General features: G+C 64.3%; 107 protein-coding genes and 2 pseudogenes (2 of these 109 cut by a window edge). 74 read left to right on the top strand and 35 right to left on the bottom strand.

All coding sequences use genetic code 11. The features are described from left to right. Both KQ693_RS05485 and KQ693_RS05480 read right to left on the bottom strand, forming a co-directional pair. A protein-coding gene (locus KQ693_RS05485) for a long-chain fatty acid--CoA ligase (protein ID WP_267262167.1) crosses the window boundary here: on the bottom strand, positions 1–981 show its 5' portion. It extends 954 nt beyond the left edge of the window; only the first 981 of its 1,935 coding nucleotides appear in the window; it begins with the start codon at positions 979–981; its stop codon lies off the left edge, out of view. Then, on the bottom strand, positions 978–1,739 hold the full coding sequence (locus tag KQ693_RS05480) for an ABC transporter ATP-binding protein (protein ID WP_267262166.1): 762 nt from the start codon (positions 1,737–1,739) through the stop codon (positions 978–980). The genes KQ693_RS05485 and KQ693_RS05480 overlap by 4 nt, the downstream gene beginning before the upstream one ends. A 163-nt stretch (positions 1,740–1,902) precedes the next feature. On the opposite strand from KQ693_RS05480, the gene rpmH reads away from it, so the two are divergent. The 6 genes from rpmH (at position 1,903) to prmC (ending at position 5,362) form a co-directional block, all read left to right on the top strand. Further along, entirely contained in the window at positions 1,903–2,049 is a 147-nt protein-coding gene (gene rpmH, locus KQ693_RS05475; RefSeq protein WP_015716485.1) for a 50S ribosomal protein L34, read from the top strand. Between the two features lie 80 nt (positions 2,050–2,129). Then, positions 2,130–2,387: a ribonuclease P protein component gene (gene rnpA / locus KQ693_RS05470; protein ID WP_239726212.1), complete on the top strand. Its 258-nt coding sequence runs from the start codon at positions 2,130–2,132 to the stop codon at positions 2,385–2,387. 5 nt (positions 2,388–2,392) lie between these two features. Then, positions 2,393–2,650, top strand: a complete 258-nt coding sequence (gene yidD / locus KQ693_RS05465) for a membrane protein insertion efficiency factor YidD (RefSeq protein ID WP_028494567.1) — start codon at positions 2,393–2,395, stop codon at positions 2,648–2,650. After that, positions 2,647–3,942, top strand: a complete 1,296-nt coding sequence (locus KQ693_RS05460) for a YidC/Oxa1 family membrane protein insertase (RefSeq protein ID WP_219760069.1) — start codon at positions 2,647–2,649, stop codon at positions 3,940–3,942. Before yidD ends, KQ693_RS05460 begins: the two co-directional genes overlap by 4 nt. 9 nt (positions 3,943–3,951) lie before the next feature. Continuing rightward, positions 3,952–4,542 carry a Jag family protein gene (locus KQ693_RS05455; RefSeq protein WP_219760070.1) on the top strand — a complete coding sequence of 197 codons (591 nt, stop codon included), beginning with the start codon at positions 3,952–3,954 and terminating at the stop codon, positions 4,540–4,542. Beyond that, positions 4,505–5,362 (top strand): peptide chain release factor N(5)-glutamine methyltransferase, encoded by an 858-nt coding sequence (gene prmC, locus KQ693_RS05450; protein ID WP_267262165.1) that lies wholly within the window; start codon positions 4,505–4,507, stop codon positions 5,360–5,362. The genes KQ693_RS05455 and prmC overlap by 38 nt, the downstream gene beginning before the upstream one ends. Here the strand turns inward: prmC and KQ693_RS05445 are convergent. Beyond that, positions 5,270–6,655 carry a DUF3084 domain-containing protein gene (locus tag KQ693_RS05445; protein WP_267262164.1) on the bottom strand — a complete coding sequence of 462 codons (1,386 nt, stop codon included), beginning with the start codon at positions 6,653–6,655 and terminating at the stop codon, positions 5,270–5,272. The two genes, prmC and KQ693_RS05445, sit on opposite strands and share 93 nt — an antisense overlap. Before the next feature lie 3 nt (positions 6,656–6,658). Then, positions 6,659–7,387 carry an LPS export ABC transporter ATP-binding protein gene (gene lptB / locus KQ693_RS05440; protein ID WP_219760073.1) on the bottom strand — a complete coding sequence of 243 codons (729 nt, stop codon included), beginning with the start codon at positions 7,385–7,387 and terminating at the stop codon, positions 6,659–6,661. A 54-nt stretch (positions 7,388–7,441) separates the two neighbouring features. On the opposite strand from lptB, the gene gltX reads away from it, so the two are divergent. Genes gltX through ftsY form a run of 3 tightly spaced genes read left to right on the top strand, consistent with a single transcriptional unit; the run spans position 7,442 to position 10,289 of the window. Next, on the top strand, positions 7,442–8,860 hold the full coding sequence (gene gltX / locus KQ693_RS05435) for a glutamate--tRNA ligase (protein ID WP_267262163.1): 1,419 nt from the start codon (positions 7,442–7,444) through the stop codon (positions 8,858–8,860). Between the two features lie 31 nt (positions 8,861–8,891). After that, complete coding sequence (locus tag KQ693_RS05430) at positions 8,892–9,332, top strand: hypothetical protein (protein WP_267262162.1); 441 nt, start codon at positions 8,892–8,894, stop codon at positions 9,330–9,332. A 42-nt stretch (positions 9,333–9,374) separates the two neighbouring features. After that, positions 9,375–10,289 (top strand): signal recognition particle-docking protein FtsY, encoded by a 915-nt coding sequence (ftsY, locus tag KQ693_RS05425; RefSeq protein WP_267262161.1) that lies wholly within the window; start codon positions 9,375–9,377, stop codon positions 10,287–10,289. Here ftsY and KQ693_RS05420 read toward each other — a convergent pair. Continuing rightward, the gene (locus KQ693_RS05420) at positions 10,286–10,444 is read right to left on the bottom strand and encodes a C1orf53 family protein (RefSeq protein WP_197049813.1); all 159 of its coding nucleotides are present in this window, start codon (positions 10,442–10,444) and stop codon (positions 10,286–10,288) included. The genes ftsY and KQ693_RS05420 overlap by 4 nt on opposite strands. A 29-nt stretch (positions 10,445–10,473) precedes the next feature. On the opposite strand from KQ693_RS05420, the gene KQ693_RS05415 reads away from it, so the two are divergent. Beyond that, the gene (locus tag KQ693_RS05415) at positions 10,474–10,893 is read left to right on the top strand and encodes a disulfide bond formation protein B (RefSeq protein WP_267262160.1); all 420 of its coding nucleotides are present in this window, start codon (positions 10,474–10,476) and stop codon (positions 10,891–10,893) included. Here the strand turns inward: KQ693_RS05415 and KQ693_RS05410 are convergent. Both KQ693_RS05410 and KQ693_RS05405 read right to left on the bottom strand, forming a co-directional pair. Beyond that, on the bottom strand, positions 10,881–11,606 hold the full coding sequence (locus KQ693_RS05410) for a hypothetical protein (RefSeq protein ID WP_267262159.1): 726 nt from the start codon (positions 11,604–11,606) through the stop codon (positions 10,881–10,883). The genes KQ693_RS05415 and KQ693_RS05410 overlap by 13 nt on opposite strands. 4 nt (positions 11,607–11,610) lie before the next feature. Next, positions 11,611–13,737: an ATP-dependent helicase gene (locus KQ693_RS05405; RefSeq protein ID WP_267262356.1), complete on the bottom strand. Its 2,127-nt coding sequence runs from the start codon at positions 13,735–13,737 to the stop codon at positions 11,611–11,613. 67 nt (positions 13,738–13,804) lie between these two features. On the opposite strand from KQ693_RS05405, the gene KQ693_RS05400 reads away from it, so the two are divergent. The 4 genes from KQ693_RS05400 to KQ693_RS05385 all read left to right on the top strand — a co-directional run bounded on the left by KQ693_RS05400 (position 13,805) and on the right by KQ693_RS05385 (position 17,912). Continuing rightward, positions 13,805–14,701 carry a phosphohexomutase domain-containing protein gene (locus KQ693_RS05400; protein ID WP_267262158.1) on the top strand — a complete coding sequence of 299 codons (897 nt, stop codon included), beginning with the start codon at positions 13,805–13,807 and terminating at the stop codon, positions 14,699–14,701. After that, positions 14,698–15,651, top strand: coding sequence for an MBL fold metallo-hydrolase (locus KQ693_RS05395; protein WP_267262157.1), 954 nt, complete (start codon positions 14,698–14,700; stop codon positions 15,649–15,651). Before KQ693_RS05400 ends, KQ693_RS05395 begins: the two co-directional genes overlap by 4 nt. 57 nt (positions 15,652–15,708) lie before the next feature. Further along, positions 15,709–17,355, top strand: a complete 1,647-nt coding sequence (locus KQ693_RS05390) for a long-chain-fatty-acid--CoA ligase (protein ID WP_267262156.1) — start codon at positions 15,709–15,711, stop codon at positions 17,353–17,355. A 119-nt stretch (positions 17,356–17,474) separates the two neighbouring features. Then, complete coding sequence (locus KQ693_RS05385; RefSeq protein WP_219760083.1) at positions 17,475–17,912, top strand: DUF2267 domain-containing protein; 438 nt, start codon at positions 17,475–17,477, stop codon at positions 17,910–17,912. A 14-nt stretch (positions 17,913–17,926) separates the two neighbouring features. Here the strand turns inward: KQ693_RS05385 and KQ693_RS05380 are convergent, their stop codons facing one another. From KQ693_RS05380 to KQ693_RS05365, 4 genes are all read right to left on the bottom strand, one after another. Next, complete coding sequence (locus tag KQ693_RS05380; protein ID WP_015716467.1) at positions 17,927–18,802, bottom strand: HD domain-containing protein; 876 nt, start codon at positions 18,800–18,802, stop codon at positions 17,927–17,929. 116 nt (positions 18,803–18,918) lie between these two features. After that, positions 18,919–19,740: an enoyl-CoA hydratase/isomerase family protein gene (locus KQ693_RS05375; RefSeq protein ID WP_267262155.1), complete on the bottom strand. Its 822-nt coding sequence runs from the start codon at positions 19,738–19,740 to the stop codon at positions 18,919–18,921. A gap of 1 nt (position 19,741) precedes the next feature. Continuing rightward, positions 19,742–20,449, bottom strand: coding sequence for a phosphorylase family protein (locus KQ693_RS05370; RefSeq protein WP_267262154.1), 708 nt, complete (start codon positions 20,447–20,449; stop codon positions 19,742–19,744). Positions 20,450–20,460: 11 nt separating this feature from the next. Further along, the gene (locus KQ693_RS05365) at positions 20,461–21,090 is read right to left on the bottom strand and encodes an ABC transporter ATP-binding protein (protein ID WP_267262153.1); all 630 of its coding nucleotides are present in this window, start codon (positions 21,088–21,090) and stop codon (positions 20,461–20,463) included. A gap of 48 nt (positions 21,091–21,138) precedes the next feature. Here KQ693_RS05365 and KQ693_RS05360 point away from each other — a divergent pair, with 48 nt between their 5' ends. Both KQ693_RS05360 and KQ693_RS05355 read left to right on the top strand, forming a co-directional pair. Next, positions 21,139–21,789: a Crp/Fnr family transcriptional regulator gene (locus tag KQ693_RS05360; protein WP_267262152.1), complete on the top strand. Its 651-nt coding sequence runs from the start codon at positions 21,139–21,141 to the stop codon at positions 21,787–21,789. 24 nt (positions 21,790–21,813) lie between these two features. Next, positions 21,814–22,572, top strand: coding sequence for a 2-phosphosulfolactate phosphatase (locus KQ693_RS05355; protein WP_015716462.1), 759 nt, complete (start codon positions 21,814–21,816; stop codon positions 22,570–22,572). 17 nt (positions 22,573–22,589) lie between these two features. Here the strand turns inward: KQ693_RS05355 and KQ693_RS05350 are convergent, their stop codons facing one another. From KQ693_RS05350 to KQ693_RS05340, 3 genes are read right to left on the bottom strand one after another with little or no spacing between them, the layout of a single operon-like run. Beyond that, the gene (locus tag KQ693_RS05350) at positions 22,590–23,903 is read right to left on the bottom strand and encodes a dipeptidase (RefSeq protein ID WP_267262151.1); all 1,314 of its coding nucleotides are present in this window, start codon (positions 23,901–23,903) and stop codon (positions 22,590–22,592) included. Then, on the bottom strand, positions 23,900–24,598 hold the full coding sequence (hspR, locus tag KQ693_RS05345; protein WP_015716460.1) for a heat shock protein transcriptional repressor HspR, fused homodimer type: 699 nt from the start codon (positions 24,596–24,598) through the stop codon (positions 23,900–23,902). Before hspR ends, KQ693_RS05350 begins: the two co-directional genes overlap by 4 nt. Before the next feature lie 41 nt (positions 24,599–24,639). Next, entirely contained in the window at positions 24,640–25,398 is a 759-nt protein-coding gene (locus KQ693_RS05340) for an IclR family transcriptional regulator (RefSeq protein WP_267262150.1), read from the bottom strand. 98 nt (positions 25,399–25,496) lie between these two features. Here KQ693_RS05340 and aceB point away from each other — a divergent pair, with 98 nt between their 5' ends. From aceB to KQ693_RS05285, 11 genes are all read left to right on the top strand, one after another. Further along, positions 25,497–27,059, top strand: a complete 1,563-nt coding sequence (gene aceB, locus KQ693_RS05335) for a malate synthase A (protein WP_267262149.1) — start codon at positions 25,497–25,499, stop codon at positions 27,057–27,059. A gap of 76 nt (positions 27,060–27,135) precedes the next feature. Then, positions 27,136–28,539, top strand: coding sequence for an FAD-linked oxidase C-terminal domain-containing protein (locus KQ693_RS05330; protein ID WP_267262148.1), 1,404 nt, complete (start codon positions 27,136–27,138; stop codon positions 28,537–28,539). Next, positions 28,532–29,578 carry an FAD-binding protein gene (locus tag KQ693_RS05325; protein WP_015716456.1) on the top strand — a complete coding sequence of 349 codons (1,047 nt, stop codon included), beginning with the start codon at positions 28,532–28,534 and terminating at the stop codon, positions 29,576–29,578. The genes KQ693_RS05330 and KQ693_RS05325 overlap by 8 nt, the downstream gene beginning before the upstream one ends. 4 nt (positions 29,579–29,582) lie before the next feature. Then, entirely contained in the window at positions 29,583–30,869 is a 1,287-nt protein-coding gene (glcF, locus tag KQ693_RS05320) for a glycolate oxidase subunit GlcF (RefSeq protein WP_015716455.1), read from the top strand. A 7-nt stretch (positions 30,870–30,876) separates the two neighbouring features. After that, positions 30,877–31,137, top strand: a complete 261-nt coding sequence (locus tag KQ693_RS05315) for a type II toxin-antitoxin system VapB family antitoxin (protein ID WP_015716454.1) — start codon at positions 30,877–30,879, stop codon at positions 31,135–31,137. Further along, entirely contained in the window at positions 31,138–31,524 is a 387-nt protein-coding gene (locus KQ693_RS05310; protein WP_015716453.1) for a type II toxin-antitoxin system VapC family toxin, read from the top strand. After that, positions 31,521–32,741, top strand: coding sequence for a glycerate kinase type-2 family protein (locus tag KQ693_RS05305; protein ID WP_267262147.1), 1,221 nt, complete (start codon positions 31,521–31,523; stop codon positions 32,739–32,741). Before KQ693_RS05310 ends, KQ693_RS05305 begins: the two co-directional genes overlap by 4 nt. Before the next feature lie 4 nt (positions 32,742–32,745). Continuing rightward, entirely contained in the window at positions 32,746–33,063 is a 318-nt protein-coding gene (locus KQ693_RS05300; RefSeq protein WP_019551704.1) for a nucleotidyltransferase domain-containing protein, read from the top strand. Then, positions 33,053–33,445, top strand: coding sequence for a HEPN domain-containing protein (locus tag KQ693_RS05295; RefSeq protein ID WP_019551703.1), 393 nt, complete (start codon positions 33,053–33,055; stop codon positions 33,443–33,445). Before KQ693_RS05300 ends, KQ693_RS05295 begins: the two co-directional genes overlap by 11 nt. Continuing rightward, positions 33,446–34,567, top strand: coding sequence for a radical SAM family heme chaperone HemW (gene hemW / locus KQ693_RS05290; RefSeq protein WP_267262146.1), 1,122 nt, complete (start codon positions 33,446–33,448; stop codon positions 34,565–34,567). Positions 34,568–34,597: 30 nt separating this feature from the next. Then, positions 34,598–34,996 (top strand): PaaI family thioesterase, encoded by a 399-nt coding sequence (locus KQ693_RS05285; RefSeq protein WP_015716448.1) that lies wholly within the window; start codon positions 34,598–34,600, stop codon positions 34,994–34,996. Here KQ693_RS05285 and KQ693_RS05280 read toward each other — a convergent pair. Further along, complete coding sequence (locus KQ693_RS05280) at positions 34,993–35,382, bottom strand: NADH-quinone oxidoreductase subunit 15 (protein ID WP_019551701.1); 390 nt, start codon at positions 35,380–35,382, stop codon at positions 34,993–34,995. The two genes, KQ693_RS05285 and KQ693_RS05280, sit on opposite strands and share 4 nt — an antisense overlap. A gap of 36 nt (positions 35,383–35,418) precedes the next feature. Beyond that, positions 35,419–36,492: a radical SAM protein gene (locus tag KQ693_RS05275; RefSeq protein WP_015716446.1), complete on the bottom strand. Its 1,074-nt coding sequence runs from the start codon at positions 36,490–36,492 to the stop codon at positions 35,419–35,421. Between the two features lie 103 nt (positions 36,493–36,595). On the opposite strand from KQ693_RS05275, the gene KQ693_RS05270 reads away from it, so the two are divergent. From KQ693_RS05270 to wecB, 4 genes are read left to right on the top strand one after another with little or no spacing between them, the layout of a single operon-like run. Continuing rightward, complete coding sequence (locus tag KQ693_RS05270) at positions 36,596–37,447, top strand: phosphotransferase (protein ID WP_041438055.1); 852 nt, start codon at positions 36,596–36,598, stop codon at positions 37,445–37,447. A 10-nt stretch (positions 37,448–37,457) separates the two neighbouring features. Continuing rightward, positions 37,458–38,084, top strand: coding sequence for a uracil phosphoribosyltransferase (gene upp / locus KQ693_RS05265; RefSeq protein WP_015716444.1), 627 nt, complete (start codon positions 37,458–37,460; stop codon positions 38,082–38,084). Further along, entirely contained in the window at positions 38,081–39,169 is a 1,089-nt protein-coding gene (locus tag KQ693_RS05260) for an MraY family glycosyltransferase (RefSeq protein ID WP_015716443.1), read from the top strand. Before upp ends, KQ693_RS05260 begins: the two co-directional genes overlap by 4 nt. 1 nt (position 39,170) lies before the next feature. Continuing rightward, positions 39,171–40,289 carry a non-hydrolyzing UDP-N-acetylglucosamine 2-epimerase gene (wecB, locus tag KQ693_RS05255; protein ID WP_267262145.1) on the top strand — a complete coding sequence of 373 codons (1,119 nt, stop codon included), beginning with the start codon at positions 39,171–39,173 and terminating at the stop codon, positions 40,287–40,289. On the opposite strand, the gene KQ693_RS05250 is transcribed toward wecB, so the two are convergent. Continuing rightward, positions 40,264–41,460, bottom strand: coding sequence for an MFS transporter (locus KQ693_RS05250; protein WP_267262144.1), 1,197 nt, complete (start codon positions 41,458–41,460; stop codon positions 40,264–40,266). The two genes, wecB and KQ693_RS05250, sit on opposite strands and share 26 nt — an antisense overlap. Before the next feature lie 68 nt (positions 41,461–41,528). On the opposite strand from KQ693_RS05250, the gene KQ693_RS05245 reads away from it, so the two are divergent. The 5 genes from KQ693_RS05245 to KQ693_RS05225 all read left to right on the top strand — a co-directional run bounded on the left by KQ693_RS05245 (position 41,529) and on the right by KQ693_RS05225 (position 47,269). Continuing rightward, complete coding sequence (locus KQ693_RS05245; protein WP_267262143.1) at positions 41,529–42,620, top strand: site-2 protease family protein; 1,092 nt, start codon at positions 41,529–41,531, stop codon at positions 42,618–42,620. Between the two features lie 55 nt (positions 42,621–42,675). Then, a complete protein-coding gene (locus KQ693_RS05240; RefSeq protein WP_267262142.1) occupies positions 42,676–43,659 on the top strand; it encodes a TAXI family TRAP transporter solute-binding subunit in 984 nt (327 codons plus the stop codon). A 61-nt stretch (positions 43,660–43,720) separates the two neighbouring features. After that, a complete protein-coding gene (locus tag KQ693_RS05235; RefSeq protein ID WP_267262141.1) occupies positions 43,721–45,835 on the top strand; it encodes a TRAP transporter permease in 2,115 nt (704 codons plus the stop codon). A gap of 29 nt (positions 45,836–45,864) precedes the next feature. Further along, positions 45,865–46,842: a TAXI family TRAP transporter solute-binding subunit gene (locus tag KQ693_RS05230; RefSeq protein ID WP_267262140.1), complete on the top strand. Its 978-nt coding sequence runs from the start codon at positions 45,865–45,867 to the stop codon at positions 46,840–46,842. 4 nt (positions 46,843–46,846) lie between these two features. Further along, entirely contained in the window at positions 46,847–47,269 is a 423-nt protein-coding gene (locus KQ693_RS05225) for a hypothetical protein (RefSeq protein ID WP_267262139.1), read from the top strand. Here the strand turns inward: KQ693_RS05225 and KQ693_RS05220 are convergent. Then, positions 47,266–48,483: a S1C family serine protease gene (locus KQ693_RS05220; RefSeq protein WP_267262138.1), complete on the bottom strand. Its 1,218-nt coding sequence runs from the start codon at positions 48,481–48,483 to the stop codon at positions 47,266–47,268. The two genes, KQ693_RS05225 and KQ693_RS05220, sit on opposite strands and share 4 nt — an antisense overlap. 46 nt (positions 48,484–48,529) lie before the next feature. After that, positions 48,530–49,387 carry a formyltetrahydrofolate deformylase gene (purU, locus tag KQ693_RS05215; protein WP_015716431.1) on the bottom strand — a complete coding sequence of 286 codons (858 nt, stop codon included), beginning with the start codon at positions 49,385–49,387 and terminating at the stop codon, positions 48,530–48,532. Positions 49,388–49,405: 18 nt separating this feature from the next. Here purU and rraA point away from each other — a divergent pair, with 18 nt between their 5' ends. Beyond that, the gene (gene rraA / locus KQ693_RS05210; RefSeq protein WP_041438049.1) at positions 49,406–49,900 is read left to right on the top strand and encodes a ribonuclease E activity regulator RraA; all 495 of its coding nucleotides are present in this window, start codon (positions 49,406–49,408) and stop codon (positions 49,898–49,900) included. Here the strand turns inward: rraA and KQ693_RS05205 are convergent. Then, on the bottom strand, positions 49,794–51,416 hold the full coding sequence (locus tag KQ693_RS05205) for an ATP-binding protein (RefSeq protein WP_267262137.1): 1,623 nt from the start codon (positions 51,414–51,416) through the stop codon (positions 49,794–49,796). The genes rraA and KQ693_RS05205 overlap by 107 nt on opposite strands. Beyond that, a complete protein-coding gene (gene mutS, locus KQ693_RS05200) occupies positions 51,413–53,848 on the bottom strand; it encodes a DNA mismatch repair protein MutS (protein WP_267262355.1) in 2,436 nt (811 codons plus the stop codon). The genes KQ693_RS05205 and mutS overlap by 4 nt, the downstream gene beginning before the upstream one ends. Before the next feature lie 185 nt (positions 53,849–54,033). Between mutS and KQ693_RS05195 the strand changes: the two genes are divergently transcribed. The 3 genes from KQ693_RS05195 to KQ693_RS05185 are packed head-to-tail and all read left to right on the top strand — an operon-like array spanning position 54,034 to position 56,166. Then, positions 54,034–55,314 carry a molybdopterin-dependent oxidoreductase gene (locus KQ693_RS05195; RefSeq protein ID WP_267262136.1) on the top strand — a complete coding sequence of 427 codons (1,281 nt, stop codon included), beginning with the start codon at positions 54,034–54,036 and terminating at the stop codon, positions 55,312–55,314. 10 nt (positions 55,315–55,324) lie between these two features. Next, positions 55,325–55,729: a sulfide dehydrogenase gene (locus tag KQ693_RS05190; RefSeq protein ID WP_267262135.1), complete on the top strand. Its 405-nt coding sequence runs from the start codon at positions 55,325–55,327 to the stop codon at positions 55,727–55,729. Beyond that, positions 55,726–56,166, top strand: a complete 441-nt coding sequence (locus KQ693_RS05185) for an MOSC domain-containing protein (protein WP_267262134.1) — start codon at positions 55,726–55,728, stop codon at positions 56,164–56,166. The genes KQ693_RS05190 and KQ693_RS05185 overlap by 4 nt, the downstream gene beginning before the upstream one ends. A 53-nt stretch (positions 56,167–56,219) precedes the next feature. Here KQ693_RS05185 and KQ693_RS05180 read toward each other — a convergent pair whose 3' ends face one another. After that, positions 56,220–57,878, bottom strand: a complete 1,659-nt coding sequence (locus KQ693_RS05180) for a bifunctional metallophosphatase/5'-nucleotidase (RefSeq protein WP_267262133.1) — start codon at positions 57,876–57,878, stop codon at positions 56,220–56,222. Positions 57,879–58,065: 187 nt separating this feature from the next. Here KQ693_RS05180 and glnA point away from each other — a divergent pair, with 187 nt between their 5' ends. The 10 genes from glnA (at position 58,066) to KQ693_RS05130 (ending at position 69,273) form a co-directional block, all read left to right on the top strand. Continuing rightward, positions 58,066–59,406: a type I glutamate--ammonia ligase gene (gene glnA, locus KQ693_RS05175; protein ID WP_219760412.1), complete on the top strand. Its 1,341-nt coding sequence runs from the start codon at positions 58,066–58,068 to the stop codon at positions 59,404–59,406. A gap of 145 nt (positions 59,407–59,551) precedes the next feature. Then, the gene (locus KQ693_RS05170; protein WP_219760413.1) at positions 59,552–60,724 is read left to right on the top strand and encodes a branched-chain amino acid ABC transporter substrate-binding protein; all 1,173 of its coding nucleotides are present in this window, start codon (positions 59,552–59,554) and stop codon (positions 60,722–60,724) included. A 65-nt stretch (positions 60,725–60,789) separates the two neighbouring features. Further along, complete coding sequence (locus KQ693_RS05165) at positions 60,790–61,758, top strand: branched-chain amino acid ABC transporter permease (protein ID WP_267262132.1); 969 nt, start codon at positions 60,790–60,792, stop codon at positions 61,756–61,758. After that, positions 61,755–63,083 carry a branched-chain amino acid ABC transporter permease gene (locus tag KQ693_RS05160; RefSeq protein WP_219760415.1) on the top strand — a complete coding sequence of 443 codons (1,329 nt, stop codon included), beginning with the start codon at positions 61,755–61,757 and terminating at the stop codon, positions 63,081–63,083. Before KQ693_RS05165 ends, KQ693_RS05160 begins: the two co-directional genes overlap by 4 nt. After that, entirely contained in the window at positions 63,080–63,859 is a 780-nt protein-coding gene (locus tag KQ693_RS05155) for an ABC transporter ATP-binding protein (RefSeq protein ID WP_267262131.1), read from the top strand. The genes KQ693_RS05160 and KQ693_RS05155 overlap by 4 nt, the downstream gene beginning before the upstream one ends. Beyond that, complete coding sequence (locus tag KQ693_RS05150; protein ID WP_267262130.1) at positions 63,856–64,569, top strand: ABC transporter ATP-binding protein; 714 nt, start codon at positions 63,856–63,858, stop codon at positions 64,567–64,569. Before KQ693_RS05155 ends, KQ693_RS05150 begins: the two co-directional genes overlap by 4 nt. Before the next feature lie 96 nt (positions 64,570–64,665). Next, a complete protein-coding gene (locus KQ693_RS05145) occupies positions 64,666–66,249 on the top strand; it encodes an ABC transporter substrate-binding protein (RefSeq protein ID WP_267262129.1) in 1,584 nt (527 codons plus the stop codon). A gap of 53 nt (positions 66,250–66,302) precedes the next feature. Then, complete coding sequence (locus KQ693_RS05140; protein WP_267262128.1) at positions 66,303–67,313, top strand: ABC transporter permease; 1,011 nt, start codon at positions 66,303–66,305, stop codon at positions 67,311–67,313. Positions 67,314–67,317: 4 nt separating this feature from the next. Beyond that, a complete protein-coding gene (locus KQ693_RS05135) occupies positions 67,318–68,166 on the top strand; it encodes an ABC transporter permease (protein WP_015716416.1) in 849 nt (282 codons plus the stop codon). Between the two features lie 54 nt (positions 68,167–68,220). Continuing rightward, positions 68,221–69,273, top strand: coding sequence for a protease complex subunit PrcB family protein (locus KQ693_RS05130; RefSeq protein WP_267262127.1), 1,053 nt, complete (start codon positions 68,221–68,223; stop codon positions 69,271–69,273). Here the strand turns inward: KQ693_RS05130 and KQ693_RS05125 are convergent. Genes KQ693_RS05125 through KQ693_RS05100 form a run of 6 tightly spaced genes read right to left on the bottom strand, consistent with a single transcriptional unit; the run spans position 69,241 to position 76,530 of the window. Next, on the bottom strand, positions 69,241–70,413 hold the full coding sequence (locus KQ693_RS05125; RefSeq protein ID WP_038030919.1) for a bifunctional folylpolyglutamate synthase/dihydrofolate synthase: 1,173 nt from the start codon (positions 70,411–70,413) through the stop codon (positions 69,241–69,243). The two genes, KQ693_RS05130 and KQ693_RS05125, sit on opposite strands and share 33 nt — an antisense overlap. A gap of 3 nt (positions 70,414–70,416) precedes the next feature. Beyond that, positions 70,417–72,243: an ABC transporter ATP-binding protein gene (locus KQ693_RS05120; RefSeq protein WP_015716413.1), complete on the bottom strand. Its 1,827-nt coding sequence runs from the start codon at positions 72,241–72,243 to the stop codon at positions 70,417–70,419. Next, a complete protein-coding gene (locus KQ693_RS05115; protein WP_267262126.1) occupies positions 72,240–73,988 on the bottom strand; it encodes an ABC transporter ATP-binding protein in 1,749 nt (582 codons plus the stop codon). Before KQ693_RS05115 ends, KQ693_RS05120 begins: the two co-directional genes overlap by 4 nt. Before the next feature lie 57 nt (positions 73,989–74,045). Beyond that, positions 74,046–74,879, bottom strand: a complete 834-nt coding sequence (locus tag KQ693_RS05110) for a hypothetical protein (RefSeq protein ID WP_267262125.1) — start codon at positions 74,877–74,879, stop codon at positions 74,046–74,048. 5 nt (positions 74,880–74,884) lie between these two features. Beyond that, positions 74,885–75,877, bottom strand: coding sequence for a M20/M25/M40 family metallo-hydrolase (locus KQ693_RS05105; RefSeq protein ID WP_267262124.1), 993 nt, complete (start codon positions 75,875–75,877; stop codon positions 74,885–74,887). Beyond that, the gene (locus KQ693_RS05100; protein WP_219760427.1) at positions 75,877–76,530 is read right to left on the bottom strand and encodes a response regulator transcription factor; all 654 of its coding nucleotides are present in this window, start codon (positions 76,528–76,530) and stop codon (positions 75,877–75,879) included. The genes KQ693_RS05105 and KQ693_RS05100 overlap by 1 nt, the downstream gene beginning before the upstream one ends. Before the next feature lie 42 nt (positions 76,531–76,572). Here KQ693_RS05100 and KQ693_RS05095 point away from each other — a divergent pair, with 42 nt between their 5' ends. Further along, the gene (locus KQ693_RS05095) at positions 76,573–77,796 is read left to right on the top strand and encodes a class I SAM-dependent RNA methyltransferase (protein WP_267262123.1); all 1,224 of its coding nucleotides are present in this window, start codon (positions 76,573–76,575) and stop codon (positions 77,794–77,796) included. On the opposite strand, the gene KQ693_RS05090 is transcribed toward KQ693_RS05095, so the two are convergent. Further along, a complete protein-coding gene (locus KQ693_RS05090; RefSeq protein ID WP_219760429.1) occupies positions 77,788–78,804 on the bottom strand; it encodes a LysM peptidoglycan-binding domain-containing M23 family metallopeptidase in 1,017 nt (338 codons plus the stop codon). The two genes, KQ693_RS05095 and KQ693_RS05090, sit on opposite strands and share 9 nt — an antisense overlap. A 29-nt stretch (positions 78,805–78,833) precedes the next feature. On the opposite strand from KQ693_RS05090, the gene aroQ reads away from it, so the two are divergent. The 9 genes from aroQ to KQ693_RS05045 all read left to right on the top strand — a co-directional run bounded on the left by aroQ (position 78,834) and on the right by KQ693_RS05045 (position 86,096). Next, the gene (gene aroQ / locus KQ693_RS05085; RefSeq protein ID WP_026329047.1) at positions 78,834–79,277 is read left to right on the top strand and encodes a type II 3-dehydroquinate dehydratase; all 444 of its coding nucleotides are present in this window, start codon (positions 78,834–78,836) and stop codon (positions 79,275–79,277) included. An 82-nt stretch (positions 79,278–79,359) separates the two neighbouring features. Then, a complete protein-coding gene (gene gyrA / locus KQ693_RS05080; protein WP_267262122.1) occupies positions 79,360–81,777 on the top strand; it encodes a DNA gyrase subunit A in 2,418 nt (805 codons plus the stop codon). Next, on the top strand, positions 81,777–82,088 hold the full coding sequence (gene cutA / locus KQ693_RS05075) for a divalent-cation tolerance protein CutA (protein WP_219760432.1): 312 nt from the start codon (positions 81,777–81,779) through the stop codon (positions 82,086–82,088). Before gyrA ends, cutA begins: the two co-directional genes overlap by 1 nt. 37 nt (positions 82,089–82,125) lie before the next feature. Next, positions 82,126–82,356, top strand: coding sequence for a hypothetical protein (locus tag KQ693_RS05070; RefSeq protein ID WP_267262121.1), 231 nt, complete (start codon positions 82,126–82,128; stop codon positions 82,354–82,356). Between the two features lie 74 nt (positions 82,357–82,430). Further along, complete coding sequence (locus KQ693_RS05065) at positions 82,431–83,039, top strand: helix-turn-helix domain-containing protein (protein WP_038030904.1); 609 nt, start codon at positions 82,431–82,433, stop codon at positions 83,037–83,039. Positions 83,040–83,134: 95 nt separating this feature from the next. Next, positions 83,135–83,782 (top strand): DUF502 domain-containing protein, encoded by a 648-nt coding sequence (locus KQ693_RS05060; RefSeq protein WP_267262120.1) that lies wholly within the window; start codon positions 83,135–83,137, stop codon positions 83,780–83,782. 11 nt (positions 83,783–83,793) lie between these two features. Then, a complete protein-coding gene (locus tag KQ693_RS05055; protein ID WP_219760434.1) occupies positions 83,794–84,156 on the top strand; it encodes a hypothetical protein in 363 nt (120 codons plus the stop codon). Continuing rightward, a complete protein-coding gene (locus tag KQ693_RS05050; protein ID WP_219760435.1) occupies positions 84,153–84,836 on the top strand; it encodes a response regulator transcription factor in 684 nt (227 codons plus the stop codon). The genes KQ693_RS05055 and KQ693_RS05050 overlap by 4 nt, the downstream gene beginning before the upstream one ends. Positions 84,837–84,845: 9 nt before the next feature. Then, the gene (locus tag KQ693_RS05045; protein WP_267262119.1) at positions 84,846–86,096 is read left to right on the top strand and encodes a sensor histidine kinase; all 1,251 of its coding nucleotides are present in this window, start codon (positions 84,846–84,848) and stop codon (positions 86,094–86,096) included. 10 nt (positions 86,097–86,106) lie between these two features. On the opposite strand, the gene KQ693_RS05040 is transcribed toward KQ693_RS05045, so the two are convergent. Then, positions 86,107–86,568, bottom strand: coding sequence for a hypothetical protein (locus KQ693_RS05040; protein ID WP_267262118.1), 462 nt, complete (start codon positions 86,566–86,568; stop codon positions 86,107–86,109). A gap of 40 nt (positions 86,569–86,608) precedes the next feature. On the opposite strand from KQ693_RS05040, the gene KQ693_RS05035 reads away from it, so the two are divergent. Beyond that, positions 86,609–86,839 carry a hypothetical protein gene (locus KQ693_RS05035; protein WP_219760438.1) on the top strand — a complete coding sequence of 77 codons (231 nt, stop codon included), beginning with the start codon at positions 86,609–86,611 and terminating at the stop codon, positions 86,837–86,839. A 22-nt stretch (positions 86,840–86,861) separates the two neighbouring features. Here the strand turns inward: KQ693_RS05035 and guaB are convergent, their stop codons facing one another. Further along, positions 86,862–88,346, bottom strand: a complete 1,485-nt coding sequence (guaB, locus tag KQ693_RS05030; protein WP_267262117.1) for an IMP dehydrogenase — start codon at positions 88,344–88,346, stop codon at positions 86,862–86,864. Between the two features lie 129 nt (positions 88,347–88,475). On the opposite strand from guaB, the gene KQ693_RS05025 reads away from it, so the two are divergent. From KQ693_RS05025 to KQ693_RS04975, 11 genes and pseudogenes are all read left to right on the top strand, one after another. After that, complete coding sequence (locus tag KQ693_RS05025) at positions 88,476–88,817, top strand: ArsR/SmtB family transcription factor (RefSeq protein WP_267262116.1); 342 nt, start codon at positions 88,476–88,478, stop codon at positions 88,815–88,817. Between the two features lie 2 nt (positions 88,818–88,819). Next, positions 88,820–90,025, top strand: coding sequence for an MFS transporter (locus KQ693_RS05020; RefSeq protein ID WP_267262115.1), 1,206 nt, complete (start codon positions 88,820–88,822; stop codon positions 90,023–90,025). A 494-nt stretch (positions 90,026–90,519) separates the two neighbouring features. Beyond that, entirely contained in the window at positions 90,520–94,023 is a 3,504-nt protein-coding gene (locus KQ693_RS05015) for a helicase-related protein (protein WP_267262114.1), read from the top strand. Then, positions 94,020–95,885 carry an ATP-dependent nuclease gene (locus KQ693_RS05010; RefSeq protein ID WP_267262113.1) on the top strand — a complete coding sequence of 622 codons (1,866 nt, stop codon included), beginning with the start codon at positions 94,020–94,022 and terminating at the stop codon, positions 95,883–95,885. The genes KQ693_RS05015 and KQ693_RS05010 overlap by 4 nt, the downstream gene beginning before the upstream one ends. Then, positions 95,800–98,730: a DUF1156 domain-containing protein gene (locus KQ693_RS05005; RefSeq protein WP_267262112.1), complete on the top strand. Its 2,931-nt coding sequence runs from the start codon at positions 95,800–95,802 to the stop codon at positions 98,728–98,730. The genes KQ693_RS05010 and KQ693_RS05005 overlap by 86 nt, the downstream gene beginning before the upstream one ends. A 65-nt stretch (positions 98,731–98,795) precedes the next feature. Beyond that, positions 98,796–102,146 carry a Swt1 family HEPN domain-containing protein gene (locus KQ693_RS05000; RefSeq protein WP_267262111.1) on the top strand — a complete coding sequence of 1,117 codons (3,351 nt, stop codon included), beginning with the start codon at positions 98,796–98,798 and terminating at the stop codon, positions 102,144–102,146. Between the two features lie 198 nt (positions 102,147–102,344). Next, complete coding sequence (locus tag KQ693_RS04995; protein WP_246584437.1) at positions 102,345–102,635, top strand: helix-turn-helix domain-containing protein; 291 nt, start codon at positions 102,345–102,347, stop codon at positions 102,633–102,635. A 3-nt stretch (positions 102,636–102,638) separates the two neighbouring features. Further along, positions 102,639–102,797 (top strand): hypothetical protein, encoded by a 159-nt coding sequence (locus tag KQ693_RS04990; protein WP_219760306.1) that lies wholly within the window; start codon positions 102,639–102,641, stop codon positions 102,795–102,797. 40 nt (positions 102,798–102,837) lie between these two features. Further along, positions 102,838–103,275: a transposase gene (locus KQ693_RS04985; RefSeq protein WP_323808518.1), complete on the top strand. Its 438-nt coding sequence runs from the start codon at positions 102,838–102,840 to the stop codon at positions 103,273–103,275. A gap of 115 nt (positions 103,276–103,390) precedes the next feature. Beyond that, positions 103,391–104,531 (top strand): annotated as a pseudogene (locus KQ693_RS04980) (helix-turn-helix domain-containing protein). A 63-nt stretch (positions 104,532–104,594) separates the two neighbouring features. Continuing rightward, complete coding sequence (locus KQ693_RS04975) at positions 104,595–105,512, top strand: Abi family protein (protein ID WP_267262109.1); 918 nt, start codon at positions 104,595–104,597, stop codon at positions 105,510–105,512. Between the two features lie 322 nt (positions 105,513–105,834). Here the strand turns inward: KQ693_RS04975 and KQ693_RS04970 are convergent. After that, a pseudogene (locus KQ693_RS04970) lies at positions 105,835–106,518 on the bottom strand (IS256 family transposase); the annotation flags it as partial. 572 nt (positions 106,519–107,090) lie between these two features. On the opposite strand from KQ693_RS04970, the gene KQ693_RS04965 reads away from it, so the two are divergent. After that, the gene (locus tag KQ693_RS04965; protein ID WP_267262108.1) at positions 107,091–107,282 is read left to right on the top strand and encodes a hypothetical protein; all 192 of its coding nucleotides are present in this window, start codon (positions 107,091–107,093) and stop codon (positions 107,280–107,282) included. Positions 107,283–107,343: 61 nt separating this feature from the next. Here the strand turns inward: KQ693_RS04965 and KQ693_RS04960 are convergent, their stop codons facing one another. Together KQ693_RS04960 and KQ693_RS04955 are read right to left on the bottom strand one after the other, a co-directional pair. Next, positions 107,344–107,691 (bottom strand): hypothetical protein, encoded by a 348-nt coding sequence (locus KQ693_RS04960; protein ID WP_267262107.1) that lies wholly within the window; start codon positions 107,689–107,691, stop codon positions 107,344–107,346. Beyond that, entirely contained in the window at positions 107,688–108,440 is a 753-nt protein-coding gene (locus KQ693_RS04955; protein ID WP_267262106.1) for a hypothetical protein, read from the bottom strand. The genes KQ693_RS04960 and KQ693_RS04955 overlap by 4 nt, the downstream gene beginning before the upstream one ends. 1,537 nt (positions 108,441–109,977) lie before the next feature. Between KQ693_RS04955 and KQ693_RS04950 the strand changes: the two genes are divergently transcribed. Next, positions 109,978–111,153, top strand: a complete 1,176-nt coding sequence (locus KQ693_RS04950) for a tyrosine-type recombinase/integrase (RefSeq protein ID WP_267262105.1) — start codon at positions 109,978–109,980, stop codon at positions 111,151–111,153. Between the two features lie 140 nt (positions 111,154–111,293). On the opposite strand, the gene KQ693_RS04945 is transcribed toward KQ693_RS04950, so the two are convergent. Beyond that, positions 111,294–111,436, bottom strand: partial view of a tyrosine-type recombinase/integrase gene (locus tag KQ693_RS04945; protein ID WP_267262104.1) — the 3' portion only. 1,045 nt of this gene lie beyond the right edge of the window; only the last 143 of its 1,188 coding nucleotides appear in the window; its start codon lies beyond the right edge, outside the window — the gene reads right to left on this strand; the stop codon is at positions 111,294–111,296.

Here is a 111,436-nt window from a genome sequence, read left to right as displayed (position 1 = left end):
CTTCCCCCGCATGCGGTAGTCCGCCGCACGGTAGCCTATCCTCAAAAGCCTCTCGTACACGAAGCGGTTGAAGGCATAGGACTCCGACATGCGCACCCAGATGCTGCTTTGGATGCTCTCCCAGACCCTGGGAGGGCTGAACATCACATGGGGGCCGATCTCCTTCAGGTCCTGCAGGGCGGTTTCCACCGCCTCGGGAAAGTTCACGGCGAAGCCCCCGGCCAAGGCCATGGCCACCGACATCATCTGCTCCCCGATCCAGGCGAGGGGCAAAAAGGAAAGGTAGTCGTCGGTGGGGAGAAGGGGGTCCACCTCCTGGAGGGCCACCCCCATGTGGATGAGGTTGCGGTGGCGGAGCATGGCCGCCTTGGGCCTTCCCGTGGTGCCGGAGGTGGAGGAGAGGTGGCAGACCTCCTCGGGGCTCGCCTCGAGGAGGAGTTTTTCCACGGCGTCGGGGTGTTTCCTCCGGTGCTCCCAGCCCCGCTCCAGCACCTCCTCAAAGGAAAGGAGCCAGGGGTCCCGGTAGCTCCGCATGCCCTTGGGATCCTCGTAGATCACGTGGCGGACCTTTGGGATCTCGCTTCGGATCTCGTAGAGCTTGTCCACCTGCTCCTGGTCCTCGGCGAGCACGAAGCTGGCCCCCGTGTACTGAAGCATGTAGGCGATCTCGCCGGGAAGGCTGCTTTGGTAAACCCCCACGCTGATCCCCCGGACCGCCTGGGTGCCGAGTTCCGCATAGAGCCACTCCGGGATGTTGTCGGCGATGATGGCCAGCCTCTCCCCCGGTTCGAATCCCAAGGAAAGGAGGCCGTGAGCGAAGAGGAGGACCCTCTCGTAGTACTCCGCGTAGGTGATCTCGTTCCAGATCCCGTAGTCCTTTTCCCTCAAGGCCACCCTGTCCCCCTCCTGCTCCGCCCTAAGGCGCAGAAGCTGGGGCAGGGTGTAGCGCTTCATCTCGTAGGAGGGCCTTAGGGCCTTCATGCCTCCACCCCCAGGTAGGCCTCCTGAACCCTGGGATTCCTGGCCACCTCCTCCGGCACCCCCTCGGCGATCACCTGGCCGAAGTCCAGCACATACACCCGGTCGGAGATGTCCATGACCACCCCCAGGTCGTGCTCGATGAGGATCACCGTGGTGCCCTGGGCCCGGATCTCCAGGATGAAGCGGACCATGTCCTCCTTCTCCTCGAGGGTCATTCCCGCCATGGGCTCATCCAGAAGAAGAAGCTTGGGGGAAAGGGAAAGGGCCCGGGCCACCTCCACCCGCTTCCTGACCCCGTAGGGGAGGTTCCCCACCAAGGCCTTGCGGTAGGGTTCCAGCTCCATGAAGTCGATGACCTCCTCCACCACCCGGCGGTTCTCCACCTCCTTGGCCAAAGCCTTGCCGTAAAAGACCCCGGCCTGGACAAGGTTGTAGCCCAGGTGGGTGTGCCGGGCCAGCATGAGGTTTTCCAGCACCGTGAGGCCAGAGAATAGCTCTATGTTCTGGAAGGCGCGGGCGATGCCCAGATGGGTCACCTCATGAGGGCTTGCGCGGGTGATCTCGTGCCCCTCAAAGAGGATGCGACCTCGCTGGGGGTGGTAGAAGCCCGATATGCAGTTTAAAAGGCTGGTCTTCCCCGCCCCGTTGGGACCGATGACGGAAACCAGCTCCCCCTCTTCCACCGCCAGGGAAACCGACGAAAGAGCAGCCACGCCGCCAAAGGTTAGGGTGATGTTCTCCACCAAAAGCTGGGCCACGGACCTCCTCCCTAACAGCCGTTTGGGGGGAAGTATAAGGGGAAGGCAAAACGGATGTCAACGCTCTCTTGCCAGGGTGTAAAAAACCGTTAGACCCTGTATAGCCCTTCTTATGCTACACTCTTTAAGGTATTGGGGGCCAAGGCCCCAGGGAGGGAAATGGATGAAAAGGACCTGGCAACCCAACCGGAGGAAGCGGGCCAAGACCCACGGCTTCCGGGCCCGCATGAGGACCCCAGGCGGCAGGAAGGTGTTGAAGCGGAGAAGGCAGAAGGGCCGCTGGCGCCTCACCCCCAGGGTGAACGCCTGAGCCAACCCCCCCCTGCGGCGGGGGGTAAACTCCTTTCCCTAAAGGGCGACCGGGCATTCCAAAGGCTCCGCCAAGGACGCATGGGGCGGGGCCGTTTTTTGAACGTGAAGTGGCTCCCCGCCCCCGAGCTCAGGGTGGGGATCGTGGTGTCCAAGAAGGTAGGCAAGGCGGTGGTGCGCAACCGCATCAAGCGCCGCCTAAGGGAGATCCTCCGCCGCCTCCACCTCCCCAAGGCCCACCTCCTGGTCATCGCAAGCCCCGAGGCCCGGGAGGCCACCTACGCCGAGCTCTTCCAAGACCTCATCCGCGCCCTCAAGAAGAGCGGACTGATACAATAGGCGGCGTGCGCGGCTTACTGATCCTTCTGGTCAAGGCATACCGCAGGTTCATCTCCCCCCTAAAACCCAAGACCTGCCGCTTTCACCCCACCTGTTCCGCTTACGCCCTCGAGGCCCTGGAGCGCCACGGGGCCCTATGGGGTAGCTACCTGGCGGCCAGGCGCATCCTGAAATGCCATCCCCTGCACCCTGGGGGACTGGACCCGGTGCCCCTGGTCTTCCCACCCAGGAGAACCGTTAAGACCCACAAGGAGGCACGATGAAGAGGCTTTTACCCCTCCTTTTCCTGCTGGGCCTGAGCGCCCTGGCCCTCGAGGCGGGCTTCAAGGACCAGGACGTAAACGGGGACGGGGTGCCGGAGAAGATCGCCGTCACCAACCTCATGGACCTGGCCTTTGACCAGAAGGGCCAGGTGGTGGGCTGGTACGTGAAGACCTACAAGGGCACGGCCTTCAACGACTACACCCGCGCTCCCAACCTGAGCGGCAACGGCCCCGTGGTGGCCCCGGTGGGCTTTACCCCGGAGAAAGCGGAGTACCGGGTGGAGGATGGCCGCCTCCTGGCCCGCTTCCAGGGTCGGGAGGGTACCCTCACCTACCGCATCGAAAAGGGGCGGTACACCGTCCAGATCAGCGCCGACTTCCCCCTTACCCTGAGACTTTCCGCCCAGGGAAGCCCCAAGGTGCTCCTACAAGGGCAAAAGGAACCCACCCCGAGCGGGGAGGGCCAGCTGGCCTACCTGGCCTGGCAGACCAAGCCCAAGGCGGGCTATGCCCTGGTGGCCTTCGCCCAAAGGCCCTTTTCGGGGAAGCTGGTGGGCAAGGAGGCCACCCTTACCCTGGCTCCCGGGGAAACCCTGAAGGTTTACGGGGGCCAGAACGAGCTGGTGCGCTTCCACGTGGAGGGCCTTCTCGCCCTTCCCGGCCTCTTTTCCCCCAACATCTGGGGGCAGCTTTCCTTGGGGCTTCTCTGGCTCATGGAGGTGGCCTTCCGCTATACGGGTAGCTGGGGCCTGGCCATCCTCTTCCTGACCCTGGTGGTGCGCCTCCTCCTTTGGCCCCTCATGCACCAGCAGTTCAAGAGCATGGCGGAGATGCAACGCCTCCAGCCCCTCATCCAGAAGATCAACGAGAAGTACAAGGACGATCCCAACAAGCGGGCGGAGGCCACCATGAAGCTCTACCAGGAGCACAAGGTGAACCCCGCCGCCGGCTGTCTGCCCCTTTTCATCCAGATGCCCATCCTCTTCATCCTCTGGAAGGTGATCGCCAACTACGAGTTTGGCCAGGGCCTCCTCTGGATCCCCGACCTGGCCCTCCCCGACCCCTTCTACATCCTCCCCGCCCTCTACGTGGCCTCCACCTTCCTCTCCACCTGGCTTTCTGCCCACGGGAACAAGGACCTCATCCGGCAAAGCCTCTTCATGAACCTGATCTTCATCTTCCTGGTCCTGCAGTTCCCCTCAGGGGTGACCCTCTACTGGGTGCTCTCCAACCTCATCGGCCTGGTGCAGCAGTGGCTGATCAACAAAAGCCTTAAGCCCCTGGCGGCGTAAACTGAGGGCATGGACGAGAAGAAAAAGAGCATCGACGACCTCCTCTCCGACCTGGGGGTACTGGAGGAAGCCCCGGTGGGAGTGGAGTTAAAAGAAGCCGGGAAGGCCGGCCCCACGCAAAAGGGGCCCAAAGAGGTGCTGGAGAGCTTCCTGGTGGGCCTTTTACTGCGCCTGGACCCCGCCCACTACGTGGAGATTCACCAGGAGGGAAACCTCCTCAAGGCGGAGGTCAAGGGCGGGGATCTGGGGCGCTTCATCGGCAAGGAGGGACGCACCCTAAAGGCCGTGGAGTACCTGGCCGGGGTGGTGCTGGCCAAGCACTTCGGCGGGGCCTACCGGGTGGTCTTGGACGCTGCCGGCTACCGCAAGCGCCAGGAGGAAAAGATCCGCAAGATTGCTGAGGAGGCCGCCCTCACCGTGGCCATGACCAAAGAACCCCTCCACCTCCCCCCCATGCGTCCCTCCGAGAGGCGCATCATCCACATGCTCCTCAAAAACCACCCCCAGGTGACCACGGAAAGCCAGGGGGAGGGGGAGGAAAGGCACGTGGTGGTCTATCCTCGTGATCAGGCTCCTTCGGGAACTGGAAAGGAGGCTTAAGGCTAAAGGGCTCCCGGAAAAGGAGGCCTGGGACCTCCTGGCCTTGGCCTCGGGCCTTTCCCGTAAGGACCTCCTCCTCGGCCTATCCCGGACCCCGCCCCCAGGGACCGAAGCCAGGGCCCTGGCCCTCCTGGAAAAGCGCCTTGGGGGCTATCCCTTGCAGTACCTGCTGGGGGAGGTGGAGTTCTTCGGCCTCCCCCTAAAGGTGCAAGAGGGCATCCTCATCCCCAGGCCCGAGACGGAGGGCCTGGTGGAGCTCGCCCTAGGGCTTCCCCTGCCCCAGGTCCCCCGTATCCTGGACGTGGGCACGGGCACCGGGGCCATCGCCCTGGCCCTTAAAAAACATCTCCCGGAGGCCCAGGTGTGGGCCACGGATACCGATCCCAAGGCCCTGGCCTTGGCCCGGGACAACGCCCGCAGGCTGGGGCTAGAGGTAACCTTTCTCCAGGCTCCCCTCACCGGCGGGGTGAAGGATCTGGACCTGATCGTCTCCAACCCCCCCTACCTCCCCGAGGCCTACCGGTCCCTGGCTCCCAGGGAGCTGGCCTTTGAAAACCCCCAGGCCCTTTACGCGGGAAGGGAGGGGCTGGATGTGGCCCGGCCCCTGGCCCAGGAGGCCAGGAAGGCCCTCAAGCCCGGCGGGTTCCTCCTCCTGGAACTTGCCCCGGAAAACGTGGGGCTTCTGGCCCAGGAACTAAAGGCCATGGGCTGGGAAGGAGTAGAGGTGCTAAGGGATTTGGCGGGTCGGGACCGGTACCTCCGGGCCCGGAGGCCCTCCCAGGAGCTGGAAGGAGAGAAGGGGCCTCTCCGTGGTCCATAGCTCCTTAGCAGCCACCACCCCCACCCGCACCACTCCCCTTTTCCCCTGAAGAAGGGCGAGGCCGCGGGCCAGCTCCTCGGGAGAGGGAAAGGTGGCGTATTCCGGAGCATACCCTGCCTGCAAAAGCCGTTGCCGCACGGCCTCCCCCAGGCCCTCGAGGGCCTCCTGGTTGCGGGCCTGGGTGGAAAGACGGAAGGTGCGGGCCGCCAGAACCTCCCCGGCGGCGAAGGCCTTGCGCTCGGGATAAAAGCGCACCCGCACCAAAAGCCTCCCCTCCCGGTACCCCGCCCCCTCCAGCACCGCAAGCCCCGGGCCCATGGGAGCCTCCAAAAGCTCCACCCCCCGGAAGCCCTGGAGAAGGGCCCGGCGCTCGGCCACCCGCTCCAAGGCCTCCCTTCCCTCCTCCGCCCCCAGGCGCACCTCCCCCAGGTAGAGACCCTGGCTGAGCCGAATCAGGCTTTGGGCCAACTGGCCCCTCTCCCCTTGGAGCACCTCCGCCTGCACCAGGAGGTTTCTCACCCGCTCCTCCGTCTGGCGGAGCTCCTCCCGGGCCTTGCCCAAGCTGGCCTTAAGGGCCTCCACCTCCTCTGCCAGGGCCTGGCGCTGCCTTCGGGCCTCCTCCAGGCGGGCAAGAGCCCCCAGCACCTCCTCCTGAAGCCGCTTCCTCTCCGCCAGAAGCCTGGCCTTTTCCCCTTCCGCCCGCTCCGCCGCCTGTTGCAGGGCGCGAAGGCGGCTCTCCAGGGCCTTGAGCTCCCTGGTCCTCTCGGAGAGCGCCCGGTTCCTTTCCTCAAGAAGCTGGGAAAGAGCCTGGCGCTCCGCCTCGAGGGTAGCCCGCTCCCTCCCCAAGGCCTGCACCTGGGAGGCCAGGGCCTTGGCCTCTTCCTCCAGGCGTTTCCTCACCTGGTTGGCCTGCTCCAGGGCCCGGGAAAGATCCTTTCGCTCCTCCCGCAGGACATTGAGTTCCGCCAGGGTCCTGCTGGCCTCGGCCTCCATGGCCGTCTTGGCCTCCAGAAGGACCTGCCGCTCCCTCCTAAGCTGGTCCCGCTCAGCCCGGATGGCCTGGGCCTCGAGGATCACCTCCCTGGCCTCCCGGAACACCAGGAGGAACCCCAGGTAGCTGAAGAGGGCGATCCCTACCCCCGTGAGCACCGCCACCAGGGTAGCGGTCTGCCGGGGCCTGAGGCCAAAAAGGCGGTAGTGCCGCTTCCCCGCCCACTTGGCCACCCTATCCCCCAGATAGGCCACCAAGGCGGCCAGGAGGAGGATCAGGATGAGGAGGGCCCAGAAGGTCATGGCTTAAAGCTCGTAGTCCTCTCCCAGGTAGTGCCGCCTTACCCCCTGGTCCCGGGCAAAGGTGTCGGGATCCCCGTGGAAGAGGATCTGGCCGTCATACATCACGTAGACCCGGTCGGTGATGGCCAGGGTCTCCCGCACCGCATGGTCGGTGATGAAAACCCCCACCCCCCGCCTCTCCCGGAGTTCGGCGATGACCTTTTGGATCTCCTTCACGTTCTTGGGGTCCACCCCGGTGAAGGGCTCGTCCAGAAGGATGAAATCGGGGTCGGTGCAAAGGGCCCGCGCCATCTCAAGCCGCCTCCTTTCCCCACCGGAAAGGGCGTAGGCCATCTGGTCCTTGAGGTGGTAGATGGCCAGTTCCTCCAAAAGGGCCTTGGCCTTCTCCAGGCGCTCCGCCCGGGAAAGGGGCTGGAACTCCAAGACGGCCAGGAGGTTCTCCAGCACCGTCATCCGGCGGAAGGCGGAAGGCTCCTGGGGCAGGTAGCCCAAACCCAGCCGGGCCCGGCGGTACATGGGAAGCTGGCTTATTTCCCGTCCCTTAAGGAAGATCCGCCCTCCCGTGGGACGGATAAAGCCCACCATCATGTAGAAGGTGGTGGTCTTCCCCGCCCCGTTGGGGCCGAAGAGGGCCACAATCTCCCTGCGCTTGAGGCTCAGGTCCACCCCCCGCACCACCTCCCTGGGGCCGTAGCGCTTACGCAATCCCTCTGCCAGCAGTTCCCCGTCCATTACCCTAAAGCCTAAGCCCCAACCTTTAGTCCCGGGTGAGATAATGGGCGAGGTATGGTGGTGACCCGCATCGCCCCAAGCCCCACGGGGGACCCCCACGTGGGGACGGCGTATATCGCCCTTTTCAACTACGTCTGGGCCAGGAAGAACGGGGGGCGCTTCCTGGTGCGCATCGAGGACACCGACCGCACCCGCTATGTGCCGGGGGCGGAGGAGCGCATCCTGGCCGCCTTGAAGTGGCTCGGCATCTCCTACGACGAGGGGCCGGATATCGGCGGGCCCCACGCCCCCTACCGGCAGTCGGAACGGCTATCCCTCTACCAAAAGCACGCCGAGGAACTCCTCAGGCGGGGGTGGGCCTACCGGGCCTTCGAGACCCCGGAGGAGCTGGAAAGAATCCGCAAGGAAAAGGGGGGCTACGACGGCCGCGCCCGCAACATCCCCCCCGAGGAAGCCGAGGAAAGGGCAAAAAGGGGCGAGCCCCACGTGATCCGCCTAAAGGTGCCGAGGCCCGGCACCACCGAGGTGAGGGACGAGCTCAGGGGGGTGGTGGTCTACGACAACCAGGAGATCCCCGACGTGGTCCTCCTCAAATCCGATGGGTACCCCACCTACCACCTGGCCAACGTGGTGGACGACCACCTCATGGGGGTAACGGATGTGATACGGGCCGAGGAATGGCTGGTTTCCACCCCCATCCACGTTCTCCTCTACCGGGCCTTCGGCTGGGAGGTGCCCAAGTTCTACCACATGCCCCTCCTTAGAAACCCCGACAAGACCAAGATCAGCAAGCGGAAGAGCCACACCTCCTTGGAGTGGTACCGGGCCGAGGGGTTCTTGCCCGAGGCCCTGCGCAACTACCTGGCCCTCATGGGCTTTTCCATGCCCGACGGGCGGGAGATCTTCACCCTCGAGGAGCTCATCGAGGCCTTCACCTGGGAGCGGGTGTCCCTGGGAGGCCCGGTCTTCGACCTGGAGAAGCTCCGCTGGCTCAATGGCAAGTACATCCGCGAGGTCCTCCCCCTGGAGGAGGTGGCGGAGCGGGCGAAACCCTTTTTGCAGGCGGCCGGGCTTTCCTGGCCCGGCGAGGCCTACCTGAGGCGGGCGGTGGAGCTCATGCGCCCCCGGTTTGACACCCTCAAGGAGCTTCCGGAAAAGGCCCCCTACCTGTTCAGCGAGGACTACCCTTTCACGGAAAAGGCCCTGGAGAAAATGAGGGAAGGCCTTCCCGTGCTTCGCGAGGTGGAGCCCCTCCTCCGGGCCCAGGAGGACTGGAGCGAGGCTGCCCTGGACGCCCTCCTCCGGGGCTTCGCCCAGGAGCGGGGCCTCAAACTCGGCCAGGTGGCCCAGCCCTTACGGGCCGCCCTCACGGGAAGCCTGGAAACCCCGGGGCTTTTCGAGATCATGGCCCTTCTCGGCAAGGAGCGGGTCCTCGCCCGGCTGGCCCGGGCCCTGGCGGGAGGAACTTCGTGAAACACCCCACAAGCCAGGGTATACTGGAGCCATGAGGCGGGTTCTCCTTGCTCTCCTTCTCGTTTTGGGAGTGGCCAGCGCCCAGAGCGCCATTCAGATGCGGTTTGGCTATGGGGAAAGCCTTGGGCTCACCTTCGGGGCAGGGCTGGAAAACCGCCTGCGGCAGAACCTCTCGGGCCGGCTTTCCGCCATGCTGGCCCCGGCAGCCCCGGGTGTGGCCCTGGAGGGAGCCCTCCTCTTCAAACCCGACCTGGGCCAGTACGACCCCAGCCTGAAGGGCCTCCTCCCCTACTTCGGCGGGGGACTCAGCGCCGTGGTGGGGCCAAGCCTCACCGCCGGGGTGAGCTTCACCGGGGGGCTGGAGGGCCTTCTGGACCCCTACACGGGGCTTTTTGCCGAGGCCACCTACGTGTACGGCTTCGCCAACTTCCCCAGGGTCTGGCACTTCACCCTGGGGGTAAGTTTCCGCTAAAGGCTCTAAGGCGGGGTGCGGGGGCTTGCAAAATAGGGAACGATGGGCTTCTTTGACCGATTGAAAGCCGGCCTCGCCAAGACGCGGGAAACCCTCCTCAAGGCCATCCCCTGGGGCGGAAGCCCCGAGGAGGTCCTGGAGGAGCTGGAGATGGCCCTCCTTGCCGCCGACGTGGGCCTCGAGGCCACCGAGGAGCTCCTGGCCGAGGTAAGGGCCTCGGGGCGGAAGGACCTGAAGGAGGCCGTTAAGGAGAAACTTGTCCAGATGCTGGAGCCGGACGAGCGCCGGGCCACCTTGAGGAAGCTCGGCTTCCGCCCGCAAAACCCTAAGCCCGTGGAACCCCAGGGCCACGTGGTCCTGGTGGTGGGGGTGAACGGGGTGGGCAAGACCACCACCATCGCCAAGCTGGGCCGCTATTACCGGAACCTGGGCAAGAAGGTGATGTTTTGCGCCGGGGACACCTTCCGCGCCGCCGGGGGAGCCCAGCTTTCCGAGTGGGGGAAACGCCTGGACATCCCCGTGATCCAGGGGCCGGAAGGAGCCGACCCCGCCGCTTTGGCCTTTGATGCGGCAAGCGCCCGGAAAGCCAGGGGCTACGACCTCCTCCTGGTAGACACCGCAGGCCGCCTCCACACCAAGCACAACCTGATGGAGGAGCTGAAGAAGGTGAAGCGGGCCATCACCAAGGCCGATCCCGAGGAGCCCAAGGAGGTCTGGCTGGTGCTAGATGCCGTCACCGGGCAAAACGGCCTGGAGCAGGCCAAGCGCTTCCACGAGGCGGTGGGGCTTACAGGGGTCGTCGTCACCAAGCTGGACGGCACCGCCAAGGGCGGGGTCCTCATCCCCATCGTGCGCACCCTGAAGGTGCCCATCCGGTTCATCGGGGTAGGGGAAGGCCCCGACGACCTCCAGCCCTTCGACGCCGAGGCCTTTGTGGAGGCGTTGCTGGAGGGTTAGCCTTCCTTCTCCTCCCCTCGCCACGGGCAGTGGCGGCAACCCGAGCCGCAACAATACCCCCGCTTGCGGTGGTAGTCTTCCGTGAAGACCAACCATCCATTCTCCCAGTAGAAGTCCTCCCCTTCCTTCAACTCTCCTTCGTCCTTTTCCTTCATATGCTCTAGTTTAGGGGTATGCTCTCCCCATGAACCGCGCTTCGCTTGCACCCCTCGTTCTCGCCTTCGCCTGGGTGGTGGCCCTGGTGGCCACCTTAGGAAGCCTCTACTACTCCGAGGTGCGGCTTTTTTTGCCCTGCGAACTCTGCTGGTACCAAAGGATCTTCATGTACCCGCAGGCGGTCCTCTTGGGCCTAGCCCTTTGGCGGCAGGATCTTTCCGTCTGGCCCTACGCCCTCACCCTTTCCCTCATCGGAGGAAGCATCAGCACCCTGCACCTCTTGGAGCAGCGCTTCCCTGACCTCTTCACCCTGGCCTGCAAGCCCCCGGTGCCCTGCTCCGTGGAGTACATCCCCCAGTTCCCCATCCCCTTGCAGGCCCTGATCGCCTTCCTCCTCATCGCCCTCAGCATGGGGCTTTTGGCCCGCGAGGCCCGTCAAAGGGGGTAGCCGAGGCCCTCGAGGACCGCCCGCACCCGGAAGATCAGGAGGTCCTCCGGGGGGTAGACCACCTGCACCCTTTCCCAGACTCCCTTCTCCACCGGGGCCAGGGCCACCAGGGCATGGAAGGGCTGGAGTACGTCCAGGCTAAGCCGCCCCCCCGCATAGAGGAGGAGGTCCACCTTCAAGGAAAGGGCCCTGGCCTCCTCCGGCCTTAGGGCCACGTGCCCCCGGGCCCGCTCCGGCAGGCGGGCCAAAAAGCTATCCCCTTCGGCGAAGCTTGAGGCCACCACGGAAACCTGGCCCAGGGGCCTGAGGAAAGGAGCCAGGGAGGCCCTCAAAGGCCCAAGCCATAGCCCCCTGGCCCCGGGAAAGTGGGCGGAGAGAAACCGCTCCAGGGCCACCCCTTCCGTGTACTGCCCCATAAGCCCCCCCACCCGGGGGACCACCAGGTCCAAAAGCCCTGCCTCCCGGGCCTCCGCCTCCAGGGAAAGGCTTGGGGCCAGGTCCTTGGGAGGCGGCAGGGCCTCCGCCAGCACCGCCCCGGCCAGGCCCAAAGGGGCCAGGCAGGGGAAGAGGGCAAAGGGATCCTGGGCCTCCACGGGATAGGGGAAAAGGGGAAGCCTGGCCGTGGCCACCTCGGCCACCAGGCGGTCAAACAGGGGAGAAGGCACCCGGTGGAGAAAGACCAGGGGGCGAACTTTCTGATACTCCGGGCGCACGGCCTCACCCCACGGGCCTCAGGTCAGCGTACTTGAGGGAAAGCCGCTTCAGGCCCACCCCCTCGAAGTGCACCGTCACCTCGTCCCCCATGGCCGCCACCACCGTGCCCTGGCCGAAACGGGGGTGGATCACCTTCTCCCCACCCCTATAGGCCCCGGGCTTGGAGGCCCGGGCTTCACTGGGGACAGGGGAGGGGGAAACCTTGGCCGAGGCCCGGTAGGGGTCGTACTCCTCGTAAAGCCCCCCCTCCACCTCCTCCAGGAAACGGCTTGGCCGGGTAGCCTCCGTGCGCCCGTAAATCTCCCGCTCCTCGGCGTAGGAAAGGTAAAGCCCCTCCTGGGCCCGGGTCACCCCCACGTAGAAGAGGCGGCGCTCCTCCTCGAGGCCCTCCAGGGTGCTCAGGGAGGAGCGGTGGGGCAAAAGCCCTTCCTCCACCCCCACCACGAAGACCACGGGGAACTCCAGCCCCTTGGCGTTGTGCAGGGTCATGAGGGCCACCTTGCCCGCGGGCTCCCCCGGCTCCTCCGCCCGGGCGGTGAGGGCCACCTTGTCCAGAAACTCCATAAGACCCTCCGCCTCCTTGGCCGCCCGGAGAAGTTCCTCCACGTTCTCCAGGCGGTCCTCGTAATCCTCAGGGTAAGCCTCCCGCAGGTAAGCGGGGTAGTCCGTGGCCTCGAGGAGGTGGCGGAAAAATCCCTCCGCCGGTCCAAAGGCCAGTTCCTGGAGCTCCTCCATCAGGGCCAGGAAGTGACGCAAGGGAGCAGGGCGGGGCAGAACCTCTGCCGCCACCCTGAGGGCCTCGAAGAGGGGAAGCCCCTTCTCCCTGGCGAGGGCCTCCACCTTCTCCACCGTAGCGGGGCCGATGCCCCGGGGAGGGGTGTTCAGCACCCGCTTCAGGCTCACCCCATCCAGGGGATTCAGGCTCAGGCGGGCGTAGGCCAAAAGGTCCTTCACCTCCGCCCGTTCAAAGAACCCCACCCCCCCCACCACCCGGGCTGGAACCCCCCGGGAGGCCAGGGCCTGCTCCAGGAGGCGGCTTTGGGCGTTGGTGCGGTAGAGGACCGCCACCCGGTCGAAGGGAGGCCCCAGACGCAGGATCTCTTCGGCCACAAAGCGGGCCTCGTCCCGGGCATCCCGGGCCCGGTAGAGGCGCACGGGTTCCCCCCCGGGCTTCACGGGCCTCAAGGTCTTTTCCAGGCGCAGGGCATTGTTCACGATGAGGGCGTTGGCGAAGCGCAGGATGGCCTCGGTGGAGCGGTAGTTCTCCTCGAGGCGGTACACCTTGGCCCCGGGAAAGTCCCGGGTGAACTCCAGGATGTTCTTGATGTCCGCGGCGCGGAAGGAGTAGATGCCCTGGTCCGGGTCCCCCACGGCCATGAGGTTGGCCTCCTCCCCTGCCAAAAGCTTGGTGAAGCGGTACTGTACGGGGTTGGTGTCCTGGTACTCGTCCACGTGGATGAAGCGAGCGCGCCTCCTGACCCGCTTCAAGACCTCAAGGTCCTCCTCCAGGAGGCGCAGGGCATAGAGGAGGATGTCCCCGAAGTCCAGGGCCCCCTGGGCCTTGAGGGCCTCCTCGTAGCGCTTCAGCACGTCCAGAAGCCTCCCCCGGCTGAGCCCGGCGTAGTAGTCGGGAAGCTCCGAAAGCAGGGACTCGGGGGCCTCCCCCCGGTTCTTGGCGCGGTCCAGAAGGGCCTTGAGGGGCCCGGGCCTGGCGGCGAGGCCGAGCTCCTTCAACACCTCCTTGATGAGGGCAGTCTGGTCGTCCTCGTCGTAGACCACGAACCCCGGCTTCAACCCCACCCTCTCCCCATAGACTCTCAGAATCCGCAAGGCGGCGGAGTGGAAGGTGGAAACCCAAAGCTCCCCCCCACCCTTCACCATGCGCTTAAGGCGCTCCCTCATCTCCTCAGCGGCCTTGTTGGTGAAGGTGACCGCCAGGATCTCCGAGGGGAAGACGCCCCTCTTGGCGATGAGGTAGGCCACCCGGTGGACCACGGTGCGGGTCTTGCCGCTTCCCGCCCCCGCCACCACCAGGGCCGGTCCCTCAAAGTGCAAGACCGCCTGGCGCTGGGCTTCGTTCAGGGAGCGAAGGAGCTCGTCTCCAGGATGGCTGCTTTGGGGCCCCTGCATCCCCGAGGAACCGCGCTGACCCTCTAGCTCCACGGGGGAGAGTGTACCACGGGGTAGACTTTAAGGCATGGAGCTCTACTCCACCCAAGACGGCTTCCTAGGAGAGATCGCCAAGGGGTTCACCTTCGCCCACCTGGCCCGGGTGGCGGCGGGGTTTGGAGCCAGGCTCGAGGCGGAAGGGATCCGCCGGGTGGCGGTGGCCCACGACACCCGCTTCCTGGCCAAGGAAATGGCGGAGGAAGCGGCGGGGATCCTGGGGGGAATGGGCCTGGAAACCTTCCTCCTGAAAGGCCCTTCCCCTTTGCCCCTTTTCGGCTTTGCCCTAAAGGAACTGGAAGCAGCCGGGTTTTACCTCACCGCCAGCCGCAAGCCCGCCCGCTTCCAGGGGGTGAAGCTCCGCCTGGGCCCCGGGAAACCCCTTTCCCCGGAAGGGATGGCCCTTCCCCAGGAGGCCCCGCAGAAGCGGGGAAGCTTCCAGGTCCTGGACCGGAAGAAGGCCTACCTGGAGCACCTGGCCCAAAGCACTGGCCAAGGAGCCCAGGGGAAAAAGGGGGTGGTTTACCTGGACACCTTGGGGGGAGCAGGGGGAGGGGTGCTGCCCGGGGTCTTCAAGCTCCTGGGCCTCGAGGCGGAGCTTAGGGAACTCCACCCCCTTCCCCACCCCCTCTTCTACGGGGTGGACCCCGACCCCAAGCCGGAAAACCTCCCCACCCTCCTCGTCCTCATGAAGGCGGTGGAACCCCCGGCGGTGGGCTTCGCCCTGGATGGGGATGCGGACCGCCTTGCCGTGGTCCTGCCCGGCGGGGAGCTGGTTTCCCAGGAGGAAGTCCTGGAAAAACTTGGACAAGCCCTGGGAGGAAGGGAGGTCCGGACGGACGGCGAGGGAGGCTACCTCTTCCCCTGGCACCTCCCGGAAAAGGATCCTTTCCTGGCCGCCCTTCTCCTCCTGCAGGTCCTCCTATGAAGGAGCTTCTTCCCGGTCTTTACCTCCTTCCCGTGCCCATCCCCTACCCCTTGAAGACGGTAAACCTCTACCTTTTTAGGGGCAACGGGGAGGTGGCCCTCCTGGACACCGCCCTGGGCACCAAGACGGCCCGGGGCACCCTGGAGCTCAGCCTGGCGGAGCTCGGCCTTTGCTTTACCGACGTCAAGACCATCCTTCTCACCCACCACCACCCGGACCACTACGGCCTGGCGGGCTTTTTTGAAGGGCTTGGGGCCCGGGTATGGCTGCACGAGGAGGAGGTCGGGCGGGGCCACCTCTTCTGGCTTCAACCAGAAGCCTTTGAGGAGGCCAGCTGGCGGCTTTTCCTGGACCACGGTACCCCGGAGGAAGCCCTTATGGGCATCCGGGAAACCATGGCCAAAACCCGGGAGCGGGTCCATCCTCCCCAAAACCCCACGCCCCTGAAGGACGGGGAGGTGCTGGAGGTGGCCGGCAAGAAGCTCCGGGTCATCTGGACCCCTGGCCATGCGGACGGGCACGTGGCCTTCTATCTGGAGGAGGAAGGAATCCTCCTGGTAGGGGACGCCCTCTTGGAACGGGTATCCCCCAACGTGGGCCTTTGGGCCTACACCCGGGAGAACCCCCTAAAGGACTTTCTGGCGTCCTTAGAGCGCCTTATGGAGCTTCCAGCCAAGGTGGCGTATGCGGGGCATTTCGGTCCCATCCTCGAGGTGAAGAAGCGGGCCCAAGAGCTCATCGCTCACCATCAGGAGCGCCTGGAGGCCCTGCTCGGCTTTCTTCAAGCTCCCCTGACCGCCTGGGAGCTTTCCCTAAGGCTTTTCCCCCAGGAGCTGGACGCCCCCGGCAGGCGCTTCGCCTTTGCGGAAACCCTGGCCCACCTGGAGTACCTGCGCCTCGAGGGGCACGTAAAGCGGGAAGGCGCCCCCTACCGGTACTTCCGGGCTTAGAGCCCTTGCCCTAAGCCGCAGGTGGGGGTAAACTTTGACCCGGTTCAAGGAGGTGCCATGCATCCCTGGTACACCCACTACGATCCCGGGGTCCCCAAGGAGGCCCCCAGGCCCTGGCTGCTCACCGACCTTCTAAGGGAAAACGCCCGCCGCTATCCCCACAAGGTGGCCCTGGAGTTCCTGGGGCGAAGTCTTAGCTACCGAAGCCTGTGGCAGCAGGTGGAGGCCTTCGCCAAAGGCCTCCAGGAGGCCGGCCTGAAACCCGGGGACCGGGTGGCCATCATGCTCCCCAACTCCCCCCAGTTCGTCATCGCCTTCTACGGCACCCTTCTGGCGGGGGGCGTGGCGGTGAACACCAACCCCATGTACACCCCACGGGAACTCGGGCACCAGCTCAGGGACTCGGGGGCCAGGGTCCTGGTCATCCTGGACCTTCTTCTTCCCCGCTACCAGGAGGTGAAGGCAGAGGCCCCGGTAGAGGTCCTGGTGCGCACAGGCATTCAGGACTACCTGCCCTTCCCCAAGAATCTCCTCTACCCCTTGATGCTCAAGCGGAAGGGCCAAGCCCCGAGGAGCCTCGAGGGCACCCCCTGGCGTGCCTTCCTCAAGCCGGGTAATCCCCAGCCCGTCCCTTTAGACCTGGACGACCTCGCCCTTTTGCAGTACACGGGAGGGACCACGGGTGTGGCCAAGGGGGCCATGCTCACCCACCGGAATCTCTCCAGCAACGCCCTCCAGGTCCGCTCCTGGATCCCCGATTTCCAGGAGGGGGAGGAGGTGGTGCTGGGGGCCATTCCCTTCTTTCACGTCTACGGCATGACCGTGGCCATGAACCTGGCCCTCTTGGGAGCGGCCAAGCTGGTCCTTCTGCCCCGGCCGGAGATCAAACCCATCGTGGAGGCCATTGAACAACACCGGGTGACCCTCTTCCCCGGGGTGCCCACCCTCTACGTGGCCTTCAACCACTTCCCGGGAATCGAGAAACGGAACCTAAGGAGCATACGGGCTTGCATCTCGGGCTCCGCTCCCTTGCCCCTGGAGGTGGCCGACCGCTTTGAACGGCTCACGGGGGCCAAGCTGGTGGAAGGCTACGGCCTCACCGAGGCAAGCCCCGTGACCCACTGCAACCCCCTCCATGGCGTCCGCAAGCTGGGGAGCGTGGGCCTACCCTTCCCCGGGGTAGAGGCCAAGGTGGTGGACGAGGAGGGTCAGGAAGTCCCCATGGGAGAGGTGGGCGAACTCGTCGTCAAAGGCCCCAACATCATGAAGGGCTACTGGAACCGCCCCGAGGAAACCCAAAAGGCCCTCCAGGACGGCTGGCTCTTCACCGGGGATATGGCCCGAATGGACCAGGACGGCTACTTCTACATCGTGGACCGCAAAAAGGACATGATCATCGCCGGCGGCTACAACATCTACCCCCGCGAGGTGGAAGAGGTCCTCTACCAGCACGAAGCCGTCCAGGAAGCCGCCGTGGTGGGCGTACCCGACCCCTACCGCGGGGAAACCGTGGCCACCTTCATCGTCCTCAAGGAAGGGTATAAGGGCAAGGTCACGGAAAAGGACATCGAAGCCTTCTGCCGGCAAAACCTCGCCGCCTACAAGGTTCCCCGCATCATCGAGTTCCGGGACAGCCTGCCCAAAACCAGCGTGGGGAAGATCCTCAAGCGCGAGCTGACCAAGGAGATGGCGGCCAAGCGCTAGCCCCAGGGAAGCAGGCCAAGGAAAGCCCTTTGCGTCCAACCCGGACCGGGGGCATCCTGCCCCTTCACAAGGGCATGCTCAAGATATATGGTGGTAAGTGAAGGAAAGGAGGGGTAGGTATGAGCGCCACGGGCCTCGAGGTCTTTGACACCACCATCCACAAGACCCACAGCTGGTTGAAGGAGATCATGGAAACCCTGGGCATAGAGGACCGCCACCGGGCGTACATGGCCCTGCGGGCCGTGCTCCATGCCTTAAGGGATCGCCTCACCGTGGAGGAAACCGCCCAGCTGGCCGCCGAGCTTCCCATGCTGATCCGGGGCCTCTTCTACGAGGGCTGGGACCCCACGGGCAAGCCCCTCAAGGAGCGGCACAAGGAAGCCTTCCTGGCCCACGTGGCCCGGGAGCTCAAAACGCCTTCGGGACCTGCCCTGGACCCCGAGGCCGCCACCCGGGCGGTGTTCAAGGTGCTCTCCCAAAAGGTTTCCCAAGGGGAGATCCGGGATGTGCAGAACCTGCTTCCCAAGGAGATCCGCGCGCTCTGGCCCCAGGGCTGACCGGGTCGGAAGCCTCAGTCCAGCACGAAGCGGTCCTCGCTTTCGTGAAGGCGTACCCGGTGGACGATGCGCTGGTCCTGGCCCCCGTTCCCCTCGGTCATGGCCACCACGCTCACGTAGGGCCTTAAGGGGCTACGGAGCACCTTCTTGGTAAGGGTTTCCTCCACCTGGAAGATGCCGGCGGAGTTGTTCATGGTCACCTGGATCTCCACGGGCACCTTCTCCCCTTTGAGAATGCGCACCTCGTCCACCGCCAGGGCGCTGATGGAGTGGATGTCGATGCTCCCCAGGGCGAAGGCCTTCCGCCCCCGGCCCTTGGTGATGTCGGTGCCGTCGGCCACGGCGGTGACCCCTGCCTCAATGGTTAAGGGCTCCGGGGAGAGGTCATGGCTATAGATGCCGTGGAGGATGAGGGCCCTAAGGGCGGTGCGTTGCTCGGGGTCAGGGTAGATCTTCTCCAGGATTCGGTTCAGGATGGGCAGGGACAGGGTGACGCCAAAGGCCTCGTGATGGTCCCGGTGCACCTGGTTGCCCAGGTCGTGGAGCATGGTGGCAAGGAGGACCACCACGTAGGCATCCTCCAGCTCCCCGGCCCCTGACTCCACCGTATCCAGGCGCACCCCTGCCTCGGCCAAGAGGGCCAGGATGGCCACGCTGGCCGCCCCCGTAAGGAGGGCGTGGACCCGGCCGTGGTCGTTGTAGCCCAGCTTGCGCATGGTGATGTAATTGGCCATGTTCCACCCAGCCCTGGCCTCGGGGTCTTGGATGAGGAGCTCGTAGGCCTTAAGGGCCTTAGGAAAGGCCTTTAGACGCTCGCGAATGGACTGGTCGGCCTCGGCGTACAGCTTGGCCTTAGGGCTGGCAACGTGGACGATGCGCTCTCCCGTCATGGGCAACTCCACATTACACCACACTGCGGATGGCCATACCTACCCAACACCCTCATGCGCCCAAAAGAAGCCAGAGGGTGAAGCCAAAGCCCCTCCCCAAGGGAAAGGGCTTACCCTTACTCTCCCTTGAAGTTAGCTGCCCGCTTTTCCAGGAAGGCCCGCACCCCCTCCTTCATGTCCTCCGTGGCGGAGGCATAGCCGAAAAGGTCGGCCTCGATCTCCAGGGCCTCCGCCAGGTCCAGCCCCTCGCCCCGCACCACGCTTTCCTTGGCCAGGGCCAGGGCGATGGGCGCATTTTTCATGATCTTCTGGGCCAGCTTCTTGGCCTCCTCCAGGGCATCCTCCCCCACCCGGTTCACCAGACCCAGGCTTAAGGCCTCCTCGGCGGACACATGCCGCCCGGTGAAGATGAGGTCCAAGGCCCGGCCCCGCCCGATGAGGCGGGGAAGCCTCTGGGTGCCGCCAAAGCCCGGGATCAAGCCCAGCCCCACCTCGGGCAGGCCCAGCTTGGCCTCCCTGGAGGCCACCCTCAGGTCGCAGGCCAGGGCCAGCTCCAGCCCTCCTCCCAGGGCATACCCGTTGATGGCGGCGATGGTGGGAAGGGGCAAGGCGGCGATCTCGGCGAAGACCTGCTGCCCCAAAAGGGCATACTCCCGGGCCATGAAGGGATCCTTCAGGGCGGCGATCTCCTTGAGATCCGCCCCGGCGGCGAAGGCCTTGCCCTCCCCGGTGAAGATGGCCACCCGGACCTCGGGATCCTGATGGATGACCTCGGCCACCTCGGCCAGCTCCCTGAGGAGGTCCTGGGAAAGGGCGTTTAAGGCCTCAGGACGCCTTAAGGTAACCAGGGCGATGCCCTCCTCCACCTCGTAGGAGAGGTGCTCAAACTCGGGGATCTCCAGGATGAACTCGTGCTCGTGTTCGTGCTCGTGGGCCATGCTACACCTCCAAAAGGGCCTCGAGGGCCACCTCCACCATCCGCCTTACGCCTTCTTGCAAAACCTCAGGCGGAGCCAGCTCCGGGTCGCCGATGCGGTTGGAAACCGTGAGGATGGCCCCCGCCCGAACCTTCCGCATCTTACCCAGGAGGAAGAGGGCGCTGGCCTCCATCTCAAAGGCCAGCAGGCCAAACTGGGCCCAGGCCTTCGCTCCCCCGGGGGTGGTGGCGTAGAAGGCATCCTCGGTGGCCACCAGGCCCACATGGTGCGGGTAGCCTCTTTGCTCCGCCTGCTTCCAGAGGGCACGGAAGAGCTCGGCGTCGGGCACGGGAGCATAGGGACGGCCTTCCAGGTACTGCCGGGTGGCCCCGTCCAGGGGCACCGCCCCCTGGACGATCACCAGGTCCCCGGGGGAAAGGCCCTCGTCCACCGCCCCACAGGTGCCCACCCGGAGAAGCACCCTGGCCCCCAGGCTCACCAGTTCCTCGGCCACGATGCTGGCCGAAGGAGCCCCCATGCCCGTGGTCTGTACGGAAACCGGCACCCCCCGGTACCGGCCGGTGAAGCCCAGGAGGCCCCGGTAGGAGGTGTAGAGCCTGGGTTCCTCGAGGAAGGTGGTGGCAATCCACTCCGCCCGGCCCGGATCCCCGGGCAGGAGCACCCTTTCTGCCACCTCTCCCTTCTTGCCCCGCACGTGGATGGGACTCATACCGCACCATTTTAAAGCCGCAAGGTGGGAAGCCCTTCCACCAGGGCCTCGTCGTGGGTGGAGAAGAGAAGGGCCGCCCCCACCTCCCTGGCCAACTCCCGCATGAGCCTGAGCACCTCCCTGGCCTGGGTGCGGTCCAGGCTGGCCGTGGGCTCATCGGCCAAAAGCAGCCTGGGGCGGAGGTACAGGGCCCGGGCCACCGCCACCCGCTGCCGCTCCCCACCCGAAAGCCTCTGGGGCAGGAAGTCTGCCCTTTCCCCAAGGCCCAGCCAGGAAAGGAGCCCAAGGGCAAAGGCCCGGTCCACCCGGCCCGCCAGGTAGCCGGGGGCCAGGACGTTTTCCAAGGCGGTGAGTTCGGGGAAAAGAAAGTGGTGCTGGAAGACAAGGCCCATAAAGCGAAGCCGCCTCCTGGCCAAAACCCCCTCGGGCAGGCCCCGGATGGGGGTTCCCTCCCAGTACACCTCGCCCTCCTGCAGGGAAAGAAGGCCCGCCAGGAGGTGGAGGAGGGTGGTCTTACCGCTTCCCGAGGGCCCCAGGATGGCCAGGGCCTCCCCGGGGCAGAGCCTTAAGGAAACCCCCCGGAAAAGATAGCCGTTTCCGTAGGAGAATCCCAGGTCTATGGCCTCCAAGACCGGGTTCACCCTCTCATCCTCTAGGCAAAAGATGAAGCCTCGGTTAGAGTAAGGCCGATGCCGGCATCCCCTCTTTTCCAGGATATGGGCCCGGAGGAAACCCGACTGGCCCGCTCCTACTTCCAGCCCCTGACCTACCCCAAGGGCAAAGCCATCTTCCACCAGGGGGATCTGGGCCAGGCCCTTTACCTGGTGGAGGAGGGCCGGGTGCGCCTCTACCGCACCCACCTGGGGGGCCAGGAGAAGATCCTAGGGTTCCTGGGGCCCGGGGAGGTCTTCGGGGAGATGAGCCTTTTGGACGGGGGGGAACGGAGCGCCAGCGCCCTGGCGGAGGAGGAAACCCTGCTTCTCGCCCTCTACCGGGAAGCCTACCTCGGGCTCATCCGCCGCCTGCCCCTCTTCGCCCACAACCTGGCCCGCATCCTGGCCCACCGCCTGCGGGAACTCAACCTGGAGCTGGACCTTCTGGCCTTTGAGGAGGCGAGAAGCCGGGTAGCCTACGCCCTCTTAAAGCTCCTTCGGCAGGGGCACGGGCCCCACTTCCAGCTCCGCCACCAGGACCTGGCGGCCCTGGCCGGGGTGAGCCGGGAAACCACCACCCGGGTCCTCCACGAGCTCAAAGACCAAGGCGTCCTGCGCCTTTTTTCAGGGGTGGTGGAGGTGGTGGACCCCAGGCTCTTGGAGGAGGTGGCCTTTGGCCTGGTTTGAGGAAACCGAGTCGGAGGGCCTTCCATGCGCTTGAAGGTGGATGTTCTCCCCGCGGAGGAGCTGGTCTACCCCGATGTGGTGTTGGTGGTGGACGTGATCCGCTCCACCACCACGGCCGTCGCCTTCCTGGAGGCGGGGGCAGAGGCCCTGTACTGGGTCCCAGACCTCGAGGCCGCCCGGGCCTTCAAGGATGCCGACGTCCTCCTGGCGGGGGAGGTGGGGGGGTTAAAGCCCCCGGGGTTTGACCTGGGGAACTCCCCCCGGGAGGCCCTCGAGGCCCCCGTGGGAGGCAAGACCGTGGTGATGAGCACCACCAACGGCACCAAGGCCGCCCACGTGGCCGCCAGGACCGCCAAGCACGTGCTCCTGGCCTCCCTCTTTAACGCCCACGCCGCAGCCCGCCTGGCCCGGGAACTGGCCACGGAGGAGGTGGCCATCCTGGCCGCCGGCAAGGAGGGGCGGGTGGGCCTGGACGACCTCTACACCGCCGGGGTCCTGGCGGAGTACCTGGGCCTCCTGGGGGAGGTGGAGCCCGAGGACGGGGCCAGGATCGCTTTGGCGGTGAAGCGGAACTACCAGGACCCCCTGGAGGCCCTCTCCCTCTCCGCCGCCGCCACCGCCCTGAAGGGGGTGGGCCTCGAGGCCGATGTGCCCTTCTGCGCCCAGGTGGCCAAAAGCGCCGTGGTCCCCATCCTCACGGGCCGGGTGGGGGAGGCCCTCATCTTCAAAACAGCTCCCCCAGGGCTCACCAAGCGGGCCATCCCCGGAACAGGGGCAGGCTAGGGCCAGCCCCTCCCCGCCTAGCCCCCTTGGGCCAAAAGCTCGTGGAAGCGCCTTAGGGTAGCGATGCCCTTCTCCAGGTTAATCAGGTCAAACTTCTCGTTGGGGGCGTGGAGGTTGTCGTCGGGAAGCCCTAGGCCCAGGAGGACCACGGGCGCACGAAGGGCATCCTGGAGCTCCGCCACCACCGGGATGGTCCCTCCCTCCCGGGTGTACACGGGGGGCCTGCCCCAGACCTCCTCCAGGGCCTTGGCCATGAGGCGCATGGGGGGGCTGAAGGGATCGGTGAGGACCGGCCTGCCCCCGTGGAGGCGGAGGATCTCCATGGTATAGCCGGGTGGGCAGATCTCCCGCAGGTAGGCCTCCACCTGGCTGGCCACCTCCTCGGGGTCCTGGTCCGGAACCAGGCGCAAGGAAACCTTGAAGCCCGCCTCGGCGGGGATCACCGTCTTGGAGCCCTCCCCCTGGTACCCTCCCCAGATGCCGTTCGGGTCCAGGGTGGGCCGGGTCCAAAGCCTCTCCAGGGGGCTATAGCCCTCCTCCCTGGGCAGCACCTCCACCCCGAGCTCCCGTCTCAAGGCCTCCTCGTCCAAGGGGGGCCAGAGCCTTTTCTCCTCCTCCGAAACCGGCCGCACCCGGTCGTAAAGGCCGGGAACCAGGATCCTCCCGGTTTTCTCGTCCTTTAGCTTGGAAAGAATCCACCCCATGGCCTGGATGGGATTCGGAGCCACGCCGCCGAAACTTCCGGAGTGGAGGTCCCGCCGGGCCCCCTTCAGGCGCACCTCCAAATAGGCCAGGCCCCTCAGGCCATAGGTGAGGGTAGGGGTAAGGGGAGCGAACATGGCGCCATCGGAGATGAGGACCACGTCGGCTTGGAGCTTCTCCCGGTGCTCCCGCACGAAGGGCAGAAGGCTCGGGCTTCCGATCTCCTCCTCCCCCTCCACCAGGAACCTCACGTTCACCCGGGCGGGCAGGTCCTCGAGGGCCGCCACATGGGCCCAAAGCTGCCCCTTGTCGTCGGAGGCTCCCCGGGCGTAGACCCTTCCCTCCCGCACCGTGGGCACGAAGGGGGGGTTTTCCCAAAGCTCCAAGGGATCCGGGGGCTGGACGTCGTAGTGCCCGTAGACCAGGACCGTGGGGGCCTTGGGATCCAGGAGGCGCTCCGCGTAGAGGATGGGGTGCAGCGGGGTTTCGTGAAGCTCCGTGCGGAAACCCCGCTCCCTGAGCCTCTCCGCAAGCCAGAGGGCCGCCTTGCGAACATCTTCCTTGTGGGCCGGGTCGGTGGATACGGAGGGGATGGCCAAGAACTCCAAAAGGGGCTCTAGCGCACTCACGCCCCCATGCTACTCCCTTCGGGAAGGGTCTTGCCCTCTTCCAAGAGAAGGAGCTTCAGCCGGGCCACCTCGGCCTCAAAGCGGGCCTGCAGGGCCTCCAGCTCCGCCCTAAGCCGCATGATCTCCTCCACCCCCGCCAGGTTCACCCCAAGCTCCTGCGTCAGGCGGCGGATCTCCCTAAGCTTCTCAATGTCCCGCTCCGAGTAAAGCCGGGTCTTCCCCCCAGACCGCTTCGGCTTGATCAAACCCTTCCGCTCGTAAAGCCTCAGGGTCTGCGGGTGCATCTCCAACAGCTCCGCCGCCACCGAGATCACGTACACGGGACGGTCCTTGGGGGAGGGCTTGGCCGTGGCCCCGGGAGGGGGAAGGGCCGGGCGTTCCAGCTCCTCAAAGCGGGCCCCGATCTCCTCCTTCAGCCGGGCCACCTCGGCCTCAAAGCGGGCCTGCAGGGCCTCCAGCTCCGCCCTAAGCCGCATGATCTCCTCCACCCCCGCCAGGTTCACCCCAAGCTCCTGCGTCAGGCGGCGGATCTCCCTAAGCTTCTCAATGTCCCGCTCCGAGTAAAGCCGGGTCTTCCCCCCAGACCGCTTCGGCTTGATCAAACCCTTCCGCTCGTAAAGCCTCAGGGTCTGCGGGTGCATCTCCAACAGCTCCGCCGCCACCGAGATCACGTACACGGGACGGTCCTTGTCCATGGCCTTTAGCTCCCTCCGCTAAACCCTCCTAACCAATGCTATTATAAAGCGGGCACAAAACCCAGGCGCAAGGAAGCTTTCCTGGCCGCCTCCACCACCCGGGGAGCCAGGCGGTGGGCCTCCTCCAGGGAGAGGCGGCTGGCGGGGGCGGAGAGGGACAAGGCGGCCACCACCTCCCCCCCGGGGCCGAAGACGGGAGCGGCCACACAGCGCACCCCCAGCTCCCTCTCCTCGTTGTCCAGGGCGTAGCCCTTCCGGCGCACGGTTTCCAGCTCCCGCTTCAGGTCCTCGAGGCGGGTGAGGGTGTAAGGAGTGTACGGGGTGAGGGAAAGCCCCTCGGGGATGCCCCGGAAGGCGAGAAGCACCTTCCCCACCCCCGTGGCGTGCAGGGGAGCCCGGCTTCCGGGAGCGGTGAAGAGCCGGACCAATCTGGCCCCCTCCGCCTGGTCCAGATAAAGGGCCTCCCTTCCCGCCAGCACCGCCAGGTTCACGCTCTCCCCCGTTTCCGCCGCCAGGGCCTCCATCTCCGGATGCGCCGCAAGAAGCAGGTTCTGCCTGGGATAAACCTGGCCCACGGCAAAGGCCTTGGGCCCCACCCGGTAAACGCCCCTTTCCTCCTCCACGAAGCCGTGGCGGACCAGGGTCTGGAGGAGGCGGTAAAGGGTGCTCTTGGTAAGCCCCGTCCGCTCTGCCAGGGGGGAAAGCCCGGCCTCCTTAAGCTCCGCCAGGGCCTCGAGGACGCTCAGGCCCCGCTCCAAGGTCTTCACCTCCTCGGCTCCTTTCCTCCTGGGTCGTGGCATGGGCCTCAGGCTAGCACCCGCTGGGTTATTTTTCAAGTAACAAAAAACCATTTTGTTTCTTGACAAATCCCCACCCCTTCCCTTAGGCTCAAACCACCATGAAGGGCGTGGAAATCCTCAAAGACCATCCCCTCTTAGGAGAGGTGCTCACGGAAGAGGCCCTGAGGTTTGTGGTGGCCCTGCACCGGGAGTTCAACCCCGTGCGCAAGGCGCTTCTGGAGCGCAGGAAAACCCTCTGGGAAAGGTACAAGGCCGGGGAAAAACCGGACTTTCCCGAGGAAACCGCCTTCGTGCGGGGCGGGTCCTGGCAGGTGGCGGAGGCTCCACCCGACCTTTTGGACCGCCGGGTGGAGATCACCGGCCCTGTGGACCGCAAGATGATCATCAACGCCCTGAACTCCGGGGCCAAGGTCTTCATGGCGGATTTTGAAGACGCCCTCTCCCCCACCTGGGACAACGTGATCCAGGGGCAGAAGAACCTCTATGACGCCGTCCGCCGCCAGATTGACTTTGTAAGCCCCGAGGGGAAGGAGTACAAGCTGAAGGAAAAGGTAGCCACCCTGGTGGTCCGGCCCCGGGGCTGGCACCTGGTGGAAAAGCACGTGCGGGTGGATGGGGAGCCCATTTCCGCAAGCCTCTTTGACTTTGGCCTTTACTTCTTCCACAACGCCCACGAGCTCCTAAAGCGGGGAAGCGGCCCCTACTTCTACCTGCCCAAGATGGAAAGCCACCTGGAGGCCCGGCTTTGGAACCAGGTCTTCCACTTCGCCCAGGACTACCTGGGCATCCCCCGGGGCACCATCCGGGCCACGGTGCTCATCGAAACCATCCTGGCGGCCTTCGAAATGGAGGAGATCCTCTACGAGCTTAAGGAGCACGCCGCCGGGCTCAACGCCGGCCGCTGGGACTACATCTTCAGCTGCATCAAGAAGTTCGCCACCACCGCCCCCATCTTCCCCGACCGGGCCCAGGTCACCATGACCGTGCCCTTCATGAAGGCCTACACCGAGCTTCTGGTGAAGTCCTGCCATATCCACGGGGCCCACGCCATCGGGGGCATGGCCGCCTTCATCCCCAGCCGCAAGGACCCCGAGGTGAACGAAAGGGCCTTCCAGCAGGTGCGGGCCGACAAGGAGCGGGAAGCCTCCCAGGGATTTGACGGCACCTGGGTGGCCCACCCCGATCTGGTGCCCGTGGCCCAGGAGGTCTTCGACCGGTACCTGGGGGATAAGCCCCACCAGAAGCACGTGAAGCGGGAGGACGTCCAGGTGAGGGCGGAGGACCTGCTGAACTTTGAGGTCCCGGGAGGCAAGGTAACGGAGGCAGGCCTTCGCAACAACATCTCCGTGGCCCTCCAGTACCTGAACCAGTGGCTTCTCGGCAACGGGGCCGCCGCCATCTTCAACCTCATGGAGGATGCCGCCACCGCCGAGATCAGCAGGGCGCAGCTCTGGCAATGGGTGCACCGGCAGGCCACCTTGGAGGACGGCCGCCCGGTCACCCCTGAGCTTTACCAAAAGATCAAGGAAGAGGAGCTCGCCAAGCTGGGAGGACGGGAGGTTGGCCGCTACAAGGAGGCCGAGGAGATCCTGGACAAGCTGGTCCTCTCCGAGGAGTTCATCGAGTTCCTGACCCTGGTGGCCTACGATTACCTGGACTGAGACCAAAAGGATCCGGGCTAGGAAGGGGTGGGGCAGGCCACCCACCCCTTCCGGTAAAGTGGGATAGGAGGTGGCAATGGGGTTCCTGGAAGAGCTTAGGGCCCTCTTTCCCCCGGGGAGGCTGCTGACCAAGGAGGCGGAGCTTGCCCCTTACGAGTCCGACGCCCTCACCGCCTACCGCAAGCGTCCCCTGGCCGTGGTGCTTCCCGAGCGGAAGGAGGAGGTGGTGGAAGCGGTGCGCCTGTGCTACCGCCACGGGGTGCCCTTTGTGGCCCGGGGAAGCGGCACCAGCCTCTCGGGAGGCTCCTTGCCCGTGGAGCGGGGCCTGGTCATCGCCCTCAACCGCATGAACCGAATTCTGCGCCTGGACCCCAAGGCCCGGATCGCGGTGGTGGAACCCGGGGTGGTGAACCTGGAGGTTTCCCGGCAGGCGGCCCCTTTTGGCCTCTATTACGCCCCCGATCCCTCCAGCCAGCCCATCTCCACCATTGGCGGGAACGTGGCCTTCAACTCCGGCGGGGCCCACTGCCTGAAGTACGGGATGACGGCGGGCCACGTGCTGGCCCTCGAGGTGGTCACCCCTCAAGGGGAGGTGGTGCGCCTGGGCGGGGAAGGCCTGGAGAGCGTAGGCCCTGACCTCCACGGCTTTTTCGTGGGCACCGAGGGGCTTTTGGGAGTAGCCCTGGAGATCACCCTGAGGCTTCTTCCCAAGCCCGAGGCCTACCACACCCTGCTGGCCGCTTACGGGAGCCTCGAGGCCGCCGGCAACGCCGTGAGCCAGGTGATCCGAAGCGGGCTCCTCCCCGGGGCCATGGAGATCATGGACCGCCTGGCCATAGAGGCCGCCGAGGCAGCGGTGAAGGCCGGCTATCCCCGGGTGGAGGCCCTCCTCATCGTGGAGCTGGAAGGCCCCAAGGAGGAGGTGGAGGAGGAGGCCAAACTCCTGGCCCAGGTGATTAAAGAAAGCGGGGCCTTGGAGGTGCGCATCGCCCAAAGCGAGGCGGAACGCCAGGCCATCTGGAAGGGGCGCAAGGCTGCCTTCAGCGCCGTGGGAAGGCTTTCCCCCGATTACATCGTCCAGGATGGGGTAGTGCCCCGAAGCCGCCTGGGGGAGGCCCTGAAGGAGATCGGAAGGCTTTCCCAGGAATACGGCCTCAGGGTGGCCAACGTCTTCCACGCCGGGGACGGAAACCTTCACCCCCTGGTCCTCTACGACGGCAAAAAACCTGGGGAGCTGGAGCGGGCCGAGGAGCTGGCGGGAGAAATCCTCAAGCTTTGCGTGCGCCTGGGGGGGTCCTTGACCGGGGAACACGGCATCGGGGTGGAGAAGAAGGAGTACATGCCAAAGATGTTTGCCCCGGAAGACCTCCTGGCCATGGAACGGGTCAAGGAGGCCCTGGACCCCAAAGGCCTCGCCAACCGGGGCAAGGTGCTACCCGGCCACGGGCAAGGCCCGCATCTAGGAGAGGTGTATGCCTGAGGTCCGTGCCAACTCTCTGGAAGAAGTACAGGAAGCTGTGCGCACCTGTCCCCGCCTGCGCCCCAAGGGGGGTGGGAGCAAGCCGGCCCTCTCCACCCCCAAGGACGGGGAGACCCTCCTGGATCTTTCGGGCCTCAGGGGCATCCTGGAGTATGCCCCTGAGGAGTTCGTCTTCACCGCCTATGCCGGCACACCGCTTAAGGAGATAGAGGAAACCCTACGGGCCCACGGCCAGTACCTGCCCTTCCACCCACCCCTGGTGGAGCAGGGGGCCACCCTTGGGGGCACGGTGGCAGCAGGGCTTTCCGGCCCCATGCGGGAACGGTTTGGGGGCCTGAGGGACTTCATCCTGGGCGTGCGCTTCGTGGACGGGGAAGGAAGGGTGGTGCGGGGCGGAGGCAAGGTGGTGAAAAACGCCGCTGGCTTCCCCTTCCACCGCCTCATGGTGGGTTCCCTGGGAGCCTTCGGGGTCATGGTGGAGCTTTCCTTCAAGGTCTTCCCCTCCCCCAGGGCCACCCAAACCCTGCGGCTCACCTATGGGAACCTAGCGGAAGCCCTTGCCGCTATGGAACGCCTCCGGGTGCTTCCCCTGGATCTTCTGGCCCTGGACCTTATTCCCCCGGCCACCCTGGAGATCCGCCTAGGGGGGTTCCCCGAAAGCCTGGGGAAAAGACTAAAACGACTACAGGAAATCCTGCAAAAGGAAGGCGAGGTGCTGGCGGAGGACGAAACCCACTGGGAAGGGGTGCGGAACCTCCGCTTCCTGGAGGAGGCCCCCACCTGGGTCAAGGTTCCCTCCGCCCCCGCCTGGGTGCCCAAGCTGGAAGATCTGCCCCTAGGGCCCAGGCGGTACCTGGCGGGAGGGGAACTCCTCTACGCCGGGATGGAGGCCAAGGGACTGGCATCCCTTAGGCAGGCAGGGATTCCCCACCTGGTCCTAAAGGGCGCCGAGGATGCCCTCTTCCCCCATCCACCCGAGGCCTTTTTCCGCAAGCTTAAGCTGGCCCTGGACCCCAGGAGCCGTTTTCCCTTAGGGTGAGAGCATGCAGCACCGCATACCCGTGGAAACCCTGGGCAAGGAAGGGGAGGTGATGGCCCACGCCATCGAGGCCTGCGTCCATTGCGGCTTCTGCCTTCCCACCTGCCCCACCTACCTGGTCCTGCAGGAGGAGATGGACTCCCCCCGGGGTCGGATCTTCCTGATGAAGGAGGTCCTCGAGGGGAACCTCTCCCTGGAGGAAGCCCTTCCCTATCTGGATCGTTGCCTGGCCTGCCAGGCCTGCGTTACCGCCTGCCCAAGCGGCGTCCCCTACGGCGAGCTCATCGCCACCTTCCGCCTGCACACCGAGAGCAAGCGCCACCGCTACCCCCTGGAACAGGTCTATCGCCAGTCCCTCCTCCGCATCCTCCCCTACCCTGAGCGCTTTCGGCCCCTGGCCGAGCTGGGAAGCCGGCTAAAACCCCTCCTCAAGCCCCTTCCCCTGCCCAAGGCTCTTAAGGCTCCCATCGCCCTGCTCCCGGACCGCCTGCCGGACAGGGAATCCTACCAGGAGGTCTACCCCGCCAAGGGCCAAAGGCGGGCCAGGGTGGGCATCCTCCTGGGCTGCGCCCAGCAGGTCCTGAGGCCCTCCATCAACCGGGCCACCATCCGGGTCCTCCAGGAAAACGGGGTGGAGGTGATAGCCGCAAAAGAACAGGTCTGTTGCGGGGCCCTAAACCTCCACGCCGGGGACAAGGAGGGAGCCAGGGCCTTGGCCCGCACCAACCTGAGGGTTTTCCAGGAGGTGGACTACGTGGTCACCAACGCCGCCGGTTGCGGCTCGGGGATGAGGGAATACCCCCTTCTCTTCCTGGGGGAACCCGAGGAGGAGGAGGCGAGGGCCCTGGCCGCCAAGGTGAAGGACCTCACCGTCATCCTGGACGAGCTGGGCTTCATCCCCCCTCCCCCGCCCCCACGGCCCCTCAGGGTGGCGTACCACGACGCCTGCCACCTGGCCCACGCCCAGGGGGTGCGGGAGGCCCCAAGGAGGATCCTCAAGGCCTCTGGGGTGGAGGTGCTGGAGCCCAAGGAGTGGGAGATCTGCTGCGGCAGCGCCGGCACCTACAACCTGTTCCAGCCCGAGATCGCCGAGGTTTTGGGCAGGAGAAAGGCGGAAAATCTTCAGGCCACCCAGCCCGAACTGGTGGTCACGGGCAACATCGGCTGCCTCACCCAGATCCAGGCCTATTTGGACAAGAGCATCCCCATCCTGCACACGGCGGAACTTCTGGAGATGCTCTATATAGGTCGGCATCCCGGGGAGACGGACGGCGGAGGGGATGCCCTATAATCAGAGCATGGCCTTCACCATACGCGATAAGGATGTGGAACGCCTGGTGGAGGAGGTGACCCGCCTCACCGGGGAGAGCAGGGCGGAAGCGGTGCGGAAAGCCTTGGAGATGCGCCTTGCGGAGCTAAAACCCAGGCAAGGCCTTCAAAACCTTTTGCGCACCCTCGAGGATAAAATCTGGTCCAAGATACCGCCGGAATACCTTGACAAGCCCCTTTCCCAAGAGGAAACGGAAAGGCTTCTGGGGTATGGGCCCAAGGGGTTCTAGATGGTCCTGGACACCTCAGCGGTCCTGGCGATCCTCCTTCGCGAGCCCGGTTACGAGACCTTGTTGCAGCGGATCGTCCGCGGAGAGCCTCCAAAGATAGGGGCGCCTACCCTTGCGGAAGCTGGGATAGTGGTGGTAGCAAGGTTGGGGTTCAGCTATCTCCATCTGCTTTACGAACTCCTGGAGGCGCTTGGAGCCGAGGTGATCCCCTTTACCGAGAAGCACGCTCGGGAAGCCATCCGTGCCTATAAAGAGTTCGGCCGCGCCCAACACCCTGCGGGACTAAACTTCGGGGATTGCTTAAGCTATGCCACAGCCCGTGTGGAGGGAATGCCTCTGCTCTATAAAGGCGACGACTTTGCCCAGACGGATTTAGGCCAAAAGTGAAATCGCTCCTTTTAGCCACCTTCCGCCAGGCCCTCGAGGAAGCCCACCCCTACCGCCTCACCCTTAGGGCCCTTCCCAAGGCCAGGCCCCACCTGATCCTGGCGGTGGGCAAGGGAGCCTCCTGGATGCTAAAGGCAGCCTTGGATCGCTACGGGGAGGTACCCTACCACCTCACCCTGCCCAAGGGGCAGGATGCCCTGGGGCTACGAGCGGTCTTCGCCGGCCATCCCTTGCCCGATGGGGAAAGCCTAAGGGCGGCCCAGGAGGTCCTGGAACTCCTCAAGGGGCTTTCCCCCAAGGCGCGGGTTTTAGCCCTGGTTTCGGGCGGGGGAAGCGCCCTTTGGTGCCTGCCCCTGGGGATCTCCCTGGAGGCGAAGCGGGCCCTCACGGAGGCCCTCCTGAAAAGCGGGGCCAGCATTAGGGAAATCAACGCCGTGCGCAAGCATCTCTCCCAGGTGAAGGGGGGAAGGCTTCTAAAGGCCACCCAAGCCCGGCTTCACGTGCTTCTTCTCTCCGACGTGCCAGGGGATGACCCCGGGGTTATCGCCTCGGGACCCTTCCATCCGGATTCCAGCACCTACCTCGAGGCCCTGGCCATCCTGGACCGGTATGGCCTGGCCTTTCCCGAAGCCAGGCGGGTGTTGGAAGAAGGACTAAGGGGCCGGTTCCCCGAAACCCTGAAGCCCCAAGACCCCGCCCTAAAACGGCTGTCCTACCGGATCGTCGGGCGCAACCTGGACCTCCTAAAGGCCGCCCAAGGGTTCTTAAGGCGGCAAGGCTACCGGGCGGTGATCCTCTCGGACCGCTTCGGCGGCGAGGCCCGGGCCCTGGCCCGCTTCCATGCGGAGCTGGTGGAAACCCTCCGCGCCCATGGCCTTCCCTTCAAAAAGCCCCTTTTCCTCCTCTCCGGGGGGGAAGCCCAGGTACAGGTGAGGGGGAAGGGTAGGGGGGGCCGGAACCTGGAGTTCCTCCTCGCCCTCTACGCCCACCTCCAAGCCCCCCTTTACGCCTTGGTCGCGGATTCCGACGGGCTGGATGGACCCTCAGAAGCGGCGGGAGCCCTCCTCACTCCGGAGGTCTGGCACCTGGGGCTGGACCCAAGGCCCTTCCTGGAAGCCAACGACAGCTACGGCTTCTTTGAACAGGCGGGAACCCTCCTAAAAACCGGGCCTACCGGCACCAACCTCAACGACTTCCGCCTCCTCTTTGTAGACTGAAAAGGTGGAGTACCCGGAGCTGGCTCCGGTCCTTTCGGCCATCCTCAAAACCGTCCCGGCGAAAAAGATCATCCTCTTTGGCAGCCGGGCCCGGGGGGAGGCCCGCCCAGAAAGCGATTACGACCTCCTCGTGGTGGTGCCACCGGAGTACAAGACCATGCGGGTTTGGAAAGACCTCTATCAGGCTGCCAGCAAGGTCCAGCAAGGCTTCAGTCTGGACCTCCTCCTGGCCACCGAAGAGGACTTGACCCGGTACCGGGAAACCTGGACAACGGTTTATCCCCATGTCCTCCGGGAAGGGCGGGTGCTCTATGCCGCATGACGCCTCAGACCCAGGAGTCTGGCTGGCCCGCGCCAAGAGCAACCTGGCCCGGGCCCGCGTAGGAAGGACCAGCCCCGAGGTGGTCTGGGATGACCCTTGCTTTGACGCCCAGCAGGCTGCGGAAAAGGCCCTCAAGGCCCTCCTCATCGCCCTTGGCATCCCTTTTCCCAAAACCCACGACCTGGCACGCCTTCTGGAGCTGATCCGCCCCCACCTCCCCGTGCCTCCAGGGCTAGAAGACCTGGTTCGGCTTAACCCCTTCGCCGTGGCGGGCCGCTACCCGGGGGACCTCCCCGAGGCCACAGAAGAGGACTGGAAAGAGGCTCTTCTGCTGGCCGAGCAAGCCGTGGCCTGGGCAGAAAGGGTCTTAACGCAGGATTGAATGGCCAGCCTCTACCTCCACGTCCCCTTCTGCCCCACCCTCTGCCCCTACTGCGACTTCCACGTGGTGCGCCGGGGCCCAGGGTGGGTGGAAGCCTACCTGAAACGCCTTAAGGAGGAAGCCCAGAGGCTTTACGAGATCCACCCTGAGCCCCTAAAGACCCTCTACCTGGGCGGGGGTACCCCGAGCTTTCTCCGGGACCGGGAACTCATCGCCCTCTTCCAGGCCCTTCCCTGGAGGCTGGAAGCGGATGCGGAGGTGACCCTCGAGGCCAACCCCGGCACCTTGAACCGGGAACGGATGGCCCTTCTCAAGGACCTCGGGGTGAACCGCCTCTCCTTAGGGGTCCAGAGCTTCCAGGAAGCGGTGCTGCGGTTCCTGGGCCGGGCCCATGGACGAAGGGGCGCCTTGAAGGCCGTGGAGATGGCCTTGGAAGGGGGCTTCCGGGTTTCCCTGGATCTCATCCTGGGCCTGCCCATGCAGGAGGTGGAGAAGGATCTAAAGGAGGCCGCCTCCCTAGGAGTGGGGCACGTATCCGCCTACACCCTGCAGGTGGAAAAGGGTACCCCCTTCGCCCTTTCGGGCCTGAAGGAGGATCCGGAAAGGGAAGCCTGGGCCATGGGGAAGGCGGAGGAAATCCTGGAGGGTGCCGGTCTTGTGCGCTACGAGATATCCAACTTCGCAAGGCCCGGCGAGGAGGCCCGCCACAACCTGGCCTACTGGCGGAATGGTTTTTGGCTGGCCCTGGGTCCCAGTGCCGCAGGCCAGTACCCGGGCACGGGGCCGGTTTACGCCTTCCGCCGTACCAACCCTCCCCTTCCCCGATGGCTTCTGGGGGAACCCCCTCAGGAGGAGGCCATCTCCCCCTTAGAACACGCCAAGGAAAGCCTGATGCTGGGCCTGCGCCTGAAGGAGGGGGTGGATGTGGAGGCCGTGGAGAGGAGAACGGGCCTAAGCCTTTGGCCTAGCCTACAGCCTGCCGCTATATCCCTGGCGGAAGCGGGCTTTTTAGAGATCGAAGGCCTCCGCCTCAAGCCCACCCGCCGGGCTTTCCCCCTCCTCCATCAGGTGGTCCTGAAGTTGTGGGAGGCCCTCGAGGCCTCTCCCAATCGCCGGATGTGATAAACTTTGACCCAGTCAAAGGAGGAGATCGTGGACCTGAACCAGCTGGGCAAAGAGGTGCTGAAGGCCCAGCCCTTCAGCCAGTACCTGGGGATGGAGCTTCTTTCCGCAGGGGAGGAGGGAGTGGAACTGGCCCTAAAAGTCCGTCCGGAGTTCTACCAGCACCTGGGGGTAGTCCACGGAGGGGTCATCGCCGCGCTTATGGACAACGCCCTCACCTTCGCCGGAGGCCTGGTCTTAGGACCCGGGGTGCTCACCGTGGAGTTCAAGCTGAACTTTCTCCGCCCCGCCAAGGGGGAAAGGCTTCTGGCCCACGGTAAGGTGGTGCAGGCGGGTAAACGCCTGGCGGTGGTCCAGGGCAAGATCTACAGCGAGGAACCCGAGCCCAGGCTGGTGGCCCTGGGCCAGGGCACCATCGCCAAGGTTTAGGCGAAGGCCAAGGCCTCCCGCGCCCGGTCGGCCAGGGCGAAGAAGCGCTCCTTGGTAAGGGGGATTTTCCCCGTCACCAAGCCTTTCCCTGGCTCGTAGTGGGCGTGCAGATGGATGTGGGCCCGGGGAAGGCGGATGCCGATGCGCTTCAACTTGGCGTGCCGGGGAGAGACATCCGCCAAGAGAAAGGGTTCCCCCAAGGCATCGGAAAGGGAAGCGGTCATGATGGTGGTGGGAAGGTCGTAGGGGCGCTCCATGCGGTAGATGAAATCGGGGAAGTCCGCCTCCTTCTCGAACCGGACCCCCTTCTCTCTGGCGTATTCCCGCATCCAGGAAAGGAGCTCCACCCAGGCCTCATAGAGTTCCCGTTCGTGCGAGGCGCTCATGGCCCGAGTATACCAAGAGGCCAGGGTGCGCTGGCCCTAATAGAGGAACTCCCGGATGTCGTACCGGGCCACCCGCAGGCCCAAGCGGCGGAGCTCCCTGGCCCAAGCAGCAAGCTCCGCCTCCACATCGGGAAGAGGCTTTAGGCCCAGGAGGGCGTAGGGGGTACCCGGCTCCTCCTGGAAAGGGGATAGGTAAACCACATCCTCTTTCCCCAAGGGGAGCTCGGCCAAAAGGGCCAGGCTTTCCCGGCGGTGGGCCCCAGCGTAGGCTAGGCCCCCAGCCCCCACCATGAGGATTACCCCCAAGGAAAGCCCCGCTTCCTTCAAAGCGTTCACCAGGGGTAAGGCCTCCCGGGGGTGCCCGGGCTTGTTAAGGAGGGCAAGCAACGGAGGATGCCCGGTCTCCAGGCCAATGTAAACCCGTCTAAGCCCCAAGGCCCTAAGCCTTTCCCACCAAGCCGCCTCCTTCTTCAACCCGGTAAAGAGATCCAAAAAGCCCAGGATGGGCTCCCCGGGAAAGGCCCGCCGGACCTCTTCCAGAAGGGGAAGAAGGGGCTCGCCCAGGGCCAAGGCGTTGCCATCTCCCAGGAAAACCCCCCTCCTTAAAAGCCTTCCCCTTCCCAAAAGCTCCAAAACCCGTTCCACATGCTCCCGGAAGGCATCCGGACTGCGCTTCTGAAAGGGGCGGTCCTGGTAGAAGGAGCAGAAGGCGCACCGGTTCCAGGTGCATCCCGTGGTGGCCTGGAGGACCACGGAAAGGTAGGCATCCGGAGGGAGAATGCTCACGGGCCAGGCGTAGGCCCGGCGATAAGGAGTGGGGTCGGAAAGGGCCTCCGGGGTCCAGCGAAGCACCTCCTCCCGGCGTCCAGGATCCTTGAGATGGGCCTCCGCTATGCCCAGGATCTCGCGGTAGACCTCCAGGGCCCCCGCCTCCTCCAGGCGTCGCCTCCTCCTCTCCCCCTCCCGGTAGCGCAGGTGCAGGCTTCCGTCCAAGGCCCGCTTGTAGGTGAGCCCCTGGCGGAAGTAGTGGTAAGGCCGGCCCTCCCGGTCAAAGGAGAGGACCCTGTCCCCCAGGGAGAGGACCGTGGCCTCCGGGCGCAAAAGCTCCACACCCTTAGGTTACGCGCTGCCGGGGATGGGGTTGAGGAAGACCTATGCAAAGCCATACTCACGGGGCATTTCATCCCCCCTCGAGGCCCTTAGAATAAGCCCCGTGGTGCTCTCGGCCCTGAAGGGCCTCCTCTCCCCCGATACCCTCTCTCGCCTTACCCCCCTGGGCGGCTTTGAAGCCCGGGTGTACACGGATGGGGAAAGGGTCTACAAGGTATACCAGCCTGGCGAGGCCCACCTGGCGGCCCTCGAGGCCGAGAGGATGGCCCGCGCCGGCTTGGGAAGCTTCGTCCTGGGGGTGGCCCAGGTGGAGGGGCAAGGGATCCTGGTCATCCGCCATTTTCCCGGAAAACCCTTCAGCCCCGAATCCTTCACCCCCAAGGCCCTCGCCGCCCTCTCCCACCTCTTCCTCTCCCTCCACCGCCTCCCCGAGCCGGGGTATGTGGAGCGGGAAGAGCTTTCGGAGAGGCTAGAGCGCTTCGCTGAAAGCCTGGGCTCCGTGCCCGAGGCCTTAAGCCTCATCAAGGCCCTTATGCGGGAGGTCACCTGGGTGGCGGGGGTGGAGAAGCGCTTCTGCCATCGGGACGCCTGGGCGGGGAACCTCCTGCTTAAGACCCAGGAAAACCCCTCCCACGACGACCCCGAGGTGCTCCTGGTGGACTGGGTCCGTTCCGGAGGCGACGATCCCGCCCGGGACCTGGCCCTCCTCAAGACGGGAAGCCTAGACCTCTTGGGGGAAAAAAGGGCCCGGGAGGCCCTTTTCCGCCTGGTGCAGTTCTACCCCAAAGAGGTGCGGGAGCGCCTGGCCTTTTACGTGCCCCTCACCTACCTCCACGACCTCCACTGGTTCCGCACGAAGAAGCCCGAGGGCTTCCTCGAGGCCCTGGCGGACAAACTCCCCCGAGCCCTGAGCTTCTTCCAAGACTGCTTTCCCCTGAGAAACCGGGCGTGTTAGGCTTTGGGGGATGAGGATCACCCTGGTGGACCATCCCTTGGTCCAGCACAAGCTGGCCCACCTCCGGGATAAACGCACGGGCGCCAAGGATTTTCGCGAGCTAGCGGAGGAGGTATCCCTCCTCATGGCCTACGAGGCCATGAGGGACCTGGAGCTTACGGAAACCACCGTGGAAACCCCCGTGGCCCCCGCCCGGGTCAAGGTGCTTTCCGGCAAGAAGCTGGCCCTGGTGGCTATCTTGCGGGCTGGATTGGTCATGGTGGAGGGCATCCTCAAGCTGGTGCCCCATGCCCGCGTGGGGCACATCGGCCTCTACCGGGACCCCGAGTCCCTAAAGCCCGTTCAGTACTACGCCAAGCTACCCCCGGATATCCACGAGCGCCGGGTCTTCCTCCTGGATCCCATGCTGGCCACGGGCGGAAGCGCCAGCCACGCCCTTACCCTTCTTAAGGAGAAGGGGGCCACGGGAATCAAGCTCATGTGCCTCATCGCCGCCCCCGAGGGCCTGGAGCGCATCGCCCAGGACCATCCCGACACCGAGGTGGTGGTGGCGGCCATCGACGAGCGCCTGAACGACCACGGTTACATCGTTCCCGGCCTGGGGGACGCCGGGGACCGGATCTACGGGACCAAATGACCGAGCTTCTGAAGAAGATAGGCATCGCCGAACCCACGGGCACAGGCTGGCTCACCGTGGCCTTCGCCTTCCTGGTGGCCCTTTTCTTCACCTGGCGCTTCCTGCCCCATGTGCGCCGCTTCGCCCTCAAGGTGGGCTGGGCGGACATGCCCAACGAAAGGCGCCTCAACCGGGAGCCCCTGCCCAACGCCGGGGGCCTGGCGGTGTACGCCGGGGTGGTGCTGGCCCTGGTGGTGGCCGCCTTCCTAAGGCCCATCCTGGTGGAACACGTGCTTATCCAAATCCTCGCCATCCTCTTGGGAGGAGCTTGGTTGGTGCTGGTGGGTTTCATCGACGATCAGTTCGGCCTCCCGCCCCTCTTCCGCCTCTTCGTGCAAACCCTGGCCGCCCTCCTCCTCATGGCGGTGGGGGTGCGGTTCGAAGCCGCCTTCGGCACCCCCCTGGATCCCGTTTTGGGGTTTTTCCTCACCTGGCTCTGGGTGGTGGGAATCACCAACGCCCTGAACCTCATGGACGGCCTGGATGGGCTGGCGGGCGGGGTGGCGTACATCAGCGCCATGAGCCTCCTCTTCGTGAGCGCCCAGTTTCCCTACTGGGCGGCAGGCACCCTGGTCCTGGCGGCCCTGGCCGGGGCAGCCTTGGGCTTCCTGCGGCACAACCTCCACCCAAGCCGCATCATCTTGGGGGATGCGGGGGCTTACTTCCTGGGCTTCACCCTGGCGGCCACCTCCCTTCTTGGCAACCTGAAGCTCACCACCTTTTTGGGCCTCCTGCCCCCGGCCCTTTTTCTTCTTCTCCCCATCCTGGACACCACCCAGGTGGTGGTGCGAAGGCTATTGCGGGGGCAAAACCCCCTTTCCACCCCCGGAAAGGACCACATCCACCACCGCCTTCTCGCCCGGGGACTTTCCCAAAGGCGGGTGGCCTTCCTCCTGTGGGGGCTCGCCCTCCTCTTCAACCTTCTGGCCATGGCCTACCTGGGCATGCCCAAGGAAGCCATTCTGGCAAGCCTTTTCGCCACGGTTTCCGGCCTGGGGTGGGTGACCTACCGCCGCCTCAGGGCCCTTTGGAGGGGGGCAGAATAGCATGAAGCGGGTGGTCCTAGCCTTCGGCACCCGGCCCGAGGCCACCAAGATGGCCCCGGTCTACCTGGCTTTGAAGGAGCATCCCCACATCAAGCCCCTCATCCTCCTCACTGGCCAGCACCGGGAACAACTAAGGCAGGCCCTGGGGCTTTTTGGCATCCAAGAGGACCGGAACCTGGACGTGATGCAAGAGCGCCAGGCCCTGCCGGACCTGGCGGCCCGCATCCTGCCCCAGGCGGCCAGGGCCCTCGAGGAGATGCGGGCGGACTACGTGCTGGTCCACGGGGACACCCTCACCACCTTCGCCGTGGCCTGGGCCGCCTTTCTGGTGGGGCTTCCCGTGGGGCACGTGGAGGCAGGCCTAAGAAGCGGCAACCTCAAAGAACCCTTCCCCGAGGAGGCCAACCGCCGCCTCACCGATGCGCTCACCGACCTGGACTTCGCCCCCACCCCCCTGGCCAAGGAGAACCTGCTAAGGGAGGGCAAGAAGGAGGAAACCATCCTGGTCACCGGCCAGACGGGGGTGGATGCCGTGCTCCTGGCCGCCCGGCTAGGCCGGCTTCCTGAGGGGCTTCCCCCTGGCCCCTACGTGACCGTTACCATGCACCGGCGGGAAAACTGGCCCATCCTGGGGGAGCTGGCCCGGGCCCTCAAACGGGTGGCCGAGGCCCTCCCCCACCTCACCTTCGTCTACCCCGTGCACCTGAACCCCGTGGTGCGGGAGGCGGTCTTCCCCGTGCTCAAAGGGGTGAAGAACTTTCTCCTCCTGGATCCTTTGGACTACGGGCCCATGGCCGCTTTGATGCGGGAAAGCCTCCTCCTCGTCACCGATTCCGGGGGGCTTCAGGAGGAAGGAGCGGCCCTGGGGGTTCCCGTGGTGGTGCTCAGGAACGTCACGGAAAGGCCAGAAGGCCTCGAGGCGGGCATCCTGAGGCTGGCGGGCACCGAACCCGAAAGGGTTTACCGCACGGTGAAGGCGCTACTGGAAAACCCCGAGGAGCTTGAGCGCATGCGCCAGGCCAAGAACCCCTACGGGGATGGGAAGGCGGGGATTCGGGTGGCCCAGGGAGTGGCCTGGCGGCTCGGCCTGGGGCCTAGGCCGGAGGACTGGGTTCCGTAGGCCAGGAGCGCAGCTGGTAAAGCCCCACCATCAGCACCGCCCCTCCCAGGACCAAGGCGGCCCAGCGCCCCCCGAGAAGCTCAAAGAGAAGCCCGGTGAGGTAGGCCCCAAGGGGCCCGGTGCCCAGCATCACCAGGCTGTACACCGCCATCACCCGGCCCCGAATCCGGTCGGGCACGGATAGCTGCACCAGGGTGTTGGCGTTGATGAGCACGGAGATCATCCCGAACCCTCCCAGGGCCAAAAAGAAGGGGGCCAGGAAGGCGTAGGGCAGGAAAAGCCCCAGGTGGGCCAGGGAAAGGGAAAAGACCCCAAGAAGAAGCCTCCCTGGCTTGGGTCTACCCGTAAAGGCCATGACCAAGGCGGCCCCCAGGGCCCCAAACCCCACGCTGGAAAGAAGGCCACCATAGCCCGTGGCGGAAAGGCCCAGCACCAGCCGGGCATAGGCGGGCACCAGGGTCTGGAAGTTCATGCCCAAGAGGCTTGCGAAGAGCACCAGCCCCACCACCCGGCGCACCACGGGATGCTCGAGGACAAACCGCACCCCTTCCTGGGCCTCCCGCCACCAGCGGCCATCCCCTTCCTCCCCCCTAGGACCCAAAGGGACCCGGCGCAGGACGAAGAGAAGGGGCAAAAAGGAAAGGGCATTGGCCAGATAGGCCACCCCCACGCCAAAGAGGGCGATCAACACCCCGGCCAGGGCCGGCCCCAACAACCTGCTGGTGTTGAAGCCAAAGGAGTTAAGGGCGATGGCCCCCGGGTACCGGTCCCTGCCCGCCAGCTCCACGGTGAAGCTCTGGCGCACCGGGAGGTCCATGGCGTTGAGGGCCCCGTAGAGAAACGCAAAGAGGAGCACGTGGCCGTAGCGCACCTGCCCGGTGAGGATGAGGAAGGCCATGAAGAGGGCCAGAACCATCATGCCCCCCTGGGTAAAAATAAGAAGGTTCCGCTTGGGGTAACGGTCCGCCAAAACCCCGGCGGGGAGGGAGAACAGCAAGGAGGGCAGGAACTGCAAGGCCACCACCAGCCCAAGCCTCTCCGCGCTTCCCGTAAGGAGGAGGACCAGCCATCCCTGGGCCGCCGACTGCATCCAGGTGCCCATCTGCGAGGTGAAAAGGGCGAGCCAGTAGGAACGATAAAGAGGGTCTCTCAGGAGGGCCAAGGCCAGCACCCCCTTATCCTACGGCTGACTGACCGGTCATTACCAACTCCACCGCCAGCCCGTGCCTATACTGAGGCATGCTCCAGCGCGGCTTTCCCCTGTTCCGCGTTCTGGGGATCCCCCTTTACCTGGATTTCTCCTTCCTCCTGATGCTGCCCCTCCTGACCTTCCTCATCGGCAGCAACCTGCCCCTTTATCTGGAGCTATTTGGCCTTCCCCAGGACCCCTCCCTGCTCCAGGGCATCCTGCCCTTCCTGCTGGGACTTTCCGCGGCCCTGGGGCTTTTCGCCTCCGTGCTTTTACACGAGCTCGGGCACGCCCTGGTAGCCCGGCGCTTCGGTATAGAAACCAAACGCATCACCCTGTGGCTCCTGGGCGGGGTAGCCCAGATGGAGAGGATTCCCAGGGAACCCAAAAAGGAGCTCTGGATTGCCCTGGCGGGCCCGGCGGTGAGCTTTGCCCTGGCCCTCTTCTTCCGTCTGGTGCAGGCGGAATCCGGGGCCCTGGGGTTTCTCACCCACTACTTGGCCTTGGTCAACCTGATGCTGGGGCTATTCAACCTCCTCCCTGCCCTGCCCTTGGACGGAGGCCGGGTCTACCGGGCGCTTTTGGCCATGCGCAAACCCTACCTCCAGGCCACCCGGCAGGCCTTGGCCCTGAGCCAGGCGGTGGCCTGGGCCTTGGGGCTTTTCGGCCTTGTGGTCTTCAACCCCTTCCTGGTCCTGATCGCCTTTTTCGTGTACATGGCCTCGAGGGCCGAGGTGGAGGCCACCCTGCTGGCCCAAGCCTTAAGCGGGTTGAAGGCCAAGGACCTCATGACCCCAAACCCCCTGGTCATCCCGCCAGAGCTTACGGTTCAGGAAGTCCTGGAACTGGCCCTGGCCCACAAGGTTTCCGGCTTTCCCGTGGTGGTGGAGGGGCGGGTCCTGGGGGTGGTGGGCCTCGAGGGGCTGGAGGGCGCCAACCCCCTGGCCCCGGTGGTCCACTACCTAAAAGAACCCCTGATCCTCTCCCCCGAGGAGGACGCCCTCACCGCCCTGGAGCGGATGGCCGAGCGGGGGTATGTCCGGGCCCTGGTCATGGAAGGGGACGAGCTTCTCGGCATCCTCAGCAAGACCGATCTCCTAAGGGCCTTCCAGATACGGGTGCTGGGACATCCCTCACCTTGACAGGTACCCCAGGGTAGGGTAGGTTAGGGGCGCAAAAGTATACGGGGAGGTGACCATGAAGCGAGCCCTTATCCTCATCGGTCTGGCAGTCCTAAGCCTTGGCCTGGCGCAGAAGCCCAAGGTGGTGATAGGTACCGGGAGTACCGGAGGCGTATTCTTCTACTACGGCACCGCCATGGCCGACATCCTCAACAAGGCGGGGGTAGTGGAGGCCCAGCCGGTGCAGACCGGTGGCTCCTATGACAACCTGCAGCTCCTGCGGGACCGCACCTCGGGCAACACCTACTACTGCGCCCTCACCACCACCGACTCCGCCTACGTGGCCTACACCGGGGAGGAGCCCCGCTTTAAGGACAAGCCGGCCAAAAACCAGCGGGTCCTCTTCTACATGTACCCCTCCTTCATCCACCTGGTGACCACGGAAAAGACCGGCATCAAGGTGGTGCAGGACCTGAAGGGCAAGCGGGTCTCCACGGGCCAGCCCGGCTCCAGCACCGAGAACCTCGCCCTGCTGGTGCTGCAGGGGGCCGGGGTAAAGCCGGAAACCTTCGCCAAACGGGAGCGCCTGCCGGTGGCGGAAGGAGCCAAGGCCCTGGCCGAGGGCACCCTGGACGCCTTCTTCTGGGTGGGAGGCGTGCCCACCAGCTCCATCGTGGAGCTCTCCCAGACCCTCGCTCGCAAAGGGGACCGCATCTACCTGGTGCCCATCGACCCCAAGAGCACCACCGCCCAGGTGGTCATGAAGAGGTTCCCGGGCCTGGTGGATCCCTACAAGGTGCCCAAGAACATCTACAACACCCGCACCGATGTGCCGGGGCTCGCCACCGGCAACATCGTGGTCTGCCCGGACACCATGCCCGCGGAGGCCGGCTATGCCATCATGAAGGCTGTCTTCGAGAACCTGGATACCCTCCGCACCGCCGTGGCCGCCGCCAAGGACACCAGCCTCGAGGCCACCGCCAGGCTGCATGGAAGACTCCCCATCCCCTTCCACCCGGGAGCCGAGCGGTACCTGAAGGAGAAAGGCCTCATCAAGTAAGCCATGCCTTAGCCCGGGTGCCCTGGAACCCTCCAGGCCCCGGGCTTTTTTGGAGGAAGCCATGGAGCTAGAACATCCCAAGACTCCATCCACCCCTCTGGCCCGGCTGACCCACTGGATCCTGATCCTGGGAGCTCTTTACAGTCTGTATCTGGTCCTTCATCCCTTCACCCCCTTGGCCAAGGCCGAGATCCCCATCCTGGACATCGTCCAGCTTCAGCGAAGCACCCACGTCCTCTTTCTCCTCCTGGGGGGGTATCTGGTTTCCTTCTACCTCCCCAGGAAGCGTACCCTAGGGGCCTGGGTGTACTTCGCCTTCACCTTGATCCCCCTCTACAACTTCCTCTTTCCCAGCGTGCCCGGGGTAACCCTGCCGTGGGAGGCCAAGGCGGTGGGCCTCCTGTACTGGGCGGTGGCGGCCCTGCCCGCCATCTTCCCGCGCTTAAAACCGCCTGCCGACCTCCTGGCGGCTCTCCTGGCCCTCTTCCCCACCCTCTACCAGCTCCGCTTCTTTGAGGAGCTGGTCTACCGGGCGGTGCTTCCCGAGCCCTGGGACATGGCCATGTCCTTCGGGCTCATCATGCTGGTCCTGGGCCTGGTCTACCGCCTTCTGGGGCCGGTAATGCCGGTGCTGGTCCTCTTCTTCTTCAGCTACAACCTCTATGCCGATCTCTTCCCCGGGGCCTTCAGGGGAAGCCGCCAGGGGATAGACCTCCTTCTGGGCAAAACCTTCAACGAAACCGAGGCCGGCATCTACGGGCTCATCACCGGGGTCTCCGCCAAGTACCTGGTCTACTTCACCTTGCTTTCCGGCATGATCGGGGCCTTGGGCCTGGGAAAGGTGGTGGCCAACCTGGCCCTGGCCCTGGTAGGTAAGCACCCCGCCACCCCTGGACGGGTTACCGGCCTGGCCAGCGTGTTCATGGGGATGTTCTCCGGCTCCGGGGCCGCGGACACCCAGTTTGTGGCCGCCCTCACCAAGCCCCTTTACGAGAGGGCCAACTACGATCGCCTGGTAGCCGCGGGCCTGGTGGCCACCGCAGGCACCATCGCCCTCATCACCCCCCCGGTCATGGGCTCCATTGCCTTCATCATGGTGGAGATCCTCCAGATCCCCTACCTGAAGGTGATCATCATGGCCCTGGGGCCGGCCTTGCTTTACCTGACCGCCGTTTTAGCCTTCAACGAGTTCTACTCCCGCAAGGCGGGCCTGCCCCCCGTGGGAGCGGAGCTGGGCATGAGCCGGAGGGCCTATATCCTCCGCTACAGCACCCTGTTTTTGCCCATCCTCCTCATCGTCGCCATGCTCTACATGGGCTACGAGGTGCGCACCGCCGCCAGCCTGGCCCTCCTCTTCTTCATCCTCCTCACTTATCTGGACCCCACCCTGAGGCCTAAGAACCTGGCTCCCATCTTCCAGGGGCTTTCCGAGGGCTTCCGCACCCTGCTCCCCATCGGCACAGCCGTGACCGCCGCCAACCTTATCTTCGCCATGATGGTGATCAGCGGCCTTCCTTCGAAGTTCAGCCAGCTTCTCCAGCAGGTATCGGGGGAAAGCCTCCTCCTCGCCACCCTCATCACCGCCATCTTCAGCCTGATCCTGGGCATGGGGGTGCCCCCCACCGCCACTTACGTGCTCACCTCGGCCCTCACCGCCCCTGCCATTATCGCCCTGGCCAAGCAAAACGGCATCCCCGATTCCGCCGCCATCCTCGCCACCCACATGTTCCTCTTCTACTACGCGGTCCTGGCCGACGTAACCCCGCCCGTGGCCCTTTCCGCCTACGCCTCAGCCAGCGTCTTCGGCACCAACCCCCTGGTCACCGGGGTCTATGCCGCCCGGGTGGCCCTCGCCAAATACCTGGTGGGCTTCTTCTTCCTGCTCTCCTACTCGGGCACCGCCCTCCTCATCGTGCCCGTGTTGGAGAACTCCCCTCCCGGCGCGGCCTGGGGCATGATCCTGGAGCGCTTCTTCTCCGTGGCCATCGGCATCGTTTACCTTTCGGCCTCCGCCGCAGGGTATACCCGCAGGCCCCTGGCGCGCTGGGAGGCCTGGGCTTTGGGTATCCTGGCGGTTTTCCTCTTCGCGCCCTACGGACCCCTGAACCTAGCAGCCTTCCTGCTCGGGCTTCCCTTCTTCCGCAAAGGGTTGACGGGAGCGCACGGGAAGCCTTAGGGTAAGGCCGAAGGAAAGGAGGTAAGGCTATGAAGAGAGCCCTGTTGATCCTCTTGGCCTTGGCGGGTTTGGGTCTTGCCCAGAAGCCCAAGGTGGTGATCGCCACCGGGGGTGTGGGGGGGGTTTACTTCTACTACGGCACCACCCTGGCGGAGATCTGGAGCAAGGCCGGGGTAGCCGAGGCCCAGGCCATCCAGACTGCGGCTTCCATTGACAACCTGCTCCTTTTGGAAAACCGCACAGGCGGAGGCACCTACTACTGCGGCACCGTGTTGCCCGATTCCGCCTATTTGGCCTACACCGGTCAGCACGATCGCTTTAAGGAGAAACCCGCCAAAAGCGTGCGCATCCTCTTCGCCATGTACCCCAACTTCCTGCACATCGTCACCCGGGAGGGAACGGGCATCCGGGTGGTGCAGGATCTGAAGGGGAAGCGGGTGTCCACCGGGGCCCCGGGTTCGGGCACGGAGGTGGAGGCCCTGCTGGTCCTGCAGGCCGCCGGGATCTCCCCCAAGGACTTCGCCAAGCAGGAGCGCCTGGGGGCCCAGGAAAGCGCCAACGCCCTGGCCGAGGGCAACATCGATGCCTTCTTCTGGTCGGGGGGCCTCCCCACCGGGGCCATCACCGAGCTTTCCGCCGCCCTGGCCCGGAAAGGGCAGAGGATCCACCTGGTGCCCTTGGATCCCAAGAGCACCGTGGTGCAGACCTTCCAGAAGCGCTTCCCCGGCCTCGCCGGCCCTGGGGTGATCCCCAAGGCGGTCTACGGGGCCCGGAGCGACACCCCCACCCTCACCTTCTGGAACCTCTTCGTCTGCCCGCAAAGCCTGCCGGAGGAGGCCGCCTATGCCCTCACCAAGGCCACCTTTGAGAACCTGGCCACCCTGCGCCAGGCGGTGGCCGCCGCCCGGGACACCACCTTGGAAAACGCCGTCCGCTTCGTGGGGGGTACCATCCCCTACCACGAGGGGGCCCTGCGCTACTTCCGGGAAGCCGGGGCCCTGAAGTAGGCCGGTGAAGCCCGCCATTTTCCGCACCAAGCTGGCCCAGCTCCCTAGGAGCTGGGCCTTTTGGCTGACCCTGGTCCTTCTCGGCCTGGTCCGGGTGGTGGTGGTGGAGGACGGACAGAAAACGTGGTACCTCTTTCTGAGCGCCTGGGAACAGGGACGGGTGGAGTTCGTCAACTCGGTGACGGGGAAGCCCGTCCTCTTGGAGTTCCACCTGCCCTGGGCCTTCCAGGGCTTCCGGGCCTTCACCGACCCGGAAACGGAAGCCTATTACACCGCAGGCGAATACCCCTGGAACCAGGCGCTGGCCAGGGAGAAGCGGAAAACCCTAGACTACTGCTCCGAGGTGGGCCTGGCCTTAAAGCTGGGAGGTACCTGGTTCCGCGTGGAAAAGGGGTGCCTTCGCCTCCGCCTCCTCTGGCCTCCTTAACGGAGGATCTGGGGGACTACCTTCAGGGTGAGGGTGCGGCCCTGGCGCCAGACCTCGAGGCTCACGGCCTCCCCTGGCTTCTTGCCGTAGAGCACCTGGCGGAGCTGGGCGATGGAGGAAAGAGGCACCCCGTCGGCCTTGAGGAGCACATCCCCATCCACCCCCACCTGCAAGGCCTCGCCCGTGGGAAGCTGGATGTAGGCAAAGCGGCTTGGAGCCCTTAAGCCCGCCCGGGCAGCGGGGCTATTCCTTTCCACCTCCTGCACCATGAGGCCGGAGGCAGGAAGCCCGTACTGCTGGCGAAGCCTCTCCGGGTAAATGGAAAGGGGGATGAGGGACACGCCAAGCCGGGGACGGCTCCTGACGATCTCCTCCGCGGTCAGGGTCTTCCCCGCTTTCAGCTCGGGCAGGTACTGCTTCACCAGGTTGATGGGCAGGGCAAACCCCACCCCGGCGAACTGGGCGGCCCCGAACTGGCCCGTGGGGGTGAAGATGGCGGTGTTGATGCCGATCACCTCCCCGCGGGAGTTGAGGAGGGGTCCGCCGGAGTTGCCAGGGTTGATGGCGGCATCCGTCTGGATCACCTGGGGCACCAGACCCGATTCGTCCCCGATGGCCCCGGGGTTTTCCCGGATGGCGGAGACGATCCCCTGGGTCACGGTGAACTCCAGCCCGAAGGGGTTCCCCATGGCGATGGCCTTCTGCCCCACCCTAATGCGGTCGGAATCCCCCAGGACCAGGGGCACCAGCTTTTCCTTGGGCGCCTCCACCTTGAGGAGGGCCAGATCCAAAGGCGGGGCCGCCCCCACCAGGCGGGCCTGGTACTCCTTGGGGTCGCTGTGGAACTTCACGGTGATGCGGCTGGCTCCCTCCACCACGTGGTAGTTGGTGAGGATGTACCCCTCCTTGTCGATCACGAAGCCCGAGCCCGTGCCCTCCTGCGGGGGCATTTGCAAAAATGGAGCAAAAAACTCAAATCCGGGGGGAAGCTGGACATTTTGAGGACGGGTCACCACCCCCACGTAGACCACCCCGTCCCCGTACTTCTCCACGATCTCCACGGTGTTGCGCTCGTACTCCAAAAGCCCTGCCTCGGCAGGTGCGGGAGCAGGCTGGGAGCGCTGGGTCTGGCCGTTGCTCAACCCCCACCAGAGCACAGCCCCCACCATCAGGGAAAGCACCAGAAAACCCACAAAGGAACGGGCTAGGTTCATACACCACCTCCCGAACTTACCTTACGCTTTCCCGGTTAGGCACCGATTAGACGAAGACCACGGTCTTGTTGCCGTGGACGAGGATGCGGTCCTCGAGGTGCCAGCGTACCGCCCGGGCCAGGACCGTGCGCTCCAGCTCCTGCCCAAGCCGCCGCATCTCCGCCACCGGGTGGCGGTGGGATACCCGCACCACGTCCTGCTCGATGATGGGCCCTTGGTCCAGCTCCTCGGTGACGTAGTGGGCGGTGGCCCCGATGAGCTTCACCCCCCGCTCGTGGGCCTGGCGGTAGGGGTCGGCCCCGGCAAAGGCCGGCAGGAAGGAATGGTGGATGTTGATGATGCGCATGGGGTAGCGGGCCACGAAACCGGGGGAGAGGATCTGCATGTAGCGGGCCAGGACCACCAGCTCCACCCTTTCCTCCTCCAGAAGGGCCAGGATCCTTTCCTCCGCCTCCTCTTTCCTTCCCTTCTCCACCGGCACGTGGTGGTAGGGGATACCGAAGCGCTCCACCTCCTCCTGGTGGTGGGGGTGGTTGGAGATCACCATCCGGAGGTCCATGGAAAGCTCCCCCACCCGGTAGCGCCAGAGGAGTTCCAAAAGGGCGTGGGCCGGCTTGGAGACTAAAATGGCCACCCGCTTTCTTTCCGAGGCATAGGCCAGGCGCCACTCCATATGGAAGCGGCTTGCCACCACGTCCTGGAAGGCCCTTTCCAGGGCAGGGCGGGAAAGGTCCAGGTGGGGGGTGGTGAAGGCCAGGCGCATGAAAAAGGTTCCCCCTTCGGGATCGGTGGAATACTGCTGCAAATCGGTGATGTTGGCCCCATGGGCGTACAGGAACCCGGAAACCGCGGCCACGATCCCGGGCCGGTCCGGGCAGGTGATGAGGAGCCGCGCCTCTTCCATAGGCGCTACTATATCCCCATGGACTGGCGGACCACCGACCTATCGGACGCCCATCCCGAGGCGGAAACCCTGCCCATGGTCTTCAGGAGCTTCGGCGGCAAGACCCGCTTCCAAGGGTGGGTGCGCACCCTGAAGGTCTTCCAGGACAACGCCCTGGTGCGAAGGGTGCTGGAGGAGGAAGGGCGAGGCCAGGTGCTGGTGGTGGACGGGGGAGGCTCCCTGAAGACCGCCCTTTTGGGGGGCAACCTGGCCCGGCTGGCCTGGGAGCGGGGCTGGGCTGGGGTGGTGATCCACGGGGCCGTGCGGGATACCGAGGAGCTGAAGGAAGTGCCCATCGGCATCCTGGCCCTGGCGGCCACTCCCAGGAAAAGCGCCAAGGAAGGCCTGGGAGAGGTGGACGTACCCCTTAACCTCCCCTGGGCCAGGGTTCTTCCGGGAGACCTTCTTCTGGCCGACGAGGACGGGATTCTTCTCCTGCCCTCGCCCCAGAGCGACGGCCAAAGCGCCGGATGAGGTCCTCCTCCTTAAGGGCCAGCAGGGTGGGCCGGCCGTGAGGGCAGACCCAGGGGGTTTGGCACTGGAGGAGGGCGTCCAGGAGGGCCTGGCCCTCGGCCCGGGACAGGGGGTGCCCTGCCTTCACCGCCGGCAGGCAGGCCAGGCGGGCCAGAAGCTCCGTGAGGCTTTTCCCCTCTCCCCTCAGGGCCTCGCGGAAGATCTCCGGAAGGAGGAGGGGATAGGGATGGAGGAAGGAAGGAGCCGCCAGGAGCCTGACCCTGCCTGGGCCAAAGGCCTCGAGGGCAAAGAGGGAGGCCAAGGCCTCCTGCCTTTCCGGCAGAAGGACCTCCTCCGCAGGGGAAAGCTCCACCAGAACGGGATAGGGAAGCTCCCTTAACCCCTCCTCCTTAAGGCGCCTTTGAAACTCCTCGTAGAGGACCCGCTCGTGGGCGGCATGCTGGTCCACCAGGTAGAGGGTATCCCCCGCCTCCGCCAGAAGGTAGCTGCCCCGGAACTGCCCCAGGTACCGCAAAGGGGGAAGCCCTGAAGGGGTGGGCGGGCTTAAGGGCATGAGGGGCCTGGGTTCGGGGAGGCTACGGGCCAGGTTATGCCTTTGGAAGGCCTCCCTCAGACCTTCCTCCACAAAGGCCTCCGCCTCCTCCAAGACCGCCACCTCCTCCTTCCTGGCATCCAGCCGCAACCGGAAGGCCTCGAGGGGCAGGGTGAGGTTCAGGACGCCCACGGGGAAATGCCCCTCGGGAAGAAGCTCCCGGTAAGCCCGGCGCACGGTCTTCAGCAAACCCTCCGGCCAGGCCACGGGGCGGCCGTTGATGGCCAGGAAGAGAAGGTCGGGCCGCGTGCGGGAGGCCTGGGGTCCGGAAAGCAAGCCCTGAAGCCGCATGCCCCCGGCTTCCCGCTCCACGGGCAAGAGCCTTTCCGCCAGGACCCGGCCGAAGGCCAGCCGGGCCGCCTCCTTAAGCCCCGCACCCGGGAAGAGGAGCCGGGCCTCCCCCTCTGCGAAAAAGGCCAGGGAAAGCCAGGGATAATGGAGGAGGTAGCGCCTTAAAAGCTCCGCCACCTCCCGCTCCGAGCCTTCCCCTTCCCACCCCACCACCTCCACCCGGGTCCCCGGGGGGGCCGCCACCTCCCTAACCTCCACCCGCTCCCCCTGGGCCAGAAGAAGCCCCCCACCCACCTGAAAGCGGGGCCGGGAGCGGATCCTGAGAAGGGCGGCCTGCCTTAGAGCGTAAAGGGCCTGGCCGCGAAAGCCCAAGGCGGTGATCCTCCCGGGGTCCAGAAGCTTGCTGGTGGCGAAGGGTTCCACCGCCAAGGGAAGCTCGGCCAAGGGGATTCCCTGGCCATCGTCCTCCACCACGATCCTCTCCCGTCCCCCGCCGTAAAGCTCCACCCGCACCCTCTTGGCCCCTGCGTCCAGGGCGTTTTCCAAAAGCTCCCGCACCACGTCTCTGAGGGAAAAGAGCACCTCGCCCCGGGCCAGGAGCCCCCGGAGCTCCTCAGGAAGCGGGCGGATCACCCCTTTATGGTATCCAGGGGAGCCCCCAGGGCCAAGGCCTTGAGCTCATGCAGGAGGCGGAGGGCCTCGAGGGGGGTCAGGGTGTTGGGATCCAGGGAGATGAGCTTCTCCAGTACTGCCTCCGCCACCCCCTCCCTGCGGGCGGTGAGGACCTGGAGGAGGGCCTTGGCCCGTTCCACCACCTCCTTGGGAAGCCCGGCCATCCTGGCCACCTCCACCCCGTAGCTCTTGGAGGCCGGGCCAGGCAGCACCTGGTGGTAGAAGGTCAGCCCTCCTTCCTCCTCCTTGGCGGCCACGTGCAGGTTTTTCAGTCGAGGCAGGGGCAGGGCGGTGAGCTCAAAGTAGTGGGTGGCGAAAAGGGTGTAGCACCGCCTCTCATGAAGGGCCTCGGCCACGGCGGTGGCTATGGCCACCCCGTCCAAGGAGCTCGTCCCGCGGCCCACCTCGTCCAGAAGGACCAGGCTCTTCTCCGTGGCCTCCTTGAGGATCAGGGCCACCTCCTCCATCTCCACCATGAAGGTGCTCCGCCCCCCTGCCAGGTCATCGGAGGCCCCGATCCGGGTAAGGATCCGGTCGAAGAGGGGAAGGACAGCCTCCTCCGCGGGCACAAAGCTTCCAATCTGGGCCAGAAGGGCGATGAGGGCCGTCTGACGCAGGTAGGTGCTCTTCCCCGCCATGTTGGGCCCGGTGACCAAGACGAGCTCGTGGGCCATCTCCAGGTCGTTGGGGACGAAGCTGGTGCGCCGCTCCACCACCGGGTGGCGCCCCCCGCGGATGTGAAGCCTATCGCCAAAACGGGGCCTTACGTAGCCATAGCGCACCGCCACCTCCGCTAAGGCGGCATAGACGTCCAGCTCCGCCAGGACCCTGGCCGCCTCCCTGAGGGCCTCCGCCTCCTTCCTGGCCTTTTCCCTGAGCTCCAGGAAGACCTCCTCCTCCCGGCGGCGGATCTGGGCCTCGAGGCGGTAGAGCTCCCTTTCCCTCTCCTTGATCTCCGGCAGGGTGTAGCGCTGCCGGTCCTTCAGGGTCTGGATGGCCCTGTACTCCGAGGGAACCCTTTCGTAGTAGGGTCGGGTCACCTCCAGGTAGTAGCCGAAGACGGCGTTATAGCCCACCTTCAAGGTGGGGATGCCGGTTCTGGCCTTCTCCCGCTCCTCCAGCTCCAAGAAGTAGGCCACCCCCTCCCGGTGGGCCTGCCGCAGGGCATCCAGATGGGGATCATAGCCCTGGCGGATCAGCCCTCCCTCGGAGAGCTTGAGGGGGAGTTCCTCCTCCAAGGCCGCCCTCAACTCCTCCAGGAGGGAACCCAGGTCGGGAAGGACCACCTCCTCCCCCAAGAGGGCCCGGAGCTCGGGCAGGATCTCCAGGCTCCGGCGCAAGGAGCCCAGGTCTCGCGGGGATGCCCGCCCCATCTCCAGCCGGGTGGCCAGCCTTTCCAGGTCCGCCAGGCGGAAGAGGAGCCGCCTGACCCCTTCCCGCAGGGCCCCTTCCCTTACAAAGCGCTCCACCCGGTCCAGCCGGGCCTCCAGGGGACCCGCCTCCAGCAAGGGATGGCGGAGCCAGCTTTGCAACAACCTGCGACCAAAAGCCGTGCGGGTTTCGTCCAGAACGCCGAAGAGGGTGTCCTGGCCCCGGATGGGCTCGAAGACCTCGAGGGCCCTCAAGGTGGCCTCGGGCAGGTGCATGAAGGCCCCGGGGTCATAGGGGCGGAAGGGCCTGGGGCAAAACCCCTCCCCTTGGGTCCAGCGGGCATACCAAAGGAGCGCCCCCTGGACCCGGCGCAGGGCCAAGGGCCCTTCCCCCATTGGTTCAAAGGGAGCCTCCGAAAGCATAACCGGAAAGCGCTGCTGGAACTCCACCATAAACTCCCGGTTTTCCCTGAGCTCCGGGGCCAGGAGCACCTCGGCGGGCCGGTGGCGGAATAGCTCGTCGTACAAAGCGCTCTTGCTCTTAAGCAGGGTACCCTTGAACTCCCCGGTGGACACGTCCAGAAAGGCCACCCCGAAACCATCCCCGGTGGCGATGGCCGCCAGGTAGTTGGCCTCCTTGGAAAGAAGGGCCTCCTGCACCAGGGTGCCGGGGGTGAGGAGCTGGGTCACCTCCCGCCGCACCAGGCCCTCGGCCTCCTCCGCCGGTTCCACCTGGTCCGCCACCGCCAGCCGGAAACCCATTTTTAAAAGCCTTTCCGCATAGGCGTCAAAGGCCCGGATGGGAATCCCCGCCATGGGGGTGGTGAAGTCCTTGCTGGACTTGTGGGTAAGCACCAATCCCAAAGCCCGGGCCAGCCTTTCCGCGTCCTCCCCGAAGCACTCGTAGAAGTCCCCCACCTGGAAGAGGAGGAGGTAGTCGGGGTAGCGGTCCCTGAGTTCCACATACTGTTGCAGGAGAGGGGGAAGGGGACCCGGGCCTTCACCCTTGAGCATGGGACTCATCATAACCCCGGCATACCCCTGGATAAGCGCTCTCGCATACACCCCTTAGCATGGGACTAAACCAGAGCCTACCCTAACTTGACACGGGTAAGGTTTGCCCTCTAGTATTGAAGCCACGAGGACTAGGGACAAACGTCTCTTGCTCATCCCCACGCTTTGTCTCTGTCCTCACAAGGGAGGGCCATATGGAAAAATCCATCAACCGTCGGTTATTGCTCAAGTTGCTGGGTGCTGGGGGGGCCCTGGCAACCCTGCGCCCCAGCCTGGCCCAGACCTCGGCCCAGGCGGAAACGCCCCTGCCTTCCTTCACCGGGCCCGGCCCCAACCCCTACTGGAACGGGGTTAACCCCTTTGTGGTCTACCCGCAGAAGCTCCCCCTTCTGCGCCTCACCGACCGCCCCGTCCAGCTGGAGACCCCCAGGCACTACTTCCGCACGGTCTTCACCCCCAACGAGGCGTTCTACGTGCGCTACCACCTGGACGAAATCCCCAACGAGATCGACCTCTCCAAGTGGCGCCTGAAGCTGGAAGGCAACTTCGCACGGCAGCTGGAGTTCAGCCTCGAGGACCTCATAACCAAGTTCAAGCCCGTATCCATTGCTGCTGTGAACCAGTGCTCCGGCAACTCCCGTAGCCGCTTCCAGCCCCGGGTGGCCGGGGGCCAGTGGGGCAACGGGGCCATGGGCAATGCCCTTTGGACGGGGGTGCGCCTCATGGACCTCCTGGAGGCCGCTGGGGTTAAGCCAGGGACCGTCCAGATTCAGTTCGAGGGCCTGGACCGGGGCAAGGGGCCGGAGAACCTGGGCTCGGGCCGCTTCATAAAGTCCCTGGACTGGGGCGACCCGGTGCTGGAGGAAACCATCCTGGCCTATGCCATGAACGGGGAGCCCCTGCCCATGCTCAACGGGTTCCCCGTGCGCCTGGTGGTACCCGGCAAGTTCGCCACCTACTGGCTGAAACACGTCACCTGGATCCGGGCCCTCACCGAGGAGGACAAGAACTTCTGGATGACCCCCGCCTACAAGGTTCCCGACACCCCCAACGGCTCCACCACCCCGGAGGACGTGGCGGCCGGCAAGGTCAAGATGGTCCCCATCGGCAAGGTGAACATGCCGGTCCGCTCCTTCATCATCGACCCCGACGGCTCAAGTCCCCTGGTGGTGGGCATGCCGGTGAAGGTGCGGGGCATCGCCTTCAGCGGCCATGGAAAGGTGGTCAAGGTGGAGGTTTCCACCGATGACGGCAAGACCTGGCGTACCGCGCTTCTCGGGCCGGATTACGGCAAGTACTCCTTCCGCACCTTCGAGTTCACCTGGCGGCCCAGCACACCTGGGACGCATGTGATTGCGGTTCGGGCCACGGACGAAAAGGGCAACACCCAGCCCGATACCCCCGTGTGGAACCCCGGCGGTTACATGTGGAACAAGATCGAGCGCCAGGAAGTGGTGGTCCTGGCAGCCAAATAGGAGGCGGCGGATGAAAAGGATCCTGATTTTAGTGGCCCTTCTTATGGCTGTAGGCTTGGTAGTGGCTGAGGTGCCGGGAACGGTGGCCGGCCAGTGGACCCAGGGCACCCTTGGAATGATTCTGCAGCCTGCTCCTGCGGCCGCAGGCGAGGGCACGACCATAAAGATCGGGGCCCTTCCCATGTACACGGCTGAGCTGGCCGAGGGCGAGGGGAAAGAACTGGTCATGGGCTACTGCTCCATCTGCCACAGCGTGACCTACATCACCATGCAACCTCCCCTTGCCAACTGGAAGCCCACCATGGACAAGATGATGAAGACCTTCGGTGCCGAAAAGTTCATTCCGCCGGATGCCGCGGAAAAGATCCTGGCCTACCTCCAGGCCCATTACACCCCCCAGACGCGCAAGCAATGAACCGGGTTGTTTCCCTCCACCTGGGGCTGGGCTCGGGGCTCCCCAAGCCCCGGGTGGAGGTCTTGGAACTGCTGGCGGGCTTCGGGGCCAAAGGGGACCGGCATGCGGGTAAGGACCCCGACCGGGCCGTCCTGGTGGCGGGGCTTCCCGCCTACGAGAAGGCCAGGGAAGCGGGCATCGACCTCCCCTTCGGGGCCCTGGGGGAAAACCTTCTCCTGGACCTGGATCCCCATGACCTGCCCCCGGGAACCCGGCTCCGGGTGGGGGAAGCTCTTTTGGAACTCGCCCAGGTGTGCACGGTCTGCTCCAGCCTCTCCCAGTTTGACCTGAGGCTTCCCAAGCTCCTCTATGGGGGCCGGGGTCTTTACGCCCGGGTGCTGGAAGGCGGTCTAGTTCGGGTGGGGGATCCCGTGCGCACCCTGGTCACCGCCGAATAGGCCTTCCGCAAGAAGGGTCCCGGGGACCGGTCCCCGGGGCCTTTGCCTCTGGCCTAAACCCCCACCCGCTCGGGAACCCGGTAGGCCCAGTAGGCGGGTTTTTCCCCTTTGGGTTCGTTGAGGATTTCTATCCGCCCCTCGAGGCCCGCCTCCACCTCCTTGAGCTCCTTGAGGTAGTCCATGAAGCTTTCCGCATCGCTGAAGCCGGTGTCCACCCTAAAGCCTTGGGCCTCCTTGAGCACGGTGAAGCCGTCGCCCCCGTTGGCGATGAAGTTGTTCACCACCACCCGGTAGGTGGCCTCGGGGTCCAGGGGCACATAGCCCTTCTCCGTCCTCACCTCCACCCGCACCACCCGGTCCCCTGCTGGCCGGGAAAGGTCAAAGGCGTAGCGCAGGCCGGAAACCTGGAGGAAGCGGCCCGCACCCTGCTCCCACTGGGAAACCCCGTTCTCCAGGGCCGCCTTGATCTCCCTGCCCTTTAGGTCCATCACCACCAAGGTGTTGCCGAAGGGCAGGACCTCGTAGACCTTGCCCACGGTGATGGGTCCCTTGGGGATGGTGGTGCGGATCCCCCCGCCGTTTTGCAGGGCGATCTGCACCCCGGCATTCCGGGTCTTCCAGACCATACCGTCGGCGATGAGGTTGCCCAGGTTGCTCTCCCGCTTGCGCACGATGGCCCTTTCGCCGATGAGGTCCACCTTGGCCTGGGCGATCACCTGGCCCATCAAGGCCATGACCGGTTGGGCGTAGGCCAGAAGGGCCTCCTTGGCGAAGAAGTCCTCGGGGGAAACCTCGGGGGTCATGAGGAGGGGCTCGCCCTTGTAGGCAAGGAGCTCCCCCTTGGCGTCAAAGGTGACCTCCAAGAGGCCCACCACCTTCCCCCACTCCCAGGCCTGCACCACCAACACGTCCTTGCCCTCCGGGTTCTTCACCACCGTGGGGTAGGGCCCCGCCGGGGCGAGCTCCTTGTGGGGAAAGCTCCCCAAAAGGGTGTGGGAGTGGCCGCCCACGATCACCTGCACGCCCACGAGCCTCCTGGCCAGCTTCAGGTCCTCCCCGTAGCCCAGGTGGGAGAGGACCACGATCTTGTTCACCCCCTTTTTCAGCAGCTCGTACACCGCCTTCTGGGCGGTTTCATAGGGATCCAGGAAGTCCACGGTGGGCCCCGGGTTGGCGATCTCCCGGGTGTCCGGGGTGGTGAGGCCGATCACCCCCACCTTTTCCCCGCCCACCGGCACCACGGCATAGGGGGTAAAGAGCCCCTTGAGCCTGGGCTCCCGCTCCACCCCCACGTTGGCGGACACCACCTTAAACCGGGCCCCCTTCAAAAACTCCGCCAAAGGACCCGGCCCCAGGTCGAACTCGTGGTTGCCCAGGGCCATGACCCGGTAAAGGGCCCGGTGCATGAAATACCGGTCCGCCAGGCCCCGGTACTGGTTGAAGTACAGGGTACCCTGGAAAACATCCCCGGCGTCCAGGAAGAGGAGGTTTTTCCGGCTGGCCCTAAGCCGGTCAAAAAAGGCGATCCGCTGGGCCACACCCCCCACCCTCACCTTCTTGCCGGAAAGGGTGAGCTCCATGGGCTCCAGGTGGGCATGGGTGTCGTTGGTGTGCACCAGGGTGAGGGTAAACCCCCCCTGGGCCCGCCCCAAGCCCAGGCCCGCCAAACCTAAAGCCGCTCCTGCCTTCAATACCTCGCGCCGCTTATACATACCCGACCTCCAGGCTTCAGTCTACTCAAGGCCAGGCCAGCTTAGGGTCAAGGACCACCAGGCCAGACCTTCCTTGATAGGTGATGGGATAAGGCTTGACAGTGTGCATATATTTGCTGTACACTTTGCGCAATCTGCTGGGGAAAAGGGGTGAATGCCCGGCCTCAGCAGGTCAAGGGGGTCAAAAATGGCGTACACCAAGGCGGAAATCCTTAAGGCGCTCAAGGCGGAGAAGGTCAAGTTCCTCAGGCTCCAGATCATCGACATCCTGGGCGTGGTGAAGAACGTGGAGGTCCCCGAGTCCCAGTTTGAGAAGGCCCTGGACGGGGAGATCATGTTCGACGGCTCCTCCATCGAGGGCTTCACCCGCATCGAGGAGTCCGACATGCTCCTCAAGCCTGACTACAACACCTTCGTCATCCTCCCCGATGGCCTGGAAGACCCCGCCCGTGGCCGGGTGGCCCGGCTCATCTGCGATGTGACCTACCCCGATGGCCGTCCCTTCGAGGGGGACCCGCGGTACGTGTTGAAGCGCCAGGTGGAGCGGCTTAAGAAGCTGGGCTTTGACAACATGTATGCGGGCCCCGAGCCGGAGTTCTTCCTCTTCCTCAGGACCCCCGAGGGCCTTCCCACCGTGGAAACCCACGACCGGGCGGGCTACTTCGACCTAGCCCCCATCGACAAGGGCGAGGAAGCCCGGCGGGACATGGTGAACGTCCTGGTGGCCATGGGTTTTGAGATCGAGGCCTCCCACCACGAGGTGGCCCCGGGCCAGCACGAGATCGACTTCAAGTATGCGGATGCCCTCACCACCGCCGATAACATCGCCACCTTCAAGTGGGTGGTGAAGAAGGTGGCCCTGAACCACGGCCTCCACGCCACCTTCCTCCCCAAGCCCATCCGGGGCATCAACGGCAGCGGCATGCACACCCACCTCTCCCTCTTCAAGAACGGGGAGAACGCCTTCTTCGACCCCAAGGCCGAGTACCAGCTTTCCAAGACCGCCCTCCACTTCATCGCTGGCCTTCTGGAGCACGCCGAGGGTATGGTGGCCATCACCAACCCTCTGGTGAACTCCTACAAGCGCCTCACCCCTGGGTACGAGGCCCCCACCAACATCGCCTGGTCGGCGGCCAATCGCTCGGCCATGATCCGCGTGCCCGCCCGACGGGGCGTGGGCACCCGGGCCGAGCTCAGGATGCCCGACCCCTCCTCCAACCCCTACCTGGCCCTGGCGGTCATGGCCGCGGCGGCCATCGACGGGATCGAGCGCAAGCTCCTCCCCCCGCCCCCCATCCAGCGAAACATCTACCACATGAGCGTGCGGGAACGGCGTAAGCACAAGATCCGCGAGCTTCCGGGCACGCTTAGGGAGGCGCTCGAGGCCCTGCGCAAGGACCCGGTGATCCGCGAGGCCCTCGGCGAACACGTGTATACCCACTTCCTCCAGGCCAAGCAGATGGAGTGGGACGACTACCGGGTCACGGTCCACCAGTGGGAACTGGACCAGTACCTGGCCACGTACTGAGGGCGGGTATCGGGTCCCTCCTCCTAAAGGAGGAGGGGCTGACCCATTGGTCAGGCATAAACTTACGCGGGGGCATTGACAAGAACCGGTACCCCCCCCTTAGAATGGGGCCGCAACGCGAGCGCGTGCTCTTAAGGAGGTGTATATGAGGAAAATCGGCTTTTTGGTAGCAGGTGTAGCCGCCCTGGGCATGGCCCTAGGCCAGGCCAACGTCATCAAGATCGCCACCCAGTCCCCCCTCTCCGGCCCCCAGGCGGCCTTGGGGGAGCAGATCAAGCTGGGGGCGGAGCTGGCCATCGAGGAGGCCAAGGCCAAGTTCAAGGCCCTGGGCTTTGACCTGGTCCTGGTGCCCTACGATGACCAGGCCAACCCCGACGTGGGCGTGGCCAACGCCAACCGCATCATCAACGACCCCGACATCCTGGGCGTGGTGGGCCACTTGAACTCCGGCGTGGCCATCCCCTCCAGCGAGGTTTACGCCCGGGTGAACCTGGTCATGGTTTCCCCCGCCAACACCAACCCCCGGGTCACCGACCGCAAGCTCCCCAACGTGAACCGCATCTGCGGGCGCGACGACGTCCAGGGGCCTGTGGGGGCGGAGTACGCCTTCAACAACCTGAAGGTGAAGAACGTCTTTATCATCCACGACAAGACCGCCTACGGCCAGGGCCTGGCGGAGGAGTTCAAGAAGCGCCTCGAGGCTCTGGGCGGCAAGGCGGTGGCCTTCGTGGGCACCGAGGAAACCTCCAACTTCGTGCCCATTATCAACCAGATCCGGGCGGCCCGGCCCGTGCCCGAGCTCGTCTACTTCGGGGGCATCTACAGCCAGATCGGCCCCTTTGTGAAGCAGCTTCGCGAGCGGGGGGTCAAGACCCGGCTCATGGGTGGGGACGGGTTGGACTCCAGCGAGTTCGTCCGCCTGGCGGGTAAGGAGAACGCCGCTGGCACCTTCTACACCACGGTGGCCGGCCCGGTTTCCGCCTTCCCCAAGGCCAAGGCCGTGGCCCAGCGCTTCAAGCAGAAGTACGGCAAGGACATGGAGGGCTTCGGCATCTACGCCTACGACTCCGCCAACGTGATCCTGGCCGCCCTCGAGGCCGCCATCAAGGCCGCGGGGGGCAAGAAGCCCACCCGGGAGCAGGTGGCTCAGGCGGTGCGCCAGGTGAAGATGGAAGGCCTGACCGGCACCATCGAGTTTGACGACAAGGGCGACAACAAGAAGGCCAAGTACTTCGTCATGCAGGTGGCCTCCACCGGCAACTGGGCCGACAACAAGCTGATCCGCGTCATCGAGATGGCCGCTCCAGGAGCCAAGTAAACTGGGATTCCAACCCAAGGGGGTGGCCTTTAGGCCACCCCCTTGGCCCGGAGAAAGGAGGCACCTTGCTGGAGCAAATCCTAGCCCTACTGCCCCAGGTGATCTTCGACGGGTTCATCCTGGGCTTCGTCTACGCCATGGTGGCCCTGGGGTACACCATGGTCTACGGCGTCTTGGAGCTCATCAACTTCGCCCACTCCGAGATCTTCATGATCGGGGCGGTGGTGGGGGTGGAGGTCTTCCGCTACCTGGCCCCCCAGGTGGAAAGCGGTTTCCTTCTTCTCCTTCTCGCCCTAATCCTGGGTGGGGTGGTGGCGGGGATCACCGCCATCCTGGTGGAGCGCTTCGCCTACCGCCCCTTGCGGGCCCGGGGCACCACCAACCGCCTGGTGCCCCTCATCACCGCCATCGGGGTTTCCTTCATCCTCCAGGACCTGGTGCGCTTCATTGAGGGCCTTTGGCACAACGAGTTCTTCCTGCGCATGCGTACCGTGGAGGACCTCGAGGGCTCGGTGAGCCTCTTTGGCGGGGCCATCTTCGCCCAGTCCAAGTCCTTTATCCTCATGGGGGTATCCATCCTCATGCTCTTGGGCCTCACCTACCTGGTGAACCGCACCAAGCTGGGGGTGGCCATCCGCGCCGTGGCCCAGGACCTCCACACCGCAAGCCTCATGGGCATAGACCCGGACCGCATCATCTCCCGCACCTTCCTCATCGGGGGATCCTTGGGGGGTGTGGCCGGGGTGCTCTTCGCCCTGCAGTACACCACCATCACCCCCTACGTGGGGTTCCTGCCCGGCATCAAGGCCTTCACCGCGGCGGTGCTGGGGGGTATCGGCAACATCCCGGGGGCCATGCTGGGCGGGCTCGTGCTGGGGCAGCTGGAAAACTTCTTCGGCACCTACCTTCCCATCCTCACAAACGGCAACTTCGGCACCGAGTATAAGGACGTGGTGGCCTTCCTCATCCTGATCTTCATCCTTCTGGTCAGGCCCCAAGGCCTTCTGGGACAGGTGGTCAAGGAGAAAGTATGAACGCCCTCTCCTTCCTTCTCAGCCTGGCCTACCTAGGCCTCGCCTTCCTGGCTCCAAGCCCGGTAAGCCACCTCTTCGGCCTGGCGGCCTTAGGGGTTACCGCCTTCCTGCGGCCTTCCCTGAACTGGCGAACCCTGAACCTGGCCCTCCTCACCCTGGCCTTCACCGTGGGCCTCATGCGCTCGGGGAACACCCTGGGCCTCATCGGCCTAGTGGGGATCCTGGTGGCCCTCACCACCCTGCCCCGCATCCCCACGGGAATCCGCGTACTCCTGGCCCTGGCCATCCTTCTCCTTTCCGTGCCCCTGGCGGGCTTCGCCAACACCTTCGTCTTTGAACTGGGCATCCAGATTGGCATCTACGCCGCCATGGCCCTGGGGCTCAACGTGGTGGTGGGGATGGCGGGGCTTCTGGACCTGGGCTACGCCGCCTTCTTCGCGGTGGGGGCCTACACCTGGGCCATCTTCGGCAGCGAGCAGGCCAAGAACTTCATGCAGGGCAACTTCCCCCTCCCCGGCGAGTACATGTACCTCTTCATGGGGATCGCCATCGTCACCACCGCCCTAACCGGTCTGGTCATCGGCCTTCCCGCCCTTAGGCTTCGCGGGGACTACCTGGCCATCGTCACCCTGGGCCTGGGGGAGGTGGTGCGGATCCTGGCCAACAACCTGGACCACCCCATCAACTTCACCAATGGTCCCCAGGGGATCACCCCTGTGCAACGCCCCCCCATCGACTGGTTCCGGCAGCTGATGGCCACCCTGGGGGTGCACCTGGACCGGACCACCGATTACCAGCTCTTCTTCTACTTCCTGGTCCTCCTCATGATCGGGCTGGTGGTGCTGGTGAACGTGAACCTGGCCAACTCCCGCTTCGGCCGGGCCTGGGTGGCCATCCGCGAGGACGAGGTGGCCGCCCGCTCCATGGGCATCCCCCTCCTGCCCACCAAGCTCCTGGCCTTCATGACCGGGGCCGCCTTCTCCGGGGTAATGGGGGTGATCTTCGCCGCCCAGCGCACCTTCGTATCCCCCGAGTCCTTCACCCTCTTGGCCTCCATCACCATCCTGGGCATGGTGATCCTGGGAGGGATGGGATCCATCCCCGGGGCCATCCTGGGCGCTGCGGCCCTCACCATCCTCAACCTGGACGTGCTCAAAACCTTCAGCGAGTTCGTGCGCACCAGCCTGCCCCAGATCCCCAACCAGGTGGATCCCGCCAAGTACGAGCGGCTGGTCTTCGGCCTTATCCTGGTGCTGATGATGATCTTCCGCCCGGAAGGCCTCATCCCTGAGAAGCGGCACCGGGCAGAGATGGAGGAAGCATGAAGGCCCTCGAGGTCACCCAGGCCACCAAGCGCTTCGGCGGTCTGGTGGCGGTGAACGACGTGAGCCTCAGCGTGAACCAGGGGGAGATCTTCTCCGTCATCGGCCCCAACGGAGCGGGCAAGACCACCTTCTTCAACCTCCTAACCGGCATCTACCCTCCCGATGAGGGAAGGATCCTCCTATTCGGGAAGGATATGACCGGCCTACCCCCGGACCGGATCGCCAAGGAAGGGGTAGGGCGCACCTTCCAGAACATCCGCCTCTTCGGGGCCATGACCGTGCTGGAAAACCTCCTGGTGGGCATGCACATCCACATCCACGTCCCCTACTTCCATGCGGTATTCCGCACCCCCCTGGCCCGCAAGGAGGAAAAGCGGGCCGAGGAGGAGGCCAAGAGGCTTTTGGAGTACGTGGGCCTCCTCCACCGCAAGGACGAGCTGGCCAAGAACCTGCCCTATGGGGAGCAACGAAAGCTGGAGATCGCCCGGGCCCTGGCCCTAAAGCCCAGGCTCCTCCTCCTGGACGAGCCTGCGGCGGGCATGAACCCCCGGGAAACCGAGGAGCTCCAGGCCTTCATTCAGCGCCTCAGGGAGGAGTTGGGGGTCACCATCGTTCTTATCGAGCACGACATGCGCCTGGTCATGCGCATCTCCGACCGCATCGCCGTGCTGGAGTACGGCTCCAAGATCGCCGAGGGGACCCCGGAAGAGGTGCGTACCAACCCCAGGGTCATCGAGGCCTACCTGGGCAAGGGGGCTGCGGGAGGTGCGGCATGAGCCTTCTGGAGCTTAGGGACGTCCACACCTACTATGGCCACATCCACGCCCTCAAGGGCATCTCTCTGAGGGTGGAGGAGGGGGAGATCGTGACCCTTATCGGCTCCAACGGGGCGGGCAAGAGCACCACCTTGCGCACCATCAGCGGCCTGGTCAAGCCCCGACAGGGGGAGGTCCTCTTCCAGGGAAGACCCATCCACCGCCTCCCCGCCCACCAGATCGTGGCCCTAGGGGTAGGCCACGTGCCCGAGGGGCGGAAGATCTTCCCCCGCCTCACCGTGGAGGAGAACCTGGAGATCGGGGCCTACCTGGAAAACGACCGCAAGGTGGTGCAGAAGCGTAAGGAGGAGGTGTTTGCCCTCTTCCCCCGCCTCTACGAGCGCCGGGCGCAGAAGGGGGGCACCCTGTCGGGCGGGGAGCAGCAGATGCTGGCCATCGGCCGGGCCCTGATGCAAAACCCCAGGATCCTCCTCATGGACGAGCCCTCCATGGGCTTGGCCCCGGTGCTGGTGGATTTCATCTTTGAAACCATCCAAAAGCTGAACCGGGAGGGTAAGACCATCCTCTTGGTGGAGCAAAACGCCCGCCTGGCCCTGCAGATCGCCCACCGGGGCTACGTCTTGGCCACGGGGGAGATCACCCTGGAAGGCCCGGCCCGCAACCTGGCGCAAAACCCCGAGGTGCAGAAGGCCTACCTGGGGGAAGGTTAGGCCGCGTCCCTTGCCTTATACCCAGGCTTGCGCTCCCTTATGGGAGCGCTTTATACTTGGTCCGGATCAAAGGGGAATACCCCGGAAAGGAGTGGTATGAAGAGGAAAATCCTTCTCGGCCTTGTGGTCGCCCTGGGCCTGGGGCTTGCTCAAAAGACCCTGGTCTTCGGCTCCAACGGGGAGCCGGTGAGCCTCGAGCCCGGCAACATCACCGACGGCATCTCCATCTACGTGCAACGGCAGATCTACGACACCCTGGTGGACTTTAAGCCCGGCTCCACCGAGGTGACCGCTGGGCTGGCCACCAGCTGGTTCAGCTCCCCGGATGGCAAGGTCTGGACCTTCCGCCTGCGCCAAGGGGTCAAGTTCCAGGACGGTACCGAGCTGGATGCGGAGGCGGTCAAGTTCAACATCGAGCGCTGGTGGGACCCCAAGAACCCCACCCGCATCGACGCCGCCGCCCGGTACGAGATCTGGCCTGAGCTCTTTGGGGGCTTCAAGGGCGATCCCGGCTCCATCCTGAAGGATATCCAGGTGGTGGACAAGTACACCATCCGCTTCATCCTTAACCAGCCCTTCCCCGCCTTCCCTGCCGCCATCGGCTCGGGCTACTTTGGCATCGCCAGCCCCGCCGCCATCAAGAAGGATGGGGCCAAGTACGGCTCCCCTACGGGAAGCGCCGTGGGCACGGGCCCCTTCCGCCTGGTGGAGTGGCGCCCCGGGGAGCAGGTGGTCCTGGAAAAGAACCCCACCTACTGGAAGAAGGGCTTCCCCAAGGTGGACCGGGTGGTCTTCCGGGTTATCAAGGACCCCGCCGCCCGCCTGGCGGCCCTGAAGGCCGGCACCATTGACTTCACCACCGACATCCCACCCGCCAACCTCAAGGACCTGGAGGCGGACCGCAACCTGGACGCCGTCTTCCGTCCCTCCTTCAACGTGGGCTACCTGGCCCTGAACCCCTCCCACAAACCCCTCTCCGATCCCCGGGTCAGGCAGGCCATCGCCATGGCGGTGAACAAGAAGGCCATCGTCCAGGCCTTCTGGGGCAAGCTGGGGCTCACCGACGGCCACTTCACCCCGCCCTCCATGAAGGCCTTCCAATCCCCCAAGGTCACGGACTTCGAGTTCAACCCGCAGAAGGCCAAAGCGCTCCTGGCGGAGGCCGGGTACCCCAACGGGTTTGACCTGGAGCTTTGGTACATGCCCGTCTCCCGGCCCTACTTCCCCACCCCCAAGGAGATCGCCGAGGCCATGGCCGCTGACCTCTCCGCCATCGGCATCCGGGTCAAGCTCCAGACCAAGGACTGGGCCAGCTACCTGGCGGACCGCAAGAAGGCCCCTGGCTTCCAGGCCTACATGCTGGGCTGGACCGGGGATTACGGTGACCCGCAGAACTTCTACGATCCCCACTTCGCCTGCCCCATCGCCGACCTCTTCGACAGCGCAGGCAAGCCCCTTTGCGTGAAGGAGCTCGGCGACATCCTCACCAAGGCCGCCACCACGCCGAACCTCGAGGAGCGCAAGCGCCTCTACCAGCAGGCGGACGAGATCACCTTCAACCTGGCCCTCCGCATCCCCATCGTCCACTCCCAGCCCCTCCTGGCCAAGCGCAAGAACATCTCCGGCTGGGTGCCGAGCCCCTTGGGTTCCGAATCCTTTGAGAGCATAGAGAAGCGCTAAGCGCTTCCGCCCCGGACCCCCTGCGGGGGGTCCGGGCTTTTTGAGGCGGACAAATGTGGAGCTACGTTTTGCGACGCCTGCTGGGCTTGGTCCCCGTCCTCTTCGGGATCACCCTTTTGGTCTTTCTGTTCCTGCAGCTCATCCCCGGCGACCCCGCCCAAGCCATCCTCGGGGAACGGGGCACCCCGGAGCAGCTTGCCGCCCTTCGGGAAAAGCTCGGGCTCAACAAGCCCCTATACGTCCAGTACCTCACCTTTGTCAAAAACATCCTCACCGGGGACCTGGGCACCAGCGCCGTGTCCACCATTCCCGTGGCCGAGGAGCTGAAAAGGCGCTGGCCCGCCACCTTTGAGCTGGCCCTGGCCGCCACCTTGGTGGCGGTGATCTTTGGAATCCCCGTGGGCATCCTGGCGGCGGTACGGAAAAATAGCCTTCTGGACACGCTTTCCATGAGCCTCTCCCTGGTGGGGGTTTCCATGCCGGTCTTCTGGCTAGGCCTCCTCCTGGTCTATCTCTTCGCCGTGAACCTGCACTGGTTGCCCACGGGGGGAAGGCTTTCCACCGACTTGGCCATAGATTTCCGGCCCATCACCGGTTTCCTGGTCCTGGACGGGATGCTGGCCCTGAAACCCGAGGTCCTGATGGATGCCCTCAGGCACCTGATCCTCCCCGCCCTCACCCTGGGTACCATCCCCTTGGCCATTCTCACCCGCATCACCCGTAGCGCCATGCTGGAGGTGCTCTCCCAGGATTACGTGCGCACCGCCAGGGCCAAGGGTTTGGCGGAGCGCCAGGTGATCCTGAAGCACGCCCTAAAGAACGCCCTCCTGCCCGTGGTCACCATCATCGGCCTGCAGTTCGGTACCCTTTTGGGCGGGGCCATCCTCACGGAAACCATCTTCTCCTGGCCGGGCATAGGCTCCTACATCTACGAGGGCATCCTCAACCGCGACTACCCCGTGGTCCAGGCCGGGGTGCTGGTGGTGGCCACGGTCTTCGTCCTGGTCAACCTCCTGGTCGACCTCTCCTACGCCCTTTTGGACCCTCGCATCCAGTACAGGTGAACCCATGGAAACCCCCACCCGTCAGGCTCTTCGGCGTTTCCTGAAATCGCCTTCCGGCAAGGTGGGCCTGGTTTTGACCCTCTTCCTGGTCCTTCTGGCCCTGTCCATCCCCTTGCTGAAGCCCTATGACCCCACCACGGACCGGGACTACCTGAACCGGCTCAAGCCCCCCACCCTGGAACACCCCTTCGGCACCGACCACCTGGGGCGGGATGTCTTCACCCGGGTCCTCCACGGTAGCCGCATCTCCCTCCAGGTGGGCGTGATCTCGGTAAGCATCGGCCTTTTCCTGGGTACCCTCCTGGGCCTCCTGGCCGGGTTCTACCGGGGAAGGACCGAGCTTCTCATCGGCTGGCTTGCCGACCTGCTCCTGGCTTTTCCCGGAACCCTTTTGGCCATCGCCATCGTGGCGGTTTCCGGCCCCAGCCTGCAAAACGCCATGCTGGCCATCGGCATCGTGCAGGTGCCCGTCTACATCCGCCTGGCCCGCTCCATGGTCCTCTCCTTAAGGGAGCTGGACTTCGTGCAGGCGGCCATCGCCCTGGGGGCGGGGAATGGACGGATCCTCTTTCGCCACATCCTCCCGGGTACCCTGGCCCCCCTGGTGGTGCAGGCTACCTTGTCCATCGGCACCGCCACCCTCGAGGCCGCCGCCTTGGGCTTTCTGGGCCTTGGGGCCCAGCCCCCTGCTCCCGAGTGGGGAGCCATGATCGCCGACAGCTTCAAGGGAGGCTACGCCATGAACGCCCCCTGGACCATGATCTTCCCGGGGCTTTTCATCATGCTCACCGTTTTGGCCTTCAACCTCCTGGGGGATGGCCTCAGGGACGCCCTGGACCCGAGAAGCCGCTAAAGGCTAAAGGCGGCCTTAAGAAGGAAGCAAGCTCCAAAGGGGTATCATGGAACCATGAGAAAAGGCTTCCTCTTTCTCCTGCTCTTTTTGCCTCTCCTCAGCGCCTGCGAGCTTCTGGAAGGCACGGGCTACCGGGTGGCCGAGGCCCAGCTCCTCTTCCCTGAGGCCACGGAGCGCTGGACCTACTTCTACGGGGAGCCCCGGGAGGTCCGGCTCGGCACCCAGGTCCTCCGCCTGGAAAAGGCCTCGGGGGAAAGCCTCTGGGCGGTGCCGGGAGCCCTTTGGGTGGGGGGAAATCCCGTGCTCAGGGAGGTGGGACCTGCCCTCCGCCCCTTGGCCGAGGCGGTGCGGGGAATCCAGGGGAGCCTCCTCGAGGTCCGGGCCCAGGCCAACCTGCGCGCCACCTGGTTCTACGACGGGGTAGGCTGGGTCAGGCTTACGGGGAGCCTGAGGGAAGGGGAAAGCCGGAGCCTGGTCCAGCCCGCCCAGTACCAGACCCCGGACCTCTACGCCTTCACCGGGACGGAAACCCAGGTCCTCCTCCGGGAGATCCTGGCCCGGCGGGGGGGAAGGCAGGTGGTGGTCTTTGAGCTTTCCGATCCCGTCTTAAGGCCCCTGGCCTTTGACCCCATCCCCGATGGTTACCGGGTGGGGGCTCTGCAGGTGCAGTACGGGCTTAGAGTGGAGGTGGTGACCCCACCCCCTCCCGCCTACCGCATCCTGGAACGCGGGGCCAATGCCGCCTACCAGGAAACCGAGCCCAAGGCCTTTCTGGCCAACAATCCCACCCGCTTCGCCGAGGTCTGGAACCTGGTGGTGGCGAACCGCATCCCCCGCCCACCCGCCCCTAGCGTGGACTTCCGCACGAGGAGCGTGGCCGCCTTCTTCTGGGGCTTAAAGCCCACCGGGGGGTATGGCCTCGAGGTGGTGGGGGTTACCTATGCGGGCGGAACCGCCCGGGTCATCCTGAACCTGCAAAGCCCACGGCCCGGGGCCATCGTCACCCAGGCCCTCACCAGCCCGTACGTGATCCTGGAGCTGGAACGGGTGAGCCGCGTGGTCTTCACCGATCCCTCAGGGCGGGTCCTGGCCGAAGCGCGGGAGTAGCCTACCCCTTAAGGCGCCCACCAGGTACAAGGAGCCCGTGGCCAAAACGGGAACGCCATCCCCTTGCGCCGCCTTGACGGCCTCCCCCAAGGCCTCCCAGGGATCCTCAAAAAAGGGTTCCCCAAGCTCCCTTCCCAAGGCCCCCTCCCCCGCCCGGGTGTAGCGGACGCTTCTGGCCTTGGGAAGGAGGTGGGCCAGAACCCCCTTCACGTCCTTCCGGGGAAAGGCCCCAAAGACCAGATGGTAGGCGGAAAGCTCCCGGCTAAGGGCCAGGGCTGCCGGGGGATTGTGGGCTCCATCCAGGTACACCTCCACCCCCTCCAAAAGGAAGCGCTCCAGCCGGCCTGGATGCCTTGCCTCCCGAAGCCCTTGGGCAATGGCCTCCTCGGGGAATCCGAGGAGCCTCAAGGCCGCTGCCGCCAGCCGGGCGTTCTCCTCCTGGAAGGCCCCCTTCAGGACCGGTGGCGCAGGCAGGGCAAAAAGAGGGTCCAGGGGGTCCAGAAGGTAAAGGGGGCTTCCCCGGGTGCGGGCCACTTCCCGCACCACCTCCAGGCCTACCCCCCTGGCCCCGGTGACCACCGGCACCCCTTTGCGGAAGGCTCCCGCCTTTTCCCGGGCCACGGCCTCCAGGCTCCCCCCCAGGGCCTCCAGGTGGTCCTCTCCCACGTTGGTGAGCACGGTGAGGGCCACCCGGGGAAGGATGTTGGTGGCATCCCTCTCCCCTCCCACCCCCGCCTCCACCGCCGCAAAGGCCACGCCCCGCTTTTGGAAATGCTGAAAGGCCAAGGCGGTGGCGAGGTCAAAAAACCCCGGGGGCTCGGGCCAGGCCTCCCCCCTGGCCCACACCACGAACTCCACCACCTCCTCCTCGAGGATCCACCCTCGGTGGGTGCGGATCCTCTCCCGGAAGTCCATGAGGTGGGGGCTGGTATAGGCTCCATAGGGAAGCCCTGCGGCGCGGAAGGCCGCCTCCAGGTAGGCCACCACGCTTCCCTTTCCGTTGGTGCCCAGGACGTGCACCGCCTGAAAAGCCTCCTCCGGGTGCCCGAGGCGTTCCAGGAGGGTCCTAATCCGGCTTAGGCCCCGCTCTCCCTGGCGGCGCTGGGCGAAGAGCCACCCCGTGGCCTCCCGGTAGGTCATGGCCTAGCCCTCCGCATACTGGAGCCGGTACAAGGTGGCATAGTAGCCCCCTTTCTGGAGGAGCTCCTCGTGGGTACCCTCCTCCACCAGGCGCCCTTTTTTGAAGACCAGGATGCGATCCACCCGGCGGATGGTGGAAAGGCGGTGGGCGATGATAATGGAGGTCCTCCCCTCCATGGCCCTGTAGAGGGCCTCCTGTAAGCGCCTTTCCGTTTCCGAATCCACGTTGGCCGTGGCCTCATCCAGGATAAGGAGGATATCCGGGTTGGCCAGAAGGGCCCGGACCAAGGCCAGAAGCTGCTTTTCCCCCGTGGAAAGCCCTGCCCCCCTCTCCCCCACCCGGGTGTGGTAGCCCTGGGGTAGGCGCAAAATGGCCTCGTGCACCCCCAAAAACCGGGCCACCTCCACCACCTTCTCCTCGGGGATGGTCTCGTCAAAAAGGCGCAGGTTGTCCAGAATGGTGCCCGAGAAGAGGAAGGGATCCTGGAGCACGATCCCCACGTGCCGCCTTAGGTCCTCCTGGCGGTAGTTCCGCACATCCTCCCCATCGATGAGCACCCGGCCCCTTTGGGGGTCGTAGAAGCGGGCGATGAGGCTCACCACGCTGGTCTTGCCCGCCCCCGTGGCCCCCACCAGGGCCACCTTCTCTCCCCTGGCGATGCGGAAGGAAACCCCCTTGAGCACCCAGTCCTTGTCCGTGGGCTCCACGCCCTTGGGGGTATAGGCCAGCCAGACCTCGCGAAACTCCACCTCCCCCCGGAAGCGGGCGATGGGCTTGGGGTTTTCCGGGTCCTTGAGCTCCTCCTCCGTGTCCAAAACCCCGAAGATGCGCTCGGCGCTGGCCATGGCTCCCTGGAAGAGGTTGAACTTATCCGAAAGGTCCTGCAGGGGCTGGAAAAGCTGGCGGGTGTAGTCCACAAAGGCCACCAGAAGCCCCAGGGTGGCCACCCCCCGCACCACCTCACCCCCGCCGTAGAAGAGGAGGCCCGCCACCGCCAGATCCCCCAGGAACCCCACCACGGGAAAGAAGAGGGCAAACCAGCGCACGATCTCCACCCAGGCCCTAAGGAGGTCCCGGCTCAGGCGGTCAAACTTCTCCTCCCGTTCCCTTTCCTTCACGAAAAGCTGGATGGTTTCCACCCCGGAAAGGTTTTCCTGCAGGGCGGCGTTCAAGCGGGCCAGGCGCAGGCGCATCTCCCGGTAAGCGGTGCGCATGCCGTTCCGCACCCAGGCGGTGACCCAGAGGAGCACGGGCACCACCAGGAGGACCACCAGGGTGAGCTTGGGGCTTAAGACCATCATGAAGGCCAAGAGGCCCAGGATGGTAAAGAAGTCGGCGATGACCCCCACGAGCCCCCCGGTGATGAACTGGTTGATGGCGTCCACGTCGGAGGTGATGCGGGTCATGAGGCGGCCCACGGGGTTTTTGTCGTAAAAGCCCGGGTGGAGGCGCATGAGCTTGCCGAAGAGGGCGCTCCTTAAGTCGAAGAGCACCCTTTGCCCCACCCACTGGATCAGGTAGGTCTGGCCGTAGGTGGCGGCGAAGTTAACCCCCCGCACCAGGAGGAAGCCCAGGCTCACCCAAAGGAGAAGGGCAAAGCGCTCCGCCAGGGGCTTGGCTTCCTTGGGAACCAGGGCCCCGTCGATGGCCCACTTGAAGAAGAGGGGGGTGAGGGCGGCGGTGAGGGTGGTGAGGAGGAGGAAGAGAAGGGCCAAGGCCACCTGGGCCCGGTAGGGCCTCACGTACTGGAGGATGCGGGCGAAGAGGACCCGGTCAAAGGCCTTGGTGTAGGCGTCCTCCTGCTCCCTATGGGAGGCATCCTGGCTCATCCCTCCACCTCCCCTTCCACCTCCATGCGCTGGATGCGGTCCAGCTCGGCATAGAGGCCCCCGGCCTCGAGGAGGCTTTCATGGGTGCCCTCCTCCACGATCCTTCCCTCGTCCAGAACGATGATCCAGTCCGCATGGCGCAGGGTGGCGGTGCGGTGGGAGATGAGGAAGGTGGTCTGGCGGCCCAGGACCCCTTTCAAGCCCTGAAGGATCCTGGCCTCGGTTTCCGTGTCCACGGCGCTTAGGGCATCGTCCAGGATGAGGATCTTGGGCCCCTTGGCCAAGGCCCGGGCCAGGGCCACCCGCTGCCGCTGGCCACCCGATAGGGTCACCCCCCGCTCCCCCAGCACGGTTTCGTACCCCCTGGGGAAGGCGAGGATCTCCTCGTGGATGCCGGCAAGCCTCGCCGCCCACTCCACCCGCTCCCGATCCAGGGTTTCCAAACCGAAGGCGATATTTTCCAGAATAGTTTCGCTAAATAGGAAGGGCTCCTGGGGGACCACCCCCACCGCCTGGCGCAGGGTGGCCAGGGGGATCCTCCGCGCCTCATACCCCCCCACGTAAACCCGTCCCTCCGTGGGGTCCAAAAGGCGGGGTACGAGGGCGGCAAGGAGGCTTTTCCCCGAGCCCGTGCGCCCGGTGATCCCCAGGGTCATGCCTTCGGGGACGGTGAGGGTGAGGTCTTTAAGAAGCCAGCGCCCATCCCGCCAAAGCCCCACCCCCTCGAGGCGCACCTCCCCGGAAAGATCGGCCACGGAAAGGGGCAAGGGATCCTCGTCGCGAACGGCGGGCTCCCGGTCCAGAAGCTCCAAAAGCCTTTTCAAGCTGGTAAAACCCCGCTGGTACATGGCCATCACCCAGCCGAGGCCCAGAATGGGCCAGGTGAGCTGGGCCAAATAGGCGTTGAACTGCACCAGCTGGCCCACGCTCATCTCCCCCCGGACCACCATCCCCCCGCCCACCCAGAGGACGGTGAGAAAGGCAAACCCCATGAGAAAGCCCAGCAGGGCCTGCATGGGCCCCTCCACCTTGGCCAGGGCCAGGCTCTTGCCCATGTAGATGCGGTTCAGCTCCTGGAAGCGGGATAACATGCGCCCTTCCAGGGCATACCCCTTCACCACCCGGATGCCGCTGAAGGCCTCCTGGGCCAGGGTGCTGATCTGGTCAAAGGCCTCCTGGGCCTCCCGGTAGCGGCGGTCGATAAGGCGCAGGAGGTAGAACATGGCCAGGGCGATGAAGGGAAGGATCAGGCTGAGGTAAAAGGCCAGCCTGACGTTCACCGCATACATGGAGAAGAAGGCCAGGAGGACCAGGAAGGAAAGGCGGCTACCCATCATGATCCCCGGCCCCACCATCTCCCGCACCGCGGAGAGATCGCTGTTCAAGCGGTTCATCAGGTCCCCCACCCGGGTGGCGTGGTAGAAGGAGCGGTCCAGGCGGAGAAGGTGGTGGAAGAGATCCTTCCTGAGGTCGTACTCCACCAGGCGGCTGGCCACCACCGCCAGCCGGCGCATGAAGAAGGAGAGAAGGGCGCTGATCCCGGCGGAAACCAGCAAAAGGGAAGCGTAGCGCCCGTAGGGCCCGCCATGACCCAAGGCATCCACGGCCAGGCGCAGGAAGTAGGGGCCCAGCACGAAAAAGAAGATGGAAAGAAGGCCCAGCAGGACTCCCAGGGCGTACCGCCCCCGGTAAGGGTAGAGGTAGGCCCCCAGGCGGCGGAGGGGAGCGACTGACCAACCGGTCATAGCCATGAGTTTACCCCAAATCCGGGCGGGCAGAAAAAAGACCCGGCCACACCGTAATTAGCCCCCCTGCATCTCCTCCTTCAAGGAGCGCAGGGCCTCCTGCCAGTCCTCCCCCAGGGTGACCAGGCGGTGGGGCTTGGCAAGCCGCCGCACAGCCTTGCGCAAGATCCCGGGAATGGGGGGACAGGCGTAGGAAACCACCAGCAAAAGACCCCTCACCCGGCCCAGGCGGTGGAGGTAGTGGACCATGCCCACCAGTTCCCGGTCGGTGGGAAGGTCCATGGGGAGGAGCCTATCCCCCTCCTCCCTGAGCTTCTCCGGGGGCAGGTCGGGGAAGTAGGGGATGAGCCCCTCCCGGGCCAGGGCCTCCTCCACCGTCCTCCGGAAGGATTCCTCCTCGAGGAGGTAGGGCTGGGCCACCACCCCCACGCTCCCCAGGGGGGTCTTGAGGGGAGGAGGAGGTTTCAAAAGCCCCCGCACCCGGTCCAGGGCCCGCCCCACCAGCATGGGGTTCTGGGTGAGGAGGTGGCCCACCTCCCCCGCCCGGCCTAGGACCCGCTCGGAGAGCTCTGCAGGCACCTTGAGCACCGGGGGAAGCCCCGGAAAGTAGCGGAGGAGGGTGGCCTCGAGGTCCAAAAGCCACGGGCACTGCCCCCCGCCCTTTTCCGACTCCACCCCTCCTTGGAGGTTGGGAAGGAGCAGGTAATCCACCCCTTGGACCTTCAGGGCCTCCACCTGGGCCAAAAGCTCCTGCACCGGCAGGCAGTAGGGCTGGTGGCGGGCAGGCGGCACCTCCACCCGCACCACCTCCACCCCCAAGGCCTTTAAATACGCTTCCCAAAAGCCCAGGTATCGCCGGGACAGGAAGCCCCTCAGGACACCCACGCGCATACGCCCTATCCTACGCCAAGGGCCTTTAAAAAAGCCAGAAGCACCTCCCGCCCCTCCCAAAGGCTTTGGGGAAGCACCCATTCCTCCGGGGTGTGGGCCCCACCCCCCCGGTACACCCCCAGGGCCAAGGCCGGGATACCCCGTTCGATGGCGGCGCTGGCATCGGTGGAACCCGGCTGGAACTGGGGCCTTTCCCCGATCTTGGCCAGCGCCACCTCCGCCGCCTGCAGGAGCCTGGGCGTGGCGGTGCTTCCCGCAGGCCTCCTTCCCAGGACCTCCAGGGAAACCTCCACTCCATGGAGTTGGGCCGCCTCCTCCAGAACCTCCTGGGCCTTGTGGTAGAGGGTGCGAAGCGCCCCCTCCTCCAAAGCGCGGATCTCCAGCAAGGCCGAGGCCTCCTTGGGGATGGCGTTGACCGCCTCGCCCCCCCGAAGGCCGCTGGCGTTCAGGCTGGCCTCCCCCCCCACCTCCTTGAAAAGGGTGTGCAACCGGGAAAGCCCCTCCGCCAGGGCAAACACGGGATTGGGGGTCCCCCTGTCCCCCCAGGCGTGCCCCCCCCGGCCCAGAAGGGTAACCCGGAAACGGACCGAGCCCAAAGCCCGGTCCACCACCCCCGGCAGGTACCCATCCACCGCCACCACCACCTCAGGAGCCAGGGTTTCCACCAGGGCCCGTGCCCCCTTGAGGTTCCCCAGGCCCTCCTCCCCCACGGTGAAACCCCGCACCACCCCGGGCATCTCGGGAAGGGAGAGGAGGACGGCCACCCCGCTGGAGTTGTCCCCCACCCCGGGGCCATAGAGCCTCTCCCCCACCCGCCTCGGGGGCTTTGGCGGCAACACCGTGTCCAGATGGGCGAGGAGGAGCACCGGCCCCTCCCCCGCCCACACGTTGCCTAGGCCATCCCTTCGGGCCCTGGGCAGATGGGCGGCCACGAACTCCCCCCGCGCCCCCTCCCCCGCCAGGGGGGAGAGCTCCAGAAGAAGCCGCACCGGGTCCACTACTCCTGGGGCTCGGGTCCGGCCAGCCCCTCCCGTATGGCGTAAAGGGCCGCCTGGGTGCGGTTGTTCAGGTGGAGTTTCTGGAAGATCTCGGAGAGGCGGTTGCGCACGGTCTTCTCGGAAAGCTGAAGCTCGGCGGCGATCTCCAGGTTGGTGTAGCCCTGGGCCACCAGCTTGAGGATTTGGATCTCCCTCTCGGAAAGCTCCGCATGGAGGGGAAGGCTGGACTCCTTCTTGGCCCGGAAGTCCTGGATGATCCGCCCGGCCAGATCGGCATCCAGGAGCACCTCCCCGGCGTGCACCCGGCGGATGGCCCCGATGAGTTCGCTGGCATCGGTATCCTTGAGGAGGTAGCCCCTGGCCCCTGCCTTTACCGCCTCGAAAACGTAGGCATCCTGGCGGTACATGGTGAGGATAATCACCTTGGCCTCGGGCCACTCCTTGAGGATGGCCTGGGTGGCCTGCACCCCATCCAGGTTCGGCATCTGGATGTCCATGAGGATGACATCCGGCCTGGCCTCGAGGGCATGCCTTAACGCCTCCCAACCGTCCTTGGCCTCGCCCACCACCCGGAAATCCCCTTCCGCCTCCAAAAGGCTTTTGAGCCCCTGGCGGAAGAGGGCATGATCGTCCGCTAACAGTACCCGAATCACCCCTCCATCTTAGCGCTGGTGGGCTTGGTGTAGGGTGAAAGGGTGAAGGTTCTCACCGTGGAGAAGCTGGTGCCGGGAGGTTATGGCCTCGCCCGCACCGAGGAAGGAGCCGTCCTCATCAAGGGGGCCCTGCCGGGGGAGGTGGTGCGGGGAAAACCCGTGCGCCGCAAGGGAACCCTTTTCCTGGAGGAGGTGGAGGTGCTCACCCCCCGTCCCGACCGCTACCCCCACCCCCTCCCCCCTTCCGCCGACCTGCCCCTAGCCTACGAAAGCCAGCTTCCCCTGAAGGAAGGCCTGGTGCAGGACGCCCTTATGCGCATCGCCAGGCTTTCCCTTTCCCTGGCCCCCATCCACCCCTCCCCCAGGCCCCTGGGCTACCGTACCGCCGCCCAGTACGCCCGCCATCCCCTGGGGGGCCTGGCCTACCGCCTGCCAGAGACCCAGGAACTTTTCCGGCTGGAGGAGGACCCCCTTTTGGCCGAGCCCTTAGCCTGGGCCTTCTCCCTTCTCAAGACCTGGCCCTTGCCGGTGGAGGAGGTGGCCTTAAGGGGAAGCCTCCTCGAGGGCCGGGTGCTCCTCGGCCTCATCGGAGGCAACCCGGAAAGCCTCAAGCGCCCCGCCAGGGCCCTGGTGCGGGAGGGGTTCGCCGGGGTGGTCTGGGCCGAACCCTCCCCCAAGGGCCGCTTCCGGGGAAGGGTCCAACCCCTTTACGGGGAAAGGACCCTGCTGGAGCGGTTCGGCCCCCTCACCGCCACCGTGAGCGTGGAAAGCTTCAGCCAGGTGAACCCCTTGGCCATGGGGGAACTCCTGGAGGAGGCCCTGAACCTGGTTTCCGGCGGGAAACGGGCCCTGGAGCTCTATGCGGGAAGCGGCCTTTTCTCCCTTCTCCTGGCCCCCCGTTTCCAGGAGGTGGTGGCGGTGGAGATCAGCAAGGAGGCCGTGCGCCGGGGAGAGGCGGATAGGAGGCGGCTTGGCATAGAAAACGTGCGCTTCCACCGGGGGGACGCCAAGGAGGCCAGGAATCTCGGCCGCTTTGACCTGGTGGTCCTGGACCCACCCCGCACCGGGCTTTCCCCGGAGGTGAGGGCCTACCTTTTGGAGTCCCGGCCCAGGGAGGTCCTCTACGTGGCCTGCGACCCCGCCACCTGGGCCAGGGACGTGGGAGAGCTGGTGGGGGGTGGCTACCAACTGGCCTTCGCCCGGCCCTACGACTTCTTCCCCTTCACCCACCACGTGGAGGTCCTCTCCCTCCTGCGGCTAGGGTGAGGGAAGGCCCTGGAAGAAGGGCGCGGGGTCCACGGGGATGCCGAAAAGGCGCACCTCCAGGTGCAGGTGGGGCCCGGTGGAAAGCCCCGTGCTCCCCAAAAGGCCGATGACCTGGCCCCCTTTCACCCTCTCCCCCACCCTCACCCTCCTTTCCGAAAGGTGCCAATACCCCGTGCAAAGGCCCATCCCGTGGCTTAGGATCACTGCCTCCCCCCGCACCCTTAGCCTTTCCGAAAGCACCACCACCCCCCCGGCCACCGCCCGCACGGGGGTGCCTAAGGGGGCAGCAAAGTCCAGGCCCTCGTGATAGGAGGTGAAGAGGGTGCCGTAGCGCCGACGGGTACCGAAGGCGCTGGTGATGCGCCCACCCTCCAGGGGCTTCAGGAAGCGGGAAACGGTCAAGGGCCCTTCCCTCGGGCAGGCCCCCACCACCTTCTCCCGCTCCGCCTTCAGGCCGGGATCCTTAAGAAGCTCCTCCAGGGATGGGGTCAGGGCCAGGGTTTCCCGGCGGTAATCTCCCGGGGCCACCTCGAGGGTAAGAGGGCTTTCCTCCCCCTCGAGGACCAGGCGTAAGGGATACCCTTTGGGCTCCACCAGGGCTCCCACGGCTAGAAGAGCCCAGAGGCCCTTCTCCCCGGGCACCAGGGGGTAGCGCACCCCCAAGAACTCCGCATACCCCTGGGTGTATCCCTCCACCCAGAGGGCAAAGGCCCGGCCCTGGATCGGGGGGAAATAAACCAGGCTTCCCCTGGGCAGGGCCACCTCCACCCCGGGGCGCACCCGGAGCACCTGCCCGGCCCGGATGTGGCTGGGATCCTTAAGGCCGTTCAGGCGGGCCAGCTCCTCCACCGTGGTGCCGTAACGGCGGGCAAGGGAAAAAAGGGTTTCCCCGGGGGCCACGGTGTGCCAAAGGGTAGCCCCCTCCAGGTGGCTCCTTTGGGGCGGATTGGGACCCACCTGGGCCAGGGCCAGAAGCCAGAGGACCACCAGGGCCAGGAACCTGGGCATGGGCTTATCCTATGGGCAAAGGAGCCTCTATGGTGCTGATCCTAAACGGACCCAACCTGAACCTTCTGGGCCAGCGGGAGCCCGAGGTGTACGGGCGCACCACCCTCGAGGAGCTGGAAGCCCTCTGCGAGGCCTGGGGAGCGGAGCTGGGCCTAGGGGTGGCCTTCCGCCAGAGCAACTACGAGGGGCAGCTGATCGAATGGGTACAGCAAGCCCATCGGGAGGGGTTCTTGGCCATCGTCCTTAACCCCGGGGCCCTCACCCACTACTCCTACGCTCTTCTGGACGCCATACGGGCCCAGCCCCTTCCCGTGGTGGAGGTGCACCTCTCCAACCTCCACGCCCGCGAGCCCTTCCGCCAGCACTCGGTCACCGCAGGAGCCTGCCGGGGCATTGTCTCCGGGTTCGGGGTGCTTTCCTACAAACTGGCCCTGGTCTACCTGGCGGAGGTCCTGGAGGTGGGGGCCCCCTAGGGCCCCATCCCATCCTGGCTGGGGAAGGCCCCGGCGGGGAAGTTGCTATACTTAAAGGAGGCGGAAACGCCCAAGGAGCGCTATGTCCCAGGTTCTGCCTGTAGAGATCACCGAGGAACTTAAACAGAGTTTCATCAACTACGCCATGTCCGTCATCGTGGACCGGGCCCTGCCCGACGTGCGGGACGGGCTCAAGCCGGTCCAGAGGCGGATCCTCTTCGGCGCCTACCAGGAGGGGGTGCTCCCGGGCCGGAAGCACGTGAAAAGCGCCAAGATCGTGGGCGAGGTCATGGGCAAGTACCACCCCCACGGGGACGCCGCCATCTACGACGCCCTGGCCCGTCTGGCCCAGTCCTGGAACCTGCGCTATCCCCTGGTGGATGGCCAGGGGAACTTTGGCTCCTTGGACGGGGACCCCCCGGCGGCCCAGCGCTACACCGAGGCCAGGCTTTCCCCCCTGGGGGCGGAGATGCTTCTGGACATCGACAAGGAGACCGTGGACTTCCGCCCCAACTACGATGGCTCCCTTAAGGAGCCCGAGGTCCTCCCCTCCGCCATCCCCAACCTCCTGGTGAACGGGGCGAGCGGCATCGCCGTGGGCATGGCCACCAGCCTTCCTCCCCACAACCTCTCCGAGGTGGTGGACGCCCTCGTGGCCATGATCGACAACCCCGGGATCACCCTCGAGGAGGTCATGCGCTACCTCCCCGGCCCCGACTTCCCCACCGGGGGGAAGCTCTCCCGGAGAGGCATCCAGGAGGCCTACGCCACGGGACGGGGAAGCCTCAAGGTACGGGCCAAGGTGCGCATCGAGGAGAAGGGTCAAAGGCCCATGCTGGTGGTCACGGAAATCCCCTACCAGGTCAACAAGGCGGGCCTCATCGCCCAGATCGCCGCCCTGGTCAAGGCCAAGAAGATCGAGGACATCGTGGCCCTGAGGGACGAGTCCGACCGCCAGGGCCTGCGCATCGCCATAGAGCTCAAGCGGGGGGCAAGCCCCCAGGTGGTCCTGAACCAGCTCTACAAGCACACCGCCTTGCAGACCTCCTTCACGGTGAACCTCCTGGCCATCGTGAACGGGGAGCCCAAGGTCCTCCCCCTCCTCTCCCTCATGCGCCACTACCTGGACCACCGCAAGGAGGTGGTGCGCCGGCGGAGCCTCTTTGACCTCAAGAAGGCCGAGGAGCGGGCCCACGTCCTGGAGGGCCTCCTCATCGCCCTGGACCACATCGACGAGGTCATCGCCTTGATCCGGGCCTCCCAGGATGCCAGCGAGGCCCGAAAGGGGCTCATGGAGCGCTTCGGCCTCAGCGAAATCCAGGCCCAGGCCATCCTGGACATGCGCCTGCAACGCCTGGTGGCCCTGGAGCGGGAAAAGCTCTTAGAGGAGTACCGGGAGCTCATGGAGGAGATCGCCCGGCTTAAGGCCATCCTCGAGGAGGAGGGGCGGCTTTGGGCCGAGGTCAAGAAGGACCTCCTTAGGGTCAAGGAGAAGTACGGGGATGCCCGGCGCACGGTGATCACCGAGTTCGAGGAAAGCTTCAACCCTGAGGACCTCATAGAGGACGAGCCCATGGTCATCACCCTCACCGCCCAGGGCTTCCTAAAGCGCCTTCCCCTGGAGAGCTACCGGGCCCAGGGGCGGGGGGGAAAGGGGCTGATCGCCGGCAAGACCAAGGAGGAGGACGAGGCCATCCAGGTCTTCGTGGCCCAGGCCCATGAGGACCTCCTCCTCTTCACCAACCGGGGCCGGGTCTACCGCCTGAAGGTCTACGAGCTACCGGAGATGGGCCGGCAGGCCCGGGGGGTGCACGTGAAGACCCTCCTTCCCCTGGCCGAGGAGGAGGAGGTGGCCGCCCTGCTTTCCGTAAGGGGCCTGGACGGGGAGGGCTACCTGGTCTTCGCCACGGAACGGGGCCTGGTGAAGCGCACCGCCTTAAGGGAGTACCAGAACCTGGGGGCGGCGGGGCTCATCGCCATCCGCCTCCTGGAAGGGGATCGGCTGATCGGGGTGGCCCTTTCCGACCCCGAGGACGAGGCCATCCTGGCCACGGAGGAGGGGCAGGCCATCCGCTTCGCCCTGGAGGAGGTGAGGGCCACGGGCCGGGACAGCCAGGGGGTGACGGGGATCCGCTTCAAGAAGCCGGGCGACCGGGTGGTTTCCCTGGTAACGGTGAAGCCCGGGGAGATGGTGGACCTCCTGGCGGTGAGCACCCGGGGCTACGGCAAGCGCACCCCTCTCGCCGAGTACCCCCTGCAGGGCCGGGGGGGAATGGGGGTGATCACCTATAAGGTTTCCACCAAGGTGGGCCGCCTGGCCGCCCTCCTCAAGGTGCGGGGCACGGAGGACCTCCTGGTCCTTTCCAAGAAGGGCCTGGCCATCCGCACCCCCGTGGCCGATATCCGCCAGTACTCCCGGGACACCGCCGGGGTCAAGGTGATGAACCTCCCCGAGGACGACGAGGTGGTGAGCGCCTTCGCCGTGGAGGAGGAGCAGTGATGGAGGAGGTGGTCCTGATCACCGCCCCCAGCGAGGAGGTGGGCCGCACCCTGGCCCGCACCCTGGTGGAGGAGGGCCTGGCCGCCTGCGTGAACCTGGTGCCGGGCCTTACCTCCGTCTACCGCTGGCAGGGGGAGGTGGTGGAGGACCGGGAGGTCCTCCTCATCGCCAAAACCACCACCTTCGCCTTCCCCCGGCTTAGGGAGCGGGTTCTCTCCCTCCACCCCTACACCGTGCCCGAGATCATCGCCCTGCCCATCGCCGAGGGGCACGGGCCCTACCTGGACTGGCTTAAGGAGAACGTGCGGTGACTGCAGGGATTCTGTACCTGGGGGATTAAGAGGAGCCATGGGGCGGATCCTGCCCATCGCCCGTAGGTTTTTCCTCACCACCCCCGTAGACGACCGTAGCGAGTGGCAGAGTTTGCCCCTGGAAGAGCGGCTTGAGGCCGTGTGGGAGATGGCCCTTTTCTGGGCGGAGCTGGAAAGGGAGAAGGCCAGGCGGGAGGGAAGGGAAGCCGAGATCGCTACGGACCGTCTTCTTCCCGTGGCGAGGAAACGCCCCTTGCCAAAACCGTAGCCGGGGACGATTTGTGTAACCCAAAGGTTTACAAAACTGGGAGGGCGTGCTAGCCTAGGGGCAAGGAGGCAGCCATGACCCAGGCCCGCGAAACCGTAACCTTCAAGCCCGGCGAGGTCATCCTGTACCCGGGGGTGCCGGGGCCCCGGGACCGGGTCTACCGGGTCCTCGAGGGGCTCGTGCGCCTCGAGGCGGTGGATGAAGAGGGGAACGCCCTCACCCTGCGCCTGGTTCGCCCCGGGGGGTACTTCGGCGAGGAGGCCTTGGCGGGCATGGAGCGGACGTACTTCGCCGAGGCGGTGACCGAGGTGGTGGCGGAGCCCCTCCCCAAGGAACCCCATCCCGAGGAGATCCGCCAGGTGCTCCTCAGCCTGGCCCAGGCCCTTTCCGAGTCCTACCGGCGCATTGAGCGCCTGGCCACCCAGCGCCTGAAAAACCGCATGGCCGCGGCCATCCTGGAGCTGGCGGAAACCCCCTTGGCCCACGAGGAGCCGGAGGGCTTGGTCCTCCGCGCCACCCACGACGAGCTGGCCGCAGCGGTGGGGAGCGTGCGGGAAACCGTGACCAAGGTCATCGGGGAGCTTACCCGGGAAGGCTACATCCGCTCCGGCTACGGCAAGATCATCCTAAAGGACATCAGGGGCCTCAAGGAACTGGCCCAAAGCCGCGGGGACGGGCGCTAAAAGTTACCCCACACGGCCTTCCCCCGTGTGGGGATCCCGGGTAAACCTTGCCGCCAGCCCGCCCCGACGGGGGATTTTCCCGTAAACTGAAAGCCATGCGCCTGCGCCAGAGGTTCCTCACCGGGCTGGTTACCCTTCTTCCCCTTCTGGTCACCCTCTACTTTCTGGCCTGGGTGTATACCTATTCCGGGGGCTACATCCAGAGCTTCCTGCGCCTCCTGAACCTCGAGGTGCACCGAACCTTCCAACCCCTCCTACCCTTCGTGGGGCTCTTCCTGGCGGGGGTGCTCATCTACCTGGTGGGCACCGTGGCGGAAAACTACCTGGGCCGAAGGCTCATCGTCTCCCTGGAGCGCTCCCTCCTCCTCTTCCCTATCGTGCGGGACATCTACAAGGCGGTGCAGCAGATCACCCACACCCTCTTCGGCCACCAGGAGGTGAAGTTCAGCCGGGCCGCGGTCATCGAGTACCCCCGCAGAGGGCTTTACACCCTCTGCTTCGTGGTGCAACCGGTGGATGGCCGCCTTCCCCCCTTGCCGGAAGGGTACACCGCCGTCTTGGTGCCCACGAGCCCTGTGCCCGCCAGCGGCATGGTCATCCTGGTGCCCACGGAGGAGGTTATCCCCTTGGAGATCAGCGTGGAGGATGCCCTCAAGTACGTGGTTTCCGCAGGCTTCCTCCTCCCGGAAAAACCTTCAGGCTCCTTAACCTCCCTCCCACAAAGGGCCGGGCCCTCGGCGTAGAATGGAAGGCGATGCGTTCCCTGGCCCTCCTTCTCCTTTTTGTGGGGATGGTGTTGGCCGCCCTCCCTCCCCTCCTGGGGCCTGGACTCCCCCCGGGCACGGAGCTAAGGCTTTTCTCCCAGGACCTGCGCATCCTGCACGGGGCTTGGCGGGTGGAGGGCAAAAGGCTGATCCCCCTCTCCGCCCCCGTGCCCCCTAGGCTGGGCCAGGAGGTACAGCTTCTTCTGGTGCTCCCGGGGGACAAGCCCCGCACCTTTCCCGGGGTGGCCGACCGCGGGGATGTGGTCCTCCTGCAGGACAAGGAGCGGGTGAGCCTCCTTAGGCTCCTCAAGGAGGTTTACGGCCTCGCCCCTCCGGAAAGGCTCTGGCCATGAAGCGCATCCTGCTCATCGAGGACGATGCGGAGGTGGCCCGCCTGGTGGAGCTGGAGCTCAAGGAGGCAGGCTTCACCGTGGAATGGGCCAAAAGCGGCATGGAAGGCCTGGTGAAGCACCGCGAACGGAAGCCTGACCTGGTGGTCCTGGATCTCGGCCTTCCGGACCTGGACGGAGCCGAGGTGGCCCGGCGGATCCGGGCCACCGACGATACCCCCATCCTGGTCCTCACCGCCCAGGACGCCGTGGAGCGCAAGGTGGGCCTTCTTTCCGACGGGGCCGACGACTACCTGGTGAAGCCCTTTCACCCCGCCGAGCTCCTGGCCCGGATCCAGGTGCAGTTGAGGCACAGGGAGGGAAGCGAGGTCCTGAGCGTGGGGCGGTTGGAGCTCTACCCCAAGAGGCGGCAGGTTTTCTTTGGAGAAAAGGAGGTGCGGCTTTCCCCCAAGGAGTTCGAGCTCCTTCACCTGCTCATGAACCGACCGGGACGGGTGTTTCCCCGGCAGGAGATCGAGGAGAAGGTCTGGGGCAAACCCTTGGGCCGGGATTCCAACGTCCTGGACGTCCACGTGGCCAACCTCCGGGCTAAGCTCCGCGAGGCCGGGGCCTACGGCTACCTGCGCACGGTGCGGGGCCTGGGGTATGCGGTGCGCCCGGGAAGAGGCGAGGAGGAAACCTAGCCCGGACCCATGTCCTTCCGGCTTCGGCTTTTCCTGTCCTTCAGCCTCCTCTGGCTCCTCTTTTTGGTGGGGGCCCTGTACCTGGCAGGACAGGGGGTGGAGCGAGCCCTTAGAGGCCACCTCGAGGCCACCCTCCTGGAGGATGCCAAACGGGCGGCGGAGGCTTACCGCAAGGGGCAGACGGGGACCCTTCTCACCACCGGGGGTGTTTACCTACACCTCTATGCGGAGGATGGGGAGGCCCTGATCCTGACCCAGGAGGCCCACCGCCTTCCCCCTGAGGCCCTAAAGGGAGTGGGGGAGGTCCCCAGGGTCATCTGGCAGGGGGGTTTCGCCGCCGCTTTGGTGCGCACCCCCTTGGGCCTTCTCGCCCTCACCCAGGACACCGCCCCCATAGACCTGGCGCAAAAGGCCTTGAGGCGGGCCCTCCTCGAGGCCTTCTTCCTCCTTTTCCCCCTGGGCACGGCTTTGGTCTACCTCACCGCCCGCCTCACCGCCAGGCCCCTGGAGGAAGCCGCCAAGGAGATCGCCCGGCGTAACCCCGAGCGCCTGGACCCTGTTCCCCTGAACCTCCCCAAGGACGAGTTCGGCCGCATGGTGGAGGCGGTAAACAGCCTCCTCTTCGCCCTCAAGGAGGCCAAGGAAAAGGAACGAGCCTTTCTGGCCGAGGCCAGCCACGAGCTCAGGACCCCTCTCACCGTGCTCCTCGGCCACCTGGACCGCCTAAGGAGGAATCCCCAGGACCTCGAGGCCCTCCGCACCATGGAGGCCACCGCGGAGCGGATGCGCCGCCTGGTGGAAGACCTCCTCTCCCTGGCCCGGGGGGAGGCGGAGCGCACCTTAAACCCCCACATCGTGGACCTGAAGGCCTTAGCGGAGGAGGCCGCCCGGGAGTATGGGGTGGCCTTCCAGGGGGATGCCCTGGAGGTCCTCGGCGATCCGGACCGGCTCTTGCAAATGCTCAGGAACCTGATCGCCAACGGGGTGCGGGCCGCAGGAAGGGAAGGGGTCCGGGTGCGCCTCAAGCGGGAAGGGGAAAACGCCCTCTTGGAGGTGGAGGATCACGGCCCGGGAATCCCTGAAGACCTCCTTCCCCGCCTCTTTGAGCGCTTCGCCCGAGGACCCGGAGGAGGCACAGGCCTTGGCCTGGCCATCGCCCAGGCCATCGCCAGGGGCCACGGGGGGGAGATCACCCTGGAAAGCCAGCCCGGCCTGACCCTCTTCCGGGTGCGCCTGCCCCTTCTTGAGGAAGAGGCCTAGGGCCAAGGCATCAAGGGCCGGGTACCCGATGGAAGGCGTTGAGGAAGAGGGGAAGGGCCTGGGCCCGGGCCTCCTGCTCCCTCAGGGCCTCCTCAAAGGCCAGGGGATCCATGAGGAGATGGGGTAGCCTGAGCCAGCCCAGGTAGTACTCCCCTGCCTGCCCCGGGTAGGCCAGGCGGGCCTGCTCCTCGGGAAATAGCAGGGCCTCGAAGGCCAGGGGGGAGGCCCAAAGGGGGGCGTGGGCGGTGCGCTCGAGGAACTCCTTGAGCTTTAAGGGATTGCTGAAGAAACCATACCGCAGGCGCTCATCCAAGCTTTCCAGGCGGCCGAACCATCCCTTCTGGACAAGCTCCATACGCTTGAGGCGAAGCCGGGCATACTGGGCCAGGGAAAGCACCTCCCGGGAAAGCCCCAGGGCCACCAGGAGCCTCGAGGCCACCACGTAGTCCTGGTACTCCCGGTAGGGGTCCACACGTCCAGGATGCCACGGGGAAAGGGGATAGGATGGTGGTATGGATCGCAAGGGATGGGTCATGCGGGCGGTGGAGGCTTTGCGCTTTGCCACCTTCAAGGAGATCCAGCGCTACCTGGACGAAGAGGGGGAAGCCTTCTCCAAAAAGGAGCTGGAGGACACCCTGAAGGCCCTGGTAGCGGAGGGAAGGCTGGAGGAAAAAGAGGGCAACTACCGCCTGGCCCGCAAGAAGGGAGGCGGGGAGGCCTTTGAGAAACTCTTCGGGGACTAGCCCAAAGAGGGTGGGGGGGGCCTTAGCGGGAGTAGTTGGGGGCCTCCTTGATGACCACCACGTCGTGGGGGTGGCTTTCGATGAGGCCCGCCATGGTCATGCGCACGAAGCGGGCTTTTTGCCGGAAGGTTTCTATATCCGGGGCCCCCACGTAACCCATGGCGCTCCTCAGGCCCCCCACGATCTGGTAGAGGACATCGGCCACGGGGCCCTTGTAGGGCACCATGCCCTCTATCCCTTCGGGCACCAGCTTCTTGGCCTCGGTCTCCCCTCCCCTACCCGGCTCCTGGAAGTAGCGGTCGGCGGAGCCCTGCCTCATGGCTCCCAGGGAGCCCATCCCTCGGTAGAGCTTGTAGCGGCGCCCGTCCTTCAGCACCTCCTCCCCCGGGGCCTCGTCGGTGCCCGCCAGCATGCTCCCCAGCATCACCGAATGGGCCCCCGCCGCCAGGGCCTTGGCCACATCGCCGGTGTACTTGATGCCCCCATCGGCGATGATGGGCACATCCAGGTCCTTTACCCCCGCCACCGCCTCGAGGATGGCGGAGATCTGCGGCACCCCCACCCCGGTCACCACCCGGGTGGTGCAGATGGAGCCGGGGCCGATGCCCACCTTCACCGCATCCGCCCCCCGCTCCGCCAGGGCCCGGGCCCCTTCCCGGGTGGCCACGTTGCCGGCGATGACCTCCACCTTGTCGCCAAAGGTTTCCTTCAGGTAGGTGAGGGCCTCGAGGATCCCCTTGGAGTGCCCGTGGGCCGAGTCCAGAACCAGGACGTCCACCCCCGCCTCCACCAGGGCCGCCGCCCTCTCCGGCAGGTCGCGGCTCGCCCCCACCGCCGCTCCCACCAATAGCCGGCCCAGACGGTCCTTGGCAGCGTTGGGGTACTGCTTGCGCTTCACGATGTCCTTTAGGGTAAGAAGCCCCTTGAGCCTACCCGCCTCGTCCACCAGGGGAAGCTTCTCCACCTTGTGCTTGCGCAGGATCTCCTCCGCCTCCTCCAGGGTGGTGCCGGGAGGAGCGGTGATGAGGCGCTCCAAGGGGGTCATGACCTCGGTGACGGGCCGCTTCAGGTTGCGTTCAAAGCGCAGGTCACGGTTGGTCACCAGGCCAAGAAGCTTCCCGTAAAGGTCCACCACGGGAAGCCCCCCGATGCGGTACTCCCGCATGAGGCGCTCGGCGTCCTCGAGGGTGGCGGTGGGGGGCAGGGTGACGGGATCCTGGATCATCCCCGCCTCCGAGCGCTTCACCTTGCGCACCATGCTGGCCTGGGCCTCGATGCTGAGGTTCTTGTGGATCACCCCAAGCCCCCCTTCCCGGGCCATGGCGATGGCCATCTCCGCCTCGGTCACCGTGTCCATGGCCGCGGAAAGGATGGGGATGTTGAGGTAAAGCTTCTTGGTGAGCCGCGTCCTTACCGAAACTTCCCGGGGTAGCACTTCCGAATACCCGGGGAGGAGGAGAACGTCGTCAAAGGTGAGGCCTTCGTAGAGGATCTTACCCTCGTACATGTTCTTCAGGCTATACGCCCCCCTGACCTCCCGTCTAGGGCCAAGACCCCGAAGTCCACCCCACGCAAAAGTCGCATTCCTTCGGGAATCCACTTTATCCGTTTATCCGGATACCCATATAATCAGCGCATGGAGCGCCACGAAGCCCCACGGGAAAGCCGGCTCCCGGCGGAAGACCTCGAGCACGTCCTGAGGATCTTCTCCGCCTTGGCCGAGGCCACCCGCCTGCGCATCGCTTTAGGTCTTCTGGAGGGAGAGGAAAGCGTGGGCCGCTTGGCCCAGCGCTTACAGCTTCCCCAAAGCACCACCTCGAGGCACCTGGCGGTTTTGCGGGGAGCGGGGGTGGTGGCCGCCCGTCGGCAGGGCACCCAGGTGTTTTACCGCCTTAAAAGCCATGTTGCGGACCTCCTCATCCAAGCCTTCGCCCACGCCGAGCACCAACGCCTGGGCCTCCCGGACCATGGAGCCTAGCCATGAGAACCCTTCCCCGCCTTCTCCAGAGCCTGCGCAACCCCCTCTTTGCCCGCCTGTACGCCGCCCAGACCACCAGCCTGCTAGGCGATGCCTTCACCTGGGTCGCTCTGGCCCTTCTGGCCTTTGAGGTGGGTGGGGCAAAGTCGGCAACTATCCTGGCCGGAGCCCTGACCCTGCGGGTCACGGCCTTTGTCCTTCTCTCCCCGTGGGCTGGGATCCTGGCCGACCGGGTGGACCGGAGGAAGCTGATGGCAGGTGCGGACCTGGGGCGAATGGGAGTGGTAGGGCTTATGCCCTGGGTAAACGAGGTATGGCAGATTTACGCCCTGATGTTCCTTCTCAACGCCCTCACCGCCTTCTTCACCCCCGCCTACCAGGCGGCGCTGCCCCAGGTGATGAAACAGAAAGACTATGCCCAGGCCATTGCCCTATCCGGAGCCACCTACGAGGTCCTGGGAGTGCTGGGCCCCGGGATAGCCGGGGCTCTGGCGGGCCTCCTCGGAGCGCGGAACCTCTTCCTGCTAAACGGGATAACCTTCTTGTTCTCCGCCCTGCTCATCCTTACCCTGCCGGCAAGCCTCCGGGTGGAACGGGGAAAAACCCCCACCAGCCCCCTGGGCGATATTCGGGAGGGAACCCTCTGGTTGTGGCGGGATGGCCCCATGCGCTATGCCCTGCTCTTAGAGCTTTCGGCCGCGGTGTCCGGGGCCCTGGTATTGGTGGGCACCGTGGGCTTGGTCCGGGGAAGGTTAGGGCTAGGCGAGTTGGAATACGGCTGGACCATGGCTGCCTTTGGCATCGGGGCCACCTTGGCTGCTTTGGCCATGGGCGCTTGGGAAAACCGCATCCCCCGTACCACCTTTGTCTTTTTGGGTGCTATGGTTTCCAGCCTGGCGGTCCTGCCCGCTGACTGGGCCTCCCTGCACCTGCTCCTTTTCCTCTGGGTTCTGGCTGGGGCAGGCCAAAACTGGGTTAACCTGCCCACCCAAGCCCTGATCGCTGACCGGACCCCTGAGGCCCTCCAGGGGCGGGTTTACGGAGCCCACTTTGCCTGGAGCCACCTCTGGTGGGTTCTGGCCTATCCCGTTGCAGGATGGTTGGGAACTCACTTCCCTGGTGGAGCCTTCCTCTACGGTGGTCTCGTGGCCCTTAGCCTTCTTTTAGGGGTGGAGCCTCTCTTTAAATCTTGGAAAAGGCCAAGCTAACAGACCCTCCAGGCGGCGCTCCAACAAGAACCCCCCGGGAATCTTCTCGGGGGACCTTCCTTGGTGGGCGATGGTGGACTTGAACCACCGACCTCACGCTTATCAGGCATCTTGGATATGGTCCAACAAGGGCCGCTTCATTCAGATATGGCCTTTCTCATCGTCACTATTGTGCTCTATAGTTATGGTGTCAACCCTAGACCATCTGGTTCATAAGCCCTCAAATGAGCCCTCAACTATCTGGTCTTATTACAGCAAATTGTCCCCTCTCCTCTACGCCCACCCTAAAGCCCGACGAGTCCTTGTAAGTTCCCCTATAACAGAAGCAATTCCCGTCTTGTGCTAAGCTATCTCTATGGCGTGGACAAGCCTTCCTTTGATCAGGCCCGGCCTTTTGACGAAACGGCAGTGATCCGGGGGGCAAGGCAGTGAGGCTCGAGGACCTCCAACCCCAAGCATTGGTGCGAGGCATCCTGCCAGATCGAGCGGTCACCGTGGTCAACGTGCAGTGGTTCGGTACGGATGCGTTGGAACTCACCTATAAAGATCCGAGCGGGCGTGTGGGTAACGTCCTGTTGTATCGAGATGACGAACCCCGCTTAGAACTCTTGGAATACGGACGACCCTGGAGCTTTGACGGCGACGGAGCCTTGTTTCGGCTGGTGTCCGAGGCCCACCGCATCCGTCTGGTTTATCTCTTCGACCCCCTGCTCGCTGTCCACACCTCGCTTCTGGAACCCCTACCCCACCAAATCACAGCCGTTTATGAAGCAATGCTTCCGCGCCAGCCCCTGCGCTTCCTGCTGGCCGATGACCCAGGGGCAGGAAAGACCATCATGGCTGGGTTGCTCATTAAGGAACTTCTGGTCCGCGGAGATGTTCAAAGGTGCCTGGTGGTGTGTCCGGGAAGCCTGGTAGAGCAGTGGCAAGACGAGTTGTATCGGCGCTTTCAACTTCCCTTCGAGATTGCCACTAACGACAAACTAGAGGCGGCTCGCACCGGTAACTGGTTCCTGGAAAACGATCTGGTGATTGCGCGCCTAGATAAGCTGGCCCGGGATGAGTCAGTACAAGCGAAACTATCAGCTCCTGAATGCCGCTGGGACCTCGTGGTGGTGGACGAGGCTCATAAGATGTCAGCCACCTTCTTTGGAGGGGAGGTAAAGTATACCAAGCGCTATAAGCTTGGCCAGCTCCTTTCCGGACTAACCAGGCACTTTCTTCTCCTCACAGCCACGCCACACAACGGAAAAGAAGAGGACTTTCAGCTTTTCTTGGCGCTACTGGACGGGGACCGGTTTGAGGGCCGGTTTCGAAACGGCGTGCACCAAGTGGATGTGTCCGACCTCATGCGGAGGGTTGTGAAGGAGAAGCTGGTTAAGTTTGATGGCACGCCCCTCTTCCCGGAACGCTTTGCGCACACCATACCCTATAGGCTTTCAGACCTCGAGGCACACCTTTACAGGGAAGTCACCAACTATGTCCGGGAGGAATTCAACCGGGCCGCTACCTTAGAAGACGAAAAGCGAGCGGGAACCGTTGGTTTTGCCCTCACCATCCTGCAACGCCGTCTTGCCTCCTCCCCCGAAGCCATCTACCAATCCCTACGGCGTAGGCGACAGCGCCTGGAAAGCCGCCTGCGGGAGGTAGAACTGCTCCACCGTGGTGGAACGGTGTCGGTTCCGGTATCCCTTGGCCCCACAATGGATCCAGAGGACATCGAGGACCTCGAGGACGCCCCTGATGCGGAGGTGGCCGTAAAGGAAGAAGAAGTGCTTGACCAAGCCACTGCGGCCCGCACGATTGAGGAGCTACGGACTGAGATCGCCACTTTGAAGCGGCTTGAGGCTCTGGCCCAGCGCGTTCGGCAAAGTGGCGAGGACCGAAAGTGGCGAGAGCTGGCAAATCTCCTTGCGGAACTCTTTTCGCCAACGCCCCTTGTAGGCCGGAGTACCGGAGAGGCATTACACCTGGGAGGAACAGATAAGCCTGCTGCCTCATCCCGCCAAAAGCTCGTGATCTTCACCGAGCACCGCGACACCCTCCACTATCTGGTGGAGCGCATCTCAACCCTTCTTGGCCGACCCCGAGCGGTGGTGTGGATCCACGGCGGCATGGGCCGGGAGGAACGGTCTAAGGCTCAAGAGGCCTTTCTTCATGACCCTGAAGTGCAGGTCTTGGTGGCCACGGACGCCGCAGGCGAGGGCATCAACCTACAGCGGGCCCACCTCATGGTCAACTATGATCTTCCCTGGAACCCCAACCGCCTCGAGCAACGTTTCGGGCGCATACACCGCATCGGCCAGACAGAACCATGCCATATGTGGAACCTGGTGGCCATCGAAACCCGGGAAGGTGATGTCTATCACACGCTCCTCAGAAAGCTGGAGGAGGCGCGCAAGGCGCTAGGGGGTAAGGTCTTTGATGTGCTGGGAAAGCTCCAGTTTGAGGGCAGGCCCCTGCGGGATCTCCTTATTGAAGCCATACGGTATGGGGAACAACCGGAAGTCAGGGCAAAACTCACCCGGGCCATCGATGAGGCCCTGGATGTGGCCCGCCTCCAGGGACTGGTGGAGGAACGGGCCCTTGTGCAGGAGGTTCTCGATTCTGACCGCCTGCGCCGCATCCGGGAAGACATGGAGCGGGCTGAAGCGAGACGCCTACAGCCCCACTACATCGAATCCTTTTTTCTCGAGGCGTTCCAGCGCCTAGGAGGTAGCGTACGCCAGCGGGAGCCCCGACGGTACGAGATAACGCACGTACCCGGTGCCATCCGCCACCGTGACCGACTCATTGGCGTCCGGGAACCAATCCTCCGCCGCTATGAGCGCATCACCTTCGAGAAGGACCTTGTGGCCCCGCAAGGCCAACCCCTAGCCGCCTTCATCTGCCCCGGCCATCCCCTTTTGGATGCGGTCATCGACCTAACCCTCGAGCGCCATCGCGACCTCCTTCGGCGGGGAACGATCCTCGTGGATGACCGGGACCCTGGGGACAAACCTAGACTTGTCTTCTACCTGGAACACGCCATTCAGGATGCCAGTAGCACGCGCACCGGGGAGCCCAGGGTAATCTCGCGCCGACTTCTATACGTCGAGCTGGATGCCAACGGCAACGCCCGCCATGCAGGGTTTGCTCCTCACCTTGACTATCGGCCTCTTCGTGAGGGGGAACCTTCTCCCGAGGAAATCCTTGCCCGGCCGGAGTGTGGGTGGATCACGCACGACCTGGAACGGCGGGCCCAGGCCTTTGCCGTAACCCAAGTGGTGCCTGAGCACCTGGAGGAGGTGCGACGACGCCGGCTGGAGTGGATTGAGAAGACGCGGGCTGCAGTAAAGGACCGGCTCACCAAGGAGATTGCCTATTGGGACCACCGGGCTGAAGAGTTGCGCCTGCAGGAACAAGCAGGAAAGCCCGCAGCCCGGCTCAACTGGCAAGAGGCCCGGCGCCGGGCTGACGAACTGGCTGCTCGCCTCAAGAAGCGGATGGAACAGCTGGACCTCGAGGCCCAGATCTCCCCTCTTCCACCCGTGGTCATGGGTGGGTTTGTGGTGGTGCCGGCAGGACTGCTGGCTAAAATGAAGGGGCAGACTGCGTTGTCCATGCAGGTCGTAGCCGACACACAGGCCTCGGCTGCTCGCGCCCGCGCCATTGTCATGGAAGTGGAGCGCAGTCTAGGCTACGAACCCGTGGACAGGGAACACGAGCGACTTGGCTACGATATCGAAAGCCGTGACCCCCGCACGGGCCGCTTGAGGTTCATCGAGGTGAAGGGACGCGTGAGCGGAGCGGATACGATCACCGTAACCCGGAACGAGATCCTAACCGCCCTCAACAAGCCTGACGACTACATCTTGGCAATCGTGGAATTCCTCGAAGAGGGCAGCTATCGTGTCCACTACATTCGCCGTCCTTTCCGCCGGGAGCCGGACTTCGGGGTGACGAGTGTCAACTATAATCTGGGAGAACTGTTAACACGAGCGGAGGATCCAAGATGAAACTTCACCAAGTAAGGATACACAATTACCGGAGTATCAAGGACCTCACCCTCACCATACCAAACATGCTCATCCTGATTGGACCAAACAATAATGGCAAATCCAACATTCTCCGTGCTATTGAATTCGCCCTCTCTCCTTCTGCAAAGCCTGATCCTGAGGACTTTTTCGCTTACCGCCCAAGTGACGATAAAGAACTCTGGGTTGAGGTGATTTTTCGAGACCTCACCCCAAATGAAAAGAACATCTTCGAGAAATATCTCCTTGATGGCGAGAAGATTCGCATTCGAAAGTCCGCTCAACTCCTGGACGATGGCGTCATCAAAATAGCGTATAGGGGTTATATTAAGGACCCGCAAGAGTGGTGGCTGAAAAGGTCCGCATGGGACCGACTCTCAACTCGCGAGAATATTCAGAATGAAGCGGAGAACATACCTCAACTCCGTGATCTGTTACGGGACCCGGGAAGAATTACCCAACAGACATTGTTCCAATTCCAGCAGCGATATATTAATGAGCACCGCCATGAGCTAGAGTTTGAGGAGATTCTTGAGGATGCACCTCTCCTAGGCCGAACGACGCTTGGAGCGGGGGTTCTTCCTGACTTTTTCCTTATTCCCGCACTTCAGGACGTGAGCGAAGAAACGAAGGTCAAGGGCACCACCGTTTTCGGACGGCTCTTTCAACGTGCCGTTCAGGAAATGGCCGAGGCTGACGAACGGTTCCAGCAAGCGCGCGAACGGATTAAAGAGCTCATCAATGACCTGAATACTCGTCCGGAACACCCAGGAAGCGAAGGATCGGCACTAGCACGACTGGAGGCGATGCTAACAGAGGAGTTGAAAACATGGGGGGTGAAGACAACAATAGAGGTCACTCCACCAGACCTTGAAAGGATTTTTGAGCTGGGAACTCAGCTGCGCGTTGATGACGGGCTGAAAACCTTAGCAGAGAAAAAAGGTAATGGGCTACAGCGCGCAATCTTATTTGCGCTTGTACGAGTATGGGGTCAAACTCTAAGACTGTCTGCACAAATCGCAGAGTCAGCACCACGTCCTTACTCAGACTCTGTGTTCTTCGCTGTTGAAGAGCCAGAACTGTTCCTACACCCTCACGCGCAACGCCAATTGCTACAGGCATTGGAATCCTTGATAGCTATTGAAAATCATCAGGTTTTCCTAACGACACACTCCACCCACTTTGTAAACCTGGATCGCTATGAAAGGCTAGCCATTGTAGCAAGGCCAAGTCCCTCGGAAGGAACTCAAGTCCGCCAGTGTAGTGAGGAGCTTTTTACAGGTGAAGACATTACTGAAAGAAAACGACGGTTTCACATGGCCTCTTGGGTTAACCCTGAGCGAGCTGAACTCTTTTTTGCTCATAAGGTGATACTTGTTGAGGGTGAAACCGAAAAAGCAGTATTGCCATTTTTGGCACACAGGTTGGACTGCTTTGACCCCAATGTCACAGTTATTGATTGCGGAAGCAAATTCAACATTCCTCTATACATGCGGATCCTGAATGCTTTTCGCATACCCTACTGCGTAATTCATGATGAAGATCCGATACCAGACCCCATCCCTCAAAACTGGGACGAGGATAGGCGCAAAGCTGCGCACCAAACTTTTTTTATGAATAAGGAAATTTGGGACTTGCTAGATAGCAAGCTCGGCGAGGTCGAGATCTTGAGTCCCGATTTTGAAGGGGTGGCAAATATTCCGAAAAATCAAGCAAAGAAAAAAGGAAAGGCGCTCGCCGCCCTAGATTATCTAAGTAATGAAGAAAATATTCCAGAGCGTCTCATTGAAGTTATCCGTAAAGCTTTTAGGCTCCCTTCCTTTGGAGGAGATTCTAATGGGTAGCAACAGGAAGCTCATCGAAGTGGCCCTGCCCCTCCCCGAGATCAACGACGCCTCGGCGTATGACATGATGCCGGGAATCGGGGCGCATCCGAAGGGAATCCACCTCTGGTGGGGGCGGAAGGCGCTGCCGGCGTGCCGCGCTTTTCTCTTCGCCTCGGTGGTGGACGACCCGAGCAGCCATCCAGAGCGCTTCCCGACCGAGGAAGCGCAGGCGGCGGAGCGGGAGCGGTTGTTTGGGATCATCCGGCGGATGATGCAAAAGCAACTGCACAAGCACCCGGAGGTCTACGCTGAGGCTCGGGCGGAGATGCTGAAGTACTGCGACGGGAAGCTGCCGCCCGTGCTGGACCCCTTCGCGGGCGGGGGCTCCATCCCGCTCGAGGCCGCGCGGCTCGGGTTCGAGGCGTACGCCGGGGACCTAAACCCGGTCGCGGTGCTCTTGAACAAGGTCTATCTCGAGATCGTCCCTCGCTGGACCGACCACCCGCCGGTGAACCCGGAGGACCGAAGGAAAATCGGGGGTACGGGAGGCTGGCGCGGCGCCAGTGGTCTGGCTGCTGACGTCCGCTACTACGGGCAGGTAATCCTGGAGCGGGCGCGCAAGAAAATCGGCCACCTGTACCCGCCGGTGAAGGTGACGGAGGAAATGGCGGCAGAACACCCGCACCTGAAGCCCTACGTGGGGAAGGAATTGCCGGTGATCGCCTGGATCTGGGCACGCACAGTGCCAAGCCCGAACCCTGCGGCCCGTGGGGCTCACGTGCCCCTTATGAGCACATTTTGGCTGTCAAGCAAGAAAGGCAATGAGGCGTGGCTGGAGCCGGTGGTGGACCGGGCGCGGAATGCTTGGCGCTTCCGTGTTCACACCGGTGCACCGAAGGATCGGGAGGCGGTAAAGGCGGGTACCAAAACGGGTCGGGCTCAGTTCCGCTGCCTGCTCACCGGCGATCCCATCTCGGACGGGCACGTCAAGAAGGAAGGGCAGGCCGGTCGTTTAGGCGAGCGCCTGGTGGCGATTGTGGCCGACACCGACCGCGGGCGGGTTTACCTCCCGGCTACCGAGGAGCACGAAGCGGTTAGTAGGCAGGTGGACCCTTCTTGGAGGCCCGGAGGAGAAATCCCGCCCAAGCTAACGGGCGGAACATGTGCGCTGTACGGCCTTACAAGGATGGGCGACCTCTTCACCCCTCGCCAGCTCACGGCGATGGTGACGCTGTCGGACCTCATCCGGGAAGTGCGGGCGGATGTGCGGCGGGATGCACTGGCCGCCGGGCTATCGGAAGCCAACGCCGACGCCTACACCGCCGACGTAGTTACCTTCCTGGCGATGGCCCTGGACCGGTGCGCGTGCTTCAACACTTCCCTGTGCAGATGGGGCCCGAGCAATGAAAAAGTAATGAACATCTTCGATCGCCAAGCGATTCCAATGTTGTGGGACTTCGGGGAAGCAAACACCCTCGGTGATTCCGTTGGTGCCTGGGTCACGTGTGCACAGTATGTCGCTGAATGCATCGAGACTGTGGGGACTAAGCAGGAGTCTCACGCCCGCCTCATCGACGCCGCCCGGCCCTGGGACGGGCTCCGCAACGTCCTCATCTCCACCGACCCACCCTACTATGACAACATCGGCTATGCAGCACTGTCGGACTTCTTCTACGTCTGGCTCCGCCGCACTATCGGCGACCTCTACCCCGACCTCTTTGCTACCATCCTTGTACCTAAGGAGCCCGAGCTGGTGGCGGCGCCGGAGCGGTTTAACGGGGATAGGCTCAAGGCTAAGGAGCACTTCGAGCAAGGTTTCAGGCGGGCCTTTACCATCCTGCGGGAAAAGATGGACCCGCGGTTTCCCCTGACGGTGTACTACGCCTTCAAACAGGACGACGTGGAGAGCGGAGCGGACGAGGAGGAAGGAAACGACGAACCCGGCAATAGCCGGATTGACCGGACCACTGGATGGGAAACCATGCTGGAAGCCCTGATCGGGACTGGCTTCCAGATCACTGCCACCTGGCCAGTACGCTCTGCACAGAAATGGCGGATGAATGCGATGGAAGCCAACGCCCTCGCCTCCTACATCGTCCTCGCCTGCCGCCCCCGGCCAGAAAATGCTCCCCAGGCCGACCGCCGGACCTTTGTGGCGGAGCTGAAGCAGGAACTACCAGGAGCACTGCGTAAGCTTCAGCAGGGCAACATCGCCCCGGTAGACTTCGCCCAAGCCGCCATCGGCCCCGGCATGGCCATTTACTCCAAGTACAGCCGCGTGCTAGAGGCGAGCGGCCGGCCTATGAGCGTACGCACAGCTCTGGCCCTCATCAACCAAGTCCTCACCGAAGTGCTCTCCGAGCAGGAGGACGAGTTTGACAACGACACCCGCTGGGCCATCGCCTGGTTCGAGCAACACGGTTTTGAAGAAGGGGAATTCGGCGAAGCGGAGCTCCTATCTAAGGCTAAGGCCACCAGCCTAAGGGGTCTTGTAGAGGCGGGCATTGTGGCTTCCCGTGGAGGAAAGGTGCGACTGTTACGCCCTGATGAGCTACCGAAGAACTGGGATCCGGACAAAGACAAGCGCTTTACCCTTTGGGAAGCCACCCACCACCTGATACGGGTCTACTGGTACGAGAAAGCTGGAGACCAGGCCACCGCTTCGCTCTTGCGGAAGCTGGGATCCCGCGGCGACCTAGCCCGAGAACTTGCCTACCGACTCTACAATGTATGCGAAAAAAAGAACTGGTCACAGGAGGGCCAGAGCTATAACGCCCTGGTGCTGGGTTGGCCGGAGCTGGTCCGGCTCGCACGGGAACAGGGTCCTGCCGCTGCTCCCCTGTTCGAAAGCGGGGAAGCATGATGAACTGGTAATCAGAGCTCCGCTTCCACGGGGAGAGACCATACAGAGGGGGCTGGAGGAGAAAGATGGCGGTAACCAACTACGAGCGAGTGACTAGGGCTTTGGAGCACCTGCGTGCAGGGTTAGCGGGCTTTGTAGAGCAGGAGTTCCGGAGCCAGTACGGGGACAAAGCCCAGGCCGAGGCCCTGCGGTTTCTGGGTGACGACCGCTTGGCATCGCGCAAGCCTATCTCCGAATGGGATGCGGCCGCACTGCTCAAAGTGATGTGGGAGGGGTGGAACGAGGTCTTCCGCCAAACCTTGGGTCAAGCGGAACGCACCCTTGTTTCCGAACTGCGCGAGTGGCGCAACAAGTGGGCCCACCAAGAGCCCTTCAGTTCGGACGATGCGTATCGGGTCCTGGACTCCGCGGAACGCCTTTTGTCGGCTGTCGCCGCACCCCAAGCCGAAGAGCTGGCACGCATGAAACAGGAACTCCTCCGGGTTCGCTATGACGAACAGGTGCGGGCCGAACGCCGCAAGCTGGGCGGTTCGCTGGTGGAAGCCGCTGCCGCTGGTGCCCTAAGACCTTGGCGGGAGGTTATCGCCCCTCACCCCGATGTGGCTAGCGGTCGCTACCAACAAGCGGAGTTTGCAGCAGACCTATGGCAGGTGTACCTGGGTGAGGCAGCCTCCGAGTACCAGGATCCCAAGGAATTCTTCCGTCGCACGTACCTTACGGAGAACCTAAAGCACCTGCTGGTGCAGGCAGTCAAGCGCCTCTCGGGTACGGGTGGCGACCCCGTGATCCAACTTCAGACCAACTTCGGTGGTGGCAAGACCCACGCCATGATCGCCCTCTACCACCTGTTTGGCGGATATAGCCCGGCAGAGTTGCCCGGCGTTGACGTGGTTATGGCCGAGGCGGGCGTGCACACCCTACCCCATGCACGGCGGGTAGTGCTGGTCGGAAACCGTATCTCGCCGGGCAACCCCATGGTCAAGCGGGACGGCACCGTAGTCCGCACCCTGTGGGGAGAACTTGCCTGGCAACTTGGGTTTGCAGCAGGTGGCCTCGAGGAAGCCAGGAAGGCCTATGCCCGGATAGCCAAGGATGACGAGCATGCCACAAGCCCTGGGGATGCCCTTCGGGAGCTGTTTAACATCTATGGTCCGTGCCTGATCCTGATAGATGAGTGGGTAGCCTACGCTCGCCAGCTTCACGATCAAGCCGACCTCCCGGGAGGGACTTTCGACACCCAGTTCACATTTGCCCAAGCTCTTACGGAGTCGGCGCGAGCGGTGAAAAACTGCCTGGTAGCGGTTTCCCTTCCAGCTTCCGACACCTCGTCCTCCCCACACACCAGGGTTGAGGACATTGAAGTGGGTGGTGTACGGGGTCGCGAGGCCTTGGACAGGCTACGCAATGTGATTGGCCGCATCGAGTCACCCTGGCGTCCGGCCAGCGCTGAGGAAAGCTTTGAGATTGTTCGTCGACGCTTATTCGAGCCCATGACCGACCCAGAACAGTTCAAGGCACGCGACGTAACAGCCCGAGCTTTTGCTGATCTCTACCGTACCCAACGAAGCGAATTCCCGACAGAGTGCGCTGAGGCCGCATACGAACGCCGTATCCAAGCCGCGTATCCCATCCACCCAGAAGTCTTCACCCGGCTCTACGAGGACTGGTCCACCTTGGCCAAGTTCCAGCGCACCCGGGGGGTTCTGCGCCTAATGGCCGCTGTCATTCATACTCTGTGGGAGCGAGGCGACCGTAACCCTTTGATCCTACCCTCAACCATCCCCATGGACGACCCACGGGTACAATTTGAGCTTACCCGGTATCTCTCAGAGAACTGGGTTCCGGTCATCGAAAGGGACGTGGATGGACCCAGCTCGCTACCTGTGCGCCTAGATGCTGAGGTGCCTAATCTGGGCAAGTATCATGCTTGTCGCAGGGTGGCTCGCACCATCTACCTGGGCTCGGCCCCGATTCAGGGAGCTGCGCACCAAGGTATTGAAGACCGGCGTATCCGTCTGGGCTGTGTCATGCCCGGCGAATCGCCCGCTGTCTTTGGCGATGCCCTTCGGCGGCTAGCGGCCGAGGCCACCTACCTCTACCAAGACGGAAACCGCTTTTGGTACTCTACGCAACCCACGGTTACGCGGCTTGCAGAGGACCGGAGTGCCCAGCTTGCCCGCGAACCAGAAAAGGTGGCCCGGGAAATTGAGCGGCGGGTCCGGGAGGAGGTGCGGCAACGACCAGGTGAGTTTAGCCGTGTACATGAGTTTCCCCGCGGCAGCCAAGACGTACCCGATGACTTGGATGTACGGTTGGTTATCCTGGGAATCGATCGTCCACACATCAGAGGACAGGAAAGCCCGGCCCTGGCCTTTGCCAAGGAGATCCTCGAGTGGCGCGGTAGCTCTCCTCGCCATTACCGGAACACCCTGGTGTTCCTGGCCCCAGACCAAAGCCGATTGCAAGATTTAGAAGAATCCGTCCGCCGCTACTTGGCATGGGAATCTATCCTGCAAGATACGGATCTTCTTAACCTCTCCCCGCAACAGGTCCGGCAGGCTGAAGAGCAAAAGCGAACGGCAAATGCCACGGTTAACGCCCAGCTCCCTGAAACATACCTGTGGCTGCTCGTACCCATCCAAACAGATCCCCATGGAAACATTTCTTGGCAGGAGATTCGGCTCCAGGGCAACGATGGCCTCGCTGTCCGTGCAAGCTCAAGACTCTTAAAGGATGAATTGCTGATCACTCGACTGGCTGGTACTCGGCTTCGGATGGAACTGGATAAGGTCCCACTCTGGCGTGGGGATCATGTACCGGTAACCCAGCTCATCGAGGACTTCGCCCGCTACATTTACCTGTCACGTCTTAAAAACCCTGCGGTGCTCGTTGAGGCTATACGAGATGGGGTGGCACTAACTACTTGGGAGAAAGATACTTTCGCCTACGCTGAGAGCTTCGATGAAGATACAGGCCGCTACCGTGGGCTAAAGGCTGGACAGTTAGTGTCTCTTTCCCCAGAAGCCCCACAAGGACTTGTAATTAAGTCTGACGTAGCCCAAATGCAACTGGCCACCGAAACCCCGCAACCTCCCACTGGAACCGGGAGCAATGTGGGGAAGCCGCCTGGGCCGGTCCCCGTGCCAACCCCCGTACCCCCCCCACCGCCCCCTGTGAAACTTCCCACCCGGTTTCACGGCACGGTGACCTTGGACCCCATCCGGGCCGGAGCAGAAGCAGGCAAAATCGTCCAGGAAATCCTGACTCATCTCATAAATCTGCCTGGAGCCCAGGTCCAAGTAACTCTTGAGATCGATACGCGAGTACCTGGTGGAATCCCCGAAAATGTGGTGCTCATTGTGACCGAAAATGCCAAAACGCTAAGGTTTACGAACCATGGGTTCGAACCAGACTGAGGGAGGCGGCATAGATGCCCTCCCCCTAGTAAGTCACCTTTATTCGACCCACGACTCTCAGGGCTAAGCGCCTTACCGGCTCCAGCTCCTGCGGCTGGCTTAGTGCCTCCACGGATCACAAATCCTTTACCAGTCGCCACAGCCCGTCCATAGGATCCGAGGAAGAAGCTATACCCTTTCCTGTTGTACCCTTCGGTCATGACCGTGGGCGACCATCTGATCTTGAACGAGCTATGGCAGAGGGTGAAGAAGGCCAAGGACCCAATCGAGAGGACCCGTTTCCTGGCGGTCTACCACGCCAAGAAGGGGCTCACCGCTAAGGAGATCGCTAGGATCACCCTGAACACTCCCCGCTGGGTCCAGGAGACGGTGAGGCGCTACAACCAAGAAGGTCCTGAAGCTCTGAAGGACCGGCGGCACCGGAATCCGGGGGCGAGGCCCAAGCTGCGACTGTGGGTGGAGGTCAGCCCTCCATGGGCTAGCTTGTAGGAGTTGGGGAAGAGGGTTTCCCTTTACCCCATCTACCGCCTCCTGCATGAGATGAGCTTTAAGGCTCGGCGGGAGGGGCTAAGGGTACGGCACCTCGCCTACGACGAGCACCGTTTGGGGCTTAAGCCGGTGTACCGAAGGGTGTGGAGCCGAAAGGGGTGAGCCCCTGGCGGCGGTCCATCCTCGGTACGAGTGGTTCTACGTGTGCACCTTTGTGGAACCGGAGACGGGAGAGAGCTTGAGTCTGCTGGTGGACGGGATCGACACAGAGGTGATGGGCAGGGTGCTCCAGGAACTGAAGGGATGGCTGAGCGAAGGAGAGGAGACCTGGGTGGTACTTGACCGAGCCGGGTGGCATGTAAGCCAGAGGTTAAAGGTACCGGAGGGGATACGCCTGGTGTTTCTGCCGCCCTATTCTCCGGAGTTGCAGCCGGTGGAGCGGGTCTGGCCCCTGGTCAGTCACGGGCAAAGCCCGTATCTTAGCGAGGTGGTGGCGAATCGATACTTTCACGATCTAGGGGAGATGATGGCGGTGGTGGCCGAGCGGTGCCGGGTTCTGGAGGGGATCCGAAGATCCTTCAGCGACACACCCTCTTCCACTGGTGGCCTAGGACGACGGAATCAACATGGAAGGGTATAAGACGGGTATGGGTATCAAAGGGGGCGCGAACTCGGGCCGAATCTGGACAAATACACGTGAGACACCGAATGGGATAAAAAGATGGGGAACCGACCCTAGAGAGGAGGTTCCCCATATGCAGCTTACCTCGGTGGGCCGAACGATATGGAAAGGAGCTAGCCAAGGGGCAAGACTGGCCGAGGCCGGGGCAGACGACCCGGATGTCCAGGAACGCCTTCGCAAGGTGAAGTTGGTGAAAGCCTTGCGGGAGAGCCAGAGGAGCTGGGAGGAGATTCAGGAGCTTTTGGGCATCAGCCGGGCCACCTACTACCGTTGGGAAAGGGCCTTGAGGGAGAAGGGGCTAGCCGGACTCAGGCCCAAGTCCCGCCGCCCCAAGCGTACACGAGGAAAGGTGCACTGGGGGCCGGAGCTTCTCATCCGGGTGGAGGAGCTGCGGAGGGAGAACCCCACCTGGGGGCGGTGGCCCATCTGGCTGACCCTCCGGAAGGAGGGTTTTTGGTGAGCGAACGCACGGTGGGGCGTATCCTGGCCCACCTGGGTCACGGGCAAAGCCCGTATCTTGGGGGGAGCGGACGCGTGGAGAGCGTGGCCAGGTTTCTGGCCAGGAGGGGGAGAGGGAAGGCTAGGGGAAGACCTAGGAGACCCTACGCCAGGGGGAAGCCCCGGGGATATCAACCGCAAGCCCCTGGGGACCTGGTGCAGGTGGACACCTTGATGGTGAGCCTGGGGCCTGGGGAGGTGGTGCGGCACTTTTCGGCGGTGGGCCTGTTTACCCGGTATGCCCTGGGGGAGATGCATAGCCGGGCCACGGCTAGGCTAGCTGGGGAGTTTCTATCCCGACTGGTGGCCCAGGCTCCTTTTCCTATCCGGGCGGTACAGGTGGATGGGGGTAGCGAGTTCATGGCGGAGTTTGAGGTAGCGTGCCAAGGCCTGGGCATTGCTATTTTTTGTGCTGCCTCCCCGGAGTCCTAGGCTTAATGGGCACGTGGAGCGGCTGCAACGGACTTTTAGGGCTGCTTTGCCCGCAGGGCAAACATGTTTTAGAGTTTTACACCCGACCTTTGCCCACGAGGGTGGGGGAGCTACAGGCGGAGCTCAATGCCTACCTGGACTACTACAACCGCAGGAGGCCCCACATGGCCTTGGATGGCCTTGCCCCCTTAGGGTTCCTGGCTAAGATACGGGAAGAGTCGGTTCCCCAAGGTGTCTCAAATGTGCTGGCCAAATACAGGGGCTTGACATCAAGCACTGCATAGAGTATACTTACTAATGGAAATGCCCCCCCCAGGCGATTGCCTATCGGGGGGGGACGTTTAGTTATGGCCAGGCCGTATGCCAAACGCCCTCTTTCCTTGGAGGAACAGCTATCCCTCTTGGAAGAGCGTGGGCTCATAATAGGGGATCGAAAAAAGGCGCTTGATTTTGTTTCGAAAGTACAGTACACCCGTCTCCGCGCATATTGGCACGTCTTAGAAGAGAATATAGTTACTCACAAATTCCGTTCGGGCGCTAATTTCGATGAAGTTCTGCTGATTTACATGCGCGATCGGCGCCTTCGGCTTCTAGTTTTCGAAGCCATAGAGCATATAGAGGTAGTCTTACGAAGCCAGTGGGCTTACCACCTAGCTCATGCCAAGGGACCCCACGCCTATTTAGATGGGACCATAGTTCAGGACAAGTCCACACATTTGCAAGTGATTGGTCAATCTCTAAAAGAATGGGGTCGACACTGGAAACATGATCCTCAACTAAGCCACTTCCAGGCAAAATACACAGATGCTTTCCCTCCGATCTGGCTTCTGTGTGAAACCATTTCCTTCGGAACATTGGCCCGCTTTCTCGACAATATTAGGGACGCTGAACTGGGGAAAAAAGTAGCCTCCGCCGTAGGCCTTCCCTTCAGTTACCTTAAAAAGGCAGTTAGGCACTTAGTGGTGGTTCGCAACATCGTCGCACACCATGGGCGTCTTTGGGATAGAAAAATTACCGCTTTTACCCTTGGTTCGCCGGAAAAGCACCCTATTACCCTGAGGGTGGCTTTGCAACAAGCCACAGATCCCCAAAGGGTTTACCGGACCCTGGCCCTCCTGGTGTACATAGGTGGGGTCGTAGGATACCATCGTGAGTGGTATCCACGTCTCCGCGAACTTCTTGAGGAATACGGGGACTACCTGTATAGCCGCATGGGCTTTCCCGAAGGTTGGGAAACACTCGAAGTTTGGTCATCTACCAAGTAGCAGATGGTATGGGTGCTTGTCAGAGGGTCCTTGCATGGACTATCGTACCCACTTCGGCATTCTAGTCGCAAAAATCCCCTGAGTACAATACATGGAGAACGCAAAAACAGGTACACGTCTGTGCGAGTCAAGTCGCGATTTTTGTGGGTTTCTCTTCCGCACCCCAGAGCGGGGCTATGTCCATGTAACGCCTGAATGCCCATTCTTCCGTGACCCTGAGCATCACCACCGTGGCCAGGTTGGCCAGGCTTCCCGCTTTAGGGCCCCTACCCCAAATGAACCGCCTCAAGCACCGCCTCTATAACCGCCTTCACCGGTCGTGTCAAGATTTATGTGTAGACGTCTGTGTATGCGGGGCGTACCGCTCACGTAGCATCCCCTCCAGCACCTCTCGAACCTCGGCAAAGCCCTTCGTCAGCCCCGTAGGGGCTATCTTGACTCGCCGCTCAGCCCACCTCCCCTCTTGACGCTCCACCACAAGGTAGCCCCTGCGGGGCTGACCCAGGTACAACAGTTTGAATACCGCCTCGGGCCGGGGAAACTTATGGTCCCGTACCTTCGTTCCTCGCCTCACTTCCCGGATAAACCGCTCCATGAGGTTGGTGCTCCGGAGGTAGGGCCAAAGTACCTGCGGGTACTCGTAGAACCGCAGCAGAGCCCCCGAGTTCTCCCACCAAGAGGCCACCAAGGAAGGGTACCTGGCCCCCCAGGCCGCCCTCAGCTTTTCCAGAGCCTGCAGAGCTTCCTTTCGGCTCCCCGCCATGTACACCCCCCTCAGGTCCTGGGCCAGCAAGGCCCTGTCCTGAGACCGCACCTGGGACAGGCTGGCCCTCACCTGGTGCACCACACACCGTTGCCATTGGGCCAGGGGATAGACCCGGCGAATTGCTTCATCTATCCCAGGCAACCCATCGGTGATGAAAAGCAGCACCCGCCGCAGACCCCTTTGCCATAGCTCCCGCAAAACCTCTTCCCAGGCATAAGCGTTCTCGGTGGGAAGGAGCCAAGTCAGCCGAAGGCTATCTTGCACCGTAGAATCCAGCTCTCCCCTGAGGGGGTAATCTCAAGGCTACGTACACCGCTGCTTTGGGGCCCCTACGCCAAATAGACCACAGCGCCAGCCTCTACGTTGTTGGAAAACAGTAGCAAGTGGCAGGCTGTACCCTGTGAGGTGCCCCACCGGTCCACAGTGTCCCACTCAGTGGCAAAAGGAGGGGGTGTGGGAGCGGGTAGCCCAGGCACTTGCCCGGCGCAACCGGGAAGGGTAGGGGCGGTATACCTCTCCCAGCAGTATCCTGAGATGGATGCCCAGTCGGTCAAGACCGGGCAAAAAGGAGGGCCCCAAGGAAACGACAGGGCCAAGAAGGTGAAAGGGCGCAAAGGGCAGATCCTGACGGATATGGGGGCTACCCGCTAAAGGCCTATGTGCACCCGACCGACGAGTACGACAGATGAAGAATAGGAGACGAAAGTCGCAATCTTGCAAAAATAGGACCCGATAGGCAAGCTTTTTGCAAAGTTTAACTTTTAGGCTTCCCCAAAATACGTGCTACAAATTCGACAGGGTGATAGGCAGTGATGAAGCCTGACGAGCTCGCCAAACGGCTGGGTATAGGTCGGACCCTGGCCTACCGGATCGCCCGGGTCTATGGCATCCGTATTGGCCGGAAATTGTTTGTACCCGACTGGGTAGCAGAAGCCCTGGAAAAGGGGATATCCCCTGAGGAGGCCCGCCAGGAGGTACTGGTCGCCTTCCGAAAGAACAAGTAGGACACCCTCAGTTTTTGGAGCCCAGAGCCCTTTGGCCCTGGGCTCCCTTTAGTTTCCCTCACTAGTCCCAAAGCAGGAGTTCCCGAATCCAGGCGCGCCGAGCCAGGCGGTACCCCTCCCGTTTGCTCACCGTCCAAAAGCTTTGCCGTCCGTATGGGGTTTCGCATGAGGCCAGGTACTGCCCTGTAGAAGCATCCAGGGCCACGGTGGGAGCGCCGTGGCGGTCCCAGCCGTCGGCGATACGCTCGGCCAGGGTGTCGGCAATCCACTCCCGCAGTTTCACCACGGCATCGGTTCCTCCGTGTTCCACCGCCGTTAGGACCTCGTCGGGGAGGAGTCGGGTGAGCATCTGGGCCTTTCCCGAGGCGATATAGGCGAAAAGACCTTGGGCCAGAACGTCCAAAATCATAATCCTCCTCTCTTCATCTCCAGCCACTCCCCCACGGTCCGGGGGGGTTCATCCCGCCACACCCGCACGGTGATGGGCAGGGGGCGCTTGGGCCACTCCTCCAGGACCTTCCGCCAAGGCGGCTGCCGCCACTGGCCACCAGGGCTTCGGAGGTACCTATCACCCCAGAGCTGTTGGGCTCTATGCACGATCTCGTGAGCCTGATCCCAGACTCCGTGAAAAAGGGGCAATGTTCCGAGCATCCTGATGAGACCGGCAAGCCGCGGCCAGTCACCACGATGGGCGTAGAAGAGCGCGGTCTCCAACAGCTGCTGGTAAAAGTCCCCATGAAGAAACCAGGTCCAGCGCGCCCGGGCTTCGTCGTACCGTAGCACATAGGTGCCACGCCAGGCACCTTCCCGCCAGGCAGGCCAAACCAGTGGATAGTGGGCGTCTGTCACTTGGTACAAGTTTTCCTCCTTCAGCCTCCGGGTGGCCAGGAGCACCATCGGCCAACGGCCGCCCCGGGGCTCGGGGCCCAGGATGAGGTAGGCGGTGGGCAGGCCCGCCTTCCGCCGGGCGTGCCGGCCCATCCGGTCGATGAGGATCCGGTGCTTCTCGTGGAGCTTGCCGAGGGCCACCAGGATGCGCTCCTCGGGGGCGGTCTGGACGGAGTACCAGGTGTACCCCCCCTCCGACACCAACCGGAGGATTTGCGCCATGGCTCCCGTCTGGGAGCGGGGAATGGGGAATGTATCAGGTCTCGTCATACGTGAATTGTAGTAACCCGGCCCTCTGAACGTACAAAACCACTCGAAGCATGAATTTTGCCTTCCCTACATTCGGTTTCAAAGGATCATAACCCTACATAGAGGTTCCTGTAGCGCGCATTTTGTTTTCTTTCGCGGGGCTGACTATAACAGACGTGACCTCAACCCGGGTGGTGCCGGGGCCGGACGAGTACCTGCCTCCCTGTGGCAGCAGGGGGTGGGGAAAGCCGGGGAAGCTGCCTGCCGGGGTAAATCCTGGCTCGGGCACGCACTCAACGCGGCGCGGGGAGGGAACCTCCTCTCGACCGCACTCCATAACCCCTAGGGATAGGGGCGCACTGATGTTGGGCGACGCGGAAAGGGTCGTAGAGGGGGAAGGGGAAACCCGGAAACCTCTGCGGCTGGTCCAGGGAAAGGGGATGCGAATCCCCCCACGGGGTAGCCCGAACCCATAGGGCTACGACGTGTGCAGGGCGCGGCGGTACTGAGGGCACCGCAAGGTGTCAGGCCCCTGAGGGAGACTGGAGGGGGTGCCACCCGGGGGATAATCCCGGGGGCGTACGATAGCTAGCCGCGAAAGGGGTGGGTGAAACTCCCACTCTTCCCTGAACCTGGCCGCCTGGGGACCTGGATCCATCCACCCTGCCGGAGTACCCCGAGCTTCGGAACCTCGTAGGGGGAAAGGCCTCGGAAAGGGGCGGGTGGATCCGTGAAGGCGGGAACCAGCATCGAGCATTCAATATCCACCGTACCTGGACCTAACGCGGGAACCTCCTGGACCCCTGGGGCACAGGGCTGCCACCCTGCCAGGGGTTTAGGGTGTGGGGAGTACCCGGACGCGTACGGAGGCGAAGACCTCCCGAGGCGCTGGCGAAAACCCACCCGTGCAGGAGGGGGAGACCGGGCCAGTACGACGGGGAATGGCTGCATGGGGGGCCCCGTACCCCATGCGGTGCACGAACCCGCCTGGGCAACCAGGCTAGGAAAGCCCGGACCGGCTTACCCGTGTGGCTTCCACCGCACGGGGGCCTCGGCACCACTTGGGGGTGGGGGTTGTTCCCCACCCCGACAACCGGCTAGAGGCCCACAGGGGAGTTGAGGATTGCTCCTCGGTGGAGACGGAAAACCACAGGATGCCTGGGGAGGCCTCCACGCCTAGGGGTGAAACCTGAAGGCGGGGATCGCCGAACCTGGTGGCCACCTAGGGGGCCATCCATGGCCCTAGGGGGATGGCCGGCCCACACCGGCCAGCCACGGTGTCCCGAACCGTATCGGGGGCGTCCGGGGCCACAAACCGGTCAGGTCAGGTGTAGGGCTTCTCGTCCGAAGGAGGAAATCTGATGATAATGGTTGATGTCGATAAGGGTTAAGCCTGGGATAAGGGAAATCAGGCCCTCGCAGAGGTAAAAACAAGGAAAATCAACCCCCGCCCTTTCGGCGGGGGCTTTCCTTTTCGAATCCCCATGGGGGTTTGTGAACCAGGGTCACGGTATACTCGAGAGCATGTCCAGATACCAAGGCAGGAAGGAGGTAAAAGATGCGGCGTAGAGGCAAGGGAGGAGGATCCACCTACTACGACCCCCACGGGGACCGGTGGGTGGCAGAGTTGAAGTGGGTGGACGAGCTCACCGGGAAGGTGGTCAAGGTCAGGCGGTATGCCCCCACCCGCAAGGAGGCTGAGGCCTTGCTGGGAGAGTTAGCCAGTCAGAAGGCCAGGGGGCTTCTCCTCTCCCCCACCCGTCTCACCCTGCGGGAGTTTGCCCTGGAGTATCTGAAGCGCAAGGAGCGGGAGGGGGTGCGGCCCAACACCCTGCGCCTCTTGCGGTTGGAGTTGGGGCTGGCCCTGCCCTCCCTGCGGGATCCCGGTCTGCCGGATCCCCTGGGTCGTATGCCCCTGCAGCGGGTGGGTCCCGCCCAGATCCGGGGGGTGGTGGATGGTTTGGTGGGGCGGTATGCCCCCAGGACGGTGCGCAAGGTGTTAGGCCATCTGAAGGCCCTCTTTCGGGAAGCGGTGCATCTGGAGCTGGTCCCCAGGAACCCCGCGGAAGGGGTGCGGTTGCGCCTGAGGGAGGAGGAGAAGGTGGCCCGGGCCCTGGAACCGGAGGAGGTGATCCGTCTCCTGGAGGAGGCGGAGCGGGGGCGGAGTCGAGAGATGGCTTTGCTCCTTTGGCTTCTCCTCTCCACGGGTCTGAGGCGGGGGGAAGCCTTAGCCCTTCAGTGGAGGGACCTCGACCTGGACCGGGGGGAGGTGCGGGTCTGGCGTGCCTGGACCAAGGTGGACGGCAGGGGGGCCTTCACCACCCCCAAGACCTCCACCGCCCGGCGGGTGGTGCCCCTTCCCCGGGATCTCCTCCTGCGGTTGCGGGCATACAAGGAGGAGTTCCTGGCGAAACTGGCCCCGGAGGAGGTGGAGGAGCTTTTCCTCTTTGCCGGAGACCGGCCTTTTGATCCCGATGCCTTCAACCACTACCTGCGTCGGCTGGCGGAGCGGGCGGGGTTGGGGCGGGTGAGGGTGCATGACCTGCGGCACACCTGGGCCACCCTGGCCCTTTCCCGGGGGGTGCCCCTGGAGGTGGTGAGCGAGCGGCTGGGCCATGCCTCCCCCACCATCACCCTGAACGTCTACCGGCACCTGCTGGAGAAGGAGCGGCGGGGGTATGTCTTGGAGCTCGGGGAGCTTTTGGGGGGTCCGAGGCCCAGGCCGCAAGCCTGACCTCATAAGCCCTCAAATGAGCCCTCAAAGCATCTTCCCCCCTCGCTACCGAGGGGGGAAGTTTTGTGTTCTCTTCGTGGTGGGCGATGGTGGACTTGAACCACCGACCTCACGCTTATCAGCCCGCAAGGGAGGAGGGGTTAGGAACCGGGTTTGTGGCGGGGACGGGGTTTTTGAGCCTGGTTGGTCCCCGTTGGTCCCCGTTGGTTCCGGTTGTTTAGGTGTAGCAAGGTGTCAAGGGGAAGGGCCCCGGCGCGGTGATCCTCCTCCATGAGCTGCTGGT

Source organism: Thermus brevis, assembly GCF_026427635.1.
Lineage (GTDB): Bacteria > Deinococcota > Deinococci > Deinococcales > Thermaceae > Thermus > Thermus antranikianii.
The sequence above is the reverse complement of the archived record's forward strand: the minus strand, read 5'-3'. Positions and strand labels throughout refer to the sequence as shown.

What these genes read in the sequence shown, in the direction of transcription:
- rpmH (WP_015716485.1), top strand. Translation starts at nt 1,903, where the DNA reads ATGAAAAGGACCTGGCAACCCAACCGGAGGAAGCGGGCCAAGACCCAC.
- rnpA (WP_239726212.1), top strand. Translation starts at nt 2,130, where the DNA reads ATGGGGCGGGGCCGTTTTTTGAACGTGAAGTGGCTCCCCGCCCCCGAG.
- KQ693_RS05460 (WP_219760069.1), top strand. Translation starts at nt 2,647, where the DNA reads ATGAAGAGGCTTTTACCCCTCCTTTTCCTGCTGGGCCTGAGCGCCCTG.
- KQ693_RS05455 (WP_219760070.1), top strand. Translation starts at nt 3,952, where the DNA reads ATGGACGAGAAGAAAAAGAGCATCGACGACCTCCTCTCCGACCTGGGG.
- KQ693_RS05445 (WP_267262164.1), bottom strand. Translation starts at nt 6,655, where the DNA reads ATGACCTTCTGGGCCCTCCTCATCCTGATCCTCCTCCTGGCCGCCTTG.
- lptB (WP_219760073.1), bottom strand. Translation starts at nt 7,387, where the DNA reads ATGGACGGGGAACTGCTGGCAGAGGGATTGCGTAAGCGCTACGGCCCC.
- gltX (WP_267262163.1), top strand. Translation starts at nt 7,442, where the DNA reads ATGGTGGTGACCCGCATCGCCCCAAGCCCCACGGGGGACCCCCACGTG.
- KQ693_RS05430 (WP_267262162.1), top strand. Translation starts at nt 8,892, where the DNA reads ATGAGGCGGGTTCTCCTTGCTCTCCTTCTCGTTTTGGGAGTGGCCAGC.
- ftsY (WP_267262161.1), top strand. Translation starts at nt 9,375, where the DNA reads ATGGGCTTCTTTGACCGATTGAAAGCCGGCCTCGCCAAGACGCGGGAA.
- KQ693_RS05420 (WP_197049813.1), bottom strand. Translation starts at nt 10,444, where the DNA reads ATGAAGGAAAAGGACGAAGGAGAGTTGAAGGAAGGGGAGGACTTCTAC.
- KQ693_RS05415 (WP_267262160.1), top strand. Translation starts at nt 10,474, where the DNA reads ATGAACCGCGCTTCGCTTGCACCCCTCGTTCTCGCCTTCGCCTGGGTG.
- KQ693_RS05405 (WP_267262356.1), bottom strand. Translation starts at nt 13,737, where the DNA reads ATGCAGGGGCCCCAAAGCAGCCATCCTGGAGACGAGCTCCTTCGCTCC.
- KQ693_RS05400 (WP_267262158.1), top strand. Translation starts at nt 13,805, where the DNA reads ATGGAGCTCTACTCCACCCAAGACGGCTTCCTAGGAGAGATCGCCAAG.
- KQ693_RS05395 (WP_267262157.1), top strand. Translation starts at nt 14,698, where the DNA reads ATGAAGGAGCTTCTTCCCGGTCTTTACCTCCTTCCCGTGCCCATCCCC.
- KQ693_RS05390 (WP_267262156.1), top strand. Translation starts at nt 15,709, where the DNA reads ATGCATCCCTGGTACACCCACTACGATCCCGGGGTCCCCAAGGAGGCC.
- KQ693_RS05385 (WP_219760083.1), top strand. Translation starts at nt 17,475, where the DNA reads ATGAGCGCCACGGGCCTCGAGGTCTTTGACACCACCATCCACAAGACC.
- KQ693_RS05380 (WP_015716467.1), bottom strand. Translation starts at nt 18,802, where the DNA reads ATGACGGGAGAGCGCATCGTCCACGTTGCCAGCCCTAAGGCCAAGCTG.
- KQ693_RS05375 (WP_267262155.1), bottom strand. Translation starts at nt 19,740, where the DNA reads ATGGCCCACGAGCACGAACACGAGCACGAGTTCATCCTGGAGATCCCC.
- KQ693_RS05370 (WP_267262154.1), bottom strand. Translation starts at nt 20,449, where the DNA reads ATGAGTCCCATCCACGTGCGGGGCAAGAAGGGAGAGGTGGCAGAAAGG.
- KQ693_RS05360 (WP_267262152.1), top strand. Translation starts at nt 21,139, where the DNA reads ATGCCGGCATCCCCTCTTTTCCAGGATATGGGCCCGGAGGAAACCCGA.
- KQ693_RS05355 (WP_015716462.1), top strand. Translation starts at nt 21,814, where the DNA reads ATGCGCTTGAAGGTGGATGTTCTCCCCGCGGAGGAGCTGGTCTACCCC.
- hspR (WP_015716460.1), bottom strand. Translation starts at nt 24,598, where the DNA reads ATGGACAAGGACCGTCCCGTGTACGTGATCTCGGTGGCGGCGGAGCTG.
- KQ693_RS05340 (WP_267262150.1), bottom strand. Translation starts at nt 25,398, where the DNA reads ATGCCACGACCCAGGAGGAAAGGAGCCGAGGAGGTGAAGACCTTGGAG.
- aceB (WP_267262149.1), top strand. Translation starts at nt 25,497, where the DNA reads ATGAAGGGCGTGGAAATCCTCAAAGACCATCCCCTCTTAGGAGAGGTG.
- KQ693_RS05330 (WP_267262148.1), top strand. Translation starts at nt 27,136, where the DNA reads ATGGGGTTCCTGGAAGAGCTTAGGGCCCTCTTTCCCCCGGGGAGGCTG.
- KQ693_RS05325 (WP_015716456.1), top strand. Translation starts at nt 28,532, where the DNA reads ATGCCTGAGGTCCGTGCCAACTCTCTGGAAGAAGTACAGGAAGCTGTG.
- glcF (WP_015716455.1), top strand. Translation starts at nt 29,583, where the DNA reads ATGCAGCACCGCATACCCGTGGAAACCCTGGGCAAGGAAGGGGAGGTG.
- KQ693_RS05315 (WP_015716454.1), top strand. Translation starts at nt 30,877, where the DNA reads ATGGCCTTCACCATACGCGATAAGGATGTGGAACGCCTGGTGGAGGAG.
- KQ693_RS05310 (WP_015716453.1), top strand. Translation starts at nt 31,138, where the DNA reads ATGGTCCTGGACACCTCAGCGGTCCTGGCGATCCTCCTTCGCGAGCCC.
- KQ693_RS05295 (WP_019551703.1), top strand. Translation starts at nt 33,053, where the DNA reads ATGCCGCATGACGCCTCAGACCCAGGAGTCTGGCTGGCCCGCGCCAAG.
- hemW (WP_267262146.1), top strand. Translation starts at nt 33,446, where the DNA reads ATGGCCAGCCTCTACCTCCACGTCCCCTTCTGCCCCACCCTCTGCCCC.
- KQ693_RS05280 (WP_019551701.1), bottom strand. Translation starts at nt 35,382, where the DNA reads ATGAGCGCCTCGCACGAACGGGAACTCTATGAGGCCTGGGTGGAGCTC.
- upp (WP_015716444.1), top strand. Translation starts at nt 37,458, where the DNA reads ATGAGGATCACCCTGGTGGACCATCCCTTGGTCCAGCACAAGCTGGCC.
- KQ693_RS05260 (WP_015716443.1), top strand. Translation starts at nt 38,081, where the DNA reads ATGACCGAGCTTCTGAAGAAGATAGGCATCGCCGAACCCACGGGCACA.
- wecB (WP_267262145.1), top strand. Translation starts at nt 39,171, where the DNA reads ATGAAGCGGGTGGTCCTAGCCTTCGGCACCCGGCCCGAGGCCACCAAG.
- KQ693_RS05245 (WP_267262143.1), top strand. Translation starts at nt 41,529, where the DNA reads ATGCTCCAGCGCGGCTTTCCCCTGTTCCGCGTTCTGGGGATCCCCCTT.
- KQ693_RS05240 (WP_267262142.1), top strand. Translation starts at nt 42,676, where the DNA reads ATGAAGCGAGCCCTTATCCTCATCGGTCTGGCAGTCCTAAGCCTTGGC.
- KQ693_RS05235 (WP_267262141.1), top strand. Translation starts at nt 43,721, where the DNA reads ATGGAGCTAGAACATCCCAAGACTCCATCCACCCCTCTGGCCCGGCTG.
- KQ693_RS05230 (WP_267262140.1), top strand. Translation starts at nt 45,865, where the DNA reads ATGAAGAGAGCCCTGTTGATCCTCTTGGCCTTGGCGGGTTTGGGTCTT.
- KQ693_RS05220 (WP_267262138.1), bottom strand. Translation starts at nt 48,483, where the DNA reads ATGAACCTAGCCCGTTCCTTTGTGGGTTTTCTGGTGCTTTCCCTGATG.
- purU (WP_015716431.1), bottom strand. Translation starts at nt 49,387, where the DNA reads ATGGAAGAGGCGCGGCTCCTCATCACCTGCCCGGACCGGCCCGGGATC.
- rraA (WP_041438049.1), top strand. Translation starts at nt 49,406, where the DNA reads ATGGACTGGCGGACCACCGACCTATCGGACGCCCATCCCGAGGCGGAA.
- mutS (WP_267262355.1), bottom strand. Translation starts at nt 53,848, where the DNA reads ATGAGTCCCATGCTCAAGGGTGAAGGCCCGGGTCCCCTTCCCCCTCTC.
- KQ693_RS05195 (WP_267262136.1), top strand. Translation starts at nt 54,034, where the DNA reads ATGGAAAAATCCATCAACCGTCGGTTATTGCTCAAGTTGCTGGGTGCT.
- KQ693_RS05190 (WP_267262135.1), top strand. Translation starts at nt 55,325, where the DNA reads ATGAAAAGGATCCTGATTTTAGTGGCCCTTCTTATGGCTGTAGGCTTG.
- KQ693_RS05185 (WP_267262134.1), top strand. Translation starts at nt 55,726, where the DNA reads ATGAACCGGGTTGTTTCCCTCCACCTGGGGCTGGGCTCGGGGCTCCCC.
- KQ693_RS05180 (WP_267262133.1), bottom strand. Translation starts at nt 57,878, where the DNA reads ATGTATAAGCGGCGCGAGGTATTGAAGGCAGGAGCGGCTTTAGGTTTG.
- glnA (WP_219760412.1), top strand. Translation starts at nt 58,066, where the DNA reads ATGGCGTACACCAAGGCGGAAATCCTTAAGGCGCTCAAGGCGGAGAAG.
- KQ693_RS05170 (WP_219760413.1), top strand. Translation starts at nt 59,552, where the DNA reads ATGAGGAAAATCGGCTTTTTGGTAGCAGGTGTAGCCGCCCTGGGCATG.
- KQ693_RS05160 (WP_219760415.1), top strand. Translation starts at nt 61,755, where the DNA reads ATGAACGCCCTCTCCTTCCTTCTCAGCCTGGCCTACCTAGGCCTCGCC.
- KQ693_RS05155 (WP_267262131.1), top strand. Translation starts at nt 63,080, where the DNA reads ATGAAGGCCCTCGAGGTCACCCAGGCCACCAAGCGCTTCGGCGGTCTG.
- KQ693_RS05150 (WP_267262130.1), top strand. Translation starts at nt 63,856, where the DNA reads ATGAGCCTTCTGGAGCTTAGGGACGTCCACACCTACTATGGCCACATC.
- KQ693_RS05145 (WP_267262129.1), top strand. Translation starts at nt 64,666, where the DNA reads ATGAAGAGGAAAATCCTTCTCGGCCTTGTGGTCGCCCTGGGCCTGGGG.
- KQ693_RS05140 (WP_267262128.1), top strand. Translation starts at nt 66,303, where the DNA reads ATGTGGAGCTACGTTTTGCGACGCCTGCTGGGCTTGGTCCCCGTCCTC.
- KQ693_RS05135 (WP_015716416.1), top strand. Translation starts at nt 67,318, where the DNA reads ATGGAAACCCCCACCCGTCAGGCTCTTCGGCGTTTCCTGAAATCGCCT.
- KQ693_RS05130 (WP_267262127.1), top strand. Translation starts at nt 68,221, where the DNA reads ATGAGAAAAGGCTTCCTCTTTCTCCTGCTCTTTTTGCCTCTCCTCAGC.
- KQ693_RS05125 (WP_038030919.1), bottom strand. Translation starts at nt 70,413, where the DNA reads ATGACCTACCGGGAGGCCACGGGGTGGCTCTTCGCCCAGCGCCGCCAG.
- KQ693_RS05120 (WP_015716413.1), bottom strand. Translation starts at nt 72,243, where the DNA reads ATGAGCCAGGATGCCTCCCATAGGGAGCAGGAGGACGCCTACACCAAG.
- KQ693_RS05115 (WP_267262126.1), bottom strand. Translation starts at nt 73,988, where the DNA reads ATGACCGGTTGGTCAGTCGCTCCCCTCCGCCGCCTGGGGGCCTACCTC.
- KQ693_RS05110 (WP_267262125.1), bottom strand. Translation starts at nt 74,879, where the DNA reads ATGCGCGTGGGTGTCCTGAGGGGCTTCCTGTCCCGGCGATACCTGGGC.
- KQ693_RS05090 (WP_219760429.1), bottom strand. Translation starts at nt 78,804, where the DNA reads ATGCCCAGGTTCCTGGCCCTGGTGGTCCTCTGGCTTCTGGCCCTGGCC.
- aroQ (WP_026329047.1), top strand. Translation starts at nt 78,834, where the DNA reads ATGGTGCTGATCCTAAACGGACCCAACCTGAACCTTCTGGGCCAGCGG.
- gyrA (WP_267262122.1), top strand. Translation starts at nt 79,360, where the DNA reads ATGTCCCAGGTTCTGCCTGTAGAGATCACCGAGGAACTTAAACAGAGT.
- cutA (WP_219760432.1), top strand. Translation starts at nt 81,777, where the DNA reads ATGGAGGAGGTGGTCCTGATCACCGCCCCCAGCGAGGAGGTGGGCCGC.
- KQ693_RS05070 (WP_267262121.1), top strand. Translation starts at nt 82,126, where the DNA reads ATGGGGCGGATCCTGCCCATCGCCCGTAGGTTTTTCCTCACCACCCCC.
- KQ693_RS05065 (WP_038030904.1), top strand. Translation starts at nt 82,431, where the DNA reads ATGACCCAGGCCCGCGAAACCGTAACCTTCAAGCCCGGCGAGGTCATC.
- KQ693_RS05060 (WP_267262120.1), top strand. Translation starts at nt 83,135, where the DNA reads ATGCGCCTGCGCCAGAGGTTCCTCACCGGGCTGGTTACCCTTCTTCCC.
- KQ693_RS05055 (WP_219760434.1), top strand. Translation starts at nt 83,794, where the DNA reads ATGCGTTCCCTGGCCCTCCTTCTCCTTTTTGTGGGGATGGTGTTGGCC.
- KQ693_RS05050 (WP_219760435.1), top strand. Translation starts at nt 84,153, where the DNA reads ATGAAGCGCATCCTGCTCATCGAGGACGATGCGGAGGTGGCCCGCCTG.
- KQ693_RS05045 (WP_267262119.1), top strand. Translation starts at nt 84,846, where the DNA reads ATGTCCTTCCGGCTTCGGCTTTTCCTGTCCTTCAGCCTCCTCTGGCTC.
- KQ693_RS05035 (WP_219760438.1), top strand. Translation starts at nt 86,609, where the DNA reads ATGGATCGCAAGGGATGGGTCATGCGGGCGGTGGAGGCTTTGCGCTTT.
- guaB (WP_267262117.1), bottom strand. Translation starts at nt 88,346, where the DNA reads ATGTACGAGGGTAAGATCCTCTACGAAGGCCTCACCTTTGACGACGTT.
- KQ693_RS05025 (WP_267262116.1), top strand. Translation starts at nt 88,476, where the DNA reads ATGGAGCGCCACGAAGCCCCACGGGAAAGCCGGCTCCCGGCGGAAGAC.
- KQ693_RS05020 (WP_267262115.1), top strand. Translation starts at nt 88,820, where the DNA reads ATGAGAACCCTTCCCCGCCTTCTCCAGAGCCTGCGCAACCCCCTCTTT.
- KQ693_RS05010 (WP_267262113.1), top strand. Translation starts at nt 94,020, where the DNA reads ATGAAACTTCACCAAGTAAGGATACACAATTACCGGAGTATCAAGGAC.
- KQ693_RS05005 (WP_267262112.1), top strand. Translation starts at nt 95,800, where the DNA reads ATGAAGAAAATATTCCAGAGCGTCTCATTGAAGTTATCCGTAAAGCTT.
- KQ693_RS05000 (WP_267262111.1), top strand. Translation starts at nt 98,796, where the DNA reads ATGGCGGTAACCAACTACGAGCGAGTGACTAGGGCTTTGGAGCACCTG.
- KQ693_RS04995 (WP_246584437.1), top strand. Translation starts at nt 102,345, where the DNA reads ATGACCGTGGGCGACCATCTGATCTTGAACGAGCTATGGCAGAGGGTG.
- KQ693_RS04975 (WP_267262109.1), top strand. Translation starts at nt 104,595, where the DNA reads ATGGCCAGGCCGTATGCCAAACGCCCTCTTTCCTTGGAGGAACAGCTA.
- KQ693_RS04965 (WP_267262108.1), top strand. Translation starts at nt 107,091, where the DNA reads ATGAAGCCTGACGAGCTCGCCAAACGGCTGGGTATAGGTCGGACCCTG.
- KQ693_RS04960 (WP_267262107.1), bottom strand. Translation starts at nt 107,691, where the DNA reads ATGATTTTGGACGTTCTGGCCCAAGGTCTTTTCGCCTATATCGCCTCG.
- KQ693_RS04955 (WP_267262106.1), bottom strand. Translation starts at nt 108,440, where the DNA reads ATGACGAGACCTGATACATTCCCCATTCCCCGCTCCCAGACGGGAGCC.
- KQ693_RS04950 (WP_267262105.1), top strand. Translation starts at nt 109,978, where the DNA reads ATGCGGCGTAGAGGCAAGGGAGGAGGATCCACCTACTACGACCCCCAC.